At 65.0% G+C, this 111769-nt stretch carries 112 protein-coding genes and 1 tRNA gene (2 of these 113 running past the window's edge); 57 read left to right on the top strand and 56 right to left on the bottom strand.

Features of this window, described 5'->3' with window-relative positions; genetic code table 11:
- On the top strand, positions 1 to 709 hold the 3' end of the coding sequence (locus M1E01_RS03715; protein WP_457973760.1) for a DEAD/DEAH box helicase. Its footprint begins 1688 nt before the window's first position; only the last 709 of its 2397 coding nucleotides appear in the window; the start codon falls outside the window, past its left edge; its stop codon occupies positions 707 to 709.
- Between the two features lie 36 nt (positions 710 to 745).
- Here M1E01_RS03715 and M1E01_RS03710 read toward each other — a convergent pair whose 3' ends face one another.
- The 7 genes from M1E01_RS03710 to ssd form a co-directional block, all read right to left on the bottom strand.
- Complete coding sequence (locus M1E01_RS03710; RefSeq protein WP_457973759.1) at positions 746 to 1120, bottom strand: Rv3654c family TadE-like protein; 375 nt, start codon at positions 1118 to 1120, stop codon at positions 746 to 748.
- Positions 1121 to 1145: 25 nt separating this feature from the next.
- Positions 1146 to 1613, bottom strand: coding sequence for a TadE family type IV pilus minor pilin (locus tag M1E01_RS03705; RefSeq protein ID WP_457973758.1), 468 nt, complete (start codon positions 1611 to 1613; stop codon positions 1146 to 1148).
- Positions 1610 to 2047: a DUF4244 domain-containing protein gene (locus M1E01_RS03700; RefSeq protein WP_457974851.1), complete on the bottom strand. Its 438-nt coding sequence runs from the start codon at positions 2045 to 2047 to the stop codon at positions 1610 to 1612. The genes M1E01_RS03705 and M1E01_RS03700 overlap by 4 nt, the downstream gene beginning before the upstream one ends.
- Positions 2044 to 2658 carry a type II secretion system F family protein gene (locus M1E01_RS03695; RefSeq protein WP_457973757.1) on the bottom strand — a complete coding sequence of 205 codons (615 nt, stop codon included), beginning with the start codon at positions 2656 to 2658 and terminating at the stop codon, positions 2044 to 2046. The genes M1E01_RS03700 and M1E01_RS03695 overlap by 4 nt, the downstream gene beginning before the upstream one ends.
- Positions 2659 to 2767: 109 nt before the next feature.
- Positions 2768 to 3637: a hypothetical protein gene (locus M1E01_RS03690; protein WP_457973756.1), complete on the bottom strand. Its 870-nt coding sequence runs from the start codon at positions 3635 to 3637 to the stop codon at positions 2768 to 2770.
- Positions 3634 to 4890: a TadA family conjugal transfer-associated ATPase gene (locus M1E01_RS03685; protein ID WP_457974850.1), complete on the bottom strand. Its 1257-nt coding sequence runs from the start codon at positions 4888 to 4890 to the stop codon at positions 3634 to 3636. Before M1E01_RS03685 ends, M1E01_RS03690 begins: the two co-directional genes overlap by 4 nt.
- Before the next feature lie 32 nt (positions 4891 to 4922).
- Entirely contained in the window at positions 4923 to 6347 is a 1425-nt protein-coding gene (gene ssd / locus M1E01_RS03680; protein WP_457973755.1) for a septum site-determining protein Ssd, read from the bottom strand.
- Positions 6348 to 6518: 171 nt separating this feature from the next.
- Here ssd and M1E01_RS03675 point away from each other — a divergent pair, with 171 nt between their 5' ends.
- Positions 6519 to 8252 (top strand): bifunctional 3'-5' exonuclease/DNA polymerase, encoded by a 1734-nt coding sequence (locus M1E01_RS03675; protein ID WP_457973754.1) that lies wholly within the window; start codon positions 6519 to 6521, stop codon positions 8250 to 8252.
- A gap of 222 nt (positions 8253 to 8474) precedes the next feature.
- Positions 8475 to 8666 carry a YegP family protein gene (locus M1E01_RS03670; RefSeq protein ID WP_457973753.1) on the top strand — a complete coding sequence of 64 codons (192 nt, stop codon included), beginning with the start codon at positions 8475 to 8477 and terminating at the stop codon, positions 8664 to 8666.
- A 34-nt stretch (positions 8667 to 8700) separates the two neighbouring features.
- Here the strand turns inward: M1E01_RS03670 and M1E01_RS03665 are convergent, their stop codons facing one another.
- The 3 genes from M1E01_RS03665 to M1E01_RS03655 form a co-directional block, all read right to left on the bottom strand.
- A complete protein-coding gene (locus tag M1E01_RS03665) occupies positions 8701 to 9378 on the bottom strand; it encodes an NUDIX hydrolase (protein ID WP_457973752.1) in 678 nt (225 codons plus the stop codon).
- Positions 9375 to 10226: an endonuclease III gene (nth, locus tag M1E01_RS03660; protein ID WP_457974849.1), complete on the bottom strand. Its 852-nt coding sequence runs from the start codon at positions 10224 to 10226 to the stop codon at positions 9375 to 9377. Before nth ends, M1E01_RS03665 begins: the two co-directional genes overlap by 4 nt.
- 157 nt (positions 10227 to 10383) lie before the next feature.
- On the bottom strand, positions 10384 to 11673 hold the full coding sequence (locus tag M1E01_RS03655) for a hypothetical protein (protein ID WP_457973751.1): 1290 nt from the start codon (positions 11671 to 11673) through the stop codon (positions 10384 to 10386).
- Between the two features lie 48 nt (positions 11674 to 11721).
- Between M1E01_RS03655 and M1E01_RS03650 the strand changes: the two genes are divergently transcribed.
- From M1E01_RS03650 to aroQ, 4 genes are all read left to right on the top strand, one after another.
- The gene (locus M1E01_RS03650; protein ID WP_457973750.1) at positions 11722 to 11949 is read left to right on the top strand and encodes a hypothetical protein; all 228 of its coding nucleotides are present in this window, start codon (positions 11722 to 11724) and stop codon (positions 11947 to 11949) included.
- Positions 11950 to 12285: 336 nt separating this feature from the next.
- Positions 12286 to 14313 (top strand): acetate--CoA ligase, encoded by a 2028-nt coding sequence (gene acs / locus M1E01_RS03645; protein ID WP_457974848.1) that lies wholly within the window; start codon positions 12286 to 12288, stop codon positions 14311 to 14313.
- Between the two features lie 171 nt (positions 14314 to 14484).
- Positions 14485 to 15267 (top strand): DeoR/GlpR family DNA-binding transcription regulator, encoded by a 783-nt coding sequence (locus tag M1E01_RS03640; RefSeq protein WP_457974847.1) that lies wholly within the window; start codon positions 14485 to 14487, stop codon positions 15265 to 15267.
- Positions 15268 to 15354: 87 nt separating this feature from the next.
- Entirely contained in the window at positions 15355 to 15831 is a 477-nt protein-coding gene (gene aroQ, locus M1E01_RS03635) for a type II 3-dehydroquinate dehydratase (RefSeq protein ID WP_457973749.1), read from the top strand.
- 108 nt (positions 15832 to 15939) lie between these two features.
- On the opposite strand, the gene M1E01_RS03630 is transcribed toward aroQ, so the two are convergent.
- Complete coding sequence (locus M1E01_RS03630) at positions 15940 to 17124, bottom strand: MarP family serine protease (RefSeq protein ID WP_457973748.1); 1185 nt, start codon at positions 17122 to 17124, stop codon at positions 15940 to 15942.
- 193 nt (positions 17125 to 17317) lie between these two features.
- On the opposite strand from M1E01_RS03630, the gene M1E01_RS03625 reads away from it, so the two are divergent.
- A complete protein-coding gene (locus M1E01_RS03625) occupies positions 17318 to 17995 on the top strand; it encodes a Crp/Fnr family transcriptional regulator (protein WP_400479077.1) in 678 nt (225 codons plus the stop codon).
- Between the two features lie 412 nt (positions 17996 to 18407).
- On the opposite strand, the gene M1E01_RS03620 is transcribed toward M1E01_RS03625, so the two are convergent.
- From M1E01_RS03620 to M1E01_RS03610, 3 genes are read right to left on the bottom strand one after another with little or no spacing between them, the layout of a single operon-like run.
- Complete coding sequence (locus M1E01_RS03620) at positions 18408 to 19319, bottom strand: NUDIX hydrolase (RefSeq protein WP_457973747.1); 912 nt, start codon at positions 19317 to 19319, stop codon at positions 18408 to 18410.
- Positions 19320 to 19335: 16 nt separating this feature from the next.
- On the bottom strand, positions 19336 to 19869 hold the full coding sequence (locus M1E01_RS03615; protein ID WP_457973746.1) for a RidA family protein: 534 nt from the start codon (positions 19867 to 19869) through the stop codon (positions 19336 to 19338).
- A gap of 1 nt (position 19870) precedes the next feature.
- Positions 19871 to 20026: a DUF4177 domain-containing protein gene (locus M1E01_RS03610; protein ID WP_009359196.1), complete on the bottom strand. Its 156-nt coding sequence runs from the start codon at positions 20024 to 20026 to the stop codon at positions 19871 to 19873.
- A 37-nt stretch (positions 20027 to 20063) separates the two neighbouring features.
- On the opposite strand from M1E01_RS03610, the gene M1E01_RS03605 reads away from it, so the two are divergent.
- From M1E01_RS03605 to M1E01_RS03585, 5 genes are all read left to right on the top strand, one after another.
- Positions 20064 to 22406, top strand: coding sequence for a transglycosylase domain-containing protein (locus M1E01_RS03605; protein WP_457973745.1), 2343 nt, complete (start codon positions 20064 to 20066; stop codon positions 22404 to 22406).
- Positions 22407 to 22408: 2 nt separating this feature from the next.
- Positions 22409 to 23356 (top strand): metallophosphoesterase, encoded by a 948-nt coding sequence (locus M1E01_RS03600; protein WP_457973744.1) that lies wholly within the window; start codon positions 22409 to 22411, stop codon positions 23354 to 23356.
- A 106-nt stretch (positions 23357 to 23462) separates the two neighbouring features.
- Positions 23463 to 25295 (top strand): ABC transporter ATP-binding protein, encoded by a 1833-nt coding sequence (locus tag M1E01_RS03595; RefSeq protein WP_457973743.1) that lies wholly within the window; start codon positions 23463 to 23465, stop codon positions 25293 to 25295.
- Positions 25292 to 27124, top strand: coding sequence for an ABC transporter ATP-binding protein (locus M1E01_RS03590; protein ID WP_457973742.1), 1833 nt, complete (start codon positions 25292 to 25294; stop codon positions 27122 to 27124). Before M1E01_RS03595 ends, M1E01_RS03590 begins: the two co-directional genes overlap by 4 nt.
- A gap of 90 nt (positions 27125 to 27214) precedes the next feature.
- Positions 27215 to 27291 (top strand) — tRNA-Pro (locus M1E01_RS03585).
- 43 nt (positions 27292 to 27334) lie between these two features.
- Here M1E01_RS03585 and M1E01_RS03580 read toward each other — a convergent pair.
- Positions 27335 to 27679 (bottom strand): hypothetical protein, encoded by a 345-nt coding sequence (locus M1E01_RS03580; RefSeq protein ID WP_457973741.1) that lies wholly within the window; start codon positions 27677 to 27679, stop codon positions 27335 to 27337.
- Between the two features lie 137 nt (positions 27680 to 27816).
- Positions 27817 to 28011: a hypothetical protein gene (locus M1E01_RS03575; RefSeq protein WP_457973740.1), complete on the bottom strand. Its 195-nt coding sequence runs from the start codon at positions 28009 to 28011 to the stop codon at positions 27817 to 27819.
- A gap of 173 nt (positions 28012 to 28184) precedes the next feature.
- Between M1E01_RS03575 and M1E01_RS03570 the strand changes: the two genes are divergently transcribed.
- Positions 28185 to 29447, top strand: a complete 1263-nt coding sequence (locus tag M1E01_RS03570; protein WP_457973739.1) for a helix-turn-helix domain-containing protein — start codon at positions 28185 to 28187, stop codon at positions 29445 to 29447.
- A gap of 18 nt (positions 29448 to 29465) precedes the next feature.
- Here M1E01_RS03570 and M1E01_RS03565 read toward each other — a convergent pair whose 3' ends face one another.
- Positions 29466 to 30419, bottom strand: a complete 954-nt coding sequence (locus M1E01_RS03565; RefSeq protein WP_457973738.1) for a phosphoribosylaminoimidazolesuccinocarboxamide synthase — start codon at positions 30417 to 30419, stop codon at positions 29466 to 29468.
- Between the two features lie 2 nt (positions 30420 to 30421).
- A complete protein-coding gene (purD, locus tag M1E01_RS03560; RefSeq protein ID WP_457974845.1) occupies positions 30422 to 31744 on the bottom strand; it encodes a phosphoribosylamine--glycine ligase in 1323 nt (440 codons plus the stop codon).
- Between the two features lie 184 nt (positions 31745 to 31928).
- Here purD and M1E01_RS03555 point away from each other — a divergent pair, with 184 nt between their 5' ends.
- The 3 genes from M1E01_RS03555 (at position 31929) to M1E01_RS03545 (ending at position 35041) form a co-directional block, all read left to right on the top strand.
- Positions 31929 to 33506 (top strand): molybdopterin-dependent oxidoreductase, encoded by a 1578-nt coding sequence (locus M1E01_RS03555; RefSeq protein WP_457973737.1) that lies wholly within the window; start codon positions 31929 to 31931, stop codon positions 33504 to 33506.
- Positions 33507 to 33575: 69 nt separating this feature from the next.
- Positions 33576 to 34592 (top strand): asparaginase, encoded by a 1017-nt coding sequence (locus tag M1E01_RS03550; RefSeq protein ID WP_457973736.1) that lies wholly within the window; start codon positions 33576 to 33578, stop codon positions 34590 to 34592.
- 65 nt (positions 34593 to 34657) lie between these two features.
- Positions 34658 to 35041: a sterol carrier family protein gene (locus M1E01_RS03545; RefSeq protein ID WP_457973735.1), complete on the top strand. Its 384-nt coding sequence runs from the start codon at positions 34658 to 34660 to the stop codon at positions 35039 to 35041.
- A gap of 162 nt (positions 35042 to 35203) precedes the next feature.
- Here M1E01_RS03545 and M1E01_RS03540 read toward each other — a convergent pair whose 3' ends face one another.
- From M1E01_RS03540 to M1E01_RS03525, 4 genes are all read right to left on the bottom strand, one after another.
- The gene (locus M1E01_RS03540) at positions 35204 to 36700 is read right to left on the bottom strand and encodes a cation:dicarboxylate symporter family transporter (protein ID WP_457973734.1); all 1497 of its coding nucleotides are present in this window, start codon (positions 36698 to 36700) and stop codon (positions 35204 to 35206) included.
- A gap of 936 nt (positions 36701 to 37636) precedes the next feature.
- A complete protein-coding gene (locus tag M1E01_RS03535) occupies positions 37637 to 38425 on the bottom strand; it encodes an SDR family oxidoreductase (RefSeq protein ID WP_457973733.1) in 789 nt (262 codons plus the stop codon).
- Positions 38426 to 38481: 56 nt separating this feature from the next.
- Positions 38482 to 39225 (bottom strand): aspartate/glutamate racemase family protein, encoded by a 744-nt coding sequence (locus tag M1E01_RS03530; protein WP_457973732.1) that lies wholly within the window; start codon positions 39223 to 39225, stop codon positions 38482 to 38484.
- 115 nt (positions 39226 to 39340) lie between these two features.
- Positions 39341 to 40909: an NCS1 family nucleobase:cation symporter-1 gene (locus tag M1E01_RS03525; RefSeq protein ID WP_457973731.1), complete on the bottom strand. Its 1569-nt coding sequence runs from the start codon at positions 40907 to 40909 to the stop codon at positions 39341 to 39343.
- 303 nt (positions 40910 to 41212) lie between these two features.
- On the opposite strand from M1E01_RS03525, the gene aceE reads away from it, so the two are divergent.
- Entirely contained in the window at positions 41213 to 43978 is a 2766-nt protein-coding gene (aceE, locus tag M1E01_RS03520; protein WP_457973730.1) for a pyruvate dehydrogenase (acetyl-transferring), homodimeric type, read from the top strand.
- An 85-nt stretch (positions 43979 to 44063) separates the two neighbouring features.
- Here the strand turns inward: aceE and M1E01_RS03515 are convergent, their stop codons facing one another.
- On the bottom strand, positions 44064 to 44258 hold the full coding sequence (locus tag M1E01_RS03515; RefSeq protein ID WP_457973729.1) for a YegP family protein: 195 nt from the start codon (positions 44256 to 44258) through the stop codon (positions 44064 to 44066).
- A gap of 156 nt (positions 44259 to 44414) precedes the next feature.
- On the opposite strand from M1E01_RS03515, the gene nboR reads away from it, so the two are divergent.
- Positions 44415 to 45080 (top strand): nicotine blue oxidoreductase, encoded by a 666-nt coding sequence (gene nboR / locus M1E01_RS03510; protein WP_457973728.1) that lies wholly within the window; start codon positions 44415 to 44417, stop codon positions 45078 to 45080.
- On the opposite strand, the gene M1E01_RS03505 is transcribed toward nboR, so the two are convergent.
- From M1E01_RS03505 to M1E01_RS03475, 7 genes are all read right to left on the bottom strand, one after another.
- Positions 45077 to 45748, bottom strand: a complete 672-nt coding sequence (locus tag M1E01_RS03505) for a uracil-DNA glycosylase (RefSeq protein ID WP_457973726.1) — start codon at positions 45746 to 45748, stop codon at positions 45077 to 45079. The two genes, nboR and M1E01_RS03505, sit on opposite strands and share 4 nt — an antisense overlap.
- 3 nt (positions 45749 to 45751) lie before the next feature.
- Positions 45752 to 46732 carry an aldo/keto reductase gene (locus tag M1E01_RS03500; RefSeq protein WP_457973725.1) on the bottom strand — a complete coding sequence of 327 codons (981 nt, stop codon included), beginning with the start codon at positions 46730 to 46732 and terminating at the stop codon, positions 45752 to 45754.
- The gene (locus tag M1E01_RS03495; protein WP_457973724.1) at positions 46714 to 49602 is read right to left on the bottom strand and encodes a molybdopterin-dependent oxidoreductase; all 2889 of its coding nucleotides are present in this window, start codon (positions 49600 to 49602) and stop codon (positions 46714 to 46716) included. The genes M1E01_RS03500 and M1E01_RS03495 overlap by 19 nt, the downstream gene beginning before the upstream one ends.
- Positions 49599 to 50558 carry an FAD binding domain-containing protein gene (locus M1E01_RS03490; RefSeq protein ID WP_457973723.1) on the bottom strand — a complete coding sequence of 320 codons (960 nt, stop codon included), beginning with the start codon at positions 50556 to 50558 and terminating at the stop codon, positions 49599 to 49601. The genes M1E01_RS03495 and M1E01_RS03490 overlap by 4 nt, the downstream gene beginning before the upstream one ends.
- Positions 50549 to 51865 (bottom strand): XdhC family protein, encoded by a 1317-nt coding sequence (locus tag M1E01_RS03485; protein ID WP_457973722.1) that lies wholly within the window; start codon positions 51863 to 51865, stop codon positions 50549 to 50551. The genes M1E01_RS03490 and M1E01_RS03485 overlap by 10 nt, the downstream gene beginning before the upstream one ends.
- Positions 51866 to 52089: 224 nt before the next feature.
- Positions 52090 to 53616, bottom strand: a complete 1527-nt coding sequence (locus tag M1E01_RS03480) for an NCS2 family permease (protein ID WP_457973721.1) — start codon at positions 53614 to 53616, stop codon at positions 52090 to 52092.
- Positions 53617 to 53630: 14 nt separating this feature from the next.
- Entirely contained in the window at positions 53631 to 54125 is a 495-nt protein-coding gene (locus M1E01_RS03475; RefSeq protein ID WP_457973720.1) for a nucleoside deaminase, read from the bottom strand.
- A 386-nt stretch (positions 54126 to 54511) separates the two neighbouring features.
- On the opposite strand from M1E01_RS03475, the gene M1E01_RS03470 reads away from it, so the two are divergent.
- Both M1E01_RS03470 and ligD read left to right on the top strand, forming a co-directional pair.
- Positions 54512 to 55912, top strand: a complete 1401-nt coding sequence (locus tag M1E01_RS03470) for an 8-oxoguanine deaminase (protein ID WP_457973719.1) — start codon at positions 54512 to 54514, stop codon at positions 55910 to 55912.
- A gap of 103 nt (positions 55913 to 56015) precedes the next feature.
- On the top strand, positions 56016 to 57260 hold the full coding sequence (ligD, locus tag M1E01_RS03465) for a non-homologous end-joining DNA ligase (RefSeq protein ID WP_457973717.1): 1245 nt from the start codon (positions 56016 to 56018) through the stop codon (positions 57258 to 57260).
- Between the two features lie 12 nt (positions 57261 to 57272).
- Here the strand turns inward: ligD and M1E01_RS03460 are convergent, their stop codons facing one another.
- The gene (locus tag M1E01_RS03460; protein WP_457973716.1) at positions 57273 to 57470 is read right to left on the bottom strand and encodes a hypothetical protein; all 198 of its coding nucleotides are present in this window, start codon (positions 57468 to 57470) and stop codon (positions 57273 to 57275) included.
- A gap of 361 nt (positions 57471 to 57831) precedes the next feature.
- Between M1E01_RS03460 and pucL the strand changes: the two genes are divergently transcribed.
- Positions 57832 to 58740 carry a factor-independent urate hydroxylase gene (gene pucL, locus M1E01_RS03455; protein ID WP_457973714.1) on the top strand — a complete coding sequence of 303 codons (909 nt, stop codon included), beginning with the start codon at positions 57832 to 57834 and terminating at the stop codon, positions 58738 to 58740.
- Between the two features lie 172 nt (positions 58741 to 58912).
- Positions 58913 to 60394 carry a nucleobase:cation symporter-2 family protein gene (locus M1E01_RS03450; RefSeq protein ID WP_457973713.1) on the top strand — a complete coding sequence of 494 codons (1482 nt, stop codon included), beginning with the start codon at positions 58913 to 58915 and terminating at the stop codon, positions 60392 to 60394.
- Positions 60395 to 60546: 152 nt separating this feature from the next.
- On the opposite strand, the gene M1E01_RS03445 is transcribed toward M1E01_RS03450, so the two are convergent.
- Positions 60547 to 61302 carry an IclR family transcriptional regulator gene (locus tag M1E01_RS03445; RefSeq protein ID WP_457973712.1) on the bottom strand — a complete coding sequence of 252 codons (756 nt, stop codon included), beginning with the start codon at positions 61300 to 61302 and terminating at the stop codon, positions 60547 to 60549.
- A 223-nt stretch (positions 61303 to 61525) separates the two neighbouring features.
- Here M1E01_RS03445 and M1E01_RS03440 point away from each other — a divergent pair, with 223 nt between their 5' ends.
- From M1E01_RS03440 to M1E01_RS03415, 6 genes are all read left to right on the top strand, one after another.
- Complete coding sequence (locus M1E01_RS03440) at positions 61526 to 63001, top strand: malic enzyme-like NAD(P)-binding protein (protein WP_457973711.1); 1476 nt, start codon at positions 61526 to 61528, stop codon at positions 62999 to 63001.
- A gap of 25 nt (positions 63002 to 63026) precedes the next feature.
- Positions 63027 to 64625, top strand: coding sequence for a malate synthase A (gene aceB / locus M1E01_RS03435; protein WP_457973710.1), 1599 nt, complete (start codon positions 63027 to 63029; stop codon positions 64623 to 64625).
- A gap of 3 nt (positions 64626 to 64628) precedes the next feature.
- Positions 64629 to 65930 (top strand): DUF6986 family protein, encoded by a 1302-nt coding sequence (locus tag M1E01_RS03430; protein WP_457973709.1) that lies wholly within the window; start codon positions 64629 to 64631, stop codon positions 65928 to 65930.
- Complete coding sequence (locus M1E01_RS03425; protein WP_457973708.1) at positions 65927 to 66739, top strand: bifunctional allantoicase/(S)-ureidoglycine aminohydrolase; 813 nt, start codon at positions 65927 to 65929, stop codon at positions 66737 to 66739. Before M1E01_RS03430 ends, M1E01_RS03425 begins: the two co-directional genes overlap by 4 nt.
- A 182-nt stretch (positions 66740 to 66921) precedes the next feature.
- Complete coding sequence (locus M1E01_RS03420) at positions 66922 to 67278, top strand: VOC family protein (RefSeq protein ID WP_457973707.1); 357 nt, start codon at positions 66922 to 66924, stop codon at positions 67276 to 67278.
- 62 nt (positions 67279 to 67340) lie between these two features.
- Positions 67341 to 68141, top strand: coding sequence for an SDR family oxidoreductase (locus tag M1E01_RS03415; protein ID WP_457973706.1), 801 nt, complete (start codon positions 67341 to 67343; stop codon positions 68139 to 68141).
- Positions 68142 to 68194: 53 nt separating this feature from the next.
- On the opposite strand, the gene M1E01_RS03410 is transcribed toward M1E01_RS03415, so the two are convergent.
- Positions 68195 to 69370, bottom strand: a complete 1176-nt coding sequence (locus tag M1E01_RS03410) for a zinc-dependent alcohol dehydrogenase (RefSeq protein WP_457973705.1) — start codon at positions 69368 to 69370, stop codon at positions 68195 to 68197.
- 172 nt (positions 69371 to 69542) lie between these two features.
- Here M1E01_RS03410 and M1E01_RS03405 point away from each other — a divergent pair, with 172 nt between their 5' ends.
- A complete protein-coding gene (locus M1E01_RS03405) occupies positions 69543 to 69866 on the top strand; it encodes a hypothetical protein (RefSeq protein WP_457973704.1) in 324 nt (107 codons plus the stop codon).
- Positions 69867 to 69908: 42 nt separating this feature from the next.
- Here the strand turns inward: M1E01_RS03405 and M1E01_RS03400 are convergent, their stop codons facing one another.
- From M1E01_RS03400 to M1E01_RS03390, 3 genes are all read right to left on the bottom strand, one after another.
- Positions 69909 to 70604, bottom strand: a complete 696-nt coding sequence (locus M1E01_RS03400; protein WP_457973703.1) for an HAD family hydrolase — start codon at positions 70602 to 70604, stop codon at positions 69909 to 69911.
- 11 nt (positions 70605 to 70615) lie between these two features.
- Positions 70616 to 70912 (bottom strand): DUF1508 domain-containing protein, encoded by a 297-nt coding sequence (locus M1E01_RS03395; protein ID WP_457973702.1) that lies wholly within the window; start codon positions 70910 to 70912, stop codon positions 70616 to 70618.
- A 93-nt stretch (positions 70913 to 71005) separates the two neighbouring features.
- The gene (locus tag M1E01_RS03390; protein WP_457973701.1) at positions 71006 to 72841 is read right to left on the bottom strand and encodes a glycoside hydrolase family 15 protein; all 1836 of its coding nucleotides are present in this window, start codon (positions 72839 to 72841) and stop codon (positions 71006 to 71008) included.
- 116 nt (positions 72842 to 72957) lie between these two features.
- Between M1E01_RS03390 and M1E01_RS03385 the strand changes: the two genes are divergently transcribed.
- The 3 genes from M1E01_RS03385 (at position 72958) to M1E01_RS03375 (ending at position 75610) form a co-directional block, all read left to right on the top strand.
- Positions 72958 to 73692 (top strand): ANTAR domain-containing protein, encoded by a 735-nt coding sequence (locus M1E01_RS03385; RefSeq protein WP_457973700.1) that lies wholly within the window; start codon positions 72958 to 72960, stop codon positions 73690 to 73692.
- 25 nt (positions 73693 to 73717) lie between these two features.
- Positions 73718 to 74449: a DUF72 domain-containing protein gene (locus M1E01_RS03380; RefSeq protein ID WP_457973699.1), complete on the top strand. Its 732-nt coding sequence runs from the start codon at positions 73718 to 73720 to the stop codon at positions 74447 to 74449.
- A gap of 102 nt (positions 74450 to 74551) precedes the next feature.
- The gene (locus M1E01_RS03375) at positions 74552 to 75610 is read left to right on the top strand and encodes an App1 family protein (RefSeq protein WP_457973698.1); all 1059 of its coding nucleotides are present in this window, start codon (positions 74552 to 74554) and stop codon (positions 75608 to 75610) included.
- 13 nt (positions 75611 to 75623) lie between these two features.
- Here the strand turns inward: M1E01_RS03375 and M1E01_RS03370 are convergent, their stop codons facing one another.
- The 4 genes from M1E01_RS03370 to M1E01_RS03355 form a co-directional block, all read right to left on the bottom strand.
- A complete protein-coding gene (locus M1E01_RS03370; protein ID WP_457973697.1) occupies positions 75624 to 77198 on the bottom strand; it encodes a glycoside hydrolase family 1 protein in 1575 nt (524 codons plus the stop codon).
- 223 nt (positions 77199 to 77421) lie between these two features.
- The gene (locus M1E01_RS03365; protein ID WP_457973696.1) at positions 77422 to 77808 is read right to left on the bottom strand and encodes a hypothetical protein; all 387 of its coding nucleotides are present in this window, start codon (positions 77806 to 77808) and stop codon (positions 77422 to 77424) included.
- Complete coding sequence (locus M1E01_RS03360) at positions 77805 to 78326, bottom strand: DnaJ domain-containing protein (protein WP_457973695.1); 522 nt, start codon at positions 78324 to 78326, stop codon at positions 77805 to 77807. The genes M1E01_RS03365 and M1E01_RS03360 overlap by 4 nt, the downstream gene beginning before the upstream one ends.
- A gap of 168 nt (positions 78327 to 78494) precedes the next feature.
- Positions 78495 to 78917, bottom strand: a complete 423-nt coding sequence (locus M1E01_RS03355; RefSeq protein ID WP_457974844.1) for an Hsp20/alpha crystallin family protein — start codon at positions 78915 to 78917, stop codon at positions 78495 to 78497.
- Between the two features lie 138 nt (positions 78918 to 79055).
- Between M1E01_RS03355 and M1E01_RS03350 the strand changes: the two genes are divergently transcribed.
- Positions 79056 to 79370, top strand: a complete 315-nt coding sequence (locus M1E01_RS03350) for a MerR family transcriptional regulator (protein ID WP_457973694.1) — start codon at positions 79056 to 79058, stop codon at positions 79368 to 79370.
- A gap of 35 nt (positions 79371 to 79405) precedes the next feature.
- Here the strand turns inward: M1E01_RS03350 and M1E01_RS03345 are convergent, their stop codons facing one another.
- Positions 79406 to 80194: a phosphatase PAP2 family protein gene (locus tag M1E01_RS03345; protein ID WP_457973693.1), complete on the bottom strand. Its 789-nt coding sequence runs from the start codon at positions 80192 to 80194 to the stop codon at positions 79406 to 79408.
- 162 nt (positions 80195 to 80356) lie between these two features.
- Here M1E01_RS03345 and M1E01_RS03340 point away from each other — a divergent pair, with 162 nt between their 5' ends.
- A complete protein-coding gene (locus M1E01_RS03340; RefSeq protein ID WP_457973692.1) occupies positions 80357 to 80599 on the top strand; it encodes a hypothetical protein in 243 nt (80 codons plus the stop codon).
- 184 nt (positions 80600 to 80783) lie between these two features.
- Complete coding sequence (locus M1E01_RS03335; RefSeq protein ID WP_457973691.1) at positions 80784 to 80981, top strand: hypothetical protein; 198 nt, start codon at positions 80784 to 80786, stop codon at positions 80979 to 80981.
- A gap of 54 nt (positions 80982 to 81035) precedes the next feature.
- Here the strand turns inward: M1E01_RS03335 and M1E01_RS03330 are convergent, their stop codons facing one another.
- Positions 81036 to 81908 carry an NAD-dependent epimerase/dehydratase family protein gene (locus M1E01_RS03330; RefSeq protein WP_457973690.1) on the bottom strand — a complete coding sequence of 291 codons (873 nt, stop codon included), beginning with the start codon at positions 81906 to 81908 and terminating at the stop codon, positions 81036 to 81038.
- A 362-nt stretch (positions 81909 to 82270) separates the two neighbouring features.
- Between M1E01_RS03330 and M1E01_RS03325 the strand changes: the two genes are divergently transcribed.
- Entirely contained in the window at positions 82271 to 83014 is a 744-nt protein-coding gene (locus tag M1E01_RS03325) for an ANTAR domain-containing protein (RefSeq protein WP_457973689.1), read from the top strand.
- A 500-nt stretch (positions 83015 to 83514) separates the two neighbouring features.
- Here M1E01_RS03325 and M1E01_RS03320 read toward each other — a convergent pair whose 3' ends face one another.
- Positions 83515 to 83964, bottom strand: coding sequence for an Hsp20/alpha crystallin family protein (locus M1E01_RS03320; protein ID WP_457973688.1), 450 nt, complete (start codon positions 83962 to 83964; stop codon positions 83515 to 83517).
- Between the two features lie 743 nt (positions 83965 to 84707).
- Between M1E01_RS03320 and M1E01_RS03315 the strand changes: the two genes are divergently transcribed.
- Positions 84708 to 84899, top strand: a complete 192-nt coding sequence (locus M1E01_RS03315; protein ID WP_457973687.1) for a hypothetical protein — start codon at positions 84708 to 84710, stop codon at positions 84897 to 84899.
- An 82-nt stretch (positions 84900 to 84981) separates the two neighbouring features.
- Positions 84982 to 85575, top strand: coding sequence for a mucin-associated surface protein (locus tag M1E01_RS03310; RefSeq protein WP_457973686.1), 594 nt, complete (start codon positions 84982 to 84984; stop codon positions 85573 to 85575).
- Between the two features lie 14 nt (positions 85576 to 85589).
- On the opposite strand, the gene M1E01_RS03305 is transcribed toward M1E01_RS03310, so the two are convergent.
- Positions 85590 to 86204 carry a TetR/AcrR family transcriptional regulator gene (locus M1E01_RS03305; protein WP_457973685.1) on the bottom strand — a complete coding sequence of 205 codons (615 nt, stop codon included), beginning with the start codon at positions 86202 to 86204 and terminating at the stop codon, positions 85590 to 85592.
- A gap of 187 nt (positions 86205 to 86391) precedes the next feature.
- Between M1E01_RS03305 and M1E01_RS03300 the strand changes: the two genes are divergently transcribed.
- The 3 genes from M1E01_RS03300 (at position 86392) to M1E01_RS03290 (ending at position 88037) form a co-directional block, all read left to right on the top strand.
- Positions 86392 to 86631, top strand: coding sequence for a hypothetical protein (locus tag M1E01_RS03300; protein ID WP_457973684.1), 240 nt, complete (start codon positions 86392 to 86394; stop codon positions 86629 to 86631).
- A 176-nt stretch (positions 86632 to 86807) separates the two neighbouring features.
- Positions 86808 to 87281, top strand: coding sequence for a sensor histidine kinase (locus tag M1E01_RS03295; protein WP_457973683.1), 474 nt, complete (start codon positions 86808 to 86810; stop codon positions 87279 to 87281).
- 96 nt (positions 87282 to 87377) lie between these two features.
- A complete protein-coding gene (locus tag M1E01_RS03290) occupies positions 87378 to 88037 on the top strand; it encodes a nucleoside/nucleotide kinase family protein (protein ID WP_457974843.1) in 660 nt (219 codons plus the stop codon).
- Between the two features lie 15 nt (positions 88038 to 88052).
- On the opposite strand, the gene M1E01_RS03285 is transcribed toward M1E01_RS03290, so the two are convergent.
- Together M1E01_RS03285 and M1E01_RS03280 are read right to left on the bottom strand one after the other, a co-directional pair.
- Positions 88053 to 88298 (bottom strand): hypothetical protein, encoded by a 246-nt coding sequence (locus M1E01_RS03285; RefSeq protein WP_457973682.1) that lies wholly within the window; start codon positions 88296 to 88298, stop codon positions 88053 to 88055.
- 37 nt (positions 88299 to 88335) lie between these two features.
- Complete coding sequence (locus M1E01_RS03280) at positions 88336 to 89412, bottom strand: LLM class flavin-dependent oxidoreductase (RefSeq protein WP_457973681.1); 1077 nt, start codon at positions 89410 to 89412, stop codon at positions 88336 to 88338.
- A gap of 382 nt (positions 89413 to 89794) precedes the next feature.
- On the opposite strand from M1E01_RS03280, the gene M1E01_RS03275 reads away from it, so the two are divergent.
- Positions 89795 to 90334 carry a hypothetical protein gene (locus tag M1E01_RS03275; RefSeq protein ID WP_457973680.1) on the top strand — a complete coding sequence of 180 codons (540 nt, stop codon included), beginning with the start codon at positions 89795 to 89797 and terminating at the stop codon, positions 90332 to 90334.
- Between the two features lie 163 nt (positions 90335 to 90497).
- On the opposite strand, the gene M1E01_RS03270 is transcribed toward M1E01_RS03275, so the two are convergent.
- From M1E01_RS03270 to M1E01_RS03255, 4 genes are all read right to left on the bottom strand, one after another.
- On the bottom strand, positions 90498 to 92447 hold the full coding sequence (locus M1E01_RS03270) for a S8 family serine peptidase (RefSeq protein WP_457973679.1): 1950 nt from the start codon (positions 92445 to 92447) through the stop codon (positions 90498 to 90500).
- Positions 92448 to 92593: 146 nt separating this feature from the next.
- Entirely contained in the window at positions 92594 to 92992 is a 399-nt protein-coding gene (locus M1E01_RS03265; RefSeq protein WP_457973678.1) for a cupin domain-containing protein, read from the bottom strand.
- A 304-nt stretch (positions 92993 to 93296) separates the two neighbouring features.
- On the bottom strand, positions 93297 to 94034 hold the full coding sequence (locus M1E01_RS03260; protein WP_457973677.1) for a glutamine amidotransferase: 738 nt from the start codon (positions 94032 to 94034) through the stop codon (positions 93297 to 93299).
- Positions 94031 to 94738: a FadR/GntR family transcriptional regulator gene (locus M1E01_RS03255; protein ID WP_457973676.1), complete on the bottom strand. Its 708-nt coding sequence runs from the start codon at positions 94736 to 94738 to the stop codon at positions 94031 to 94033. Before M1E01_RS03255 ends, M1E01_RS03260 begins: the two co-directional genes overlap by 4 nt.
- A gap of 133 nt (positions 94739 to 94871) precedes the next feature.
- Between M1E01_RS03255 and M1E01_RS03250 the strand changes: the two genes are divergently transcribed.
- The 5 genes from M1E01_RS03250 to M1E01_RS03230 all read left to right on the top strand — a co-directional run bounded on the left by M1E01_RS03250 (position 94872) and on the right by M1E01_RS03230 (position 100111).
- On the top strand, positions 94872 to 96281 hold the full coding sequence (locus tag M1E01_RS03250) for an SLC13 family permease (RefSeq protein WP_457973675.1): 1410 nt from the start codon (positions 94872 to 94874) through the stop codon (positions 96279 to 96281).
- A 58-nt stretch (positions 96282 to 96339) separates the two neighbouring features.
- Positions 96340 to 97608, top strand: a complete 1269-nt coding sequence (locus M1E01_RS03245; RefSeq protein ID WP_457973674.1) for a CaiB/BaiF CoA transferase family protein — start codon at positions 96340 to 96342, stop codon at positions 97606 to 97608.
- Positions 97605 to 99149 (top strand): carboxyl transferase domain-containing protein, encoded by a 1545-nt coding sequence (locus tag M1E01_RS03240; protein WP_457973673.1) that lies wholly within the window; start codon positions 97605 to 97607, stop codon positions 99147 to 99149. Before M1E01_RS03245 ends, M1E01_RS03240 begins: the two co-directional genes overlap by 4 nt.
- A gap of 433 nt (positions 99150 to 99582) precedes the next feature.
- Positions 99583 to 99726: a hypothetical protein gene (locus M1E01_RS03235; RefSeq protein WP_457973672.1), complete on the top strand. Its 144-nt coding sequence runs from the start codon at positions 99583 to 99585 to the stop codon at positions 99724 to 99726.
- Between the two features lie 163 nt (positions 99727 to 99889).
- Positions 99890 to 100111 (top strand): hypothetical protein, encoded by a 222-nt coding sequence (locus M1E01_RS03230; protein ID WP_457973671.1) that lies wholly within the window; start codon positions 99890 to 99892, stop codon positions 100109 to 100111.
- A gap of 38 nt (positions 100112 to 100149) precedes the next feature.
- On the opposite strand, the gene M1E01_RS03225 is transcribed toward M1E01_RS03230, so the two are convergent.
- Entirely contained in the window at positions 100150 to 100485 is a 336-nt protein-coding gene (locus M1E01_RS03225) for a hypothetical protein (protein ID WP_457973670.1), read from the bottom strand.
- Positions 100486 to 100851: 366 nt separating this feature from the next.
- Between M1E01_RS03225 and M1E01_RS03220 the strand changes: the two genes are divergently transcribed.
- From M1E01_RS03220 to M1E01_RS03210, 3 genes are read left to right on the top strand one after another with little or no spacing between them, the layout of a single operon-like run.
- On the top strand, positions 100852 to 102573 hold the full coding sequence (locus tag M1E01_RS03220) for an ABC transporter ATP-binding protein (RefSeq protein ID WP_457973669.1): 1722 nt from the start codon (positions 100852 to 100854) through the stop codon (positions 102571 to 102573).
- On the top strand, positions 102570 to 103520 hold the full coding sequence (locus tag M1E01_RS03215) for an NUDIX hydrolase (RefSeq protein WP_457973668.1): 951 nt from the start codon (positions 102570 to 102572) through the stop codon (positions 103518 to 103520). Before M1E01_RS03220 ends, M1E01_RS03215 begins: the two co-directional genes overlap by 4 nt.
- A gap of 39 nt (positions 103521 to 103559) precedes the next feature.
- On the top strand, positions 103560 to 103901 hold the full coding sequence (locus M1E01_RS03210; protein ID WP_457973667.1) for a DUF6221 family protein: 342 nt from the start codon (positions 103560 to 103562) through the stop codon (positions 103899 to 103901).
- 26 nt (positions 103902 to 103927) lie between these two features.
- Here M1E01_RS03210 and M1E01_RS03205 read toward each other — a convergent pair whose 3' ends face one another.
- Positions 103928 to 104497 carry a DnaJ family domain-containing protein gene (locus M1E01_RS03205; RefSeq protein WP_457973666.1) on the bottom strand — a complete coding sequence of 190 codons (570 nt, stop codon included), beginning with the start codon at positions 104495 to 104497 and terminating at the stop codon, positions 103928 to 103930.
- Between the two features lie 584 nt (positions 104498 to 105081).
- Positions 105082 to 105297, bottom strand: coding sequence for a hypothetical protein (locus M1E01_RS03200; protein WP_457973665.1), 216 nt, complete (start codon positions 105295 to 105297; stop codon positions 105082 to 105084).
- A 244-nt stretch (positions 105298 to 105541) separates the two neighbouring features.
- On the opposite strand from M1E01_RS03200, the gene M1E01_RS03195 reads away from it, so the two are divergent.
- The 3 genes from M1E01_RS03195 to M1E01_RS03185 all read left to right on the top strand — a co-directional run bounded on the left by M1E01_RS03195 (position 105542) and on the right by M1E01_RS03185 (position 107810).
- Positions 105542 to 106429, top strand: coding sequence for an FRG domain-containing protein (locus M1E01_RS03195; RefSeq protein ID WP_457973664.1), 888 nt, complete (start codon positions 105542 to 105544; stop codon positions 106427 to 106429).
- A 55-nt stretch (positions 106430 to 106484) separates the two neighbouring features.
- Entirely contained in the window at positions 106485 to 107099 is a 615-nt protein-coding gene (locus tag M1E01_RS03190) for a Rho termination factor N-terminal domain-containing protein (RefSeq protein WP_457973663.1), read from the top strand.
- Positions 107100 to 107558: 459 nt separating this feature from the next.
- The gene (locus tag M1E01_RS03185; RefSeq protein ID WP_457973662.1) at positions 107559 to 107810 is read left to right on the top strand and encodes a hypothetical protein; all 252 of its coding nucleotides are present in this window, start codon (positions 107559 to 107561) and stop codon (positions 107808 to 107810) included.
- Between the two features lie 65 nt (positions 107811 to 107875).
- Here the strand turns inward: M1E01_RS03185 and M1E01_RS03180 are convergent, their stop codons facing one another.
- Positions 107876 to 108028, bottom strand: a complete 153-nt coding sequence (locus M1E01_RS03180) for a hypothetical protein (RefSeq protein ID WP_457973661.1) — start codon at positions 108026 to 108028, stop codon at positions 107876 to 107878.
- Between the two features lie 168 nt (positions 108029 to 108196).
- On the bottom strand, positions 108197 to 108988 hold the full coding sequence (locus M1E01_RS03175; protein ID WP_457973660.1) for a ZIP family metal transporter: 792 nt from the start codon (positions 108986 to 108988) through the stop codon (positions 108197 to 108199).
- 445 nt (positions 108989 to 109433) lie between these two features.
- Between M1E01_RS03175 and M1E01_RS03170 the strand changes: the two genes are divergently transcribed.
- The 3 genes from M1E01_RS03170 (at position 109434) to M1E01_RS03160 (ending at position 111344) form a co-directional block, all read left to right on the top strand.
- Positions 109434 to 109637, top strand: a complete 204-nt coding sequence (locus tag M1E01_RS03170; RefSeq protein ID WP_457973659.1) for a hypothetical protein — start codon at positions 109434 to 109436, stop codon at positions 109635 to 109637.
- Between the two features lie 233 nt (positions 109638 to 109870).
- Positions 109871 to 110002 (top strand): hypothetical protein, encoded by a 132-nt coding sequence (locus tag M1E01_RS03165; RefSeq protein WP_457973658.1) that lies wholly within the window; start codon positions 109871 to 109873, stop codon positions 110000 to 110002.
- A 1-nt stretch (position 110003) separates the two neighbouring features.
- Entirely contained in the window at positions 110004 to 111344 is a 1341-nt protein-coding gene (locus tag M1E01_RS03160) for an ATP-binding protein (RefSeq protein ID WP_457973657.1), read from the top strand.
- A gap of 17 nt (positions 111345 to 111361) precedes the next feature.
- Here the strand turns inward: M1E01_RS03160 and M1E01_RS03155 are convergent, their stop codons facing one another.
- A protein-coding gene (locus M1E01_RS03155; RefSeq protein ID WP_457973656.1) for an SRPBCC family protein crosses the window boundary here: on the bottom strand, positions 111362 to 111769 show its 3' portion. It continues 90 nt past the right edge of the window; 408 of the gene's 498 nt are visible here — the last part of the coding sequence; its start codon lies off the right edge, out of view — the gene reads right to left on this strand; the stop codon is at positions 111362 to 111364.

Genomic DNA, 111769 nt, shown 5'->3' with positions numbered 1-111769 from the left:
AGACGAACACTGCGTGGTGGTGCGCCGCGCGAATCCGGACTACTACACGACAGCCCGGGACATAACGCAGATCGAGGTGCTGGAGACCGAACGTACCGTGCAGTGGGGTGACGTCGCTGTTCACTTCGGAGATGTGAAGGTAACAACCCAAGTGGTTTCCTTTCAACGCAAAGCCCTGATTTCCAATGAGGTGCTGGGTGAGGAGCCTCTGGACCTAGGAGCGAGGGAGCTGTTCACGAAGGCGGTGTGGTTCGTCGTTGACAACCGCTCCCTCACCGGCGCGGGGCTGATCGAGGCACAGTTCCCCGGCGCCCTTCATGCGGCAGAACATGCAGCGATCGGGCTCCTTCCCCTCGTAGCCTCCAGTGACCGCTGGGACATCGGCGGCGTTTCGACGGCGATTCACGCCGACACCGGAGTGCCCACCATCTTTGTCTATGACGGGCACCCCGGCGGAGCAGGCTTTGCCGAGCGCGGTTTCGAGAAGGCGAAAGTCTGGTTGACGGCAACGCGTGATGCCATCGAGGCCTGCGAGTGCGAGACCGGGTGCCCTTCGTGCGTGCAGTCGCCTAAATGCGGCAACAAAAACAACCCATTGGACAAGGACGCTGCCATCACCTTGATCGACGTTCTGCTGAAGGACGCGATGGACGCAGCCGCTGCGCCCAAGGAGTATGCGGCGAGCGCCGTCGTGCCCAGTGCCCGCTAGCTGCACCGGACACCGGCCCGGCGTCCGGCACCACAGCTAGGGCGGAGGTCCGGCCCGGGCGCGGCCGGTGGCCGCTCCGAGGAAAGTACTGGTGCTCGACTGGGTACGTACTTCAACGGACTGGTCGCCTCCCTCAGTACAGCTGATCAGCCGTGCGCTGTGACGGGCCGCGACGGAAGCGGCAACAGCGCACGGATCTCCATCGGAGACGCCCCGCAGCGCGTCAGCCGCCGCCAAGGCAGCCAGGTCGGCCGCCGCCGCAGTTTGGGAGGCCAGCACAGCGGACTGTGCCAGCAGAAGCACGAAGGACGTCGCAAGGATAAGCACCATGCCGAGGGCTGCTGCCAGGACGGTGCCGGACCCCCGCTCAGAACGCGTCCGCCGGCAGCCCCACCTCCCTGGCCTATTCATTCATGCCTCCCAAACTGGTCCACTGTCAGCAGACTGTCCGCGCGCAGACAGCTGCCGGGCCATGGGGATCCGCCGGAGCGTTGGCCGACTCCGCAGTTTCCGTTCGCGCCTCGGCCTGAGCGGTCAGTGTCCATGGCACCACATTCCCTAAAAATCCGGCCATCCGGTCCGACACCGTGACCCGCTGCCACTCGCCGTCGGCCGCCACCAAGGATGATGCAGAGGCGCCGGCCAGCTTCCGGACGATACCGTCAACGACTGCGTGATCCTCGCCCCGTGCAAGTGCCCTGGCACCGGCACGCGCCGCTTCCTCCAGCCGGAGCTGCGTGACCCCTGCTGCAGACCCGGCCAGGAGGATGGCCAGCAGCATCAGGACTGCCGGCAGTGCAACGGCGAATTCAGCCGTAACTGCGCCGCGGCTGCCAGTTCTGCGGCTCCTGTCTGCAGGGCTCTTGATCGCTCCGGGTGACCGGGTCTGCAGCAAGGGAGTCATGGCAAGGCCAGCGCCGCGCGGATCAGGTTGAGCAGAAACCCGCGGACTTCATCACTGCGCAGGATGAAGACCAAGATCCCTGCGAAGCCGACCGCGGCCAAGGTAGCGATGGCATATTCTGCCGTGGCCATCCCCGCCTGGGAGCCTGTCAGGCGCCTCCAGCTGCGCGTCTTCACGCGTGGTGCTGTGCGGGCGCCCGGATAGATTTCCCGCACGTTTGCCTTGCTGTTTTCCTCATACTCATGCTGGGTCGCGCCGAAACTGCTTGGGTTCAGGGACATGGTTTTCCTTTCCGGATGACCGGCGGAGTTGCCGGCTACTCCGACTGTTCCGTTTGGCGGTCCGCCCGGTAAGGGACGGTATGGGCTAAGTGGAAAAGCGGGGCTGTGACGGTGTGTGGAGGGAAAGTGCGGGAAGGCTCTGTGCCCGCTCAGGACCCGGAGGGCACGAGTGCCAGCAGTACCGGGACCACGCCGAGGCAGATGAAGGCCGGAAGGGAGCAAAGACCCAAGGGGACGACAAGTTTGACGCTGAGTGCAGCGGCGCGCTTTTCGGCAGAACGGAACCGTTCCCGCCGCATTCTGGCCGCCTGCGCGTAAAGGATCGCGGACGACGGCGCACCAGTGAGTGCGGCAAATCCGAGGGCATCTCGCAGCGCCAATATCTCGGCAGAGTGGCCTTCCGGGCGCCGCCACGAGGTTTCCCAGTCGGCTCCGATGGTCAGCGCCGCAACCACCGGCCTAAGGGAGCTTTGATAATCGGGTGATGCGGCCGCGGAGACCAACTCCAGGGAGCGGCCGATCCCGGACCCTGCCTCCAGCATGGCAGCGACCAGTTCAAGCATCATCGCTGGGTCACGCAGACCTGGCTCCGGCAGGACGGAGGGCTGCTTGCCCGAGCCGTCCGGCGGCGCCCCTGCGTCGAGCAACAGCCGGACCCTGACCAGGAATCGTCGTCTCACGCGTGACCGTTCAGAGAAGGCGAGCACCGCGGCAATAGCCAGCAGTGTCCCGACAAGCACAGCGGCGGATAGCGGCCCCGTCATGCGGCGGCCAGTTCCAGGTCGCGGCCATACTGTCGAACCTCACAGGTGATGCAGGCCGCGCTTCCGGTGAAGGTCGGGCTTCCAACGGGTGCCACGCTTTCAACGAAACTCACGCTACTGCCGCTCCGGCTGCTGCCCGCACCAGCCTGGCGGACCAGATCCGGCCGCTGACCGTCAGCAGAATCCCTGCCACAAGGGCCGCGATGCCAATCGGAGTCCCAACAAGCATCGCTAAGGGATCCACCCCGAGGCAGACCCCGAGCCCCAGTCCGAGCAGCGGCAGCCATGTGAGGAGGGTGACCGTCGCTTTAGGGCCGGCCAGCGCAGTCTGGCGGGCTGCCTCGGCATCGTCTTCGACCTCCAACTGCGCGGCGAACCTGGCCAGGACGTCAGCCAACGGACAGCCACTGGCTTCTGCTATCTCAAAGCAGGCGGCGAGTTCTGTCCAGATCCGGGGTTCCCCGTTGTCCGCCGGGAGCCCCGACGTCCGCACCGCAAGGCGTATTGCCTCCGCCACGGGAGCTCCCCGCAACGCGGCACCGCGGGCAGCCGCGAGGATGGCGGTCGATGCTGCACCCAGCCTCTGTCCATGAGGTGGGCTTTCCTGTCCGGTGGACCCGTCGGGTACCGCGTAGACCAGCCACAGCTCGTCCCATAACCGGGACGGCGCCCGCCCGCCTTTCAGCAGGGCAGCGAGCTGCTGGACGGCGACTGTGAGTGGCACGAACCCATTGCTGGGGCGGGAAGCGCGTCCGTGCCCCGACCGCAAATTGCGGCGGTTGTTCCGGAAAGTTTCGCTGCCTTCCGGCTGCTCCTTGAAGGCAGTGCCGCGGAGCAGCAGCACTCTGAAGGAATGAGCCTTCGAGTGCCGGCCGGTGCTTCCTGTAAAAGCCTTGCGGACCCGGCGGCCCAGTCCCCGCGGTGGCCGCAGGACCAGCCACACAGCCAGGATCAGGACGGTCACGAGAACAGCGCTCATGCCGCTGCTCCGCCAAAGTCCCCGGGCATGGCCTGCCCGGGAGGAATACCAAGCCGCGACGCGAGTGGCCCCCAAGCAGGACCCATGATGAGCCGCCCGCCCACGGTCTCGAGCGCTGTGGCAACCAGGAGGTTTCCGTCAGCATGCTGCAGCACCCCGATGCAGTCCACCTGCCGTCCCTGCCGCGATCTCGCGACATGAATGATGACATCCAGCGCACTGGCAACCTGCAGCTGCACGGCATCCTGTCCCAGCCCCGCCAGCGCTCCCAGCGCAGTGAGGCGGGCCGGGACGGCGCTGGCCGCGTTGGCGTGGATGGTTCCGCCGCCGCCAGTGTGCCCTGTGTTCATGGCTGTCAGTAGTTCACGTACTTCTGCACCTCGGCACTCCCCCACGATGAGCCGGTCCGGACGCATTCTGAGCGCCTGGCGTACGAGCTCACCCAGATCCACCGCGCCCCCTCCTTCCAGGTTGCCGTGCCGGGACTCCAGCGCGACGACGTGCGGGTGCACGGGGTTCAGCTCCGAGGCATCCTCAATGAGGACCAGCCGTTCCCCTGGATGGCACAGACCCAGCAGGGTGGACAGCAATGTGGTCTTTCCGGACCCTGTGGCCCCGCTGATCAGGAAGCTCAGCCGATGTTCCACCACCCGTTCCAGTACTGCCTGGACAAGAGGCCCAAACATCCCGCCGCGACTCAGTTCTTCCATGGAGAAGACCTGCTCACGGTGGATGCGGATGCTAAGGAGCGTGCCTGCCGTTGATATAGGTGGAAGCACGGCGTGGACCCTGTAGCCGCCGTCGAGCCGCACGTCTACGCAGGGCGAGCCGTCATCGAGGCGCCGTCCCCCCGCTGCCACAAGCCTGGATGCGAGGGCACGGAGCTGAGCCTCCCCGGCAAAGTACACCGGCGCCCGTTCGATCCCGCGTCCGCGATCAAGCCACACGGAATCGGGAGCGTTGACGAAGATGTCCGTGACGGATGGATCGCTGACAAGCTGCTGCAGCGGTCCGAGTCCGTTCAGCTCAGCGCTGATGCGCTCAACAGCGGCGAGGGAGCCGGCGGTACCGAGCAGTTTGCCTGTCGCCTGCACCGCCGCCGCAACACGCGATGGCGTCACGGGTCCGGCCTCGGCCATAACAGATTCCCGCACTGTCTCGAGCAATCCTGCATCGAGCCCTCTTACCGCACGCCGCCTGCCGGCACCTTGAGGAAAGGCCGGTCTCGCCGCCGCCTGCCTCTGGCCAAGCAGGGAACCGGAAGCGGAGGAGCTGGAAGGCGGCTTCACTGCGCCTCCCTGGACAGCAGTTCGCCGTCGAGCAGCTCCAATACGACCGCGGCAAAGCGTCGCACACTCCTGCGCCGGCCGTGCTCCAGCAGACGGCCCAGTTCGGTAGCGCCTGCCGTACCCCTGATCTCCGGCATGATGGCGTGCAGAGACAGTCCGACCGATTCCGCGATCAGGGTCCCGTCCAGGGCGGCTCCTGCTTTGCCCCGGATGACCAGGGCGGCGTCTACTGGCGGCAGCTCCTGAAGGAGGCGGGCTGATGCGACGGCTGCCTTCAGCTGTGCCGGGACAACCATGAGCAGCCGGTCGCAGTCCCAGGCAAAGGTACCCAAAGGTTCGGCGTTCCGTCCGATGTCCACGACGACAAGTTCAAAGCCCCGTCTGGCGGCATCGAGGACGCCGGCCACCGTGGACGCGTCGACCGGGGCTGGCCGTTCCCTGCTTCCTGGCCAGGACAAAAATGAGAATCCCCCGGCCACAGGCAGGGCATCGGCGAGCTGGCCGGGGTCAATGCTGCCCCTGGCGTCGGCGAGATCTGGCCAGCGCAACCCCGGCGATTCCTCGGCGGCCAGGGCAAGCTCCACCCCGCCGCCCCAAGGATCGGCATCCACGAGCAGTACCCGCACGCCGAGGCACGCGGCTGCCTGGCTGATCCAGATCGCTGCAGTGGTGGCTCCCGCTCCGCCGCAGCCTCCCGTAACGCCGAGCACGACTCCGCCCGCCTCCGGCGAGCGCGAGCGGCTGAGGAACTCCGCCAGCCAAGCTGCGGCATCAGGAAGAACGGCTACCCGCTGCGCCCCAATGGCCGCACCCAGATGCCACAGGCTGTCTCCTTCCCCGCTAAGACCTACCAAAACAGCAGGGGCACGCCGTCGCGGCGGCAGCTCGCGGATGTCGCTTCCCACCAGGACCGCAGCGGCCGAGTCCCAAAAGGGCGCGGCCTCCGAGACGTCAGCCACAACCCGAAGCAACCCGCCCGCGGCTGCCACGATGCGCTCAACCTCGCCCTGCAGAAACTCAAGTCCCGTCACCAGTAGCACTTCATCGGCTTCGACCGGCAGCCATGCCCGCGGCCCAGGCTCTGGGGATGGTCGAGACGAGGAACGCCAGGCCGCCGCCCGGCCAGCAGCGGCCCCAGCGCCAGGAGCCATCGATGGAGTGGCGCCGCCAACAACGGTCCGCGCAGAGGCCGCACCAGAGCCCCGTCTCAGCTTGGGTGCCGCGTCGTCCGGGTTCCCGTCGGCGGGACGCCATGCCCCCGGGGGCACACCGGAGGCCGTGGAGCCCTGGTCTGGAGTGCCCAGGCCTGAGCTGCCCAGTCCTGCCGTCTCCTGACGCGAGGTCTCGGGGTCGGGCGTGTCCTGTTCCGGGGTGTCCTGTACAGACGCAGTATCCGGGTTCCGTGCATGATGCCTGCTCATGGGCCAACTCTGGCGAAAACTAGCTACGACGGGCACCGGCAAAGACTCCTATGTGGACAAACCCCAGTAGTGAAGCCCTGTTGAGGGGAAGCTGGCGCGGCCCCAGCCTGACTGCACGTGCCGGACTGGACGTCGAAAACCAGCACCTTGAAAACAAGGCAGAATTGAGCCATGTTTCTGTTGCTGGCCGCCCATCCCGACGGCGCCGTCCTGCAGGAACTCACCCCCGAGGGCCTGCCCAGCCCCCGCAACCCGAATCCGCGCATCATCCTCCGGACAGCAGCGTCCAACAGCGCAAGTGCACTTCCCGCCGTCGTACGCGAGCTCGAAAACAGGCGGCCGCGCTGGATCTGGCACCGCACACATGACTGGTATCCAGCACTGCTGGAGGCGGGCGTCGAGCTGGAGCGGTGCTATGACCTCCAGCTCTGTGGCGCGATCCTGGCCCACTCTGAATTCATCGCCCACACGCCTTATGCGCAATATGCGCAATATGCTGAAAAGCTGACGCAGGACGACGAACTCCAGCCGCCGCGGATGCTGCAGCCCCCACCGCCGGCAGCAGAGCAGGGAGCGCTTTTCGACAGTCCCGAGCGCAGGGCCCAGCCGCGCCACACGATTGACGAACTGCGCGCAGAATACGCCGCCCAGCAGGAGGCGCTGGCCGGGGCTGGCCTCGACGGCAACCGCCGGCAGCGCCTCCAGTTGCTCCTGGCTGCGGAGAGCGCCGCGGCCATGATCGCGGTCGAAATGCAGCGAGCCGGCGTGCCCTGGCGTGAAGAACTGCACGAACAGATCCTCGTCGACAACCTGGGCCCCCGCCCGCCTGCAGGCCACCGTCCTGCGAAACTGGAGGAGCTCAACGCCGAAATTCGACGGCTGCTGAACGCACCGGCCCTTAACCCTGACTCCCCCCAGGAGCTCATGCGGGCCCTGCACCGGAACGGCATCGAGGTGAAGTCGACACGGAAGTGGGAGCTCAGGGAGTCCAGCCATCCTGCCATCGAGCCGCTGCTGGCCTACAAGCAACTGTCACGTCTGCACACGGCCAACGGCTGGGCGTGGCTGGACGCATGGGTAAGGAACGGCCGGTTCCGGCCGGAGTACGTGGTGGGCGGCGTCGTGTCGGGCAGGTGGGCGTCGCGCGGCGGGGGCGCGCTGCAGATCCCCCGGCAAATCCGGGCCGCAGTCCACGCAGACCCCGGCCACAAACTGATCGTGGCGGACGCGTCGCAGCTGGAGCCGCGCGTGCTTGTGGCGCTCGCGCAGGATTCCGTCATGGCCGAGGCCGCCCGGGACCAGGACCTTTACGCAAGCATCGCGGCCCGGGGATTCGGGGGTGACCGGGCTAAGGCCAAGATGGCGCTTCTGGGCGCTATGTACGGCGCCACTGCAGGGGAAGCGGGACGGTTGATGCCTCAGCTGGCACGCACCTATCCGCGCGCCGTGGACTTCGTGGGAAAGGCGGCACGGGCGGGTGAGGCCGGCAAAACGGTGACGTCTCGGCTCGGCCGCAGCAGCCCACCGCCCTCCGAAAGGTGGTTCCGCAGCCAACAGACCAGCACCGCAGAAGAACAGCGCCGTGCGGACTCGATCGCCCGCTCCCGGGGCCGCTTCACGCGCAACTTCGTCGTGCAGGGCTCGGCGGCAGACTGGGCGGCCTGCTGGCTAGCTGAACTGCGACGGCGGTTGCGCGGCATGCGTGCCGACGGGGCACCTTCCGGCGAGCTCGTGTTCTTCCTGCATGACGAAGTCATGGTGCACGCCCCGGATGACGCCGTGAACAACTGCATCCGCGCCATCGAGGACGCCGCAGCAGCAGCCAAGGAGCTCCTGTTCGGCCGGATTCCGGTCGAGTTCCCGGTGAGTGTGGCAGTGGTGGACTCGTACGATAACGCCAAGTGAGCCTCTCTGCCCAAAAGCCCGAAAACGAAGGCGCGCAGGGTAGCCTGCCGGCAGCGGGAACTACAGTCACAGGCACTTTTACTGCAACGAACCGTTTCAATGAGTAACCTACCGGCCGGTAACTCGCACCCGTGCCGTGCATCACATTAGTCTCAGAGCGACCGGGAGTGGCAGTTCGTTGGCCCGGCACGTGCAAAGAGGCATTATCAGGGGGTCCAGGCAGTGGCGGGCAAGTTTGAAGTACACCAGGACGACGAAAAGTTTTACAAGTTCCGGCTCAAAGACGGAGACGGCAACGTGGTGGCAGTGTCACCGCGGTTCAAGAGTCTTTCCGGCGTAGTGGACGGCATCAACGCAATGCGGGAAAGCGCAGCCACGGGCCTTGTTGTGGATCTGCGGGAACACCAGCGCTAGCTATACACACCTTCGGAGCTTCGCAAAGAGCGGCTTACACCTTCACCGGGTGCAGCCGGCTCCGGTCCCAAGGCACCGACCAGCCCAGCTGGTCAAAAAGTTCATTCAGGATCATGCCGGTAAAGCCCCACACCACGACGCCGTTTACCATGAACGCGGGGCTTTGGAACGTCTGGTTCATCCTGGTGGCTGTGGCCATGGCACGGTTTTCCGGGTCCAGCAGGTCCCGGACGGGGACGCGGAAGACCTGGGCTGACTCGGCATAATCCACCACGCGGACCGGGGACGGCGAGGCCCACCAGCCAAGGACCGGCGTGACAAGGTAATTGCCGCGCGGCAGTGCCAGCTCCGGCAGCTCGCCGAGCACGTCCACCCCTGCAGGGTTCACCCCTGTCTCCTCGTGGGCCTCGCGGAGGGCCGCTGCGATGGGAGATTCGTCGGGGTCGATGCCACCTCCGGGGAAAGCCACTTGTCCGGGATGGTCGTCGAGGGTGTGCGCCCGTTCCAGCAGGAGGACGTCCAGATCGGCCGGGGCCAGCGGCTTGCCCGACGCAGCCGGAACGTCATCGAGTGTGCCGAAGAGGATCAGCACTGCAGCTTTCCGTGCCAGTGACGGGTCGACTGTCAGTTTTTGCCAGTAGGGGTTCCGGGGCGGTCCGACGCCGGCGCTGATGGCACTCACCAGGTCCAGCAGGTCCTGGCGTGCCGTCACGGGGACCTCCGCTGGGATTCCATTCGGATTTCCGCTGCCCGGTGGGTCTCCGCGAGGAGCTTACTGAGGAGCTCCTCGTTTCCCGGCGCCAATTCGTATTTGAGGAGTTTCGAGGCTTTTGCCGGATTGGTTTCACCCAGGCCGAAGCTGGGGCACCAGTTCGCCACGGCACAGGCGCCGCATGCCGGCTTCCGGGAGTGGCAGACCCTGCGGCCATGGAATACCACACGGTGGGACAGCATGGTCCAGTCCCGCGGCTCGAAGAGTTCGGCGACGTCCGATTCGATCCGCACCGGGTCATCAGAGTCGGTCCAGCCGAAACGCCGCGCAAGGCGGCCGAAGTGCGTGTCTACGGTGATGCCGGGGACACCGAACGCATTCCCCAGCACGACGTTGGCGGTTTTTCGTCCGACACCGGGAAGGGTCACCAGATCCTCAAGCCTGCTGGGAACCACTCCATCAAACTCATCCACCAGCCGGGTGGCCAGTGCCATCAGGTTTCTTGCCTTCGCCCTGAAGAAGCCCGTCGGTTTGATGATTGCCTCGAGCTCAGCAGAGTCGGCCTCCGCCATACTGCGCGCGTCCGGGTAACGGGCGAAGAGCAGCGGCGTGATCAGGTTCACCGTCACGTCCGTGGTCTGGGCCGAGAGCACGGTGGCTACCAGCAGCTCGAAGGGGTTCCTGAAGTCCAACTCGGCGTGGGCGTACGGGTACTGCTCCGCGAGTGCCCGGTTGATCCGCCGCGCCCGCCGCTTCAAAGCCAGCGCCGATTCGCCGGAAATCCACCCTGCGCCGGCGGAACCCTCTGCGGCTGGCGTCCCCTTTCGGCGAGGGGCCGCCGGCGCCATCGCGTTCCCGGAAGGTCCGGCACCGGGCGCCGTGGCATCTGCTGATGCGTCGGGTACCACCGATGCGTCGGGCACCGCCGACGCGCCGGTTCCCGCCGACGCGCCGGTCTGGTGAGCGCCGCGACGGGCAGCTGGGGAGGCGGCCACAGGCAGCCTGCTAGCCACGCTCGATGTTGCTGAGGTCGCGCAGGACACCCACCCGGCCGTCCGTGTGCTGGACCAGGAACTCGTCGCCTCGGTCTTCGAGGGCCAGCACCCAGCCGCCGGGCTCGATCCCGAACAGCGGAGCCCCGGTGCGCTCATCCACAGCAACGCGGTGCTGCGCCACGGCGAACCAGAATGCCTCGTGAACGGGCTGCTGCTCCGGTTCCTCGGGACGGCTTGCGGGGTCCACGGTGGCGCCGATCGGCTCTTGAGATTTCACGGGCTGGTGTGCCTGCACCTGCGGATGTACAGCCGTGGCCGGGGTGGCGGCGGCCGCCCCTGCCTCATCAGCGTGTGTGGCCGTTGCGGCGGGTGCTGCGGTACCGGCGACGGCAACACCGTTTAGCTGGGTCGCTTCAGCAGCGGGGGTTTCCACGTCCGCCGGCGTTCCGTGTCCGGCACCGGCGGCTTCTGCAGCTGAAGGCACGACGGCGGCCGCTTCAGTCGCAGGCGAGGTGTCGGCGGTGTTCGTCCCCGGCCAGTTCCCTGTCGGCGCCGCAGTTCCTGCTGCACCAGCGGTAGCGGCCACCGCGGAGCTGCCGACTGGCCGCCCGCCGGGCGTCTGCGAACCGTAAGCCTGGCCGGTGGAAGCTTGCGCATCAAAAGCCTGGCCGGGAGCGTACTGGCCGCCCGCCGTCGGTCCCTGCGCAGCGGGCTTTCCAGCAGACGGTTTTGCCGGCTTCGGCACCTTTGCCGGCTTCGGTTTGCGGACCGGGACGGCGGACTCACGGGCCATGACATGGGCGGGCACTTCGGCCCGGTCCAGGAAGTCTCCGGCGAAGAACGGGATGAAGCGGGCCAGCACAGTGGCCGCGAGCAGCACCAGTGAACCGATCAGGGCCACCAGCGCCACCGGGGTGAATCCCACAGCGGCGGACAGGAAGAAGAAGGCGACGGCGAAAGAGGCCACCACGGAGGCGAACTGGTCAACTGACAGCGAACCAATACGCACTTTCGTCTCCGGCGCCAGGCGGCGGGCTGCGAACAGCGCCGACACGACGAGCGGCAGGACGATTCCTATCCCAAGGAAGAACAGGTTGCCCAGGTTCCACAGGTTGTACCGGAGGGCAAACATTGGTATCAGGGACGCCACGAAGAGAACCAGCGTGGCCGCAAAGACCGTCACGTCACGGACGGTGAACGGACCCACGACGGCCTCGTTCTTGACGCCCGTGCCCTTGCCCGGGGTGGAGACCGAATGCTGCGCAACCGCTGCAGCAGAGTCCGCACCTTCCGGCTTCACTGCGTGGGCGCCGTTACCGGCACCCTGAGCCGGCCCTTGGGGGGCACCTTGAGACTCGTTGCGAGGCGCATCCTCAAGTGCCGCTCCTCCGGCATGGGATGGCCCCTGCGCGGCAGAGGCCTGATGACCCGGATCCCGTTTGGCCGGGCCCTGCTGGTCAAGGCCCGGCTGAGCATGACCCCGCTGGTCAAGACCCCGCTGGTCGCTTTGCTGATTCATACTGTTCTCCTTAGCGTGGCGCCACCGGAAACGCTGTTCCCTGTAGGCGGCGCCTAATGGCCGGCGAACCCGACCCTCGGGGTCAGGCAGCTTCCGGCCTATGTCACGAGTCCCTTTCAGCCTAGCCAAGTGCCTGCATGATCACTAGCTGGGGAGCCGCGGCGGAACCAGTGGCGGATGCCGTCTTGAAGACCATTCGTCGCTAATTCCGCACCGCTCGCTGGTCATGCTGTGATGTGGAACACGCGCAGGCAGAGGAAGCGCTAGGCTGATTGCGGAACAGCTCTTTGCGGTAGGCCGTGACCGGCTGTTGCCCGGTACCGCGCTCCGCGGCAGGGCAGCAATGGACAGCGGCAACCGCGCGGCAAAGATCGATGAATGATGAGGTTCACCATGTCCCAGGACACCCCCGGCTCGACGGCCACCGCCGCCGCCACCACCCAGCAGGGCGATGCTCTTGAAAACCTGCTGCATGAGAACCGTAAGTTTGCACCGTCCGCAGAATTCGCCGCGAACGCCGTCGTTGGCGCCGAGATCTATGCAGAGGCCGAGGCTGACCGGCCGGCGTTTTGGGCCAAACAGGCCCGCGAACTGCTCACCTGGAGCAAGGACTTCACCGAAACCCTCGACTGGACGGACCCGCCGTTCGCGAAATGGTTTGTCGGCGGGGAGGTCAACGCGGCCTACAACGCGCTGGACCGGCACGTGGAGAACGGCCTCGGGGACCGGGTCGCGATCTACTTCGAGGGCGAACCCGGTGATTACCGCACCTACACCTACGCCCAGCTCACCGAGGAAGTGAAGCAGGCCGCGAACGCCTTCGAATCCCTGGGCGTGGCCAAGGGCGACCGTGTTGCCGTGTACCTGCCGATGATCCCCGAAGCCGTGATCACGCTGCTCGCCTGCGCCCGGATCGGCGCCGTGCACTCCGTCGTGTTCGGCGGCTTCTCCGCTGACGCGCTGCGCTCGCGCATCGATGACGCCGAAGCCACGCTCGTCGTCACCGCCGACGGCACCTACCGCCGCGGCAAGCCCAGCGCCCTGAAACCGGCCGTGGACCAGGCGCTCTCCGCTGCCGGGCACACGGTGCAGAACGTCGTGGTGGTCAAGCGCAACGGCGAACCGGTGGACTGGACCGAGGGCCGGGACCACTGGTGGGAGGACACCGTCGGCGCCGCGTCCACCGAGCACAGCCCGGTGGGCCACGATTCCGAGCACCCGCTGTTCATCCTGTACACCTCCGGCACCACCGGTAAGCCCAAGGGCATCCTGCACACCACCGGCGGCTACCTCACCCAAACCGCGTTCACCCACAAGGCAGTCTTCGACCTGCACCCCGAAACGGACGTGTACTGGTGCACGGCCGACGTCGGATGGGTCACCGGCCACTCCTACGTCGCCTACGCGCCGCTGATCAACGGCGCCACCCAGGTCATGTACGAAGGCACCCCGGACTCCCCCCACCAGGGCCGCTGGTGGGAGATCGTGGAGAAGTACAAGGTCTCCATCCTCTACACCGCGCCCACCGCGATCCGGACCTTCATGAAGTGGGGCCGTTCCATCCCGGACGGGTACGACCTGTCCTCCATCCGGGTGCTGGGCTCCGTGGGTGAACCCATCAACCCCGAGGCGTGGATGTGGTACCGCGAGGTCATCGGCGCCAACGCCGGCAAGAACGGTGAAAAGAAGGAACACCCCGCCCCGATCGTGGACACCTGGTGGCAAACCGAAACCGGCGCGCAGATGATCGCCCCGCTGCCCGGCGTCACGGCCACCAAGCCCGGCTCCGCCCAGGTGCCCCTGCCCGGCATTGCCGTGGACGTCGTGGACGAGAACGGCGCCCCGGTCCCGAACGGGCACGGCGGGTTCCTGGTGATCCGCGAACCCTGGCCAGCCATGCTCCGCGGCATCTGGGGCGACCCCGAACGCTTCAAGGACACCTACTGGTCCCGGTTCGAAACCATGTACTTCGCCGGGGACGGGGCCAAAAAGGACGAAGACGGCGACATCTGGCTCCTGGGCCGGGTCGATGACGTCATGAACGTCTCAGGCCACCGCCTCTCCACCACCGAGATCGAATCCGCCCTGGTCTCCCACCCCGCCGTGGCCGAAGCCGCCGTCGTGGGCGCCACAGACGAAACCACCGGCCAGGCCGTCGTGGCGTTCGTCATCCTCCGCGGCGACGCCGTGGATTCCGGGGACGCAATCGTCCAGGAACTGCGCAACCACGTCGGCCGCGAAATCGGCCCGATCGCCAAACCCAAAACCGTCCTCGTGGTCCCGGAACTGCCCAAGACCCGCTCCGGCAAAATCATGCGCCGCCTCCTCAAAGACGTCGCCGAAGGCCGCGAAGCAGGCGACGCCACCACCCTGTCGGACAACACCGTCATGGCACAAATCGCGGCTTCCCTAAAGAAATAACGCCTGTCCCAACTGAGCAGGGCCTGTCCGCACGGCGCGGGCGGGCCCTGCCCGTTTGGCGCCCGCCCCATTTAACAGCCGTCGACCTGGGTGCTGCTCTCGTTCCCGCCCGTGGTGAGCGAAGATGGCAGTAGCAGTCCTCGTGCCCGTTTCCCGATGGAGAAGATTCTGATGCTTCCCGCAGCCCGCCACCAGTCGATCGTGGACGCCGTCCAGCGAGAGCGGGTGGTCCGCGTCTCGGACTTGGCCCAGCAACTGGGCGTGTCCGCCATGACCGTGCGCCGGGATATCGAACTCCTCGAGGAGAGCGGCCGGGTGGAGCGCATTCACGGCGGCGCGAAGCTTCCCGGTGATGCCAGCACCCATGAGCCCGGCTTTGAACTGAAGTCAACCCAGCTGACAGCCGAGAAGCGGGCCATCGCCGTGGAAGCGGCCACCCTCGTGCACGAAGGCATGGCCGTGGCGCTCAGCGCAGGGACCACCACGTGGGCCCTGGCGAAAGAACTCGTGAACGGGCCGCGCATCACCGTGGTGACCAATTCCATCCGCATCGCCGACCTCTTCCATCACGGCTCCTCCTCCGGTTCGGGACGGCAGCCCTCCACTGTGATCCTCATCGGCGGTGAACGGACGCCGTCGGACGCCCTGGTGGGACCCATCGCCACAGCAGCCCTCAAGCAGCTCAACCTGGACCTGCTCTTCCTCGGCGTGCACGGCATGGACGCCGAAGCGGGTTTCACCACACCGAACCTGCTGGAGGCTGAGACAGACCGTGCCTTCGTGGCTGCCGCGCGCAAGGTGGTGGTCCTGGCAGACCACACAAAGTGGGGCACCCAGGGCATCAGCACCATCGTGGACCTTGACGAGGCCGACGAGGTGATCAGCGACTCCGGACTCTCCGGTGACGCGCAGCGGATCCTGCGGGACAGGGTGAGCCGGCTCCGGCTCGTCTAATGGGTGACCGGCTGAGGCTGCTGCGCCTGGCCGTAACGAACGGTTCCTGCAGTAGAGACCCCCGGCGTACGCGATAGATTGGCACCCATGACTGACGCACCTTCCGCCGACGACGCCGGCCGCCGCACCATCCTTGTCCTGAATGGTCCGAACCTGAACCTCCTCGGGACACGTGAGCCGGAGAAGTACGGCACCGCGACTCTTGCCGACGTTGAGCAGCTCGCCAAAGACGCGGGAGCGGCTGCCGGCCTGGACGTCGAGTGCTTCCAGTCCAACCACGAGGGCGCACTCGTGGACGCCATCCATGACGCGCGCGGCAAGGCGATCGGCATCGTGATCAATGCCGGAGCCTACACCCACACGTCCGTGGCGATCCGCGACGCGATCTCGGCCGTGCAGCTGCCCGCCGTCGAGGTGCATATCACTAACGTCCATGCCCGCGAGGAGTTCCGGCACCACTCCTATCTTTCCGACATCAGCAAAGCCGTCATCGCCGGCGCCGGAGTCCTGGGTTATCGGTTCGCCGTCGAATACCTGGCAGACCTGAGTTCCGGCAAGGCCTGATCCAGGAAAGCTGCTTTCCGCACGCAGAGCCTACCTGTGCCGGACGCTTGAACCTTTTGCCAGCGGCTGCGCCGATGGGGACGGCCCCTCGCGGCTAACCCAGGCGCCCTACTGCTGGATGCACTGTCCCGACGACACAGCAGTGGAGAGTTCCGGCGCCTCGGAGACTACCGGCCGCAGGTCGATCATGGGAATGGCGAACCCTGCGGCGGCATCGGACGTGGTCTTGGCGAAGATCACCCCGGCCACCTGGCCCCCAATCGTCAGCAGCGGGCCGCCCGAGTTTCCTGGCTGAATGTCGCCCGACAGCCTGTAAACCTCATCTGGAACGGGGTTGTCTCCATAGATATTCGGGACAAGCACGGTGGAGATGCCTTGGACCGTAGCGGGCTTCGACTGGAAGGGGCCGCCATGGGGATATCCGGCGAATGCGGCGGCAGATCCGGCGGGAAGATCAGCACTCAGAGGCAAGGGTTCGATGGGCAGACCGTCGACCGCGAGAACCGCCAGGTCGCGTTTGCCGTCGAAGTACACGACACGTCCGGGCATTGCCGCGCCGCTTGGAAGCTCGACGACGGGCTGCGACACGCCCGCCACAACATGCGCATTTGTGACCACCCGCCCAGGCGACACTACGAACCCGCTGCCGGTCTGGTTCTGGCCGCACTGGAATGCAGTGCCTGCGATCTTGAGCACCGAACCCGCGGCCCGGTTCAGCGCCGGAGTGTCCGTGCTGGTGTTGGGGACAGGTGCAGGTTGCTCCTGGCCGATGCCCTCGATAAGCCGTGGAATTCCGTCGCCGATGACGGTAGACCGCAGCTGCGCCATGGTGGCCTTGACGGGGTTCGGAGTCAGGCTGTCGATGAAACGGATGACTTTGGAATCCGCGAGTTGCTGGGAAACGAAAGGAACTCCGAGGGCGCTGATGCTGAATGCCAACATCGACATGACGAGCGCCGTCACCACGACATTCATCGCCCCGCCGATCATCCTGTCCACTGCCCGCAGGGGTTTTAGCCGGACAGCACTGCGGATGCTCCTGCCGATGGCAGTGCCCACGGCGTTGCCCAGCACCACCAGCACGATGGCAACCCCGATGGTCGCGGTGAGACGCCAACTGCTGTCCTCGACCAGGTCGCTGACCACGGGTACGGAGAGAAACGCTGCCACTGCCCCGGCGGCGAACCCGGCAATGCCGCCCACCGTCACCAGGAAGCCGTTACGGAGACCGTAGATCAGGTAGGACAGCAGCATCAGTATCAACGCCAGGTCCAGAACAGTCAGGCCAAACAACGGGTCTCCTCACAAGCAGCCAGGCCATGATTCTACTGGCGGAGTCTGACAATTTGCCGAGGAAGACGGGTGGCCTGCATCTGCTGTCGGCCCCAATTCGCCCGTTGGTGCTGCCAACTACGTCACAGATCGTTGAAAATTCTGAAACAATGGCACAAGCGCCCTAGCCGACACATTTTAATCAGGAGAATTCATGGACATCGAGGTATTGCGCCGCGCACCCCTTTTCGCCACGCTGGACGACGAGGCTTTCCGCCTGCTGACGGATGAGCTCACGGAGGTTGACCTGTCACGTGGGGCCTCCGTCTTCCGTGAGGGCGACCAGGGTGACCAGCTTTACTTCATCGTCTCCGGCAAGGTGAAGCTCGGACGGACGTCCCCCGATGGCCGCGAATCGCTGCTGGCCATCCTCGGCCCCGGTGAGCTTTTCGGCGAGATGGCGCTGTTCGACCCCAGCCCCCGCACAGCTACCGCCACCGCCGTCTCCGAAACGCGCCTGGCCGGCCTCCGCAACGAGAGCCTGAACAACCTGCTGCGCACCCGCCCAGAGGTTTCCGCGCAGCTGCTGCAGGCTCTTGCCCGCCGCTTGCGCCGGACCAACGATTCCCTCTCGGACCTCGTCTTCTCCGACGTTCCTGGCCGCGTCGCCAAGGCTCTCCTGGATCTGGCAGACCGCTTCGGCCGCCCGGCCACGGACGGTGTCCTGGTAGCCCACGAGCTCACCCAGGAAGAACTGGCCCAACTCGTCGGTGCCTCGCGCGAGACCGTGAACAAGGCGTTGGCCGAGTTCGTCCAGCGCGGCTGGCTTCGCCTCGAGGCCCGCGCCGTGGTCATCCTGGACATGCAGCGCCTCCGCCAGCGCTCCCGCTAGTCCACAAGAGCAGAAGGCCGCCCCTTGAGTGGGCGGCCTTCTGCTTTAAAAACGTCCCGCTGGCTGAGGCTATCGAAACCGCCCTTCGACGCCGCGCAGCGACGCGGCCCATCCCGCAGCGCAGCAATGAACTCTTCCCCGTCACACAGCGAGTGGGCCCATCCCCGGGTGAGGACCGCCCCTACCTACGAACGTTCTCTCATTTTTTGCAGGGATTTCCCCAACGCTCTTTCACATCGGGCCGGTTTTCCCCTGCGTTCTCTCACGTGCTGCAGAGGGGTCGCCGGAAACTCCCCGATAAAGATACGAAGAACTGCACGAGCGTCACCAAAAACCCGGCAGGATCTGAGAGAGCGTCACCAAAAACCCGGCAGGATCAGAGAGAGCGTCGCTAACGGCCGTAAGCCTCGGTTTACCGTTCGCGCTGGGGTTCGCCAGCCACCGTTTTGGCTGCTTCGACTTCGAGCATCAGCTTTCCGTCCTCTTCGACGAGGCGTGGCTGATAGACATGCGGGGTGCGCTTGTAGCTGAGGTAGGCGATGCAGCCGTTGGCGGCCGCCATTTTCTCGAGCATGATTTCAGAGCCCGGCACCATGAGTTGGCCCAAAGTCAGCCCGACCGTGTTCTCCTGCCCGACTTCGTCACCCAGCGCCGTAGTGTTCCGTTCGGCGATGACCTGCGTGGCGGACACCCACTTCCCCCACACGCCCTTGCTCTCCAAGAGGGTCGGCTGCTGGTTCAGCGGGACCGTCGCGGCGAAGTAGCGCGTATTGAAGCGGTGGTGAGCAAAGTCCGGGCTCAGCCAGTTCACGAGCGGCTTGAGCAGATCCGTGCGCAGCGATAGACCGCGCCGGGCAAGAACGTCGACGAAGGACTTTTCCTGCGAAGCCACAGCTTCGCGAACCTTCATCCATTCCGGCGTCGAGGTGCCTTCAACCGCGGAGGACAAGTCCGGGCCGGCCAGGAGCACGCCGGTTTCTTCGAACAGTTCGCGGATGCCGCCCACCACATGGCGGCGGGCCAGCCCGACGTCGTCGGTTCCCATCTGCTCAGCCCAATGCTGCGGCGAGGGACCCAGCCAGCCGATGGCGTCGTCGTCGGACGCCTCCAGTGACCCTCCGGGGAACGCGAGGACGCCCAGCGGCGACTGGCCTGGCCGGTAGCCAAGCCAGGTTTCCAGGCCGTTGGGCGAATCACGGAGCAGAACTATCGACGACGCGAGCCGCGCCGTCCTGGGCGTCCGTTCACCGTGTTCGAGCCAGCTCTGCGCCGCCCCTTCGAGTTCGGGCGGAAGGGCAAAGAGGCGGCGAGCAAGCTGCGGCAAAGGAAGCGACCGGTCCTTAGCTGAATTCGGCGATCAGTTCGACCTCAACAGGTGAGTCGAGCGGCAGGACTGAGACGCCGACGGCGGAGCGGGCGTGCTGGCCCGCGTCGCCAAGGACGCGTCCCAGGAGCTCGGACGCTCCGTTGATGACGCCCGGCTGGCCGGTAAATGACGGGTCCGATGAGACAAAGCCCACAACCTTGACGATGCGGGTAATGCGGTCGAGGTCGCCGATGACGCTTTTGACGGCGGCCAGCGCGTTCACGGCGCAGACGGCCGCGTATTCCTTGGCGTCTTCGGGAGAAACAGTGGGCTCATCTGAGGTGCCTTCGTTACCGGCGGACACCTTACCGGCGGCCGGAAGCTTGCCGTCAATAAAAGGCAGCTGTCCCGAGGTGTATACGTGGTTTCCCGAGATCACGGCGGGCACGTAGGCGGCCACCGGAGCCGCCACGGCCGGAAGGGTCACGCCCAATTCGGCGAGCCGCTGTTCCACGGCGGAAATCGGCGCCGCTGCCGCGCCGGAAGCGGTTTCCTGAGGAGTTGTCATGTTACTGCTTCTCCCTCTTCAGGTAGGCAACCAGGCCGTTGCCGTCAGGACCGGGGACAACCTGGACAAGCTCCCAGCCGTCCTCTCCCCACTGGTCCAAAATCTGCTTCGTTGCGTGAATGATGAGCGGAATCGTCGCGTACTCCCATTTGGTCATGAACTCAAGCCTAATCGTTGCCGGTAAACTGGAGAACATGGTGACTCGTAGGAACCCCATATTCGACACGGCCACTACCCTCGGAAAGATTTTTGCTTTCCTTGGCGTGAGCGCTATTTGTGGCGTCCTCGTGGCCGGCCTCCTGGTTCCGGCAGCCGCCGTTTCCGGCAGCTCGGCGAGCAGCTCGATCGACTTCTTCGACACGCTCCCGGCTGAGCTGCAGGTTGATCCGCCCAGCCAATCCACGAAGGTGCTGGCCGCGGACGGGAGCCTGATTGCCAACCTGTACGCGGAAAACCGCACCCGCGTCCCGCTGGACCAGATCTCCCCGTACATGAAGGACGCGGTGATCGCCATCGAGGACAGCCGGTTCTATGAGCACGGGGGTGTTGACACCACCGGCATTCTGCGTGCCCTCGTGGCCACGGCGCGCGGTAACAAGCAGGGTGCGTCCACCATCACCCAGCAGTACGTCAACAACGTCCTTAATGCCTCGCTCGAGGCCGAGGGCCGCGGCGAAGACGTCAAGCTCAACGGTGTGAACAAGGGCGTGGGCGACAAACTGCGCGAAATGAAGCTTGCCATCGCCCTGGAAAAGAAGTTCAGCAAGGAAGAAATCCTTGAGGGCTATCTCAACATCGTGTTCTTCAACCGTGACGCCTACGGCATCGAAGCCGCTTCCAAGTTTTTCTTCAGCACCACGGCCAAGGACCTGACGCTCCCCCAGGCGGCGCTCCTCGCCGGCCTGGTCAACAGTCCCTCGGCGTTTGATCCCATCTCCAATCCGGAGAGCGCCAAGGCCCGCCGCGACCTCGTGCTGAACGTTATGCTCGGCCAAGGCAAGATCACCAAGGCCCAGCACACCGCTGCAGTGGCCACCCCGGTCGCCCCCAAGATCACGCCGGCACGGCAGGGCTGCGCCTATTCGCCGATCGCGCCGTACTTCTGCGACTACGTCCTGCACCTGCTGCTGAATAACCCGGCCTACGGCGCGGATCCCGAGGAACGTGAGAAGAAGGTCTTCCGTGGCGGCCTGACCATCAAGACCACGTTGGATGTGAAGGCGCAGAAGGCCGCGCAGGCGCAGGTGAATGCCGCCGCCGGCGCCAACCCGGACAAGTGGGGCGCTGCCCTCGTCTCCGTGGAGCCGGAGACCGGCAAGATCACCAACATGGCCCAGAACACCCAATGGTTCCCAGGCAAGGGCAAGTTCGACAGCCAGATCAACTTCAACGTGGATCAGTACGACGAAAACGGTGGTGATCTGAACGGCCTGGGCGGTGCCCAGCCGGGTTCTACCATGAAGCCGTTCACCTTTGCCCAGTGGCTGGACGAAGGCAAGTCGATGAACACGATCGTCGACGCCTCCCAGCGGCGCTACCCGCAGAACTTCCCGTGGCGGAACACCTGCCCCACGCCCACCGTCGGCTGGTACGACAGCACCAACGGCACAGACGATCTTCAGAACGCGGAAGAGGGCTACTACCGCCCCATGTCCGTGGTTGACGGACTGAAAAACTCCATCAACACCGCCACCTTTGCTTCGGCCGCCCAGGTTGACCTGTGCGGCATCCAGAAGATCGTGGACGCTGTTGGCCTGCACGGCGGTTTGCCCGTCCGGGACAAGGAAACCAACGCCGTGGTGGACGCGAACCCCAAGATCACCATGACCACCCTGGGCAACCTGCTCGGTTCCACGCAGACCGCACCGCTGACCATGGCCACCGCCTTCGCCACCTTCGCCAACGACGGCAAGTATTGCGCTCCCATCGCCGTCACGTCGGTGACGGACCACACGGGCGCCCAGTTGCCGGCGCAGTCCACCCAGTGCCGGGACGCCCTCAAGCCCGAGGTTGCCCGCGGTGTGAACTACGCGCTCCAGAAGGTCCTGAACGAGGGCTCCGGCTCGCTCATCCAGCCCAGGATTTCGACCGACACCACCTTCCCTGTTGCAGCGAAGACCGGTACGTCGAACAACAACGGATCCACCTGGGTTGTAGGACACACCATGGGCCTGGCCACCGCGGCCTGGTTCGGTGATGCACTCGGCGCCCAGGACCGGGCGGGCCAGAATGTCACGGTCAACGACAAGTTCTACACCGGTATCGATGGCTACATGATCGCCGGTCCAATGTTCTCGCAGTTCATGACGGAAATTGCTCCGGCCTACGGAACCGAGCCCTTCCCGGAACCGCCGTCCGAGCTGCTCTATGGAATCCCGCAGTTCCAGCCCCAGCCGAACAACCCGCAGCAGTTCCAGCCGCAGCCGAACAACCCGCAGCAGTTCCAGCCAGAGCCGAACAACCCACAGCCCCCTAGCGACACGGGCAACAACTCAGGGGACTCCGGCAATGGCAACGGCAACAGGGGGAATGACTGACAGTGATTGACACATCACAACTGGCAAGCCGCGCGCGAAGCATTGCGCGCGGCTTTGCCGTCACTGCTGCAACCGGCACGGCAGCAGGCCTGGCCGCCGCGGGCTACGGCCTCTGGGAGAAGAACCAGTTTGTTCTGCGGGAAGAAACACTGCCCATCCTGCCGGAGGGCCGCGGGCCGTTCCGGATACTCCACCTCAGTGATATCCACTTCGTTCCGAGGCAGAAGGCGAAGGGGGAATGGCTGCGTTCGCTCGCCCAGCTCAAACCCGACCTCGTGGTGAATACAGGTGACAACCTCAGCCATCCCAAAGCAGTGGATCCCCTGCTCGCAGCGCTGGCGCCGCTCATGGAGTTCCCGGGCGTCTTCGTTCCCGGCTCCAATGACTACTATGCCCCGAAGTTGAAGAACCCCGCCTCGTATTTGCTGGGACCCTCCAAAGCCACGCCTGACGCCGAGGAACTCGACTGGCCAAAGCTGCGCTCCGGCTTCGGCATGGGCGGCTGGGTGGATCTGACCAACCGGAACCAGTCGATTGTCCTCAAGGGCCTGCGGTTCGATTTCTCCGGAGTGGACGACCCCCACCTGAAGCGCGAACGGTATGCAGGCTGGCCTCGGGGCACCAGGGGCCAGGACAGCAACGACCATCTCCGCGTGGCCGTTATCCATGCCCCTTACCAGCGCGTGCTGGACCACTTTACAGAGTCAGGCGCCGACCTCCTCCTTGCGGGCCACACCCACGGCGGCCAGCTCTGCCTACCCGGTTACGGCGCTATCATTGCCAACTGCGACATCCCAACATGGCGGGCCAAGGGACTGCATGACTGGAACAGCAACGGATTCACGACGCCGGTCAACGTCTCGGGCGGCATCGGCACCTCGCGTTTTGCCCCCATCCGGATCGCCTGCAAGCCTGAAGCAGTCCTGCTGACGCTTACCGCCCGGGGTTAGACGTCTCGAGCCTGACCGTACTCCGGCCTATGTGCAGCCCCGCACTCATGGCTTAGGGTAGTTGCTACCGGAAACTACCCTCAGCCTTTGAGTGCGAGAAGCGGGCATGGCCAAGCAGTTATCGTTTTTCAGATCCGTCAGCCGTCTCTATCCCCACGTGAAGCCGGTCCTGCCCCGGCTTGTCATGGGACTGCTGAGTGCCCTGCTGGCCAGCGTCGTGGCGCTCACCATTCCCCAGGTCCTGCGCGTTCTGGTCAACGATTCACTCCGCCCGGGAGCCACGGCGGAAGCCGTCTGGTCATCCGCGGGCGTCATCCTCCTCCTTGGTATTGCCGAGGCCGTACTCGTGGCACTTCGCCGCACATTCGTCATCAATCCCGCCACCACCGTGGAGACCAGGATGCGCGTCTCCCTGTACAGCCACCTGCAGGACCTTCCGGTTTCCTTTCACGACCGTTGGGGCTCAGGGCAGCTGCTCTCCCGCGCCATGACAGACCTGAACTTTCTGCGGCGCTGGATGGCCTTCGGCGCCATCATGCTCGTGGTCACCACCCTGACCGTGATCATCGGGGTGGCCGTGATGTTCACCATGAGCTGGCAACTGGCGCTGATCTTCCTTGCCGCGGCGGTCCCCATCATGGTCTACGGCTTCCGTTTCCGGACCCGGTTCAGCAAGGTGGCGCGGCGCAGCCAGGACCAGGCCGGGGACCTCGCCACCACCGTGGAGGAGTCCGTCCACGGGATCCGCGTCCTGAAGGCCTTCGGCAGGAGCCGGGAGGCCTTGGAAAACTTCAACGGGCAGGCCGAGGAACTCCGGCGGACGGAGATCGCCAAGGCTAAACACCAGGCGACCTTCAGTTTGGTGGTGACGCTCCTGCCCGAGCTCGCGCTCGGTGCCGGGCTGGTGGTGGGCATCCTGCTGGTGTCCAGCGGACAGCTCAGCGTCGGTGGGCTCGTAGCATTCTTCGCCACTGCAGCGGTCATCGCAGCCCCCGTGGAGTTCTCGGGCATGCTGCTGGCCATGGCCCTAACGGCAAAGAGTGCCCTGGACCGCCACTTCGAAGTCATGGACGCCGCAGACACCATAACGGGCCCCGCCCATCCCGGACGGCCGGCTGAGCTGTGCGGCGCACTAAGTTTCAACGACGTCACCTTCGCTTTCGAGGACGCCCCGGATCAACCCATCCTCAAGGGCGTGACCCTGGCGATCCGGCCGGGTGAAACCATGGCGTTGGTGGGCATCACCGGCAGCGGCAAGAGCGCTCTGCTGCAGCTGGTTCCGCGCCTCTACGACGTTACCGAAGGCTCCATCACCATCGACGGCACGGATGTGCGCGCCTTCAGTATCGAGGAGCTGCGCAGCGTGGTGGGTATCGCTTTCGAGGACGCCACGCTCTTCTCCAGCTCCGTCCGGGACAATGTGCTTCTCGGTGCCCGGGCCGGTAGGGAGCCGTCCGATGACGGCGAGCCGGATACTGTCCTTGATGAAGCCCTCGACACCGCCCAGGCGCAGTTCGCGTACTCATTGCCGGACGGCCTTGACACGCTGATCGGCGACGAAGGCCTGAGCCTCTCCGGCGGCCAGCGGCAGCGGATCGCACTGGCGCGGGCCGTCGCGGCAAAGCCCAAGGTCCTGGTGCTGGACGATCCGCTGTCCGCCCTGGACGTCAATACGGAGGAACGGGTCCAAGCCAGGCTGCGGAAAGTACTGGCGGGCACGACCACCCTGATCGTGGCCCACCGTCCGTCCACCGTGGCGCTGGCCGACCGGGTGGCGTTGCTCGAGGAAGGCCGCATCGCCGCCGTCGGAACCCATGCCGAGCTGCTGGCAGCGAACGCCCACTACCGCTATGTCATCGCCAGCCTCGGGCGGGAGCCCCGGGACCTCGATACCGAATTGTCCGCACTGGAGGACGACGCCGAGGAGGTCATCCGGTGAGCACCTCAGCGTTCGGCACAGCGAACGAGGACAACGCCCACCTGAGCAAGAGCGACAGCAAGGCAGTACGACGGCGGTCGCTCACCTTGCTGGCGTCGCTGGTCCGTCCCGTTCGGCTCCGGTTCTGGCTCACGGTTGCCACGGTGGTACTCTCCCAGGCTTCCAGGGTTTCCGGTCCGGCCCTGATCGCCTTCGGCATCGACCATGCACTTCCGGCGCTTCAGTCCGGGAACAACCTGCCGTTGGTCCTGACCGGCATTGCCTATGCCGCAGCGGCGGTGGCGGCCGCCGGCCTCACCGCGCTGTACGTGACCTCGACGGCGAAGCTCAGCCAGGCCATGCTGCTGGATCTGAGGCTTTGGGTCTTCCGCCACACACAGCGGCTGAGCCTGGAGTTCCACGAGAAGTACACCTCTGGCAGGATCATTGCCCGGCAGACGTCGGATCTGGAGGCCCTCCGCGAACTTCTCGACTCGGGCATCAGCTCCCTGGCCGCCGGAGCGCTGTTCATGGTCCTCACGGCCGCGACAGTCTTCGCCCTCGACTGGCGCAGCGGGCTGATTGTGCTGGGCGCCGGCGTTCCCATGTTCATGCTGGCGCGTTGGTACCAGAAACACTCCCAGATAACCTTTCGGGAGTCCCGGGTGGTGTCCGCCCGGCTGATCGTGCACTTCGTGGAAACCATGACCGGGATCCGCGCGGTGAAAGCCTTCCGGAAAGAGCGTGACAACGCCTCCCGGTACAAGGAACTCGCGGAGGACTACCGGAGGGCAACGGTCCGTTCCATCAACCTCAACGGCGTCTTCCAGCCCGGCCTGGTGCTGACCGGCAACGTCTGCGTGGCCGCGGTGCTGCTGTTCGGCGGTTTCCGCGTGCTCGGCGGCGATCTCGCCGTGGGTGTGCTGCTGGCGTTGATGTTGTCCACGAAGCGTTTCTTCCAGCCCGTCGACCAGATGGCGATGTTCTACAACTCGTTCCAAAGCGCCCAGGCTGCGCTGGAAAAGGTGTCCGGGCTGCTGGAAGAGGTACCGACCGTACGGCCGCCGAAAAACGCGGTGGCGCTTCCCGCTGCGGCGGGCCGGATCGGATTCAGGGACGTCGAGTTCCGGTACGGGCAGGGCCCCCTCATCATTCCGGCGCTTAACCTTACGATCCCCGCCGGACAGACAGTCGCCCTGGTGGGGCAGACTGGGGCGGGCAAGTCCACCATCGCGAAACTGATTGCACGCTTTTACGATGTCTCCTCCGGATCAGTTACCCTCGACGGCGTTGACCTGCGTCGGCTCGGCACCTCCGACCTGCGCCGGCACATAGTGATGGTCACCCAAGAAGCCTTCCTCTTCAGTGGCTCCGTGGCCGAGAACATTGCACTGGGCAGGCCGGAGGCGTCCCGGGAGGAGATTGAGTCCGCGGCCAAGGCCGTGGGTGCACACGGGTTCATCCTGGAGCTGCCCGAGGGCTATGACACCGACGTCAATAAACGCGGCGGCCGGGTCTCCTCGGGCCAGCGTCAGCTCATCAGCTTCGCCCGAGCTTTCCTCGCCCGGCCGGCGGTCCTGATACTTGATGAGGCCACATCGTCGCTGGACATCCCATCAGAACGGCTCGTGCAGAGCGGCCTGGCCCGGCTGCTCCAAGGAGCGGAACCCAACGGGACCCGGCGCACCGCGCTCATCATCGCCCACCGGCTGTCCACCGTGGAGACCGCGGACAGGGTGCTGGTAGTTCATGACGGCCGGGTGGTGGAAGACGGTACGCCAGAGGAGCTGATTGGGGGCGGCGGACGCTTTGCGCGGCTACATGCTGCCTGGAAGGACTCACTGATGTGAAGCGTCGGTAAGCCGACGGCGGGCATGCATGGCGATTTCGCAAGTGGTGCCTCCATCCGTTATCCTTGTAAAGTTGCTTTTGCAGCGGATCGGGATGTAGCGCAGCTTGGTAGCGCGCTTCGTTCGGGACGAAGAGGTCGCAGGTTCAAATCCTGTCATCCCGACCAAAGAGAAGAGGGTCTCCGCAAGGAGGCCCTCTTTTGTGTCGGCTCAGGGCCCCGGGTTGGTGAGGTTGGGCCTTGCCTGCCCGTCGCCAACCAAGGGAAGGTTGGGCCGGGGCGAACCGTCGTCCTCCAGGTAGGCTCCGCGGCTCTCATAACTTTGGACGGTGTTCATGTAACGGTGGCGCAACCGCAAGCCGAGCGCGAAAAGCGCCAGAGCCGCCAGAAGCGCCGCAACGCCGCTGATCCCCCAAACGGTGGAACCGGCGTCGGCCGTCCCACTCAGCAGGCTGATGACTGGTGACCCGGCGGCCGAAGCGGCTATGAGGGAAACGCCGGCGAGGGTCCAAAAAAGATACGCCCGCTGCAGCCCGATGGTTCCCGGCGGTTTCATCCGTGCCCCCGTTTCATCTGTTCTCCCTGGTCGGACTGTAGTTCAAGGGTGGCTAAAACGAAACGGCTCCGTAAACGAAGCGGCTCCGGGGCATGCTTCGCGCATGCCCCGGAGCCCAAATTCCTGAAGAAGATTGACTACATCGGATCCGGCCAGTTGCCGATGTTCGTGTAGTTGGTGCCATCCACGCTCATCGGATCCGGCCAATTCCCGATGGCAACGGCTGTGCCCCCGTTGTCAGCGATAGAACCGGCGGATAGAACGGCCGGGGCCGTGACGGAGAATGCGAGCGCCCCTGCCATCACGGCAGCAGCCGCAATCTTCTTAAACATGTCGGTTCCTCAATACGGGTAGGATTCGTTACAAAAATCGGCACAGCCCTCGTTGACATACATTGTAAAATGTTTTCCACAGGCACTGTCAAGTACTGTGCATAACGGCTGTGCGTGACGGCTTGTGCATAACCGCCCAGTGCACAAAATTGTCCGGAACAAGGAGGGCACGCGTGGGGAGCGGATTCGGAGAGAAGCTCCGGGCCGAAAGGCTCGAACGCGGACTGACCCAGGCGGAACTGGGCAAAGACCTTTACTCTCCCAGCTACATCTCGCTGTTGGAAACCGGCCGGCGGGAACCCACAGCGGACGTGATCGAGGAGCTTGCCCGGCGCCTCGAGCTTGCACCCAAAGCGCTTGAGGCCTGGAGCCAGCCCATCTCGGTAAGCGACGCCGAATACGTTCTGGCCGGCCTGTATGCCCGGCAGGCCTGGGACCTCCGCGATTACCCGCTGGCGGCTGAGCACGCGGCAACGGCGGCGCGGATCGCACTGGAGGGTAAGAACACCAGCGCCTGGTGGAACATGACGTACATGCAGGCTGAGTGCCTCATGAAGCAGGGCCAGCTCAAGGAATGCCAGAAGATCATGGAGCACCTGCTGGAGCACCCCATGGCCAGCGAGTCTGCTGGTCTTGGAGTGCGTGCGCGGCAGATGCTCGCCGCGCTCTGCCACGGACAGGGCGATCTCACAGCCGCCGTCGGGCACGCCCAGCAGGCCGTGGAGCTGTGCGCGAAGCTGCCCAAGGGTTCCACCCTGATCATCGGCGCGCTCCGCGTCCTCATCGGCGCACTCGCCGAAAGCGGGCGGCTTGAGGAGGCCTGGAAGTACTGCCAGGAAATGAACGCCCAGATGGATGAGCACTCCATATCCCAGCTTGCCGGCGAAGTGGCCTGGGTGATCGGCAACGTTGCGTTCCTGCGGCACGACTATCCGGAAGGCATCAAGCACCACGAGCGTGCAGCCAAGCTGCTGTCCCCCGCCAATGACATTGACCTGTGGGCGCGCTTCAACAAGGCCTCGGCCGCCGTCCGGCTCTCCTCCGGGATCGTCGAGCCGGAGACCCTGTCCGCCATCGAACGCGCCGAGCTCGCACTGTCCATCGTTGGCGGCAACAAGACAGACCAGCTCGAGGTCGCTTTCATCCGCGCCCGCTGGCTCTATCTGACCGGTGACATCGTGGCTGCTGTGCAAAAGCTCCGCGAAATCCACGCAGAGCGCGCCGCCCTCGCCAAGCACACCGCCGGCGAGGTCTCCCTGCTCCTGGGCAAGTCACTAAAGGCGGCCGGCGAATCGGAGGAAGCCCTGGCGCTCCTGCAGGAGGCCCAAAAGGAGTTCACCGCCGCCGGCGCCCAGGACCGTGTGCAGCAGGCCCTGGACGCCATGCTGGAGATCAGGCTCGCGCAGCGCCGGGCAGAGGCGGCCGAAGCGGGCTAGAAAAGACGGCGTCCCGGGTCAGGCGAAGGTGCGCCCGGTGAGCTTTTCATAAGCCTCGACATAGCGGGCACGGGTGCGCTCCACGACGTCAGCAGGCAGCGCCGGCGGCGGGGTATTTGAGGCCCTGTCCCAGCCGGACTCGGCAGAGGTCAGCCAGTCACGCACATACTGCTTGTCGTACGAGGGCTGGGCCTGCCCGGGCTTGTAGGTCGCGGCGTCCCAGAAGCGCGAGGAGTCCGGGGTCAGGACCTCGTCGCCGAGGGCGATGGTCCCCTTCACCACGTCGTAGCCAAACTCCACCTTGGTGTCGGCCAGGATGATGCCGCGTTCGCGGGCTACCTCTTCAGCCATGGTGTAGATCTCCAGGGTCAGCTCGCTGAGGCGGGCGGCGATGTCATCACCGACGATGGACACCACAGCGTCATAGGTGATGTTTTCGTCGTGCTCACCGACCTCTGCCTTGGCCGAGGGGGTGAAGATAGCCTTCTCCAGGCGCGAACCGTCCACCAGGCCCTCGGGCAGCGGAATGCTGCACACGGTGCCGGACTGCCGGTACTCCACGAGGCCGGAACCGGTGAGGTAACCGCGGGCGATGCATTCCACGGGGAACATTTCCAGTTTCTTGCAGATCATGGCGCGGCCTTCCACAGCGGCGGGCACGCCCTCCTCCACGGAGGATGCCAGGACATGGTGCTCGACGTCCAGCTGGTCGAACCACCACAGGCTCAGCTGGGTCAGAATGCGGCCCTTGTCAGGGATTTCGCTGCTGAGTACGTGGTCGAACGCGCTGATCCGGTCGCTTGCCACCACGAGCACGCAGTCCTGTCCGAACTGCGTGTTGACCGACTCATCCGCGGGTTCGTACAGGTCGCGGACCTTGCCCGAGTAGACGTGCTTCCAGCCGGGCAGGTCCAGCGCGGAGGTGTTCAGTCCCCGGCTGGGAGCGCCGCCGGTGTTCACTGCTTCTGCCATGGTCATGCCTTCGCTTTCGGGGCGGGAACTGTCTGGGCGGAGGGGTTGCCGGGTGCCAGCCTGATTTCGCCGCGGGCTGCCTTTCCGGCGATGTCGCGGCGGAACTGGGCGCCTTCGAGCTGGATCAGCTCCACGCCGTCGTACGCCCTTTCCCTGGCTTCGACGAGGTCGGACCCCAGCGCCACCACCGCGAGGACGCGGCCGCCGGCGGAGACCACCTTGCCCTGATCGTCGAGCTTGGTTCCAGCATGGATCACGTGGACGCCTTCGAGTTCGTCTGCCTTCTTCAGTCCGCGGATCCGGTCGCCCATGCGCGGGGTGTCCGGGTAGTTTTCGGAGGCCACCACGACGGCGACCGCGGTCTCCTTGGACCAGCGCAGCTCTTCCGCCTTGTCCAGTTCGCCCTTGGCCGCCGCCAGGAGCAGGGAACCGAGGGGCGTCTTGAGCCGGGCGAGTACGGCCTGGGTCTCCGGGTCGCCGAAGCGGACGTTGAATTCGATGACGCGCGTGCCGCGCGAGGTCAGGGCCAGGCCGACGAACAGGACACCCACGAACGGGGTTCCGCGGCGGGCCATCTCGCTGATGGTGGGCTGGGCCACGCGGTCGATGACTTCCTGGACCAGGCCTTCGGGAGCCCACTCCAGCGGCGTGTAGGCACCCATGCCGCCGGTGTTGGGGCCCTCATCGTTGTCGTAGATTCGCTTGAAGTCCTGGGCCGGGGACAGGGCAACTGTGTTGCGGCCGTCGCAGAGGACGAACACGGAGACCTCGGGGCCGTCCAGGAATTCCTCGACCACTACCGTCCCGCCGGCGTCGAAGCAGCTCTGCGCGTGGGCCAGGGCCTCATCGCGGTTGCTCGTGACCACCACGCCCTTGCCGGCGGCGAGTCCGTCGTCCTTGACCACGTACGGTGCACCGAAGGTGTCCAAAGCGGCGGCGGCTTCCTCGGCGTTGGCGGCAACGAGCGCCATCGCCGTAGGTACGCCGGCTTCGGCCATAATCTGCTTTGCGAAGGCCTTGGACGCTTCCAGCTGGGCTGCTGCCTTGCTGGGCCCGAAGACGGGAATGCCAACGGCACGGACGGCGTCGGAAACCCCTGCGGCCAGCGGCGCCTCGGGTCCCACCACCACCAGGTCCACATCAAGACGGGCGGCGAGCGCCGCTACGGCATCCGGATCGTTCCCGTCGATGGCATGAGTCGGGACGAGCTTGCTGATGCCGGCATTACCCGGAGCCGCGTGGACTTCGGAAACGTTGGGGTCTGCAAGGAGGGAGCGGACAATGGCGTGTTCGCGGCCGCCGGGGCCAATGACGAGTACCTTCACAGTCTCCAAGCGTACTTTGTGGAGGCCTCGGCTCCTAAGCTATGTCGCGTGCTGTATCTCTGCCGGCCAGTGCTGCCGGCCAATGCTGCCTTCCCAGCCTGTTGAGCCAAGCCTGTCGGGCTAAGTCGTCGGGGAAGCTTTCGGGAAAAACAATCCCGCAGGCCCGCCGCTACGAATCAAGGGCATGCAAAAGCTGTTGACGTTATTCAGAGGGCCCTCCGTTCTGGCGGCGCTGGCCGGGGTGGCCGCCGCCGCCGTCGTTCTTTCCGTTGCGGAACTGATCGGGGCGTTCTTTACGGCGCGGGCCACCCCTGTGATTGCGCTCGGCTCCACCTTCATCGATTTCACGCCACCGTGGCTCAAGGACTTTGCCATTGCCACGTTCGGCACTGGGGACAAGGCCGCGCTTTTCGTGGGCATGGGCCTGACCATTGCCCTGCTGGCCTGCGTACTGGGCGTGGTGGCGTACCGCAGCTGGCCGCTCGGGGCCGCCGGGGTCCTGCTGATGGGTGCCGTGATTGTGGCCAGCGTGGTGACCCGTGCCGGGGTCGAGCCACATGACGCACTGCCTTCCATCGCCGGAACGATCGCCGGGCTGATTGTCCTGCGTCTGCTTGTCACCCGGCTGTGGCGCCTCCAGTACTTTCCCGATGCTCCGGCCGGTGTCGCTGCGAAGGAGCCCGAACGTCCCGTTACTACCAGGAGGGCTTTTTTCACCGCCGCCGGCCTGGCTGCGGCAGGGGCCGGGATCGTAGGCGCCGGCGGCCGGCTGCTGAGCACAGCACGCAGCAATGTGGCCCAGGCCCGTGCGTCGCTGCGGCTCCCCGCCCCGGCCCAGCCTGCCCCGGGCATTCCCGCCGGAGTGCAGTCCGCGACGCCCGGCGTCACGCCGTGGCTGACGCCCAACGGTGAGTTCTACCGGATCGATACTGCCCTCAGCGTCCCTGAAATTAACGCCGATGAGTGGGAACTGCGCGTGCACGGACTCGTGGAAGAGGAAATCCGTCTCACCTTTCAAGACCTGCTCGACGCCGATCTGATCGAGGCCCATGTGACCCTCACCTGTGTTTCCAATCCGGTGGGCGGCAACCTGGCCGGCAACGCCAAGTGGCTGGGACTGCCCATTCGCGAAGTCCTTCGCCGGGCACGGCCCAAGGACGGTGCGGACATGGTCCTTTCGACCTCAATCGACGGATTCAGTGCCTCGACGCCGTTGGAGGTGCTTCAGGACGGCCGCGATGCCATGCTGGCCATCGGCATGAACGGGGAACCGCTGCCGCTCGAGCACGGTTACCCAGTGCGAATGGTGGTTCCCGGACTGTACGGCTTTGTGTCAGCCACGAAATGGGTGGTGGACCTCGAGGTCACCCGCTTCGCTGACAGCAAGGCGTACTGGACACAGCGCGGATGGTCCGAGCGGGGCCCGATTAAGACCATGGCTCGGGTGGAAGTCCCTCAGTCCTTCGCCGTGGTGCCCGCCGGACGGGTCGCGGTAGGCGGCACGGCGTGGGCACAGACGCGCGGCATCGAGAAGGTGGAGGTACAGATCGACGGCGGCGTCTGGGCGGCTGCGACCCTCTCCGAGGAGACCTCCGCAGTGACCTGGCGGCAATGGTCCTTTGAATGGGACGCCAAGCCCGGGCCGCACTACATCAAGGTGCGCGCAACGGACGGCACCGGTGAGGTGCAAACCGAAAAGCGGGCCGATCCCGTACCCGACGGCGCCTCCGGCTGGCAGTCGGTCATGGTCACCGTCGAGTAGCGGGAGCGGGCGGACGGCAGGCCGGATCGGTTCGGCAAGAATGCCAACCAGGACCCATAGACTGGGGCCATGCCCGTAAACCCTCATGCCACGTTCACTGTGGAGTCCGCCGTCGAACTCGCGGTCGTTGAACGCAGCGGCTTCATCGAGTCACGGCACATCGGAGCGGCGGTGGTCCTGGCAGGAGACGGCACTGTAGTCACGGAGCTTGGCGACATCACCACGCCGATTCTGGCCCGGTCCACGCTCAAACCGCTGCAGGCGTTGGCCTCCATGCAGTCCGGGGTTCCGCTCCGCGGCGCGCAGGTGGCACTTGCCTGCGCCAGCCACACCGGATCCCTGGACCATATGGACGTCGTCGAAGGCATGCTCAAGGCCGCAGGCGTCAAGGAGGACCAGCTGCTGTGCCCTGAAGCGTGGCCGCAGGATGAAACCGCCCGCATGTGGCTCACGCGTTCCGAGAAGGGCAAGTCCCGGCTGGCGTTCAACTGCTCCGGTAAACACGCCGCCTTCCTGTGGGCCTGTATGGAGAACGGCTGGGACACCCACAGCTACCTCGAACCGAACCACCCGCTGCAGCAGCGCATCCGCACGGTCATCGAGGAGTACTCGGACGAGAAAATCGCCCACCTCGGCATTGACGGCTGCGGCGCACCGGTGGCGGCCATTTCGCTGACGGGGTTGGCCCGAGCCTACTCGGGCCTGGCCAAGGCACCCGGCGACAAGAGCTCCAATGCGCGGGCAGCAACCATCGCAACATCCATGCTGGACTACCCTTGGGCAGTCCAGGGCAAGGGCGAGGCCAACACCATCGTGATGGAGGAGCTGGATATCATTGCCAAAATCGGCGCAGAGGGTGTGCTCGTCCTGGCGACACCGCAGGGCGCCGCGGTGGCTGTGAAGGTGCTGGACGGCAACCTGCGGGCCACGTCCCTCGTAGGTCTGACCCTGCTTGCGGCTGCTGGCGCCGTGGACATCCCGGGAGTCGCCAGCGTGCTGGAAAAGGTGGTGGAGCCCGTCCTTGGCGGCGGACGGCCCGTGGGCAAAATCCGGCTTGGCCACGCGGTCTCGGCACTGCTCGACTGACGTGCCGCAGCACCCCGTACCGACCTGAACCAGCAGCGTTCCCCGCAGCATCCAAGGAGGCGGCCATGGCAGTGGCCCGGCGCAAAATTGACATCGACGAAGGCAAAGCGGCGCTGGAGACGTGGCGGGAAGCCGGCCAGCCGCCGTCGGACGTTCCGTTGCCCGTTCCGCGTAGCGTGATCGCGACGGCGGTAAGGTACTCCCTCGAAGAGGTCACCGCCCGCGCGCCCGGCAATTCCGTGGAGGTCAGGGTTCCGCCGTTCGGCGTGACGCAGTGCGTGGAAGGGCCGCGCCACACGCGAGGCACTCCCCCGAACGTCATCGAGTGCGACGCCGCCACCTGGCTGGCGATGGTGACCGGCCGGCTGAGCTGGACGGACGCGGTGGGCGCCGGACGGGTGGCCGCCTCCGGTCTCCGCGCAGACCTCTCCGCGCTGCTGCCCCTCTAACTCCAGTCTTTGTACAGATAACGCGGCTTCTTCATGGATTCGTGCGCAAGATCTGTACATAAAAACTCTCAGCGCTAATGCATTTTTCCCTGCCGCCTCAAGCCAAGCAGGATCCCGCCCTGTGTCGGGCGGGATCCTGCTTGCCGTTCATGGTGTCAGCAGTTATTCGTGGTGGATGGCGGCAGAGCTTCCTGTGGACGTAGCAGCCCTGGTCATCTGGAATTCAGGAATCTCGTCCGGGTTGGGACCGCCCCTGAACTTCGGAGAGGGCTGGCCGCCTTCACTGATCCGCTCAAGCTCCTGGTCCTCGAAGTCGTCCTCGACTCCGAGCATGATGGCCGAGTCGTGGTTGGTGATCTCGCCTTGGAAAGCCCGGACCATGACGCCGCGGTCGAACTGGCCCTCCCATTTGGAAACGACGAAGGTAGCTACGCAGTTGCCGAGGAGGTTGACCACCACGCGCATGGAGTCCATCAGCCGGTCCGCGCCCAGCAGAAGGGCGACACCTGCCACCGGGAAGATCCCCAGCGCTGCAGCCGTGGCGGAGAGTGCCAGGAAGGAGGACCCTGGAACACCGGCCATGCCCTTGGAGGTCAGCAGCAGGACGCCGAGGGCAGCCAGCTGCTGGCCCAGGTCAAGATTGTGGCCGAATGCCTGAGCCAGGAAGAGCAGGGAGATCGAGAGGTAGATCGCAGCGCCGTCGAGGTTGAAGGAATAGCCCGTGGGAACCACCAGTCCGGTGGTGGCGCGGGAGCAGCCGGCATTGGTCAGCTTGGTCATGATGCGTGGCATGACGGCCTCCGTGGATGCCGTGCCCAGGGCCAGAAGGAACTCCTCGCGGGTGTACTTCATGAACTGCCACAGCGGGACCCGGGCGAACCCCCAGGCGACGAGGAACAGCAGTCCAATGAAGACCACTGCCGCACCGTAGCAGGCGGCGATCAGCATCGCATAGGTACCGAGCGTGTCCAGACCGTACTGGCCGATGATGAACGCCATGGCACCGAAAGCACCGACAGGGGCCACCTTCATGATCCAGGACATGATCTTGAAGATGAGCTCGAGGACGGTTTCCATGAGGCTGACGACGGGCATGCAACGCTCGCGGCCGATGACTACGATCGCGGCTCCGAAAAAGACCGAGAAGAAGAGGACCTGCAAGAGACTGTTGCTGGCAAACGCTCCGATGATGCTGGCCGGGATGACATCCAGAATGAATGACGCAGCGTCCTTAGGCGGAGCGGATCCGGTCTTGGCATCCAGGTCCGCCTGTGACAAGGTTGCCGGATCGATGTTCAATCCCGCACCGGGCTGCACGAGGTTTCCGACCACCAGCCCGAAGACCAGGGCGAACAGCGTGGCTGCCGTGAAATAGACCAGCGCCTTGACTCCTACCCTTCCGACCGCTTTGACGTCGCCGACGGCTGATATTCCCGTCACGATCACCAGGAAAATCAGCGGCGCGATGATCATCTTGATCAGTTTGATGAAGCCATCTCCGAGCGGCCTCAACTGGGAGCCGAGATCCGGCCAGAAATGCCCTATGAGAACACCTGCCACGACGGCGATCAGAATTTGGAAGAAGAGCGACCTGTACAGGGGCTTCTTCTTCGACGGCGCCGAACTCGCCTTCAGCGCCGAGGAATCTGGGATCTTCATTGATCTGTACCTATTCAATCGGGGACAGCCCCGGAAGTCGGGGTCTAATTCAAAAGTAACCTCGCGCACATTATTCCGCAAGAGAAAAAAGGATTTCCACAAAGCGGAATCTTGAGCAAGGTGGCGATGGTGACGGTGAGAGCTTTGGCACAACTAGCGTGCCGTCAGGGCCAACTGGCGCCCATCAGCTGCACAAACCTCTCAGCGCTGCCAGCCTTGCTGGCGCAGGGCCCGTTTGACCCTTGGAACCAGCCCGGCGGGACCACGACTCATGTCGATCCTGTTGATCCTGACCTGCCGCCAGCCGGCGTCCCTGACGCGCTGGTCTTGGCAGGCATCGAGTGCCTGCTGTTCCGGCGTCAGATGATGCAGCCGTCATACTCGATTCAGGTCCGGAACCCGCGACACCCCGGATCCGTCCGAACAGGCCTGTTCAGAACGTCATCCACACGGCAGTTGGGCGTGAATTCAGGGAGGCCAGCGGTGGTCCATCATCAGACGCGCGCGGCTCTCGGATGGCTGACAATCGCGTCACCTGCAACGCCAAAGATCGACGAGCGGCAAGACCGAGCCGACATCGACCCATGGGCGGGCTACCGAAGTCAGTCTCAAATTCTCCAGCTCAACGACGTCGCCTTCGCGGATGTTGAGCCGGTGACCGGCAATCCCCATCCGCCGCGGAAGCGGCCCGCCACTTTGCCTGGAAAGGTGCAGAAACCGGCCAGGCCCCTGGTAGTGCGGTCCGTTTTTCTTGCCTCATGGAACAGGGTTCAAGGATCGTGGTCACGGGTCCGACACAATCGGGCCCGGAACTGCGCCCACGGAGGCAATGGATGTTATCCACAGAAGGCACCCCGTCACGGAGTTTCTGCACAAATAATCCCGGTTCAGACCTGTTCACGCTCTTTGTTCGTACAAAAGCTCCAAGAGGCAGGGTCAGCCGCGGCCGATGAAAGGCATGCCGGCAGCCGTGATGACGACCGAGCCCACGCTGGCAGATGATGGCATTCCTGCCATCATGAGCACCGCCCGGGCGGCATCCTCCACCGGAAACATGGGCTCGACCTTGCGTGTGCCGTCGGCCTGGAGTGCCCCGGAGCCCACCCCGATGGTGTCCATGATTTCTGTGGCGGTGTTGCCGATGTCGATCTGGCCGCACGTGATGCCGAAGGCGCGGCCGTCGAGCTCGATGCTCTTGGTCAGCCCGGTCATGGCGTGCTTGGTGACGGCATAGGCCACGGTCCGGGGCCGCGGCGAGTGCGCCGAGATGGACCCGTTGTTGATGATGCGCCCGCCCTGAGGCTGCTGAGCTTTCATGGCCCGGACGGCAGCCCCGGCGCAGAGCATCGAGCCTGTCAGGTTCACAGCCACGGTAGCCTCCCAGTCGCCGAGACTGATCTCGTCCACAGAGGCCGCCGGACCGAACACACCCGCGTTGTTGAACAGGACGTCGACTCTCCCCCACTGTTCGAGGACCCTGGCGAAGAGGCGCTCGACGTCGTCAGGCCGGGTCACGTCGCAGGGCACAGCCAACGCGCCCGGGTGGCCGTCAGCCGTTTCCAACAGCTGCGCCTCCCGCCGCCCGGCGAGAGCCACCCGGTACCCTTCCGCCAGCATTTGCCGTGCCACCGCCCTGCCGATGCCGGAGCCGACCCCGGTGACGACGGCGATGCGTCCGGACTGTTGTCCATCGGGCTGTTCATCAGCGGGGCGCGTTGCGGCCATGCGTTACTCCTGTTTGTTGCTTGCGCGTTGTTGTTCCCGCCCGCGGGGCGGCGCGCTTACTGGGCTGCGGGCACGTCCGCGCCCGTCATGGGCCAGCCTATGACGGTCTTGGGCCGCGGCGGTGCATACGTGCGGACCTTCGAGGTGGAGAGCCGCATCCTGACGAGCGATTCGGCGATGGTCACGGCCGAAGCGACGCCGTCGACCACGGGAACCCCGGCGCGGCGGCGGATCTCCTCGTCCAGGCCGGCCATGCCGCCGCAACCCAGCACGATGACCTCGGCCTTATCGTCGCGGACCGCCAGGAGCGCCTGCTCGATGATGGCTTCCACGGCCCGCTCCGGCTCCTCCTCCAGTTCCAGCACCGCCATGCCGCTGGCCCGCACCGATGCGCACCTGGCCTCGAGGCCGGCCAACTTCAGCCGGTCCTCGATCAGCGGGACGGCACGGTCCAGCGTGGTGACCACGGAGTACTTGTGTCCGAGGAACATGGCCGTGCTTGCCGCGGCCTCGGTGATGTCAACCACCGGTACATCCAGCAGTTCCTGGAGTCCTTCCCGGCCATGCTCCCCGTACCCCGCCTGGATGACGGCGTCGAAGGGCTCCGGGTAATTCACCACGCGGTCCATGACGGCGATTGCCGCCAGATAGCTGTCGAAATTGCCCTCACAGGAGTCCGCACCGAAGCGCGGGGTGACGCCGATGATTTCGGTTCCGGGGGCTGCGATGCTCCTGGCCTGGGCGGCGATGGAATCTGTCATGGACTGGGTGGTGTTGACGTTGGCGACAAGGATGCGCATGGTGTCTTTCTTTCTGCTGTACAGGGAAAGGTCCGGTTGCCCAACTGACGCGCAGTTGTTGTCGTTTTCAAGGTTCAGAACGACAACAACCGCGAGTCAGATTGCTGGGCTGCTCTTAGTGGGTGCTCGCCACAGCAATGGCTTCACCGTCGACGTCCTCGAGGCGTTGTGAGCGGTCTCCAATAACGAAGTAGACCACCGCTGCGATGCCGGCTGCGAAGAACCAGGCGAAGGGAGCCGCTGCAGCGAGCGCCGGCACGAAGGCGATCAGGAGCGCGACGGCGGCAGCCGGCACCATAGCGGCGATCGCCCGCGGATTGAAGCCCTTCCTGTAGTAGTAGGCTCCGGAGGGTTCATCCGTGTAGAGCTCGGGCACGTTGATCCGGCCGCGGCGCAGCAGCCAGTAGTCGGCCATGACAACGCCGAACAATGGGCCGAGCAACGCCCCGAGGCCACCCAGGAAGTACACGATAACGAGCGGATTGTTGTACATGTTCCACGGCAGGATGATGAGTCCGATGGTGCCGCTGACCCAAGCCGCCTTGCGGAAGTTCAGGTGCTTCGGGAAGAGGTTGGTCAGGGCGTAGACGGGAGCCACGAAGTTGGCCATCAGGTTGACGGCGATGGTCAGGATGAGCAGGGCGAGGCAGGCCAGGACAAGGAAGAGGGTGTTCGGGATCGTCTGGACAATATCTGACGGGCTCTCGATGACTGTCCCGTTGATCTTGAACTGTCCGCCCGCCATGACGACGACGATGGCGCCGAAGAGGAGCATGTTGATGGGGATGCCCCAGAAGTTGCCGCGCACCACTGCCTTCTTGGAAACAGCCGAGCGGGTGAAGTCGCAGAAGTTCAGGACGAAGGTTCCGTAAATGGAGACCCAGAGTGCACCGCCGGCGAAGATGGTGCGCCACATGTCTGCACCCTCAAGCGCGTTGTCCGGCGCCCATGCGATGGAGCCGCCGGCTTCGGCGAAGATCCATACCGCGATGGCGGCCATGGTCACGAGGATGACGGGGCCGGCGAAGGCCTCGTACTTGCGGATCATCTCCATGCCGAAGCTGACGATGACCAGCTGGACAACCCAGAGGAGCACGAAAGCGGCCCAGCCCAGGGTGGACAGCCCGAGGATAGAGTTGGAGTCCAGAGCCTGCAGGGAAGGAACCATGGCCACAAGCATGACGCGAAGCACCACGGAGGCGAGGTACGTCTGGATGCCGAACCAGGCCACGGCCACTGCCCCGCGGAGAAGGCTGGCAATCTGCGCGCCCCTGATCCCGAAGCTGATCCGGCTCATCACCGGGAACGGCACACCGGTCTTAACGCCCATGAAGCCTGAGAAGCTCAGCAGGGCGAAGAGCAGGACCGCGCCTACTCCGAGGGCCAGCAGAATCTGCCAGCCGCCGAGCCCGAGGGCAAAAAGTCCGATGGCAAAGGCGTAGTTTCCAAGGCTGTGGACGTCGTTGGCCCACAGCGTGAAGATGCTGTAGCCGGTCCAGCGGCGGCCTTCCCGCTTCGTCGGGGCAAGGTCTATGTTGTACAGGCTGGGGCTGATGGTGAGCCCGGACGCGGCGCTTGCTGTTTCGCAGAGGGCATCAATGCCCGTGGCAGGGTGGACCGGCTGGCCCGACAACGCTGTCGGGGCGGGAGCCGTCTCGACGCCGACTGATGGGGTCGTCTGCATCTGGATCTCCAGTTCTAGGGGTGATGGGGAGGTGGCGCGGAAGTCAGGCTTCCGCCAATCCGGGTTCCGCAATGTGGAACTTTGGTTTTGAAGAGTGAAATAACTTTATGACCCTCGTCACGTTCGGTCAAGGGCGCTCCAATGCCGCCGCAGTCACAAAAGGAAAATTGCGAGAGTGTGGAGCTCTGGCCGAGCGGCCGCCTTGACCGTTCGGCGGAGCACTGCCTAATCTCATAGAGCAATAATGTTTTCTCACAATACGAAAACAAAAGCCCCACCATTCAAAGATGAAACGAGGCTGCCGTGGCTGCAGGAGAAGATACCTCCCATATCCTTAGCGGGTTGACTAACCAGCTGCCTGATCGTGATCCGGAAGAGACTGCCGAGTGGGTTGAGTCGCTGGATTCGTTGATCAGGGAACAGGGCACGGAGCGTGCCCAATACATCATGCGCAGTCTCCTGCAGCGTGCCGGGGCGCAGAGCGTCGGGGTTCCGATGGTGACCACGACGGATTATGTGAACACGATCCCGGCGGACCAGGAGGCGGAGTTCCCGGGTAACGAGGAGTTCGAGCGCCGGTACCGGGCGTATATGCGGTGGAACGCGGCGGTGATGGTGCACCGGGCGCAGCGGCCGGATATTGGTGTTGGCGGGCACATTTCCACGTACGCGGGCGCGGCGACGCTGTACGAGGTCGGGTTTAACCATTTCTTCCGCGGTAAGGACGCCCCCGGCGGCGGGGACCAGGTCTTCTTCCAGGGCCACGCGTCCCCGGGGATGTATGCCAGGGCGTTTATGGAGGGCCGGCTGACCGAGCAGGACCTGGACGGGTTCCGGCAGGAGAAGTCCCGGGCCGGGCATGCCCTGTCCTCGTACCCGCACCCAAGGTTGATGCCGGAGTTCTGGGAGTTCCCGACGGTCTCGATGGGCATCGGTCCGATGAACGCGATCTACCAGGCCCAGTCCAACCGGTACCTGCACAACCGGGGCCTGAAAGACACGTCTGACCAGCAGGTCTGGGCGTTTTTGGGTGACGGGGAAATGGACGAGCCCGAGTCCCGCGGCCTGCTCCAGCTCGCCGCGAACGAGAACCTGGACAACCTGAACTTCGTGATCAACTGCAACCTTCAGCGCCTGGACGGGCCGGTGCGCGGCAACGGCAAGATCATGCAGGAACTGGAGGCGTTCTTCCGCGGCGCGGGCTGGAACGTGATCAAGGTCGTCTGGGGCCGGGAATGGGATGAGCTGCTCGCCAGGGACTCCGACGGGTCGCTGGTGAAGATCATGAACGAAACCCCCGACGGGGATTACCAGACCTACAAGGCCGAGTCCGGCGGGTTCGTCCGCGAGCACTTCTTCGGCAAGACCCCGCAGACCAAGGACATGGTCGCGGACCTCTCCGATGACCAGATCTGGAACCTCAAGCGCGGCGGCCACGACTACCGCAAGGTCTACGCCGCGTACAAGGCAGCGACGGAGTTCAAGGGCAAGCCCACCGTGATCCTGGCCAAAACGGTCAAGGGCTACGGCCTGGGCCCGCACTTCGAGGGCCGCAACGCGACCCACCAGATGAAGAAACTCACCCTCGATGACCTGAAAAAGTTCCGCGACCATCTGCGGATCCCGGTCACCGACGACCAGCTCGAGCAGGACCCGTACCGGCCGCCGTACTTCCACCCCGGCACCGACGCCCCCGAAATCCGGTACCTGCTCGAACGCCGCGCCGCGCTCGGCGGAGCCGTCCCGGAGCGCCGTGCCAAGCACGCGGACATCACACTGCCCGATCCGAAGTCCTTCGAGGTCGCCAAGCGCGGCTCGGGCAAGCAGCAGGCCGCCACGACCATGGCGTTCGTGCGGCTGCTGAAGGACCTGATGCGGGATAAGGACTTCGGCAAGCACATCGCCCCGATCATCCCGGACGAGGCCCGCACCTTCGGGATGGACGCGTTCTTCCCCACCGCGAAGATCTACAACCCCAAGGGCCAGAACTACCTCTCGGTGGACCGGGACCTGGTCCTGGCCTACAAGGAATCCGCCCAGGGCCAGCTGATCCACCCCGGCATCAACGAAGCCGGCGCCGTCGCGGCGTTCACCGCCGCCGGCACCGCCTACGCCACCCACGGGGTGCCGCTGATCCCGGTCTACGTCTTCTACTCCATGTTCGGCTTCCAGCGCACCGGGGACGCCTTCTGGGCAGCAGCGGACCAAATGACCCGCGGCTTCATCATCGGCGCCACCGCAGGACGGACCACCCTCACCGGCGAAGGCCTGCAGCACGCCGACGGGCACTCCCCCATCCTGGCCTCCACCAACCCCGCCGTGGTCACCTACGACCCCGCCTACGGCTACGAAATGGGCCACATCGTCCGCGACGGCATCGAACGCATGTACGGACCCTCCGCCGCCCCCGGCCCCGACGGGAAAGACGCGGACCGGAACCTGATGTACTACATCACCGTCTACAACGAACCCATCACCCAGCCCGCCGAACCCGAAAACCTCGACGTCAACGGCGTCCTGAAAGGCATCTACAAGCTCTCCGCCTCAACCGCCGAAGGACCCAAGAGCCAGATCCTGGCCTCCGGCGTCTCCGTCCCCTGGGCCCTGGAAGCCCAACGGATCCTCGCCCAGGACTGGGGCGTCTCGGCCGACGTCTGGTCCGTGACGTCCTGGAACGAACTGCGCCGCGACGGCCTGGCCGCCGAGGAAGAAGCGTTCCTGAACCCCGGCGAACAAGCCCGCGTGCCCTTCGTGGCGCAACAGCTCGCCGGAGCCACCGGACCGGTCATCGCCGTCTCGGACTACATGAAAGCCGTCCCGGACCAGATCCGCCAGTTCATCCCGAACCACTTCGCCTCCCTCGGCGCCGACGGCTTCGGCTTCTCCGACACCCGCGCAGCAGCCCGCCGGTTCTTCAAAAACGACACCCACTCCATCGTCACGAAAACCCTGCAACTGCTCGCCGCAAACGGCGAGGTCGAGGCGGGCGCGCCGTCGTACGCCCTGGACCGCTACAAACTCCTTGATGTCAATGCGGGCACCACCGGCGGAGCAGGCGGGGACGCCTAACAGGCCCGGATAACGCACACGACGGCGGCCCCCACCTTTGGTGAGGGCCGCCGTCGTCGTTCAGATGATGAGCGGGCGGCTGTTTTCAGCTTGCCGTGAGGGATCTCCGGTCCACCACAAAACCGGTAGCGGCGCTTTCACGGACGGCGGTGATGCCCGCCACGACCGCTTTGATGCTCGGGAAACTCGGTGAGACGGCTACCAGAGTGCCGTCGTCCGCCTTGAGCCGGAAGCGGAACGATCCCTGTCCCGCGCTTACTATTTCGAATGTGCCTGCCATCTGCGCTCCTTCTGCCGGCTGCGCCCTTGCAGCCGCCTGTAGCCCCCAATTGCCAACACGACATTTACGAGGTTAGCGACCACTAACTGGAGTAACCACCCCTACCAGCCAGTAGTCTTTGCTGCCGAAACGGAAGGCGGTCCTAAGGTGGAGAACATGACGCGCCTTCCGGCTCCGTTCGGCCCCCTGGGCGGCGCCACTGCCGATACCACCGCTGTCCTCCTCGCCGCGGGTGCCGGCACGAGGCTGGGGCGCGGACCGAAGGCGCTTCTGCCGTTCCGGGGCCGCACCCTCGTTGAAGTGCTGGCAGACGTCCTGCTCGACGGCGGCTGCCGGGAAGTCGTGGTGGTCCTCGGGGCCGGGGCGGAGTCGGTGCGGAAAATACCCGGGCTGCAGCGGCACATCCTGGTGGAGAACCCTGCCTGGCAGACCGGCATGGGCAGCTCGTTCACGTTGGGGCTCAGCACCGCGCGCCCTCAGGACCATGTGCTCGTGGCCCTCGTAGACCAGCCGGGGCTCACACCGGAAACCGTCGGACGCCTGCTGAAGGCGCACAGGCACGGCCGGGTCACGGCCGCCGCCTACCGGAACGGCTCCGATGCTGCAGGGCGAGGCGAACTGCTGCGCGGGCATCCCCTGCTGCTGGATGTGACGCTGCGCGCCGAAGCCGCGGCCTCCGCAACAGGCGACGCCGGTGCCCGGCTTTTCCTGCACGCCCACCCCGAGCTGATCGACCTGGTGGACTGCAGCCCTGCACCGGGCTCGGGCCAGTCAGGCGGGGAAGACCTCGACACCCCGGACCAGCTGCACCTGCTGGACTAGTTGCACCGCCACCGCAGCTGCTGCAGCATGCCCGCGGCGAGCAGTTCCTGCAGCCCCTCTTTGAAGCGGGCCCGTCCGCCATGGGCGGGATGCCTGATTTTCGGTACGTCGACACCGCTGCGGCGAAGGCTCTGGTGGGCGATGTTGCCCACTGCCACCACGGCTTCGATGGGAAACAGCCGGATCAGGTCCTGCCAGAACGGGATTCCCAAAGCTGCCTCCGCGGATGTTGGCGTGCGGTTGGACAGCGGCTGTCCCGGCACGTGGGTGTGCCACGGGCAAGCGCTCCACAGCACGGGCAGAACATTGAGCTCGGCCAGGACCTCCCACATAACGGTCGCCGTCGGCTCCGCAGCGACGCCCGCGGCCTCCGGCGGCAGCACATATCCCTTCCCGGCCCCGAACAGCCCGAAATGGTTGGCGGGCCCCTGGAACATGGTGCGGTTGGTAAAGGGAACGCCCGTGATCCTCATGCCCCGGAAACCCGGAGCCTCCCCCACCAGCAGCAGCGTCGGTGCCCTTTGCAGCATTTCCCCGAAATAAGCCGTCAGGTTGTTCCGGCGCAGCTCATTCGCGGGAACCGAGTGGTCAAAAAAGTTATTGCACCCGGGCGGGGTTTCCACGGCGGCGAGCCGGTCAACAAAGGCATGGAAGGACGACGACGGCATAGGTCACCAGCGGGGGTGGATGGCCTCGCGGAAGTAGTGGTCGTAGATCCAGCGCACACCCTCGTCGAACTCCGCGCCAAGCTGGACCCCGGCAGCCGCGGCGTTGGCCCGGGCCTGCTCCACGTTCCGGGCACCCGGAATCACCGAAGTGACGCCCTCCTGGGCGATGATCCAGGCGATGGCGGCCTGGGCAGTGGTGGCTCCTTCCGGCACCAGCTGCTCGAATTCAGCCACGGCCTTCAGTCCGAGTTCATAATCCACGCCGGAGAAGGTTTCGCCGACGTCGAAGGAGCCGCCGGTGCGGTTGTAGTTCCGGTGGTCGCTCTCCGGGAACGACGTCTCCTTGCTGTATTTGCCGGACAGCAGCCCCGAGGCCAACGGCACCCGGGCGATGATTCCCACGCCGGCGGCCTTGGCCGCCGGGAGCACCGCATCCAGCGGCTTGAGCCGGAAGGCGTTGAGGATGATCTGCACGGACGCGGTGCCCTCATGGCGGATGGCTTCCAGGGCCTCGTCGGTGCGTTCGACGCTGACGCCGTAGTTCCGAATCGCTCCCTCGGAGACGAGGGTGTCCAGAGCGTCATAGACTTCGGCGTTGCTGTAGACCGCGGTGGGCGGGCAGTGCAGCTGGACGAGGTCCAGGGAATCGGTGCGGAGGTTCCGGCGGGAGCGGTCTACCCACTGCCGGAAGTTGGCGAGGCTGTAGTTCTCCGGCTTCTGGTCCGTCCTGCGGCCCATCTTCGTGGCCACGGTGATATCCAGATCGGGGTTGTCGGCCAGGAATGCGCCGATGGCCTGCTCGCTGCGCCCGTCCCCGTAAACGTCAGCGGTGTCGAAGAACGTCACACCAGCCTCTGCGGACGCAGCCAGGACCGCCCGGGCCTGTGCGGGATCGACGTTTCCCCAGTCCGCGCCGAGCTGCCATGTTCCGAGTCCGACGACGGAAACATCCCGTCCGGTCTTGCCTAAAGTGCGCTGTTCCATCCTCCGACTATATGTTGCCGGGCCTGCACGGGCTCAGTTGACGCGCGTTCTGACTGATTCATTGCGGGGACGAGGCCGGCCTCCTTCAGGCCCAGGTAGATTTTGTCCCGCGCGATGGGAAGCTCGGCAAACCGCACGCCCGTGGCATTCCGGATGGCATTCGCCAGGGCCGGTGCCACCGGATTGAACGGGCTTTCGCTCATCGACTTGGCCCCCAGCGGGCCCAGCGAGTCGTTCGTTTCGGCGAAGTACACCTCACTGCGCGGCACGTCCGCGAACGACGGGATGTGGTACTGGCGCAGGATGTCTGTGGTGACCCGGCCGCCGTCGTCCACCCTGACCTCCTCGTACAGGGCGGCGCCCAGCGCCTGCGCTATCCCGCCCTCGATCTGGCCGCGGCACTGCCGCGGGTTGACCACCACGCCTGCGTCCGCCGCCTGCACGCTCTGCAGGATCCGCAGCTCTCCAGTGCCGGTGTTGACGGCCACCCGGAAACCGTGCACGTTGAACGCAATGGACCTGGGCGTGCCGCCCCAGCGGCCCTCAGCAACGAGTTCGACGCCGGCTTCCGCAGCCTGGTGCGCCAGTTCCGTCAGCGGCACGCGGCTTCCCTCGCAGACCACGGCGTCGCCGTCGAGCACGCAGCCCGAGGACTGGACCTGGCGGACGCCCGCGGCAAAGGCACGGATCCGCACTGCGAGCTCCTCGGCGGCGGCGAGCGTCGCCTTGCCGGCGACCACCGTCCCGGACGAGCCAAAAGCGCCGGTATCGTGTTCGATCAGGTCCGTGTCCGACTGCCGTACCGCGACCCGCCCGGCATCCGTGGACAGCGCCGTGGCCGCAAGCTGGGCGTGCACCGTGGTGGTGCCGTTGCCGAATTCGGCAGTTCCAACGTCGGCCGCGTAGGTACCGTCGGGCAGGAGCCGGAGTTTCGAGTGGGCGAAGTGCCCCCGCGGCGGGACGGTGTCGATCATTGACAGGGCGGTGCCTTCCCCGATAACCCAATCCGGTCCCATCAGTCCACCGTCCTCCAGCCCGGCGGCGCGGTACCGTTCGCGGCCCCTCTCCAGCGCGTCCTGCACCAGGCGCGTGCACTCATCCAGCCCGTAGCTGCCGTAGAGGACGTCCTCCTCAGGCTCGGAGTGGGTGGAGAGCATATCGTCGCCCTCACGGACCATGTTGCGGCGGCGGAATTCCAGGGGGTCCATCCCGATGCCTGCCGCCAGCTCGTCAATTCCGGATTCGATGGCGAAGATCATCTGGCTCAACCCGTAGCCGCGGAAGGCGCCGGAGGGAACAGTGTTGGTGTAGACCGCCTGGGCATCAACCTTCTTGTTGGCGCACTTGTACACGGCCAGCGATTCGCCGCAGCCATGGAACATCACGCCCGGGGAATGGTTTCCGTAGGCGCCGGCGTTTGTCAGCACGTCCAGCTCGAGGGCTGTGAGCCGGCCGTCCCTGCTGGCTCCGGCCTTGAGTTTGATGGTGAACGGGTGCCGGGTCGTGGTGGCCGTGAACTGTTCCGTGCGGGTGAACTCGAGCTGCACCGGCCGCTTCAGGGTGAGTGCTGCGAGCGCTGCGATGTCCTCGGTGAGCACCTCCTGCTTGCCGCCGAAGCCGCCCCCTACCCGGCCCGCCACGACGTGGACCTGCTTCTCGGGCAGCCCGAACAGCCGGCACAGGGTGCGCCGGACCAGGAACGGGACCTGGCTCGAGGTGCGGATCTGCAGCCTGCCCGCCTCGTCCACAGAAGCTATGGACGAGTGCGTCTCGAGCGCCACGTGCTGCACGCGCTGCGTCCGGTAAATCTGTTCGTGGATGAAGTCGGCCTCGGCGAAGCCGTCCTGCACGCTGCCGAGTTCGGAGTGCAGTTCAGCCACCACGTTGTCCTTCGGCCGGCTGATCCTTGCGGTGGCGCTGTCCTTGTCCCCGTGGATCGCCGGCGCTCCGGGAAGAAGGGCCTGCTGGGGCGTGAACACGGCCGGGAGTTCCTGGTACTGCACCTGGAGTGCACGGACGCCTGCTTCTGCGGCCCCCACCGATTCAGCCACGACGGCGGCGACGCGCTGGCCGCGGAACCTCACCACGTCGTCCAGCAGCCGGGTGTCGTCGGGATCATCGGTGTAGAGCTCGTGCTGGGCGGTGGAAAACAGCTGGTCCGGCGCATCCTGGGATGTGAAGACGGCAACGACGCCAGGCACATTCAGTGCGCCGGTCCTGTCGACGGAGACCACCCGGGCGTGCGGGTGCGGAGACCTCAGCAACTTCATATGCAGCAAACCCGGAAGGTCCTCCGCCGGCACGTCCAGGGTATAGCGGGCCTTGCCGGTGACCACTGCGCGGCCCGCGGGAGCCGGCACGTCGTCGCCGAGCTGCCCGGGGCTGGGTTGGGGCTGGCTTTCCCCTGCCATGCCGGACCCTTGGCCGTGCGGGTCCGGGTGCCCCTCGTGCCCGCAGATGGCGTCCCCGATGGCGCGGTAGCCGGTGCAGCGGCAGAGATTGCCTTTGAGGTTCCGGGGCAGGGTCTGCTTTTGGGCCTCGTCGAAGGTCGCAGCGGTCATGACCATGCCCGCCGTGCAGAAGCCGCATTGGAAGCCCTGCCGGTCCAGGAATTGCTGCTGCATGGGATGCGGCCCGGCACCACCTGCCAGTCCCTCGATGGTGGTGACCTGATGTCCCTCGGCACGCACAGCCGGGTAGATGCAGCTGTGGACGGGGGTGCCGTCCACGTGCACCGTGCAGGCTCCGCAGTCGCCGCCGTCGCAGCCCTTCTTCACTCCCAGGTTTCCCTGTTCCCGCAGGAAGGTGCGCAGGCACTGGCCCGGGCGGGGTTCTGCTGCGGCAGGTACGCCGTTGATGTCGATGGTCATGCTCCGGTGTCTTTCTTCGGAGTGGTCGGGGTGCTGCGGGCGGCGTGGCGTTCCGGCGGCCAGAAGTCGCCGCTGACCGGCAGTGCGTTGTCCGGCAGGGGCAGGACGCCATCCGGCGCCGCGAGTTCCCCGCGGATCTCCTCCGCGAGCCGATAGGTCATGTCACGGCGCCAGGCGGGCAGGCCGTGGATGTCGTCGTGGTAGAGGGTGTCCGGAATGGCTTCGTCCAGGCCCTGCCTGAGTGCGGCAGTGTCCGGCACACGGCCGAAGCGGAGCTGCACGGGCCGCTTCGTTGCGGCGGTGACCGTGAGCGTCAGCTGCAGTCCGGCGTCGAGCCTTCCAATGAGCAACACCCCGGAACGTCCGAGGTTGCTCAGCGAGAGGCGGCGGAACGCCACCCGCTCGGACAGCGCCGCGGCCGGGAGCCGGATGCTGCGGAGCAGCTCACCCGGCGCCAGGGTGTTCTGCCCGTCCCCGGTGATGAAATCGGCGACGGGCAGCTCGCGGCTGATGCCGCCCATGCCGAGGATAGTGGCCTTCCCGTCAAGTCCGGCGCAGAGCGAAATCATGGGCCCGGCCGGCAGGGACGTGCAGAGGTTGCCGCCCACCGTGGACATGTTCCACACCTTGAAGGAGGCCACGAAGGAATCGCAGCAGGGGCGGATGAGGTCAAGCGCGGGCCACTGATCGGCTCGGCCCGCTAGTTGGGGCGAGTCCGGAAGAGCGTAAAGTTCCGCGACCGTACAGGTTGCGGCCAGTTCGATTCCTCCGTCGGTCACCTCGATGGCTGGCCAGTCCGCCGAGCCAAGGTCCAGCAGCCGCCGGAGCGGCTCGGGGCCGAAGGCGTAACTGCCGTATGAGAAGAGGACGGTGCCGCCGGCGAGCCAGGCGTCGCCGGCGCGCCACTCGGCCGGATCCGTGGTGCGGACCACGGCTTCTATGGTGTTCATGTCCATGGCGTCCCCCGGTTTTCTGTAGAGGTGTTTGCGGAGAAGTCTCTGGAGGGGCGGTGGATGGGGCCGGCGCCGTCCCGCAGGGGCACGCAGGTGCTGACACCGCTGCTGGCTGCGATCAGCTCGGCCGTGATGGACACGGCCACCTCCGCCGGGGTGACGGCTCCGAGGTCGAGTCCGATCGGGGAATGGAGGCGGCCCAGCCGTTCGGGTGCAACGCCCGCGGCCAGCAGTTCGTCCACCCGCTGGCGGTGGCTGCGCCTCGAGCCCATCGCTCCGACGAACGCCACGTCCAGGGCAAGCGCCTTCTGCAGCAGCGGAATGTCGAACTTGGGATCGTGCGTGAGGACGCAAACGGCCGTGCGGGAGTCGATCCTTCCGGCAGCTGCCTCGGCCGCCAGGTAGCGGTGCGGCCAGTCTGTGACAACGTCGTCCGCGCTCTCAAATCGCGACTGGGCGGCAAACGCGGGACGCGCATCGACAAGGGTCACCCGGTACCCGAGCAGTTTCGCCGCCGGCACCAGGGCGGCACCGAAGTCGTTGGCGCCGACCAGCATCATCCGCGGCGGCGGCAGACGGCTTTCGACGAGGAGCGCGACAGGCTCGGGCTGCTCGATCCCTGCGTCCTCCGGCGCTGGTGTCCCGGTCCGTCCGGACCCGCCCGCGAAGCAGCCTCCGGTGGGGGCGAGCCGGACAAGCCCGGTGCGCCCGCCCCGCAGCAGCGGTTCGAGCTGGGCACCGGCTGCCGCCAGGGCTGCTGCTGACGCTCCGTCACTCGTGTTGCGGCGCGAGGTACCCCCGCTCCCGTGCAGCGAGGCACCCCCGCTCCCGTGCATGCCAAGGAGGGCGGCCAGGGCGGCTGACTCGGACGCGCGGAAGGTGGCGGGATCGGGGATCACGACGGCGCCGCTCCCGTTCGGGTCCACCCTGCGGATGAGTGCCACCGGGCTCCCGGGAGCCTGGCGCAGCCACTCGCTATAGGTCCCGAGGAACGCATCGAGGGGTTCGATGTGGACCTCGAGTTCACCACCGCAGGTGAGCCCGGCGGCGAAGGCGTCAGCGGCACTGTAGCCAAACTGCTCAAGCCGGGCGCCGCCGTCGCGCATTGCTTCCAGGGCGGCTTCGACGACGGCCCCCTCCACGCAGCCGCCGGAGAGGCTGCCAAGGATGGCACCGGTTTCGGAGACCACCATCGAGGTTCCCATCGGGCGCGGGACAGAACCGCTGGTGCCCACGACCGTGGCAACGGCGCAGCGTTGCCCGGCGGCCGCCGGCGGCCAGCCGGCAAGGGACGGCATTAGCTCCAGCATGGCTGCACTCCCTTTTCCTGGGCTGCGGTGGTTTCCATATTCTCGTTCCTATCGATGGCCGGCGAAAGCTCCGGCGGAGGTGGCGCGGGCTGGGACTTGACCGCGGTGGTTGCTGGGGTTGTGTGGACCGGGACAGGCCCCATCTGCCTGTCCCGGTCCGGTCTTGAGGCCGCGACTGCAGCCTGCACTGTCTGCGCGCTGAATTGGTCCAGGGGCGAGGCGTCTTACGCGCCGAGCAGGGCGCTGACCGGTCCGCGGGCGAAGTAGACCAGGAAGCCCGCGGTGACCACCCACATGAGCGGGTGGATCTTCTTCGCCTTGCCGGACGCCGCCCCGATCACTGCCCAGGACACGAAGCCGACGCCGATGCCGTTGGCGATCGAGTAGGTCAGCGGCATGGTCACGATGGTCAGGAAGGCCGGCAGGGCCACAGCAAACCGGGTGAATTTGATCTCCCGTATCTGCGCCATCATCATCGCGCCAACCACCACGAGGGCGGCGGCGGCCACTTCGAGCGGCACGACGCTGGTGAGCGGGGTGAGGAACATGGATCCGAGGAACAGGACTCCGGTGACCACTGAGGCCAGTCCCGTCCTCGCGCCCTCCCCGATGCCTGCCGCAGAGTCGATGTACACGGTGTTGGAGGATCCGGACGTGGCGCCTCCGGCGACAGCCCCGACACCTTCGACGATGAAGGCAGACTTGAGCCGCGGGAAGGTGCCGTCCTTATGGGCCACGCCGGCGCTCTTGGCAAGTCCCGTCATGGTGCCCATGGCGTCGAAGAAGTTAGTGAACACCAGGGTGAAGACGAGCATGGTGGCGGCGAGCGCGCCGATCCTGCCGAACGCACCGAAGAGGTCGAACTGGCCTACCAGGCCCAGGTCCGGGGCGGACACGAGCTGGCCTGCAAGGACCGGCGTGTTCAGGTGCCAGCCGCCGGGGTTGTCCTTGCCGCCCGGGCCGATGTGGAGGACCGCTTCGACGACGGCCGCCAGCACGGTAGTGGCCACGATGCCGATGAGCAGTCCGCCCTGCACCTTGCGGGCAACCAGAATGCCCATGACCAGCAGGCCGACGATGAACACCAGGGTGGGAATGGAGGTGATGGAGCCGTTGTCCCCCAGCTGAACCGGCGGTCCGCCCGTGGTGGCGCGGACGAAACCGGAATCCACGAAGCCGATGAAGGCAATGAACAGGCCGATGCCCACGGTGATGGCGGCCTTGAGTTCCTTGGGCACGGCCCGGAAGATCGCTGTCCGTGCGCCGGTGACGCCGAACAGGACGATCAGGATGCCGTTGATGACCACCAGGCCCATGGCCTCGGCCCAGGTGACCTCCTGGATGACGGCCACGGCGAGAAAGGAGTTGATGCCGAGACCGGCAGCGAGCCCGAACGGCAGGTTGGCGATGAGTCCAAAGAGAATGGTCATCACGCCGGCGGTGAGGCCGGTGACCGCACCCACCTGCGCCGCCGAGAGCCATCCGCCGGCGACGTCAGTGGGGGCGTTGTCCGCGCTGAAGCCGCCAAGAATGAGCGGGTTCAGGATGACGATATAGGCCATGGTGAAAAAGGTAACCAGGCCGCCGCGCAGTTCGCGTACCACCGTTGAGCCGCGCTGGCTGATATGGAAGAAGCGGTCCAGGAGGGCGTGCGGCGGGGTGGTTTTCTGGGCAGGCTGTTTTCCCGGAGTGTGCGTGGCTTTCGTGGCCACGGTTTCAGGGCCGTCAGGGGTCTTGTCGAGAATGGACATTGGAACCACTGGTCCTAGTAGTCGATCCTGGAATCGAGCGTGTTCCACGTGGTGAATGGCGCGAGAATGGCCGGTGCCTGCGGGTCCTCGAGTTCCAGTTTGGATACCGGCATGAGGGCGTCCCGGTCGGCGTTGTCGAAATACTCGTAGAAGACGGCATCGTCGAAGCCGACGGAAGCGGCGTCGTGCCGGTCTGCCGCGAAAATAACGCGGCCGATGCGGGCCCAGAGCGCGGACGCGAGGCACATGGGGCACGGCTCGCAACTGCTGTAGAGGGTGGCACCGTGAAGGTCGAAGGTGCCCAGCTCGCTGCAGGCGCGGCGGATGGCCGTGACCTCTGCATGGGCCGTGGGGTCGTTGGTGGCGGTGACGCGGTTGACGCCGTCGAATGCCCGGCCATCAGCGGTAACGACGACCGCGCCGAATGGTCCTCCGCTGTTGAGCACGTTCGCGGTTGCAAGCTCGATGGATCTGGCCAGGAATTGTTCGGCCGTGACGGTGGTACTCATGATGCGCTCCCTTTGGATGGAAGCCGGTACCCCGTGACGGAATCAAACACCAGTGCGACGGATACCAGGCTTCAGCATGTGCTTTGAGGGTTTAGTTGCGCCTGGTAGATAGCTTCCCGGTCTCCCGGTGCCCGCCTTTGGCAAAATCGAGATTAGCACCGGCGTGTGGCCTGCGCCATACCTTTTTGAAAAATTCATTTCGTGATGCGAAATCCCCGGTGGGGACCTTGCACTGCAACCGGCGAGGAAGCTGTCACAATCAGCGGCGTTGACGCACCGTTCACCCGCCTCTAGGCTGGGCCTACCGCCGCACTGGCGGTACCTGGATCAGCAGACAGGGCACCACTGAGCTGGCTTCTCACCGGCACGCTCAGACAGGAACCGCTATGCCCCCTACGTCCCCAGGTACATCCACAGCCCCCGTTCTATCCACACAACCCCGATCCCGGCTCTGGATCCGCCACCCCCTTGCAGCCTTCACGGGTAACAGCCTCGACGCGTCCGGCGGCATCGTAGTCGCCGGAGGGAGGATCCAGGAAGTCCTCGGCGCCGGAGAACGGCCATCGGCTCCCTGGGACGAGACATTCGACGCCGGCAGCTACGTCCTGCTCCCGGGCCTGATCAACACCCACCACCACTTCTACCAATCGCTGACCCGCGCCTGGGGACCGGTGGCGAACGCGCCGCTGTTCCCGTGGCTGCAGCACCTATACCCGGTGTGGGCCCGGCTCACGCCACGGGACCTGGAGCTCGCTGCGACGGCGGCCCTCGCCGAGCTGCTGCTGTCCGGTTGCACCACCGCGGCCGACCACCACTACGTGTTCCCCGCAGGGCTGGAAGATGCCATCGACATCGAGGTCGAGGCGGTCCGCCGGATGGGAATGCGGGCAACGCTCACCCGCGGCTCGATGAGCCTGGGAGAGAACGACGGCGGTCTGCCGCCCCAGTCAACGGTGCAGCGGCCGGAAGTGATCCTGGCCGACAGTGAGCGGCTGATCGGGCAGTATCACGAGCGCGGCGACGGCGCAGTGATCCAGATTGCGCTGGCTCCGTGCTCACCGTTTTCCGTGGCCAAGGAGCTGATGACCGAAACCGCGCTGATGGCCGAACGGCTCGATGTCCGGCTACATACACACTTGGCCGAGACGCTGGACGAGGAGGAGTTTTGCCGGGAGATGTACGGGCTCCGGACGGTGGACTATCTGGACAGCGTCGGCTGGCTGACGCAGCGGACATGGCTGGGTCACGGCATCCACTTCAGCGGCACCGAGATCGCCCGGCTGGGTGCCGCGGGCACCGCCGTCGCGCATTGCCCGACCTCCAACATGCGCCTGGCCTCAGGCACTGCCCGCGTCCTGGAACTTGAGGACGCGGGCGTTCCCGTGGGACTGGGAGTGGACGGATCGGCGTCGAACGATGCCTCCAACATGATCCTCGAGGCGAGGCAGGCGCTGTACCTGCAACGGCTGCGCTATGGAGCCGACGTGCCGGTGGAGCGCGCGCTGGGATGGGCCACCCGGGGGTCGGCGGCCGTGCTGGGACGGGGCGACCTCGGGCAACTGGCTCCTGGAATGCAGGCGGACCTTGCCCTGTTCAGATTGGACGACCTCCGCTTTTCGGGCAGCCATGACCCCATCGCCGCGCTGCTGCTGTGTGCGGCCGACCGTGCCGAGCGTGTAATGGTGGGCGGGCAGTGGCGGGTGGTGGACGGGCAAATCCCCGGGCTGGACCTCGGCCGGCTCATTGCAGAACACTCGGCAGCTGCGCGCAGGCTCGTTGCCGGCTGACCCCTCCGCCGTTTCGACGGTTCCGTGCGCATACGATGGCTGCAACCAACGAGTGCGCAGGGAACCATCGAAATGGAGGTAGGCCTGCTGCTAGCGTGGCGGCATGAACCCGTCGAAGACCCCGGCCGAAATCCTCACCATCGACGGCGTTGAGGTTCGAATCTCCAGCCCCGACAAGGTGGTGTTCCCCGAGCCCGGGCTGACGAAACTCGATCTGGTGCACTACTACCTGACCGTCGCAGATGGCGCGCTGCGCGGGGCCGGCGGCCGGCCCATGGTGCTCAAGCGCTTCCCGAAGGGCATCGACGCGGAGCCGTTCTTCCAGAAGCGCGTGCCCGAAAACCATCCCGACTTCATTGACACGACGACGCTTCGCTACGCATCGGGGACGTCGGCGGAGGAGGCCGTGATTCGAAACGCCGCAGGCCTGGCATGGGTGGTGAATCTTGGATGCCTCGACCTCAACCCGCATCCGGTGCGCGCCGAAGACCTCGAGCACCCGGACGAGCTACGGGTGGACCTCGATCCCATGCCGGGGGTCGGGTGGTCCCAGGTCGTCGACGTCGCATCCGTCGCGCGGGAGGTCCTTGACGACGTGGGACTGGTGGGGTGGCCGAAGACGAGCGGGTCGCGTGGACTCCACATTCTCGTGCGCATTGCGCCCCAATGGTCCTACCGCGACGTGCGGCTCGCTGCCGAGACTCTCGCCCGGGAGGTCGAAAACCGTGCCCCGGGCCTCGCCACCGCCCGGTGGTGGAAGGAGGAACGCGGTGAGAGTGTTTTCGTCGACTTCAACCAGAACGCGAAAGACCGGACTGTGGCATCGGCGTACTCGGTCCGGCCCCTGCCCGATGCCCGGGTCTCAACGCCGCTCACCTGGGACGAGGTCCGCTCCATCCGGCCGGAGGAGTTCACCGTGCCGGCAGTGCTCAAGCGCTTCGCGGGCGTGGGCGACCCTCATGCCGGCATTGACGACGCCGTCGGCACACTCGACGGGCTGCTCGCCCTGGCGGACAAGCTCGGCCCGGCCGAGAAGCCGCCGCGCGGGGGCAATGGCTCCGGCCGCCGGCAATCGGTGATGCCGCTCATTGAAGTGGCCCGCACCAAGACCAAGCCCGAGGCACTCGCCGCGCTCGACGAGTGGAAGTCCCGGAATGCGGACGTGGTCCCTGCCCTGCACCCAGCCGATGTTCTTGTCGACGGGATGCGGGGATCGAGCTCCCTCTGGTACAGGGTGCGGGTGAATCTGCAGCACGTTCCCGAAGCGGACCGCCCGCCCCAGGAGGAGCTCATCGCCGACTACGACCCGTGGGCAGGCAGGGAGTGGCCGGGGAGCCCTGGGGCCTGACCCGGCGGCGCACTAGGGCCGTCGGCCGAACACCGGCAGGCTGTGGATCCAGCGCGAGATCCGGCCCGGTGCGTGGACCCGGTCTGCGGGAAGGTAGAAATCCGGATCTGCTCCGCCTCCGCTGGGGAGGTAGAACTCCTGGGCTGAAGGCGCGGTTGCCTGGGCCGGTGCAGTGGACGGGGTGCTGGGCGAATGGTCCTGCTGGTTCATCTGATCCTCCTTTGGTTGTGTCTGCTTTTGGAGCAACATTTTCGTCTTGCGGAAAGATGTTTTTGCTTTATGAAAAGCCTACGCGCGTGGCTACTGCTCGTCAATGGCCTCCGGAGACGCCTCCGGTCACAATCCGATTTCAGAAAGTGATGTACACCATCGGCGAGGTTGGGCTAGGCTTATAAACAATTCGTGGCCTAGGTCACGTAACCTGGGAGCAGCAGGCAGGGTTGTAATGAGCTGGCATCAATGGATGCCGGCTCTTTTTTGTTGGGTCGGCTCCACCGGAAACGCGCCTGAAGGCGCGCTTAATTTCAAAGATGGAACATCGGTTCCACCTCACAGAAGTTGGGAACAGACCATGAGCAACAAGATCATCCTCGGCCAGAACCAGTATGGCAAGGCCGAAGTCCGGGTCGTCAAAATCACCCGGGATACCCACCGCCACGAAATCGAAGACCTGAACGTCACCTCGCAGCTCCGGGGCGACTTTGCCGCTGCCCACCTCGAAGGCGACAACAGCCATGTTGTAGCAACGGATACCCAGAAGAACACCATTTACGCCCTCGCCAGGGACGGCATCGGCTCGCCCGAAGCGTTCCTGCTGCGCCTAGGTGAGCACTTCACCTCGAGTTTCGACTGGGTCTCCGGCGGACGCTGGGAAGCCGAGTCCTACAGCTGGGACCGCATCCAGGCGCACGGCAGCGAGCACGACCATTCCTTCGTTCGCACGGGCCAGGAAGTCCGCACCGCGGTCCTGGTGAAGGACGATGCGGCAACCCACCTCATCTCCGGCCTCAAGGACCTCACCGTCCTGAAGTCCACGCAGTCCGGCTTCGTGGGATACCCGAAGGACAAATACACCACCCTGCCCGAGACCACTGACCGCATTCTGGCCACCGATGTCTCCGCCCGCTGGCGGTTCAAGGCCGGCACGGATTTCAGCACCCTGGATTTCAACAAGAGCTACGAAGACATCAAGGCCCTGCTGCTGGAAGGGTTCACCGAGAAGTACTCGCACGCCCTGCAGCAGACCCTGTTCGACATGGGCACCAAAGTCCTGGAAGCTCATAGCGAAATCGACGAAATCAAATTCTCGATGCCGAACAAGCACCACTTCCTGGTGGACCTCGCGCCGTTCGGGCTCGACAACCCCAACGAGGTGTTCTTCGCTGCAGATCGGCCGTACGGCCTGATCGAGGCCACCGTACAGCGCGACGACGCCGCCCCCGCTGAGGCCGCCTGGTCCGGCATCGCCGGCTTCTGCTAAACGCAGCGCCCTCTGACATCCCCGCGCCGGGAGTCTTCATCCTCATGGACCGCTCCCGGCGCGGACACTCTGTCGGTCCCCATTCGGTACCGGCCCATTACTTCACAACACCCTGTTAGCCAGACATTGTTAGCCAGACGAAGGCGTCTGCCATGAACCAAGGAAGTCTGCCATGAACACCAAGAAAAAAGTCCGCGCCGCGGCAGTACGCCCCGAAGACCAGAGACTGCCCCTGGGCGCGACCTTCGCCTACGGATTCCAGCATGTCCTCACGATGTACGGCGGCATCATCGCTCCGCCGCTGATTATCGGTGCCGCGGCCGGGATGTCATCGCAGGACATCGGCCTGCTCATCGCCGCCTGCCTTTTTGTCGGCGGACTGGCCACGATCCTGCAAACCGTCGGCATTCGTTTCTTCGGATCGCAGCTCCCGCTGGTGCAGGGCGTTTCCTTCGCCGGCGTGTCCACCATGGTCGCCATCGTCCATGGAGGCGGCGGAATCCAAGCGGTCTTTGGCTCTGTCATTGCTGCCTCGCTGATCGGCCTGCTCATTACCCCGCTGTTTTCGAAGATCATCCGTTTCTTCCCGCCCGTCGTGACCGGCACGGTGATCACCACCATTGGCCTGACGCTGATGCCGGTGGCGGCCAACTGGGCCATGGGCGGCAACAAGTCGGCAGCCAACTATGGCAGCATGGCCAACATCGGCCTCGCAGCGGCCACGATGGCAATCGTCCTCCTGCTCAGCAAGGTCGGTAGCGCCGCGATTTCCCGGCTCTCGATTCTGCTGGCGATGGTTCTGGGCACGGTCATCGCGTTCGTCTTCGGGATGGCGGACTTCTCGAAAGTAGCTCAGGGCGAAATCGTCGCCTTCCCCACGCCCTTCGCGTTCGGGGCACCCACCTTCGAGGTCGCCGCGATCATTTCCATGCTCATCGTCATCCTCGTGACCCTCACCGAAACCTCGGCGGACATCATTGCCGTGGGCGAAATCGTGGGCACGAAGGTCGACTCCAAGCGGATCGGCGACGGCCTCCGGGCGGACATGCTCTCCAGCGCCATCTCGCCACTGTTCAACTCCTTCACCCAGAGCGCCTTCGCCCAGAACGTGGGCCTCGTCGCCATTACCGGTGTCAAGAGCCGCTTCGTGGTGAGCGCCGGCGGCCTGATCCTCGTGATCCTCGGCCTGCTGCCGGTGCTTGGCCGTGTAGTCGCAGCGGTGCCCACTCCCGTCCTGGGAGGTGCCGGCGTCGTCCTCTTTGGAACTGTTGCCGCGAGCGGCATCCGGACGCTCTCGAAAGTGGAGTACCGCAACAACATGAACCTGATCATCGTGGCCGCGTCCATCGGATTCGGCATGATCCCGATCGCGGCCCCGGCGTTCTATGACCAGTTCCCGTCCTGGTTCGGCACGATCTTCCACTCCGGCATCAGCTCGGCGGCGATCATGGCCATCCTGCTGAACCTGCTCTTCAACCACCTCAAGGCAGGCAACTCGGAGAACCAGTCGGTGTTCGTGGCGGGCACCGGGCGGGTGGTCCGGGAGGAGGACCTGCAGTGCCTGGCCGACGGCGACCGCTTCGAAGGCGGGAAGCTGATCGACTGCGACGGCAAGGAAGTCCCGGTCCAGGCGTCGACGGCATCCGAGCACTGACCCGCCAGCACTACAGCTAAGCGCGAACGTACACTTGGGGCCCTGTTTTCCACGGAAAACAGGGCCCCAAGTGTACGTTCGCGCTCCGTTGTCGGGAGGACGGACGACGGCGGCACTCGCGCTGGGGGGCTTAAATGTCCGTTCGGGCCGCGTTAGTTTTGGTTGAACTCGTCCGAGATCGCCTGGGCTGCTTCGCGGAGCAGCGGGACGGCACGCTCGGCGAAGGACTCATCGACGCGCGACACCGGCCCGGACACGGAGATGGCGGCGGGGGTGGGGGCGTTCGGCACAGCCATGGCGAAGCAGCGAACCCCGAGCTCCTGCTCCTCCTCGTCAATGGAGTATCCCCGCTCGCGGATCAGCTTCAGGTCGGCGAGAAGGTCATCGATGTCGCCGATGCTCTTGGGCGTGGGGGTGGGCATGCCTGTGCGGGCCACGATTCCGCGCACGGCCTCGTCGTCGAGCTGCGCCAGGATGGCCTTGCCGACGCCCGTGTCATGGGTGTGGGCGCGGCGGCCGACCTCGGTGAACATGCGCATCGAGTGCAGCGAAGGAACCTGCGCCACGTAAATGACCATGTCCGAGTCCAGCACGGCCATGTTGGAGGTTTCACCAAGCCGGTCCACCAGGGACTTGAGCTGCGGCCGGGCCAGCGCGCCAAGCTGCTTGTTGGCGCCTTCGCCCAGGCGGATCAGCCGCGGCCCCAGGGCGTACCGGCGGTTGGGCAGCTGGCGGATGTAGCCCAGCGTGACCAGCGTGCGCAGGAGCCGATGGATGGTCGGCAGAGGCAGGTCCGTGGAGGAGGAGAGTTCGCTGAGCGTGACATCTCCCCCGGCATCCGTGATGAGTTCCAAAAGTTCGAAGACGCGCTCAACGGACTGCACGCCTCCCGCGGCTTTCTCTGCCATTCCGTCGTCTCCTGAGGGGTAGTTTCCGACAACTCTTATCCGCATTGTGAAAAGAATCGCTTAGAAATCCCAAGATACAGGACAGGCGCATCTGCGTCGATGCACCGAACCCAAAGGACTCCAGGGCTTGTCTTTCCATCAAGTAGATAATAATATCCATAATACGAAAACATCCAGAGGCGAAAGCCGAGCCCGGCAGCGGGCCCTACCAGGAGGACATTCAATGGCGAACCCGAGCCCCGGAAATTCGATCACCCTGCGCGTCGAGGCGCCGTCCAGCTTCACCGCTACGAGCGAACTTGCAGCAGCCGTTGGAGCTGCCGGTGCGGCGATCACGGCCCTGGACGTCACCGAGTCCCACCACGAGACCCTCGTAGTGGACGTCACCTGCAACACCACCGACGACGACCACGCCAACCGCGTGAAAGACGCCCTTAACGCACTGGACGGCGTCAAGGTCCGCAACGTTTCGGACCGCACCTTCCTGATGCACCTGGGCGGCAAGCTCGAAGTCGTCCCCAAGGTGGCCCTGCGCAACCGCGACGATCTCTCCCGCGCGTACACGCCCGGCGTTGCCCGCGTCTGCCTCGCCATCGCCGAAAACCCCGACGCCGCTCGGAACCTTACGGTCAAGCGCAACACGATCGCCGTGGTCACCGACGGCTCCGCCGTCCTGGGCCTCGGCAACATCGGCCCCGCCGCCGCGCTTCCGGTGATGGAAGGCAAGGCCGCGCTGTTCAAGCAATTCGCGAACGTCGATGCCTGGCCGGTGTGCCTGGACACGCAGGACACCGAGGAGATCATCCGGATCGTCAAGGCCCTGGCGCCTGTCTACGGCGGCGTGAACCTCGAGGACATCGCAGCTCCGCGCTGCTTCGAGATCGAAAACCGGCTGCGTGAAGAGCTCGATATCCCGGTCTTCCACGACGACCAGCACGGCACCGCCATTGTCACGCTCGCTGCCCTGGTCAACGCCCTGCGCGTCGTCGGCAAGAAGCTCGACGGGGTGAAGATTGTGGTCTCCGGCGTCGGCGCCGCGGGCTCCGCCATTATCCAGCTCCTCAAGGCCCAGGGTGCGCAGCACATCATCGCCGCCGGCCGTTCCGGCGCCATCCACGCCGGCGAGCAGTACAACGACGAACACCGCAGCTGGATTGCCGCCAACACCAATGAGGAAGGTTTCTCCGGCAGCCTGCATGAGGCGCTCGAGGGCGCGGATGTGTTCATCGGCGTCAGCGCCCCGCACGTCATCGGCGAGGAGCAGGTCGCCTCGATGGCCAAGGACGCTATCGTGTTTGCCATGGCGAACCCCACGCCGGAGATCGACCCCGCCGTCGCGTCACGGCACGCCGCCGTTGTTGCCACAGGGCGCAGCGACTTCCCCAACCAAATCAACAACGTGCTGGCCTTCCCCGGTTTCTTCCGCGGGCTGCTGGACGCCGGAGCCTCCGACATCACCGCGGAGATGCTCGTGGCGGCCGCCGAGGCCATCGCGAACCGTGTTGCTGACGAGGAACTCAATGCCAGCTACATCATCCCCAGCGTCTTCGACCCGCATGTGGCGGCAGACGTAGCAGCGGCAGTTGCAGCTGCAGCCCACGCAGCTGCGGGTGTGCGCACATCGCCGGCAGCTTCGGAGGACACAATGGAAGCAGCAGCACCTGCTGCTGCAGACACAACAGCCTTCGCCAACGCCTGATTAGCAGCCCTGGAAAGGACCCACAATGGCTATCACAGTCACAGACCCCCGGCCGATCGAGCGTGCGGAGGAGATCCTCACCCCCGAAGCCCTCGCATTCGTTGAAGAGCTGCACAAACGCTTTGCGGGCACGCGCGCCGAGCTGCTCAAGGCCCGCATTGCCAAGCGCGAGCACGTAGCCAGGACCGGCAGCCTGGATTTCCTGCCGGAGACCAAGGACGTGCGCGACGGCGACTGGAAAGTTGCGCCCGCACCGGCGGCTCTGCAGGACCGCCGGGTTGAAATGACGGGGCCCGCTTCGCCGGCCAAGATGGCCATCAACGCGCTCAACTCGGGTGCGAAAGTGTGGCTGGCCGACCTCGAGGACGCCAGCACCCCCACGTGGGCCAACGTCATTGACGCCATTCTCAACCTGCGCGATGCCGCCAACGGCACCCTCAGCTACACGTCCCCTGAGGGTAAGGAATACCGCCTCCGCACGGACGCGCCGCTCGCCGTCGTGGTAGCCCGCCCCCGCGGCTGGCACATGGAGGAACGCCACCTGCTGATCGACGGCGAACCCGCCGTCGGTGCCCTGGTGGACTTCGGGCTCCACTTCTTCCACATTGCGAAGCAGCTGGTCCTCAACGGCCACGGCCCCTACTACTACCTGCCCAAGATGGAGAGCCACCTCGAGGCACGGCTGTGGAACGACGTCTTCGTGTTCGCGCAGGACTTCCTGGGCCTCGGCCAGGGCACCGTTCGCGCCACTGTGCTGATCGAAACCATCCCTGCGGCGTTTGAGATGGACGAGATCCTCTACGAACTGCGCGACCATGTCTCCGGACTGAACGCCGGCCGCTGGGACTACCTGTTCAGCATCATCAAGTACTTCCGGGACGCCGGCGCGAGCTTCGTGCTGCCGGACCGTGCCACCGTGGCCATGACCGCGCCGTTCATGCGCGCCTACACTGAGCTGCTGGTCAAAACCTGCCACCACCGCGGTGCCTTCGCGATGGGCGGCATGGCGGCCGTTATCCCCAACCGGCGCGAACCGGAAGTCACCGCCCAGGCCTTCGAGAAGGTCCGTGCGGACAAGACCCGCGAGGCGAACGACGGCTTCGACGGCTCCTGGGTGGCTCACCCGGACCTCGTTCCGATCTGCCAGGAGGTGTTCGATTCAGTCCTCGGCGACAAGCCCAACCAGCTGGACAAGCAGCGCCCGGAGGTTTCGGTCACCGCCGGACAGCTGCTGGACATCGCCTCCGCGGACGGACAGGTCACCGAGGCGGGCCTGCGCCTGAACCTCTACGTCGCCGTCGCCTACACGGCCGTGTGGATTTCAGGCAACGGCGCAGTGGCCATCCACAACCTGATGGAGGATGCCGCCACGGCGGAAATTTCCCGCTCCCAGGTCTGGCAGCAGATCCGCAACGGCGTGGTCCTGGCCGATACCGGCAACAAGGTCACCCGGGAGCTGGTCTCGAAGATCCTGGCCGAGGAGACGGAAAAACTGCGCGGCGAGGTGGGCGAGGAAGCCTTCGAGCGCTACTACCGGCCGGCGAGCAGCCTGATTGCGGACATCTGTCTCTCCGAGGACTACACAGATTTCCTCACCACTCCGGCCTACGAACTGGTGGGCTGAGCCATGGCAGTGCCCGAACCGTCACTCGGCGCGTCCGACCTTGCGCGGATTGATGCGCAGCTGGCCGCCACTGACCGCCTGCTCGAACGCAGCTACCCCGGCGACGACGGCTCCCGCCAGCCCGTGCATACGGTGTACGTTCCCGCGGACCGGTTCACGCCGTCGCTCGTTGCTGACTGGGGCGCGGAGGCGCTGGCGACGGCCGAAGCCCATGGCGGGCTCGTCCGCCTCGGCCATCTGCTGGGCCAGGAGCGTGCCCTGGCTGCCGCCGTCGCTTCCCGCGTTGAAGCCAAGCTCTCGGCTGAACCTATCGAGGATCTTCGGCTCGACTTCGAAGACGGCTACGGGGACAGGGGCGACGACGCCGAGGACGCCGCCGCTGTTGCTGCGGCTTCCGCTGTGGCCGCCGCCGTTGCGGCCGGCTCGGCGCCTCCCTTTATTGGTATCCGCTTCAAGTGCTTTGAAGCGCCCACCCGCGCCCGTGGCCTGCGCACGCTGGACCTCTTTGTATCCGGGCTGGCTGCCGCCGGCGAGCTTCCCGAAGGTCTGGCGCTTACCCTGCCCAAGGTCACCACTGTGGCCCAGGTGGAAGCGATGGAGTATGCGGTCTCACGCCTGGAGGAAGTCCACTCGCTTCCCGCGGGCCGGCTCCGCTTTGAGGTGCAGGTGGAAACGCCGCAGCTCATCCTCGGTCCGGACGGCACTTCGCCCGTCGGGCAGCTCGCCCATGCGGTGCCCGGCAGGATCAGTGCGCTGCACTACGGGACCTACGACTACTCGGCATCCCTGCAGATCTCCGCCGAGTACCAGTCCATGGAGCACCCGGTGGCGGACTTCGCCAAGGAGGTCATGCAGCTGGCAGTGGCCGGCACCGGCATCCGCCTGTCGGACGGCTCCACGAACATCATCCCGGTGGGCGAGAACGTGGAAAACGCCTGGCAGCTGCACGGCCGCCTGGTGCGGCGTTCCCTCGAACGCGGCTACTACCAGGGCTGGGACCTGCACCCGGCCCAGCTGCCGAGCCGTTTCGCCGCCACCTATGCCTTCTACCGGCAGGGCCTTCCGGCGGCAGCGGGGCGCCTGCGCAACTACGTCGAGCAGACGGCCGGCGGCGTGATGGATGAACCGGCCACCGCCCGCGCGCTGGCCGCCTTCGTGCTGCGCGGCGTGCAGTGCGGTGCGGTCGGCGCCGAAGAGGTGCGGGCCCTGGCCGGCGTCGGGCTTCCGCAGCTCACCGCACTGGCCCATCCGCGACTGGCCGACAAGAATTCCATTACTTCCGCAAAGCAAGGAGCAACCTCATGAGCAACTATTTCTACCCGGAAGGCGGCCTCCCGCCGCAGACCCAGCTCCTGACAGACCGGGCCGTGGTGAAGGAGGCCTACACAGTCATTCCCAAGGGCGTGCTGCGGGACATTGTTACCTCCAACCTGCCCGGCTGGACCAACACCCGCGCCTGGATCATCGCCCGGCCCATCGCGGGCTTCGCCACCACCTTCTCCCAGCTCATTGTTGAGGTGGCACCGGGCGGCGGCTCCCAGAAACCGGAGGCGGAGGCCGGCGTCGAAGGCGTCATCTTCCTCACCAAGGGCAAACTGGACCTGAGCCTCGACGGCGAGATCCACCACCTCGAGGAGGGCGGCTACGCCTACCTCGCGGCCGGTGCCGACTGGTCGGTGAAAAACGATTCCGATGACATCGCCAGCTTCCAGTGGATCCGCAAAGCCTACGAGCCACTGGAGGGATACACCGCCAAGTCCTTCGTGACCCGCGACCAGGACGTAGAGCCGCGGCCCATGCCCGGAACCAACGGGGCCTGGGCCACCACCCGGTTCGTGGACCCCGATGACCTCGCCCACGACATGCACGTCAACATCGTGACGTTCCAGCCGGGCGCTTCCATCCCGTTCGCTGAAACCCACGTCATGGAGCATGGCCTGTTCGTCCTGGAGGGCAAGGCCGTCTACCGGCTGAATGACGACTGGGTGGAGGTGGAGGCCGGTGACTTCATGTGGCTGCGAGCCTTCTGCCCCCAGGCCTGCTACGCCGGCGGCCCGGGGAACTTCCGATACCTGCTGTACAAGGACGTCAACCGCCAGATCCGCCTGACGTAGGGCCGCGCGTAGGGCCGCCCTCCGATTTCCCGCTAACGGGGACCCGAAATCGCCGGAAGCCTGCTGTTCATTCCTGAACGCAGAAGGCATCCGGCGATTTCGTGCGTTTCCAGCCGCTTCGCTCGCTGCGCAAGGAAGCCGCGCCCCTTGCATGGGGACTGGACACACGGAAACATGTAAGCATGCTGACGATCGGAACAACTGTCCTCGGCGTTAACGACCTCGCCCGGGCCGCCGCATTCTGGTGTGATGCCCTGGGTTACGTACCCCGGGAAGAGGGCGACGACACGTGGGTGGTGCTGGTCCCCCACAAAGGAGAGGGCGCCCATCTGGCCCTGATGCTCAGCGAGACACCGGCGCATCCGCGTCCGCGGGTCCACCTCGATCTCTATGCCGACAACCAGGCCGGCGAGGTGGCGCGCCTGCTGGACCTGGGGGCGTCGGAGGTGGACTGGGAGCTGTATCCGGAAGACCCGGACTTCATTGTCCTGGAAGACCCGGACGGCAACCGCTTCTGCGTCGTGGACGTCTCGGCTTGAGCCCGAAACGCGCAGCCCCAAACCCCATATGTCACTAAAAGCCTGCTCGAAGGAAAGGACACATGATGGAGTTCTCCCCGCGCACTGCGATCGTCACTGGAAGTGATTCCGGAATTGGCCGGGCCACAGCCGTGGCCCTCGCGCAAGCCGGACTGGACGTTGGCATCACTTGGCACTCTGACAAGGGCGGGGCTGAAAAGACCGCGGAAGAGGTGCGCGCTGCAGGCCGCAATGCTATCGTCAGGCAGCTCGACACCACCGATCTCCTCGGTTGTGCCGGCGTCATCGACGGACTGGCGGAGGCACTGGGCGGTGTGGACGTGTTCGTCAACAACTCAGGCACCGGCGACGGCACGAAGTTCCTCGAGCTGAACTATCAGACGTGGGCCGGCACCCTGGACACCAACCTCAACGGCGCATTCCTGTGCATCCAGGCCGCCGCCCGCCGGATGGTGGACGCGGGCCGGGGCGGACGCATCATTGCCGTGACTAGCGTCCACGAAATCCAGCCGCGGGTCGGCGCCGCAGCCTACGATGCCTCCAAGCACGGGCTCGGCGGGCTCATCAAGACCATCGCACTGGAACTGGCCGAGTTCGGTATCACCGCGAACTCTGTGGCCCCGGGCGAGATCGCCACGCCCATGACGGGGCAGACCGACGAGGACCCTACGCGCACAGACCGGCCCGGAGTGCCGCTGGGACGTCCTGGTGATGCGAGGGAGGTGGCCGCCGTCATCGCCTTCCTGGCTTCCCCGGCCTCGAGTTATGTGACGGGAGCGTCCTGGGCCGTCGACGGCGGGATGCTGCAGATGGGCCCCCAGGCAGGCTCGCATATCACCACCAACGACTGGCGGGAGAACTAGTCTCCCGCCAGTCGCCGTCCGGACCCCGCTGCTAGAGCCCGGAAACGCGGAAGCTAAGGCTGCAGGACAACCTTGATGCAGCCGTCCTCTTTCTTTTGGAACTTCTCGTACAGCGCGGGGCCTTCAGCCAGCCCCGCGCGGTGGGTGACCAGATCCGTCACACCCAGCGGATCGGCGTCGTCCTCCACCAGCGGAAGCAGCTCGTCCGTCCACCGGCGGACGTTGCACTGGCCCATACGCAGCTGGATCTGCTTGTCGAACATCGTGAGCAGCGGCATCGGGCTGGCCTGGCCGCCGTACACCCCGCTCAGGGAGACGGTTCCACCGCGGCGGACGGCGTCGAGTGATGCGTGAAGAGCCGCGAGGCGGTCAACACCTGCTGTTTCCATGGCCTTCTGGGCGAGTTTGTCCGGCAACAGGCCGAGGGCCTGGTGCGCGAAACCCGCCACCGGCGAACCGTGCGCCTCCATGCCGACGGCGTCCACCACGGCATCCGGGCCGCGGCCCGAGCTCATGTCCCGCATCTCGTCGGCCACATGCCTGGAGTAGTCCAGCACTTCAATTCCGTGGCGCGCCGCCATCTCGCGGCGTTCCGGCACGGGATCCACCCCAATCACCCGCAGCCCGAGGTGCTTTCCGATCCTTGCCGAGAACTGGCCCACAGGGCCCAAACCGAAAACGGCGAGGGTCCCGGCGTCGGGCGCATCAGCGTACTGCACGGCCTGCCAAGCGGTGGGCAGGATGTCAGAGAGGAACAGGTACCGTTCGTCCGGCAGGTCCTGTCCCACCTTGATGGGCCCGTAGTCGGCATGCGGCACGCGCAGGTACTCGGCCTGTCCCCCGGCAACGGAGCCGTACAGTTCCGAGTAGCCGAACAGCGCAGCCCCCGATCCCTTGTCCTTCACCTGGGTGGTCTCGCACTGGGACTGCAGGCCGCGCTCACACATGAAGCACCTGCCGCAGGCGATATTGAAGGGCACCACCACCCTGTCGCCCTTCTTGAGGTTGGTGACCGCGCTTCCCACCTCCTCCACGATGCCCATCGGCTCGTGGCCGACGATATCGCCCTTGTGCATGTAGGGCCCCAGCACTTCGTAAAGGTGAAGATCCGAGCCGCAGATAGCGGTGGAGGTGATTTTGATGATTGTGTCCGTCGATTCCTGGATCACGGGATCCGGAACTTCCTGCACGCTCATCGAGCGCTTGCCTTGCCAGGTCAGTGCCTTCACAGGGTCCCTTCCTTCAGCTGCATCATGGGTTGTTTCGACCGTAGTCTTGATCCGGCCTGAGGTAAAGATCAGTATGCTTACTAATTATTCTGCCTAGCCCGCGCCGCTCTTGTTTCAGGCGGGGAAGGCTTTTAGCGTAGGAACTGCCCTGACCCCAAGGAAAGGTTTCATCATGACGCTGTACCAGCCTGAGCCCGTGGAGATCTCCACCCGGATGCGCCCCGGAGAATGGACGGAATCCAGCCTTGAGGAGCTGGTCTCCACCTACCGCGAAAAAATCCTGGCAATGGGGGCGGCGGCCTCGGAGGTGGTCACCGAGGTCTTGAGGAACGACGACGGGTCGGTAGTGGTAACGGTGTCCTGGAATAAGGGCGACTACGCCGATGAGCCGGCGGGGGGCGGGTTCAGAGGGGAAGCAGCGGGAGAACGACTGGCCGGCAAGCAGGCAGGTGAGCAGGGCGAACGGTTGGCGGGTGACCCGCGGGCGGGCGGCTGACGGCCAACCAGCGCCACGCAACCCCGGACTGCGACCACCTACTTAGTCCGCGAGGAGCTTCCCAATAGCGCTGTCCCGCAGTCCGTCCAGGAGTTCCCGGGGGCCTGAATACACTTCGACTGCGCCTGCCTCCCGCAGTTCAGCTTCGCTCGTGCCGCCGCAGGTGACGCCGATCGTGGGGATGCCGAGCCTGTCAGCCGCGTACACATCCCAAACCGCATCCCCGACATAGACGGCATCAGAGGCTTCGACACCGACCGCAGCCAGCGCTGCAATGAGGATGTCCGGCTCGGGTTTACTCCGTTCCGCGTCGTTGGCGCTGGTGGCGGCATGGATGAAGGAATCAGCAGCCAGGCTGGAGCGGAGGGCCTTAAGGTCCGCGTCCCGGGCTGAGGATGCCAGCGCCACGGCGAGGCCGCCTTCGCAGCACTGCGCCAACAGGTCCCGCGCCCCGTCAAGCGGCCTGAGGGAAGGCCAGAAAGTGCCAAAGATTCCGGCATGAGCGGCCAGGATCTCGGGATCGAGGGCCCTATCGCGCCCCTCCGGCAGCAGGCTGTCCACCAGCCGGGCTCCTCCCATGCCCACGTGGCGGTGTATGCGCGCCATGGGAACGTCGTAGCCTGCCTGCCGGAACGCCTGCCACCAGGCAAGTGTGTGGAGATAGGCGGAATCGATCAGCGTCCCGTCAACATCGAACAGGACACCCTTGCGGAAGTCACGCGTCTGATGCCGTGGCATCCCTGCCGGCCTCAGCGTTCTGCCTTGGACCGGCCAGGGGACAGGACCGACGACGGACTGGCGGATCCGGTACCGGCTGCCTTTCGGGCAGGCTTGGTGTGCCGCTCTGCTGGCCGCCTGACTGCGTCACTGCAGCTGTCGCGGATCAGACCGGTTCCGGCGATTTCACGGGCACGGGCTACTCCGGCCACCGCTGCCCGTTTGGTGGGGAAGGTGACGGACACTGCCATCAACGTGCCCGTGCCGTCCATCAGCCGGATCCGGTAGCCGCCGTCAGGGGCATCCACGAGCTCGAAATATCCAGACATTCCACCGTCCTCCTTCTTCACCGTTCGGCGAGGTATTAGTAAGTATACTTAGGGAACGCGCAGGGGTAAGAGGTTTTAGGCCAAAACTGGTAGCTACGACGCAGTTCCCGCTCCGGAGGGCAGTGGCCTGTTGCTCTGCCGCGTCTCGTGCTGGTGCAGTTCCAAGGCACTCGTGACGAGCGCGAAGTGGCTGAAGGCCTGCGGAGTGTTACCCAGATGCCGGGCCGTCTGCACCCCCCACTCCTCACTCAGCAGGCCGACGTCGTTGCGCAGCACCAGGAGTCGTTCGAATAACTCTGTTGCCTGGCGGTGCCGGCCCGCACCGAGGAGTGCTTCAACGAGCCAGAAGGAGCACGCGAGGAAGACTCCTTCCCCGCCGGGCAAACCGTCGTCGCTGATTTCCGGGCGGTAGCGCAGCACAAAACCGTCCTCAGTCAGTTCACGCTGAATGGCGTCGATGGTCCCAATGACGCGGGGATCATCCGGCGGCAGGAATCCCACGCGCGGAATGAGGAGGAGACTGGCATCCAGTTCGGGGCGGCCGTAGGACTGCGTAAAGGTGTTCCGGTCCGGGTCAAAGCCATGGGCCATGACGTCGGCCCGGATGGTCTCCCGCAACGCCTCCCAGCGCCCGGCGGGCCCGGGCAGTCCCGATTCACGGACGCCCTTGACCATCCTGTCAGCAGCAACCCATGCCATCACCTTTGAATGGGTGAAATGGCGCTTTGGTCCGCGCATTTCCCACAGTCCGTTATCCGGCTGGTCCCACACGCCTTCCAGGTACTCCATCAGCGCCACCTGCACGTCCCAGGCCTCGTCTGAATCCGTGAGCAGGGAATTGCGGGTGAGCGAGAGGCAGTCCAGCACCTCGCCCCACACGTCCAGCTGCAGCTGCCCGGCGGCGCCGTTGCCGATCCTGACCGGCGCAGAGTTTTCATAGCCCGCCAGCCAGGGAAGCTCCATCTCGGGCAGCCGGCGCTCACCGTGGATGCCGTACATGATCTGCAGATCTGCAGGGTCACCCGCCACCGCCCGCAGCAGCCAGTCCCGCCATGCAGCCGCCTCTGCCGTATAGCCCACCGCCAGCAAGGACTGCAGCGTCAGGGTGGCATCGCGGAGCCAGCAGTAGCGGTAGTCCCAGTTCCTCGGCCCGCCCAGCTGCTCCGGCAGGGACGTGGTCACGGCTGCGACAATGCCACCGGTGGGTGCGTAGGTGAGCCCCTTGAGCGTTATCAGTGACCGCTCCACGGCTTCCTTGTACGGCCCCTCCACGTTGCACTGTCCGGCCCATTCCAGCCAGAATGCCTCCGTGGACTGGAGGACAGCTTCAGCGTCCACCGCCCGTGGGCGCCGAACGTGGCTCGGCGCCCACGTCAGCACAAAAGGTACGCGGTCACCAGCCTTGACGGTGAAGTCGCTAACGGTATGCATGTGCTCACCGCGAAGCGGCGCCGTAGTCACCAGGTAGGCTGAGTCCGGTCCTGCGATCGCATGAAGGCCGTGACTGTCACGGCGGACCCAGGGCATGATATGGCCATAGTCGAAGCGGAGGGCGAGCACCCCGCGCATCCTGACCTCGCCGGCTATGCCCACAACTATCCTGACGATATCCGCCACTTCATCCCTGGGGGGCATGAAGTCAACGACCCGGACTGCGCCGTCCGGTGTTTCCCATTCGGTCTCCAGGATCAGCGTATGGTGGCGGTAATGCCGCCGCGTGCATGTCCCTGCACCCGCGGGAGCAAGAAGCCAGCGGCCGGACTCCGGCGTGTCCAGCAAGGCGTTGAAGCAGGCCGGCGAATCAAACCGCGGCAGACACAGCCAATCGATCGAACCTTCGGTGCTGATCAGGGCTGCGGTGTGCAGGTCGCCCACCACCGCATAGTCCTCAATGCGTGCCATGCCATTACAGTGCCATAGCTGCCGCATCCGCACGAGGGGAACCGGGGGTGTAGCCTGAACTGCAGGCAAACAACTGCCTCGGAACCTGACCTCGCGCCTGGCTTCCCGGCCCGGCCGGAGGGCAGGACAGAACTGGAGCCGCTTTGGAAAGTCGCCTGGATGAGGCGGACGTACTCGGTTATGTTCAGGACCTCCTGCTGGACACCGAGGACGCGGAAGATTTCCTCAATGAGCTGGCATGCTACTCAGCCGAACAGCTGTCCGGACCGCATGGCCATATCTATTGCGGCATCACACTCCTCAGGAACCGTGCCGCGGCAACGGTGGCCAGCAGCAGCGAACGCGCCCAGGCCTTGGACGAGATCCAGTACGGGTTCGGCAAGGGGCCGTGCCTGCGATCCTGCCATGAAGGAGTCATCGTCCACGTTCCGGATTTTGAGCTGGACACGGAATTTCCCGACTACAACGAAGCCGTCCTCCACAACGGCGTCCGGTCAGTCCTGGCGGTGCCCTTCGACCTGCCCGGCGGCACTGCCCGCGCCGGCCTCAACCTTTACTCTGACAAACCGAACGCCTTCGACGCCGCCGCTGTTGAGAATGCCATCAGCTACGTCCGCCAGGCATCAAAGGGTCTGCGCCTCGCCATCCTTCTGGCCCGGCGCACGGACACGGCCACGAACCTGAGGGCGGCGATGGAGTCGCGCACCATCATCGACACCGCCGTGGGCATCATCATCGCGCAAAACCGCTGCAGCCAGGACGAAGCCGTCGCGCTGATCAAGTCCGCCTCTAGCAACCGCAACATGAAGCTCCGTGATGTGGCGGCCGCTATCGTCAAGTCAGCAGGCGGCGGAAACCTGTCCACGCACTTCGAGTGATGTTCCCAGAAGAGCAGCGCTGACCGTGTCCGTGCACATTGGAACGTCCGGGTGGAGCTACGACCACTGGGAAAACGTGCTGTACCCGCCCGGGCTCCCCGCCCGTGACAGGCTTCAGCACTACGTCGCGAGATTCAGCACGGTGGAACTGAACGCCAGCTTCTACCGCTGGCCGCGTGATACCTCCTTTGCGAGCTGGCGCCGGCGGCTGCCGGCCGGCTTCGCTTTATCCGTCAAGGCACCGCGTGGCTTGACCCATGGCAGGAAACTTCACGGCCCGGAGGTCTGGATCGAGCGCATCGCCCGGTGCTGGCATGAACTGGGCGAAAAGCGTGCCGTGCTGCTGGTGCAGCTGCCGCCTGACTTTGGCCGGGATGACGCCCGGCTGGATTATTTTCTCTCCGCGCTACCGCCATGGATCAGGGTGAGCGTGGAATTCCGCCATTCCAGTTGGGACCACCCCGATGTCTACGGCCTGCTCGAAAGACACGGTGCTGCCTACTGCGTCATGAGCGGTGCCAGGCTGCCGTGCATTCTGAGAGCCACCGCACCCTTCGTCTACGTCCGGCTTCACGGCCCGGACCACGAGCACCTGTACGGCGGCTCATACTCCGAGGCGGACTTGCGCTGGTGGGCGGACAGAATCCGGGAGTGGCGCGCAGACGGCAAGGATGTGTACGCCTATTTCAATAACGACGGCGGCGGCAACGCCGTGCGGAACGCGGACACTTTGCGGTGGCTGCTGGGAGACGGTTAACCCAGTCACCGGCCCCGGGGCCCCGGGAATCCGGAAAGTACCGGAAGGTAACAGAGGCCGGTAACGGTCCACGGACCCCGGGGGCTGTGGCAGAGTGATGGCATGGACACGGCGTCACAGGAAATCTCTTTGTCAGGTACTCGCGTCTTCCGCCTGGCCCACTGGCTCTCGAACGCCGTCAACAACGGCCGCCTGAAGCTGGCCCGGCGGTGGAAGTTCGAACCCAAGACCATCGCCTACCAGGGCTATGGCTCCACGGAGTGGGTCCGGGTGCTCGGCAGGGTGGTGTTGGCAAGCAAGCCTGTACCGGGCAGCCGCGCCGAACATGCGGCAATGAACGGCAACCAAAACATCCGCGGCTGGCGCGCCTTCACCAGCGTCCCCATTCCGGGATCAGAGGTGGAGATCGAAATCGGCGGCACTGTCACAAAGGTCCGTGCCGACAGAGGCGGACTGGTCGATATCGACGTCGAGGTATCCCTCCCCCCCGGCTGGCATACAGCAGTACTACGGTCCCAGGACGCCGAGCCGGCAGAGGCGAAAATTTTCGTGATCGGGCCGGAGACCAAGTTTGGGATCGTCTCGGACATCGATGACACCGTCATGGTAACCGCACTGCCCCGGCCCTTCCTCGCCCTTTGGAATACCTTCGTCCTGAATGAACGGGCCAGGATGGCAACTCCGGGAATGGCCGTGCTGCTGGACCGGCTGCTCATCGAGCACCCGGATGCGCCGGTAATCTACCTTTCCACGGGTCCGTGGAATGCCGCGCCGACCCTTGGCCGGTTCCTGAGCCGGAACATGTATCCCTCCGGGGCACTGGTGCTCACTGACTGGGGCCTGACCCAGGACCGCTGGTTCCGCAGCGGCCAGGAGCACAAGCGCAAGAATCTGGAACGGCTGGCAGCGGAATTTCCCAACATGCGCTGGCTGCTGATCGGCGATAACGGCCAGCACGACGAGCAGATCTATTCCGACTTCACACGGAAACACGGAGACAAGGTGGCCGCGATCGCCATCCGGCAACTGTCTGTCAGTGAAGCGGTCTTCGCCGGCGGGCATACAGAAACCGGTGACCACAGCGCCTCCGCAGTGCCTTGGATCTATTCTCCGGACGGCGCAGGCATGGCCTGGCGGCTCAAGGAACTCAAGCTGATCTGAAGCTAACCGGGGGTCACAGCTCCAGCCGCTGCGCATCGCCGTCCGGCATTCCACCATCCGCAGCCTCGGCAACAGCACCCGCCGTGGCCACTTCCTCAGGAACGGAGGCGGCCGCAGCCGCCAGGGCGGTTCCTGCAGCCGTAAGGAGCCTCCGCTCCTCGAGGAGTTCCTGGTACCAGTAGAAGGAGGCTTTGGGCGTCCGCTGGAGCGTCTCAAAGTCCACGTGCACCAGACCGAACGGTTGCTTGTAGCCGCCGGACCACTCGAAGTTGTCCATGAGGGACCAGACGTAATAGCCGCGGAGGTCCACTGCCTCAGCGTCGCCGCCCGGGGCTGTAGCCCGCAGCGCCGTGCCGATATGGTCCGAAAGGTAACGCAGGCGGCGCTCGTCCGGGATGAAACTGCGGCCGGTGGACTTGTCCCGCACGATGATGTCCTCGAAGCTCGCCCCGCCCTCGGTGATGATGACCGGTGGAAGGTTGGGGTAGCGTTCGGCCATTTCCTTCAGCGCAACGGACATGTACTCCGGCTTCACCGGCCAGCCGTAGGCGGTGGTTTCCGTGTCGGGCCAAGGCTCGATGTGGAGCGGCGCGCCGGGTGTGGCGCCACTGAGGTCGTCCCCCAGGGCTTCGGCCATGGCTGCGGGCACAGGATGTTCACCACCGCCTGCCGCCACTCGCGTGGGCATGTAGTAGTTGAGCCCGTAGAAATCCAGGGGCTGCGAAATCACGGCCATATCCTCATCCGGGTGCTCGAAGGACGAGAAGAACTTCCCGAGGCGGACGAGGTCGGGGTACTTTCCGGTCAGGACGGGGTCGGCGTAGAGGCGGTTCTGTGCCACGTCCAAGGCACCTGCACTGATCCAGTCCAGCGGGTTGCCGGAATTTGGCACCATGGGCGAGTAGACGTTGGATATACCGATCTCCCCCGGCACCTTGGCTGCCCGCAGCGCCTGCAGTGCGAGGCCGTGGCCCAGCAGTTGGTGGTGGACGGTGGGCAGCCCGTTCGCAAAGTCCGCTTTCCCCGGCGCGTGCAGGCCGAGGGCATACCCGTTGGTCGTTACCGTTGCCGGCTCGTTGATGGTTACCCAGCGTGCCACCCGGTCCCCGTAGGCTGCCGCGGCGATGGCGGCGAACTCCCCCAGCCGGTAGGCCGTGTCCCTGTTGAGCCAGCCGCCCGCCTCATCCAGGGCAAAGGGGGTGTCCCAGTGGTAGAGGGTCACCATGGGGGAAATGCCGTTGGCGAGGAGCTCATCCAGCAGCCGGTCATAAAAGTCCATCCCGGCCCGGTTCAGCGGTCCGCTGCCGTCCGGCTGGATGCGGGGCCACGATAGCGAGAACCTGTACGAATCGATCCCGAGTTCCTTCATCAGCGCCACGTCCTGCGGCATGCGGTGGTAGTGGTCGCATGCCACGGCGGGGCTGTGGCCGTCAACGATGTTTCCGGGCTTGGCAGAAAAAACGTCCCATCCTGCCTTCCCCCTGCCGTCCTCATCAAGGGCGCCCTCGATTTGGAATGCGGCAGTCGCAACTCCCAGGGTGAAACCCGGCGGGACCATGGCGGCCAACTCTCTGGCGGAAGTATGCATTGTGCGGGTCCTGGTTCGTCGTGAGGGTGGTCAGAATGACAGTTTGCCTCAAGCGAGGCGGTCAGGACATCATGCCACTCTCCTGGATCACGAAAATCACCCCTTTGGCGGCATGGACTCGTGGCACCTTCCAGGATGGCACGCGGCTCCCCGGCTGGCGAGAGCCGAAATCTGCAAGGCAGAATCCTGCAGGGCAAGGCGTGACCGGCCCTGCAGAAGAGTCCTAGTGCATCACGGCCGGGCCGAACAGAAAATCCTTGGCGTGGGCCACGGCTTTCTTGAAGGCGTCGTTCCTGAGGGCAACGAGGTGCTCCGAGCCTTCCTCTGCTGGCTCAAGGTAGCCCGTGAATCCCGGGCGCAGTACCCAGATATCTCCCGAGGGCGGCAGGTAGAAGACCCCGAACGACCGGTTCTCTCGGTCGTCGTTGCTCCAGATGGGCACCACGGCGAGGGCAGCCCCGGTTGCAGGGTTGATCCATTGTGCCCTTGGAAGCGGCTGCTCGTGGGCTTCAGGATCCAGGAAGGGGGCGTTGCCCTTGCCCCAGCGCTGTTCAAACCGCTCGTAAAAGGCCGGGATCAGATGCGAGTCGTATCGGCGCCAATCGCTCATCGTTTTCGTTCTCCTCGGGGGTCAACACGTCCAGTGGCCCAAGGGCCGGTTTCCCACCGGACCGGCGTCACCCGGAACGGGGGTTCCACATGCTGCACGCGCCGAACGGGGATGTCCCGGGAAGGGGCTTCGGAGTTGACGGGTACACGTCGGCCGCCGGGAGAAGTCCTGGCCGTTGCGGCTCCGCTTGTGTCTCCGCTTGTGTCTCCGCTTGTGTCTCCGACGGGGTGCCCGGCGCGGGTCCTGTCTTGCTGTGCAGGGCCGGCCCTGGCAGCGGCTGTTCCCGCGCGGCGATCCCTCATGAGGGACTCCCGGTCATAGGCCTGGCGTCGGTTCGGATCTCGCAGCACCTCAAAAGCCTGCATGATGAGCTGCAGTTCGGCCGGGACAGCTGTGGGGTTGTCCAGGTCGGGGTGGTGCGTCCGCATCAGGGACCGGTAGGCGCGCGCAATCTCCCGTCGGGTTGCCGTCCGCGGAACGTGCAACACCGCGTAGTGGTCCGGGAAATCGCTGGGCATGGCTGCTGCTTTGCTTCTGGTCCTCTTTTTGATCGTCGGCCGTCTGGTCCTGCGACGTCGCCTAAAGCCGGGAAAGACATAGGGCGCTTCCGGCCTCCGGCGTGTACCTGAAGCCGGAAGCCGGCCTGTCCGTCCGCTGATCAGCCTGGTCCCCGGAGGGACCGGCCGCTACGTTCCGATCTGATGCGCTTCTTCCTTACGCCCGATCTCGATCTTGCGCGGCTTGGCCTGTTCGGCAACCGGGATCCGAAGCGTCAGGACGCCTGCGTCGTAGGTGGCCTTGATATTCTCGGCGTCCAGGGTGTCACCCAGGATTAGCTGGCGGCTGAAAACGCCGCGCGGCCGCTCAGCCACCGCCAGTTCCGCATTGGGCTGCGTCGGGTCCTGCCGCTCAGCCCTGACGGTCAGCACATTCCGTTCCACACTAAGATCGACCTTCTCCGGCAAGACGCCTGGCAGATCAAATGCGGCAACGAATTCGCCGTCCTCCTGCCATGCGTCCATCGGCATTGCGGCCGGACGCGCAGCGGTTCCCAAGACCTGCTGGGTGAGCCGGTCCAGTTCACGGAACGGGTCGGTACGGATTAGCATCATTTCCCACTCCTTCAGCAGTGATGAGTAGCTGGTCAGCCACCACTATCTGTGGTGAGCGATATAGATTTTTTATAGCACCCGTGTAAAACTGGTGCAAGAGGGGCTTCAAAGGATTCTCAGTTTGAGGGACGCACCGTGGCAGATCAAAGCGAAGACAGAGGGCTTTACGCCATTTCCGTGGTGGCGGAATTGCTCGGCACGGGCCAGCAGAACATCAGGCTCTATGAGCGGCGGGGGCTGCTGACGCCTGAGCGGACCTCTGGGGGCACCCGGCAATACAGCGAAGCGGACCTTTTGGTCCTGCGGCGGATCGGCGAACTCCTGGATGAGGGCCTGAACCTGGCGGGCGTGGCCAAGGTGCTGGAGCTTGAGGTGGACAACGCCAAGCTTCGCCGTCAGCTGGAACGCGCCCGGGCCCGTAACCAAAAGCAGTCAGACGACGGCGGGTAGGGCTACCGCCGCCAGTACGCCCTCGCGGCTCTCGTTCAAGGCGCCTCAGCCTCCCGGGAGCCGGCCTTTGAGACGCTTTCAGTGCGGGACTCGCCCGGAATGCGTACGGTCCGCCATGTGTCCACCGCAATCACAGCTCCCAGCACCACAAGCGATACCGCAACAGAGGCGATGGCGTCGCTCACCCAGTGATAGCCCAGGTACAGCCTGCTGAGAGCAGCCAGCGCCACTCCCAAGACGGCGACGACGAAGCCGGTGGCGGCCACGGCAGGTTTCCTGTGCCGGGAAAACACCAGGAAGGCGGTGACCAGCAAGAAGTTGGAAGCCCCAAGTACGTGCCCGGACGGAAAGGAAAATGTGTGGTCTGCCCCGAACAGCATGAGCTCCACTGGAGGTCGGGCGCGTTCCACGGCATGGCTTATAACCTGCGCGAGCCCGACCCCGGTGAGCATCGCGGCGGCCAGCAGGACGGGCCGCCAGGCCTGTTTCGCCAGGATCCCCCAGGCGGCAGTGACCACCAGCACGATGATAGGAAGCGCCACTGGGCCAAAGATTATGGCAAGAATGATCATGAAATCCGTCAAGGGTTCTGACCGCGTGGTAAGCAGCCACCTACGTGCCGATTCGTCGGCGCTTGCCAGACCGTCCCTCTCAAGCACACCCGTCAACGCCAGGACGAAAACGCCCGCACCCACCATCGCCAAGACAGCGGAATCGATGTAGAGCTTTCTCCGCACGCTTGCTTCCACATAGCGTTCCTCGACGGCAAACTTGTCACGGAGAACCCGCCGCCATCCGGTCTTGCCTGCCGATCCGTCTGCCACCTGGAAGCCGCCTGTGTGCCGAAGTATCAATCGCTTGGTGGGATGAGGGTACCGTTTTTGGGCGGCGGTGCGCTTTACAGAAACGGTACGCGTGTCCCTTACAAAGCCGGCCGCTCGCTGTTAGCGTGGGTTTCCCAGCCCTACGAGGATTCAGGAGACGAGATGAGCACTGAAGACACCGGCACCGGCGAGGATCGTCGACCCGACGCAGGGCGGCAGGCGTCCGGCGGCATACCCGGCCAGGAGAACGGGGCCGGGCTGGGCGCCGGGGAGCCCAATACTTTCGAACCGGAAGAAGTACCGGAGGACAGCGACAGTTCCGCTCCCCGGGAGACGTCCGTAGCGACCGCCGAGGACACTCCTGACGTAGCGGAAACGCCGGTAGAAACGGGCGAACCGAGCTGACCGCGCGCTGTATTGATCGCGTACTGAGCGGCCGGCCCGTCCCGGTACTCGGCCGCTCACTTCCAGGGCCAGCAGGCCTCGGCCGGCTTCACCCCGCCTGACCCCCCGGCGCTCTGTGCTGGAGTCCGCTTGAAGTGGATAATGGGACACACACTGGAGTGGCAACGGGGCTACGGAGGATTCCATGAGGATCGTCGGAACGCTAGTGATTATCTGGCTTATCATCGGCGGCTTCGCCGCTTTTCAGCGGGGATATTTTGGTGGTTCTCCGGACTCCTGCGCAGAAGCTGGCACTGTAGCCATTACGGTCGTCGCAGGACCCCTGAACTATATGGGCGCCAACCCGAAAATCGACTGCCAGGTGCCGCAACCTTCCAAGTAGCAGGCCGGCACCAGAGAGTCTGGCAGGCGCCCGTCCAGGCACCCGCCAGGGACTTCAGTCCTCGGTGGGCGTGGTCCGGTTGGAGTGATAGGTCCGCCAACTGTGCTCGGGAGCGAACCCGAGGAGCCGCTTGGCCTTGTCGATGGACAGCATGGTTTCGTGCTCCCCCAGTTCCCTAACCACTGTCACGTTGGGGAAGACTTCTGCAGCGAGACTTGCACTGGAGCGGGACATCACGGTGTCCTCATTGGCGATGACGAACGCCTCGAACCCCGGCTTGCCGTACTCCAGCGCGCGCGCCACAGCCTGGGCCCCGTCGCGTCCGTCGATGTAGCCCCACAGGTTCCACTTGCGCAGTTCGGGATCAGCATCAAATGACGGGAAGTCTTCGTAGTCCTCGGGATCCATGACGTTGGAGAAGCGAAGGCCTGTGATGCTGAGCTCAGAGTCCCAGCGCGTCATCTCGATTGCCATCTGCTCCTCCAGGTGCTTCACGAGCGAGTATGTGCTCTCCGGCCGGGCCGGGTACTCCTCGTCCACCGGGATGTAGGGAGGGTCGACGTCGAACGGCAGTCCCAGCACCGTCTCGCTGGAGGCATACACCACCTTTTTGATGCCGGCCCTGCGGGCCGCCTGAAACACGTTGTAGGTGGTCAGCATGTTGTTTTCGAAGGTGGCGGCGTCCGGCACCAGTCCGGGTGCAGGGATGGCAGCCAGATGGACGATGGCATCGAATCCCTGGTGCCGGTCATCCAAGCCGAGAATCACGTCCAGGACCTGGCCGTAGTTCCGCAGGTCCACAAGCGCCAAAGTTGGGCTTGGCGCCCCTGTCCGGTCAAGGTTCAGGACGGAATGGCCGTCCTCACTGAGCCTGCGGACCACACTGCGCCCAAGCTTTCCGCTTCCGCCAGTTACAGCAATTCTCACGGATGTCTCCTCTGGTTGTTTCCGCGGCAGGCCGTCCTCAAGGCCCTTTCCGGATAGCCGGGTCCAGCCCGCTGCCATCCCACTGCCTAGCCTAGGTGCGGCCGCCCCCTCCCGCAGCCTTTTGGCAACTGGCTGCCGCTCCCGGAAAGGAGGAACCTTGGCATTGTGACCTGTAACGGTGACTGCAACTGGCTGTCACGCCCCCTTTCCATCTGGTGTATATAATTTCTCGGTACGGTTTAGCAGAAGGCCGTTGGATAGTTGTTCGATCCGGCTTCTAGCTACCGCTTACCGCCCCCCTTCCGTGGAATGCGCTGCGCCCGCCGGCTCGTCTTGACCTGAGCGAAACGGTACTGGGAGTCGTGGCCAGCGAGTCGACCGCAAAATTTGAAACATCAATTACAGAGCAGCTCAACGAAATGGTGCTCGCCAGCTCCGATGTGGAGGAGTTCCTCCACGAGCTTGCAAAGGTTTCCGCCCGCAGCCTCTCGGAACCCGGCGATGAGGTCTTGTGCGGCATCACCCTGCTGCGCCACCGCAAGGCTGCGACGGTAGCCAGCAGCTCCCCTGAAGCCCAGGCCATGGATGAGATCCAGTATGACTTCGGCGATGGCCCTTGCATGACCGCATCGCGGGAACAGGTGACCATCCACATTTCCGACGTTGAGAATTATGAGCGCTGGCCACAGTATTCACGCACAGTGCGGAGCCATGGCGTGCGCTCCATCCTCGCCATCCCCTTCCAGCTGGAAGGCGAGACGCGGGCAGCCTTGAACCTTTACTCGCACCGTCCGGGCCGCTTCGAAGGACGGGTCCTGGCGTTGGCCCAGGACTTCGTCTCGCAGACATCGATGGCGCTGCGGCTCGCTGTGCGGTTTGCGCATTACAGCGATGCTGCTGCGAATCTCAAGGCCACACTGGAAACGCGGACGGTAATCGATGTCGCCGTCGGGGTCATCATGGCGCAAAACAGGTGCAGCCAGGAGGAGGCTTTCGCGTTGCTCAAGGCAGCTTCCAGCACGCGGAACACCAAACTCCGCACGGTAGCGGCAACCATAGTTGATTCACTGGGGCAGGGTCCGTTGAGGACCCACTACGAGGGGTAGCAGCTCAATATGCTGCTCCGGCGGCCCGGAGCCCAGGAAGAAACTCCCGGGGCAGTTCCGTAACCAGGATGATCCACGAAGGACTCGGTGTGGAAAACGTGTCCCTCATCGCGGACCCGTTGACGCTGCCTCCCTCACCCAGGGAAGGCCCTTGAGATACGTGTCGCTCCGCGGGTGAGGGGATCAGGTGCTGAGTGGCCCAGGTGTGGGCCCGTGTGTCGATCAGCGCTCCGGCGCCAAAGTAAGTGAAGGAACGCACCAGCATGGTTTCGATTCCGCCGGTTCCTCTCCTTCCCGGGCGCTGGCCCACCTTCCGTTGGCCGTGACACCGACTCGCAAGGTACCGCCGGAAACTGATCCGATGCACTGCGCCCCTTCCGTCGACCTGGCAATTGCTGTTTCCGCGCAACCCCGGTGGGGCGCGGGAACGTGCAGGTCGACTCTAACCAAGGCAGGTGCAGCGGCGGGGCGGCAACCCCCCGCTTTGCCTGCGAAAGTTGCTATTCAACAGGGCCTGATGCAGCGCCTTGTGCAGCACCGGCGCCGCGGGAGACATGGATCTTGCGCCCCCCGGCTTCAGGTTCCTCCGGCAGCGGAATACGGACTTCGAGGATTCCGTCGGTGTAGGCGGCCCGGACGTCGTCCTCTTTGACGGGCGCGGGCAGGGTTACCGTGCGGGCAAAAGTACCGTAGCGGAATTCGGAACGGTAGCCCTCTTTGTCTTTGTGCTCGGACTTCTCTTCGTGGCGGACCGAGATCTGCAACTGATTGCCGGCAAGGGTGATGTCCACGTCCTTGTCCGGGTCGATTCCGGGCACCTCGGCCTTGACCACCAGCGTCCCGGCCTCGCGGTACTCCTCCACGCGTAGCCAGGAATCCAAGTCCCCTTCAAGGAACCTGCGGAACGGCTCTGGAAAGTCAACGCCGGCGCGGCGGAGAATGTTGGCCATCGCTGTTACCTCCTGTCAGTTTCCGGCCCGCTCCGGCTGAAGGACGGTCCGGGATGGGTTCCGACACCAATAACGTACGCCCGCGCGGCCAGCTTGTTAAGCTTTCTGATGAAAGCCTGCTGAGCGGGTGCCCGCCCGGCTTGTACCTGTCCGGCCCTTCGGGCAATTCCTTATGAAAAGCTGGGCATTTCCTGATCGGAACCCTGCAGCCGGATTGCGGAGGGGTCATTCCGCCCCCCTTACCCCCCACGGTCCGTCCGGCGGGCCGGAATGCGGGGGCAGCGCGTCGGGATTTTCACAGGAGCCCCGCGGGATAGTGAACTTGTCCGGCAGTGAAGCCAAGTGAGGAGTGCCCCTATGAAGAAGCTGTTGCTCCTGTGCTTTCCAGTGCTCGCCGTTGCCGGACTCCAGGCGTGGAGCCAGGCATTAGCGGAACCAGAACCTGTGCATAGACCGGGGATAGTGGTGCCTGGCGTGACTGTTGCCAGTCCGGCAACACACCTGCAGGGACCTTACCGATTGCCAGAGTTGCGGCGAGGACCCACCGCAGCGACCGGCACCAGCGACTTCAGGGGGCGATAATGGTCGCCAGCATTCCTGAGCCCCAGCAGCCGCGAGGACAAGAGTTTGAGCCGCTACCGGAAGTTGCACCTGGGGAGGCCCGGCAAACGGGGTGCCGCTTGCGGCCCTCTACGGCTGCGGCCCCCTCCCCCGCTCCAAACATCCGGCCCGAGCTGACGGTGATGCGCCAGCAGGTTATCGATCTCATTCTGGACATCATTTCTGCCACAGACCCCCAATCCGAAGTCAGGCTCAGGTTGCTGCGCCACCTGGCTGCCCACCCCGGCTGTCCCGAGCAGGCGCTGCTGTGCCACCTGTTCGAAAACTCACGACGCCCCCTGCAACACAGCGCCTCCCGCATTGACGCTAAGTAGGCTTATGATTATCCGGCAACCGTCACCGGACGGAGCCCCGCAGCTTCAAATGACCTGCGGGACTTAGTGACAGAGGCTGGGAATGATGACGGATACGCTGCACGGCGGGGGCTTGCGGCCGCACATTGCCTTGGGGCTGGTTGCCGCTGGCATCGCCGCGGCGGCTTCGGCCGGATGCTCTCCGGCTCCGCCGGACCTCGACCCCGCGGCCGGCCGCGAACTGCAGAGCCGCGTCCTGGCGGTCACATCAGCGGCCGCAAGCGGAGACCCGGGTGCCGGGCTGCGGAGCCTTGACGGGCTGGTGGATTTCGTGACCAGGGCTGCAGCTGACGGCGAGGTGTCGTTCAAGCGGCATCAGAGCATCCTGAAAGCGGTGGAAACCGTCAGGGCGGACTTGCGGGCAGCCGCCGCAGCAAAAGCCGCGTCCGCAAGGGCTGCGGCGGACAGGGCGGCAGCGGCGAAAGCTGCTGCCGAGAAGGCCGCGGCCGAAAAAGCCGCAGCAGACGCCGCAGCCCCAGGAGGCGAAGCTGTTCAGAACGTTCCCGCCCCGCCCGTTCCGGCTGATTCCGTAACAGCGGCACCACCACCCTCGCGCACTCCGCCGGCCGAAGAGCAGGCCGCTGAAGAAAACAGGGCCAAGGGTGCGGACAAGGGCAAAGGCAGGAAAGACGGATGACGGACGGCGGTGCTTCAGTTTCGGTGATGTGCGATCAGCCAACCGGCCATCTGCTGCGCCCGCTTGGACGCCAGGAAGTCGCCTTCCGTAGCGGAAATGATCGATCCCTTCATCAGGATGTGCCACGAGCGGGCAAACTCGTCCGGATCGCGCAGCCCTGCCTCCTCGGCCAGCGCTTTGAGGTGGCCGCGAATCCGGGCGAGGTAGCCGATGCTGGCCTCACCCAAGGGGTGTTCGGGACCCATCTCGAGCAGAACGTTGATGAAAGTGCAGGCTTCGAAATCGTCTCGCTGGAACCAGTCACCGAAGACATCAAAAATAGCCAGCAGGCGCCCCTCGGGCGTGGCGCCCCTGCGTCTGGCCTCGGCGACGATGAGGTCGACGGTCCAGACCTGGTCGCGGAGTGCGAGGAAAGCAAGAACCAGAGCGTCCTTCGAGGGGAAATGGCGGTAGAACGTGGATTTGGCCACGCCGGACCGCTCAATAAGTTCATTGATGCCGACATCACGGATGCCGCGACGGGAGAACAGCTCGTAGGCAGTGGAGAGTATCCGGTGCAGCGGCTCGTTCTGGGCAGCACGAACCCCTTGAGGCAGCAGTGTGCCCTCGTTCAACTCAGGTACGTTCATCAAGGAAATACTCTACCGCGGGACTGGCCGAGACAGACCAGTCTGTCTTATTCTGGGTATCAACAGTATGCCTCGTGGGATCTTCCGCGGGAAAGCCAGTTGGTATAACCAGCTCGGGTTCCTCTGACCGGTATCCGGGTAACGCGGCAGACAACACTGCAATGGAGCAGAGAGATAGGAGCGGACGATGGACGATGACGACATCCGGGCAGTGGCGGAGGCCGCCGCCACGCTGGAATCCGAGACCGCTGAGCACGAGCCCGCTGCTGTGACTCTTCAGACCGCAGTGGCAGCAGCCGTGACGCACGGCAAACCCATCCGGGAGGTGGCTGCAGCCGCCCACATGACAGCACTGGAGGTCCTGGATGCGGCTGATGCGGTGACCTATCCGCGGCAGGCGCTCCAACCCTCGGCATTCGCCGGGTAGCGCGCCGCTGACACCTCGAGATAGCGACCGGGACCTGCGTCCGACAGCGGGTGCGAATCCTGATCCGATCCTGAGGAGATACCGCGCTAAGCCTGATCGTTCCGCGCGAGTGTTATTGCAACAGCCCGGGCCAGTTCCCGGAACTCGCATCAGGACGCAAGGAAGCAGCGGTCGCAATGAACAGTGCAGCCATTCTCGATGAAGTGACCGAGCAGGAGCTCCTTGGGGAGCCGGAGCCGGCTGACTTTTACAGGCTCGGACTCGCGGGCTGTATTGACCGGCTGACGGTTCCGCTCCGGCGTCAGGGTACCTGCGTCCACTGGGAGACGCCGCACCACGGCCTTGAGATTTCGGCCAGTTGCGCGTCCCTCCTGTACCGGTCCGCGCAGGTCACACTCAAAAACGCGCTTCGGCATGCCCACGCCACCGACGTGACCGTGCGGCTTTCTGCCGTCTTCCACGGCATCCGGCTCACTGTTGCCGACAACGGAACGGGTATCCGGCAGGGCAGCGCGCCGCAGGGCGTCGCACGGCACCAGGCGGGTCTGCGGGCCATATCCGCGGAGGTTGAGGAGGCCGGCGGCACGGTCGCCATCGCTTCGGACCCTGGTGTAGGCACGGCTGTCACTGTCACCATTCCCCTCGATTAAGCCCCGGCATTGACTGGTCGCGCTGCCTGCCGGCAGCCTGCTGACCTGCGCTCCCTCCCGCCGGCCGTGGACTCGCTTAGGATTTGCCGTATGACCATGCGCAATATCCAGGCGCCTTCCGTGCCGGCTTTCAACTCCCCCGACATCAGCCAGGCGGTCGCCGCGCTGCGCCTTAGATTGTCCGACGGCGCCCGGATCCTGTTGGGCGTGGCAGGCGCTCCCGGGGCGGGGAAATCCACTTTCTCGGCCTGCCTCGCCAATGCGTTCGGTCAGGAAGGGGCCCTGGTGGTTCCCATGGATGGATTCCACCTTGGGAATGCGATCATCGACGGAACGCCGCTGAAGCAGCGCAAGGGCGCTCCGGACACGTTTGACGTCGGCGGTTACGTAACGCTGCTGCAGCGGCTGCGACGCCGGGACGAGGAAGTGGTGTACGCGCCCGACTTCCGGCGGTCCATCGATGAACCGGTAGCCGCGTCCATAGCGGTCCCGGCGGCCGTGCCGCTCATCATCACAGAGGGTAATTACCTGCTGAGTGACGATCCGGGATGGCAAATGGTGCGGGCACAGCTGGACGAGGTGTGGTTTATCGAGACCGTCCGTGAACTGAGGCTTTCCCGCCTTGTGGAACGCCACATGCTCTTCGGGATGGACCGGCCGGCAGCCGAGGCGTGGGCTGCCGGCTCGGACGAAGCAAATGCGCGGCTGATCGCCGGAACGCGGCAGCGGGCCGACCGGATCATCTCCTGGAGCTGAACGCAGGGCAACCCCTTACTTTTCCTCCGAGTCCCGCATCCCCGACTCATCCGCCGCTTCTTCAGGCTTTGGCCTGGAGCCGGATGTTCCGCTGCCCACATAGCTGGCGGGAACCGTACCTGCGGCCTGCGTCAGCTGTTCTTCGCGGATGTTGTGCGCGTTGCCCGCCCCGGGCTGGGGCTGACCGGGTTCGACGGCGTCAGGGTCACCGGGGCCCTGAAGTTCGGGAGACTCGTGTGCCGGGTTGTTGGAGTCGCTCATGGAACTGCCTTTCACTGGGACTGCAGGTGCGCCCAGTCTATGTTGGCGTCCACCATGCCCCGCGAACAGGCTCGTCCGAAATTGGTATCTTTGGACGCCATCCGAAGGCCGGGGCAACATGGGTGGCGATCGTTTCCAGCATTTTGCTGTTGTAGTCCACGCCCAGCTGGTTCGGTACGGTCATGAGCACAGTGTCCGCGGCCTGCACCGCGGCGTCCGCTGCCAGTTCCGCGGCAATAGCGTCGGGCTCACCGATATAGCTCTTGCCGAAGCGGGCGAGGGCACCGTCAAGGGGACCGACCTGATCCCTGCTCTCACGCAGGGCGCTGAGCGCGAAGTACTGCCGGTCCTCGTCATCGACAAGCGGGATAATGCTGCGGCTGACCGAAATGCGCGGCTGGCGGCTGTGGCCTGCAGTTGACCACGCTTCCCGGAACAGCGTGATCTGTTCGGCCTGCAGCTCGTCGAAAGGAACCCCTGTGTCCTCCGTCAGCAGCGTGGAGCTCATGAGGTTCATCCCCTGTTCCGCTGCCCAGACAGCGGTCTTGCGTGTGCCGGCGCCCCACCAGATCCGCTCTTCCAGGCCCTGCGAACGTGGCTGAATAGGCAGCAGGCCGGTGGCTCCGCCGGAGTAGCGCGGATCGGCCTCCACCACGCCCGCACCGGCGACGGCCCTTCGGAACTCCGCCGCATGCCGGCGTGCCATGTCAGCGTCGGACTCGCCAGGCCGCGGAACGTAGCCAAAGGCAGCGGCACCGTTCTTGGCGGGCTCGGGTGAGCCCCGGCTGATGCCAAGCTGCAGCCGGCCGCCGCTGATGAGATCTGTGGCGGCGGCTTCCTCCGCCATGTATAGGGAATTTTCGTAGCGCATGTCTATCACGGCGGTGCCCAGCTCTATCCGGCTTGTCCTGGCAGCGATGGCAGCCAGGAGCGGGAAGGGCGAAGCCTGCTGCCGCGCGAAGTGGTGTACGCGGAAAAACGCCCCGTCGAGGCCCAGCTCCTCGGCGGCGCCTGCCAGCTCGATCCCCTGCAGCAGGGAGTCGCGTGCAGACCGGGTGCGCGAACCCTGCACAGGTCCCCAGTGCCCGAATGAGAGGAAGCCGATACGTTTCATGTCCTGTCCAACGCTCCTCCCGGAGCTGCCATTCCATCACCCAGCGTCCGATGTGCCCAGAATCAGTAGGCAGCGTGCGGGACCCAGAACGGGCAGGGTGTCCTGTGTCATCACCTACGTAGGTCGCTCAGATCAACAACCTTTAATGGTTACAATTTTTGCCAAAATAATCGCCCACCATCACTTCCGGTTGTAAACTTTGGAGTACCGGATCCACGGGAATCACCCCGACTGGGATCCGGGCCGACGGCTCCCGAGCTGGAGCGGGTGCCCCTACATAAGCGGACAGGGACGGCTGACCAAGCCTGCCAAAAGCACCGTAATCGGCCAGTGCTGCCCGGACACATTTACAACACGTGCACAGCTATGCAGGAGCAAAATAATGACCAATACTTCAGCGACCCCACAACGCCGCCCCCTGGCTAAGCTCGCCTTGGTTTCCGTGGCATCCTTGGGCCTCATCGGTGGTTCCGTGGCGGTAGCAGGACCGGCATCAGCCGGGGGTTACGACTATAAAGAGAGAGAGAAGAAGGTTGAGTGTTGGGTCGACGCCAAGAAGGTTGACCACAAAGAGAATTACGGCCATTACTCAGACAACCGGAAGAAGAGGGACAAGGCTGACGTCAAATTCGAGTTCAAAGTCTGGTGCGACAAGAAGACCGATGTGAAGTTCGAGCATTGGATCTTCCAGAAGAGGCCCAACGGCAAATGGGTCCTGATCAAGCACAAAGACGGCAAGATTGACAACGTTAATAAGGAAGGCGTACGGAAGCACACCAAGGCTGAGGTCAAGGATTTGGGCCGCAAGGGCGGCGAGGAAAAAGTCTTCCATGTGGTGAAGATCAAGTTCCACACCGGCAAGCACCACGTGACCAAGGCTGACCACGAATATGGAACGGTCGATTTCGGTCGCCGATACTGACATGTGCCGGCCTTTTTCTGGCTGAACTCGACATACAACTATGTGAAGTGTCACTAACTGAAGGACCGACGCCGGTACATGAGTACCGGCGTCGGCCTTTGTTGGCAGGGACTTGCCGCCGTCGTTCTTGCGTTTTTTAAATCTGAGCCCTGCAGCTCCCGGGCTAGAACGACCCGGTAGTGAAGGTCCAGGTGTAGGTCGTCAGGCTGTTGCCGGCGAGGTCGCGGATGCCTGCCGACCCGCCGGCGACAGTGACCGTGTATCGGGTTTTGGCGGCCAGCGTAGCTGCGGGGTTCAGGATCCACTGATTCGTGGTCCCGTAGCGGGACACCGTCGCTGCCATGGTGGCACCGGTAGCGGCGTTCTTCACGAAGATGGTGCCAGTACCCGCTCCCTGGATCGCCTCGCTGAACGTGACGGCAATGTTGTTGGCGCGACGGACCAGGCTGGCCCCGGGCTTCGGGGTCACTGCGGTGATCACCGGCGCAGGGCCAGTGGTGAATGTCCAGCTGGTGGTGGTGAGCGGAGTGCCTGCAGCGTCACGGATGGCCGAGCTTCCGCCGACAAGGGTCACCGTGTACTTGGTGTCGTTCAGGAGTGTGGAGGCGGGATCGAGCGTGGCAGTGCGGGTGGTGGCGTTGTAGGTGACAGCAGCCGGCACCAGGGTCCCCGCCGCGTTCTTCAGCAGGAAGCTGCTGCCGGCGACGCCTTGGACGGCGGTGCTGAAGGTGGCAGTGACGTTGCTTCCGCCGGCAACGCCGGTGCCTCCCGCTCCCGGAGTGCGGGCCGTAACCGTCGGCGCTGAGGTTGCGGGCGGAGTAGTCACGGGTGCTGCGACCGTTCCCGTAGCCGGGTCCAAATACAGCAGACGGTTCGGCGTACCGGCGGCGGCAGCGGTGATGGCGGCGGGGGTTGCGCCGGAGAGCAGCTGGGCGGCTACCGCGGCGGGTTCTGCTTGAGGAGACCGCGAGAGAATGGCGGCAGCGGCGCCCGCCACGTGCGGAGCCGCCATGGAGGTGCCGCTCATCGAGGCCGTGGCCGTTGTCGAAGCTGTCCCGGCCGACGCAATTCCTACGCCCGGCGCATACAGGTCAACGCAGGCGCCGGAGTTTGAAAAGGACGCCTGGCGGTCCGATGCGTCGCTCGCGGCTACGGTAAGCGCGTCAGGAACGCGGGCAGGTGAGCTGGTGCATGCATCGGCAGCGGAATTGCCTGCTGCAGCCACTACTGTCACCCCGTCATTGACGAGCGCCTGCACGGCGGTGTCCACCATGTTGCTGGCGGTGCCCCCAAGGCTCATGTTGGCGACGGCGGGCGTGCCGGGCTGGTGGTGCGCGGCCACCCACTCCAGGGCTGCGATGACGTCGGAGTTGAAGCCGGACCCTGCGCAGTCCAGGACGCGCACGGGGATGAGAGTGGTTGCCTTTGCCACGCCGTACGTCTTGCCCGCGATGGTGCCGGCCACATGCGTTCCGTGGCCGTTGCAGTCTCCAGTCCCTCGGCCGTCGGCGACGGCGCTCCACCCGGCGCCGACGCGGCCGCCAAAGTCGGCGTGGGATGCGAGGATGCCGGTGTCGATCACGTAGGCGTTCACTCCTGAGCCCGGCGCGGCCGCCGTGTACGAGCCGGAGAGGGGCAGGCTGCGCTGGTCGATGCGGTCCAGGCCCCAGGGTGCCGTTTGCTGGGTCTCGGAGGTCGTCACGGGAGTGTCGATCTCGACGGCGGCCACCTGGCTGGAGCGCTTTAGTTCAGCAGCCTGCGAGGGCGTCGCGGTCACTACGGCGCCGGCCAGCGCCTTCTCGAAAGTCCGTCCGACGGCGATCTTCCGTGAGCGCAGTTTGCCGGCCTCCTTAACCACATCCGTTCCGGAGATGTAGCGCACCAGGTAGCGGGCAGTTCCGGCCTGCTTCCCGGAATCGGTGGCACCGATCGCTGACGAATCGGCGGCGGAATCAGCGGCAGCCTCCGCGGTTGCGGAGGTGACGCCCGCCGAGGTCACGGCGAGTGCCGTGAGGAGGAGCGTGGCCAATGCCGGGCGGGTTCGCAGTGAAGAACGAATTTTGGGTTCCTTGGAGACGGAGGACCGGTGGGAGTGGCCACGCTTTATGGCCACTACCAGTGTATTTTCGGTCTCCTCAGGGAACTCCTACCCTTGCCATTTCCTTCGCCAATGCTTGGAATACTGCGGAAAACACCGGTGTACGCTGCACTCTGTCCGGCAGGCGGACGGCATGCGCAGGATTGCTGGCCGCATGGGGGTCAGATGCGGGCGTGCTGTCCGTGGCTTGAGACCCTGCCGAACGAGGCCGCGCCCAGGAACTCGACAGCTACGAAAGGTTCGGAACCCACCACCCATTCGTCGTGTCCGGGAGGAATGGCGTAGATGTCGTTGGCGCGGATGATCTTCGTGAGGCCGTCGGGGGTGGTGATCTCCAACGTTCCGGAGATGCAGAATCCGAGGTGGTTGTGCTGGCAGAAATCCGTCTTCTCCGTGGGCTGGGAGCTTTCAGACCAGCGCCAGCCGGGGGCCAGGATGAGCCGGGCGACGGAATAGTCGTTGACGCTGACGAGATCCACCTGCGCCTTATCCGGGTGCCTCTTTTTATCCGGAACGTCGAATGATTTTACTGAAAAAGCTGTAACGTAGTTGGCTGTCATGACACTGCCTGGGATTAGGGTGAGACCTTGAATGGTGGGAACTCCGGGTGGAGACAAGCTGAGGGTTTGCGGACTCTCGGCTGTAGCCTCGCTGCGCAAACATTTCGCGGGTATGCGGCTGCCCCCAGTACGCACATGTAACAGGTCGGTATTGACGTAGTACAACGCTAGCCCTCGCGGTCCCGAAGTCAATGGGCAAAAAACTCACCACCGGGCTGGCCGCTGACTGCCAGGTGCCCCAAGGAGACGGACGACGCCGGGCGACCACCCGCCGTCGTCCCCTGCTGGCAGTGACTCGTTACCGTCAGTGATCGCTGGCGTAAAGCTTGACGAAGTTCCGCAGGATCTTCATCGGCTCGGTGGCGGTGAAGGTGCGGGCGGCAGCCATCAGCTCTTCGGCGGACTCAGGCGGGAAATACCCTGCGTGGCGGTAGATGTCGATCCGCGTTACAAGGCCCTCCGCATCCAGTTCCGGGTGGAACTGCGTCGCATACAGATTCTTCTTGATGCGGAACATATGCACCGGGCAGGCCTCCGAGCTCGCCAGCAGCACCGCATGGGAGGGAAGGGTTGTACAGCCTTCCTTGTGGCCGGTGAAGGCAGTGAACTGCGCCGGCAGCCCTGCCAGCAGCGGATCCTCCAGCCCCTCCGGGCTCAGGCTGATGGTCACCCCGCCCAACTGCTCCCCGTACGTCCCGTCTATGACCGCCCCTTGGTGCAAACCAAGGGTGCCGACGCCATAGCAGGCACCGAGGAACGGGAAGTCCTCGGCGACAATGCGGTCCAGCAGTGCCGCGAGTTCCCGTTCCACGCGTTGCTGCGTCTCCGACTTCTTCTCCGGCGGATCGCTGGAGGTGAAGGGGCTGCCGCCAACGATCACCCCTGAGTAGTCGTCCAGGTCCAGCTCCGGCAGCGGGCCCTGCTCCATGCGGATCCGCTTCAGCTGCGACGGTTCCAGCCCTCCGTACCGCAGATAGGCCTCGTACTCGTCATCGGCGGCAACATCCTCTGCCCTCGACGCGAGCAACAGAAACGGCTTCATGACTGCTTAAGGAGGGCAACGTCGGAGACGAGGTCAATGTGCTCCAGCATCGCCGCCGCTGCCGCCGCGGGATCCTGGGCCCGGATGGCATCGGCGATTTTCCCGTGGGACGCAAGCGACTGCTCAGGCCGGCCCGGCTGTCCGAGCGACTCGAGGCGCGTTTCGAGGATCATTCCGGCGATGAAGGTCATGAGCTGGGCGAGGACAGCGGAGTGCGCGGCCGCGGTGACCGCCTGATGGAACAGCTCGTCGCCACGTGCCCCCTTATCTCCGGAGGCCACTTCCTCGGCCATCGCGTCCAGCGCCTTGTCGATGGCCTTCATGTCCGCAGCGGTCCGCCTGGCGGCGGCAAGTTCCGCCAGCTTCACCTCAAGGGTGCTCCTCGCTTCAACAATTTCCGGAAGCCTGCTGCGGTGCTCGCGCAGTCCTTTGATCACGGACGGGACATTCGGGCGGTACACCAGCACGGCGCCTGTCCCGTGCTGGACATCGATGACGCCGAGCACTTCCAGAGCCACGAGCGCCTGGGCCAACGTTGCCCGCGACACCCCCAGCCGCTCGGCGAGGTCACGCTCTGCCGGCAGGGTGTCCCCAGGGCCCAACTGGGCCGACTCGATGAAGTCCATGAGCTGCTCCACCAGCTGCTCATAGAGCCGCGGCCTTGCGACGCGCGAGATCTGTTGTGTAGCTGTTTTCTTCGGCATGACCCGTCCTCCTCGCGACATCCTAGGCCCTAGCCTACCGGAGAACTATTGACAAAGTCTCCTAGTGTCTAGGAGGCTAGGCCAGTGAGCCAGTAAGCCACGTCACACCAATTCACGATCCGGAGGCACAAAGATGTCCGCTCCCGTCCTATCCATCATCGTCCTGGCGGTGATGTTCCTGCTGGCCACGGTGCTGCCCCTCAACATGGGCGCCCTGGCTTTCGTGGGCGCATTCCTGCTGGGATCGGTCTTCCTCGGAATGTCTACCAGCGATATCCTCGCCAACTTCCCAGGCGGCCTGTTCCTGACCATCGTCGGCGTCACCTACCTGTTCGCGATCGCGCAGAACAACGGCACCATTGACCTCTTGGTGCGCGGCGCGGTCCGACTGGTCGGCAACAAAGTTGCCCTCATCCCCTGGGTGATGTTCGCCATCACCGCGCTGATCACCGCAGTGGGCGCCCTGTCTCCCGCCGCCGTCGCCATCATCGCGCCCATAGCGCTGAGCTTCGCCGCGAAGCACAAGATCAACCCGCTCATGATGGGCATGATGGTCATCCACGGCGCACAGGCGGGCGGCTTCTCCCCCATTGCCGTATACGGCGTCACGGTCAACGGCATCATTGCCAAAACGGATCTGGAAGCCAGCCCCGTGGCGATCTTCCTGGCCAGCTTCATCTTCAACCTCGCCATCGCCGTGGTGCTGTCCGTCGTGCTGGCCGGCACCAGGTTCCGCTCCACCAAGGCTGGCCGGCTGGTTGAGCAGGCCGCCGAGACCCGGATGTCCGTCAGTGTCGGCGCCCGCGCGGCCGGCGCCACCCTGCAGGGTTCCGGTTCGGACATCTCGACCGCCGGCGGCTCAGCCAAGGGCACCTCTGACGGCTCCGCGGCATCTTCGTCCTCAGCTGCCGGTGACAGCACTGTAGGTCCTCACGGTGCCCGCGCCAACGCCGCCCAGCTCGTCACCATGGCCGGACTGATTGCCCTGGCGGTCATCTCCCTCGGCTTCAAGGTGGACGTCGGCTTCGTCTCCATCACGATCGCCATCGTCCTTGCCCTCGTGTCCCCTGCCGCCCAGAAGGGAGCCGTGAACAAGATCAGCTGGTCCACCGTACTGCTCATCTGCGGCATGCTGACCTTCGTAGGCGTCCTGGAGGAAGCAGGCACCATCAAGTTCGTCTCCGACGGCGTGGCGCAGCTGGGCATGCCGCTGCTGGCGGCGCTGCTGATCTGCTACATCGGTGCCATCGTTTCGGCGTTCGCCTCCTCCACCGCCATCCTCGCCGCCCTCATCCCGCTGGCGGTTCCGTTCCTGGCCAGCGGCGAGATCGGCGCAGTCGGCGTTATCGCCGCCCTGGCAGTTGCCTCCACCATCGTTGACGTCTCGCCCTTCTCCACCAACGGCGCCCTGGTACTGGCCAACGCCCCCGAGGACGTGGACAAGGACAAGTTCTACAAGCAGATCCTGGCCTACAGCGGCGTCGTCGTTGCTGTAGGACCGGCCGTCGCCTGGCTCGTCATGGTCGTGCCGGGCTGGATGTAGCGCGGCTACTGCGCGCCCGCCCCTGCACCAAGCCCAAACAGCAAAGTAAGGAAAACCCATGAGCACCGAATCAATGACACCGGCCGAGGGTCCCCTCTCCGGCTACCTCGTGGTGGATCTAAGCCGCGCGCTGGCAGGCCCGCATGCCGGAATGATGCTGGCCGACCTCGGCGCGCGGGTCATCAAGGTGGAAAGCCCGGGCACGGGAGACGACACGCGCGGCTGGGGGCCGCCGTTCGTCGGCCCGGAGGATGATCCCCAGGCCACCTATTTCCTGTCGTGCAACCGCAACAAGGAATCGATCGCACTGGATCTGAAGAGTGATGACGGCCGGACGGTCCTGCGCGAGCTGCTGGAGCGGGCGGACGTGGTGATCGAGAACTTCCGGCCCGGGGTCCTGGACCGGCTCGGTTTCTCGGCTGCTGAGATGCACGCGCTGAACCCTTCGCTGGTGGTCCTGTCCATCACCGGTTTCGGGCACGACGGGCCCGAGTCCCGGCGCAGCGGCTACGACCAGATCCTCCAGGGCGAGGCCGGGCTGATGTCCCTGACCGGTTCCGGGCCCGATGACCCGCAGCGGGTGGGCGTGCCCATCGCGGACCTGCTCTCGGGCATGTACGGGGCGTTCGGCACGCTCGCGGCGCTGCTGCAGCGCGAGCGGACGGGCCAGGGCCAGATCGTGCGGACCTCACTCCTCGCGGCGCTGATCGGGGTCCACGCCTTCCAGGGCACCCGGGCCACCGTCGCCGGCGAGGTCCCGAAGGCCCAGGGCAACCACCACCCGTCCATCGCGCCCTACGGCCTGTTCCACTGCCGGCAGGGCCGGGTGCAGATCAGCGTGGGCAGCGAGAAGCTGTGGGCCGCTTTCGCCTCGGCCTTCGGGATCGATGCCGGCCGTCCGGAATTCGCCTCCAACGCCGACCGGGTGCGGAACCGGGAGAAAGTCATCGAAGAGGTGGAACGCGTCTTCGCCGATTACGAGGCGGAAGCGCTGCTCACGAAACTGAACGAGGCCGGAATCCCGGCAGGCAAGGTCCGGACCCTGGACGAGGTCTACGAATGGGAGCAGGTCCACTCACAGGGCCTGGTGATCGACGTCGACCACAAACTCCTCGGCAACGTTAGCCTCCCGGGCCCGCCGCTGCGCTTCTTCACCGCCGCGGACACCGCGGAAACCACCCTCAAAAGCCACACCGCCCCGCCGCTGCTGGACCAGGACGGAGCGCAAATCCGGCAATGGCTCGGCCTGGTTCCCGCCGATGCCGCAGCCTCCGCGGGGGTTTCAGCCACTGCCGGAGCCGCAGCTTCTACCGGGGAGGGCCGGTGAGCACCCTGACGCAGCAGAAGCCCCGGCACCTGGATGCCACCGAACTCATCACCGCCGTGCTCGATCCCGGCTCCTACAAGAGCTGGGACACCCCGGTGGCGGACCCCGACCCGGCCCCCGAGTACCGGCAGGAGCTGGCCGCTGCCCGGGAAAAGACCGGCGTGGACGAATCCGTCCTGACCGGTGAAGGGCTTATCCGCGGCCGGCGGGTAGCCGTCATCGTCAGCGAATTCCGTTTCCTGGCCGGCTCCATCGGGCTCGCCGCAGCCGAACGGATCGTGAACGCCGTCGAACGCGCCACCAGGGAGGGCCTGCCCCTCCTGGCGGGACCGGCGTCGGGCGGTACCCGCATGCAGGAAGGCACCATCGCGTTCCTCTCCATGGTGAAGATCAGCGCGGCGGTCCGGGCCCACCGGCAGGCCGGACTGCCCTACCTCGTCTACCTGCGCCACCCCACCACCGGCGGCGTCATGGCCTCCTGGGGCTCCCTGGGGCACATCACCGTGGCCGAGCCCGGCGCCCTCCTCGGATTCCTGGGTCCGCGGGTGTATGAGGCGCTGCATGGTTCGCCCTTTCCCGAGAACGTCCAGGTCGCCGAAAACCTCTTTGACAAGGGACTCGTGGACGCTGTGGTCCCGCCCTGGCAGCTGTCCGACGTCGTGGACCGCGCCCTGAGCATTCTGGTCGCGGGACCGCACGCTCAGGTCCGTCCGCCAAGGACGCTGTCCGTGGGGCCGTCCGGCTCCGGCGCCTGGGAATCCATCGAGATCTCCCGCAACCCGCGCCGCCCCGACCTCCGGCAGCTCCTCGCGCACGGAGCCCGCGACGTGCTTCCCCTCAACGGAACAGGCCAGGGCGAAAAGGATCCCGGACTGCTCCTGGCACTGGCCCGCTTCGGACAGAAGTCCTGCGTGGTGATCGGCCACACCCGGCCGCGGCCCTCCCAGCAGACGGCGATGGGGCCGGCTTCACTCCGCGAGGCACGGCGCGGCATGCGCCTGGCCGAGGAGCTCGGCCTTCCCCTGGTGACAGTGATTGACACCGGCGGTGCAGCACTGTCCAAGGAGGCCGAGGAGGGCGGGCTTGCCGGCGAGATCGCCCGGTCCCTTCACGATCTGATCGGCCTGACCTCGCCCACAGTGTCGGTGCTGCTGGGCCAGGGCACCGGAGGCGGCGCCCTGGCCCTGTTCCCGGCCGACCGCACCATCGCCGCCCAGCACGGCTGGCTGTCCCCGCTGCCGCCCGAGGGAGCAAGCGCCATCGTCCACCGCAGCACCGACTTCGCCCCCGCCATGTCCGAGGCGCAGGGCGTCAACGTCGCCTCGCTCTACGCGCACGGCATGGTGGAACACATTGTGGACGAGCGCCCCGACGCGGCCCTCGAAGGCCGGGCGTTTTGCCAACGGATGGGACAGGCCATCGAATACGAACTTGCTGCGCTCTCAGCGTCCGGAGTGGCAGAGCTCCTTCCCCGGAGGCTCGAAAAGTACCACCGCCTGGGCGTGCCATTCCCAGCCGGTGCCGTAGCGGCTGACGGCTAGCGGGCAAGTTTCTGGGCGTCCGGTCCAGGTCGCCAATGTGCCCCGGGCGCATTGGCGGCCAGGACGCGCTGGACGAACGCGCAGTACTCCTCCCTACAGTGGCTCGGCGCAGGAAGGCCGCCGTGGACTCATCCCTGACTTCGCCGTCGTCGCCAAACACCTCTGGGTTGAACCCTGACAGCCGGCGGGTGTGCGCCGGCCTCCTTTCATCCGGAAAGTGGTCCGGGCGGTACTGCCGCGGAAACCGCGGCTGCGGTATCTTGGCGCAGCTGGATAGGGCGCAGCTGGATAGGGCGCAGCTGGATGCACAGTCCAGCACAGACAAACTGCCACGGCCAGCGGCCCCGGGTTCTTGACAGCCGGCGAACTCGGGGAGCTAGATGGTTAGTGGCGCCCGCAAGCACCGAACGGCACCAGCATAGGAGCGGCAGTCATGACCGAGAACCTGGAAGGGATGCCGCGCATCCACAGCGAGGCTCCTGCCGAAGGGGATGAGACCGCTGATCCGACAGATATCCGCATGCATTCGCAGGATCCGGCCGAAGGCGCTGACTCCCCGGAACGGCCGGTCACGTAAGCATCTGCAACCACTGAGGAATTGGCAGCAGACAGAATCTTCTGCAGGTTCTAATATGGCCGTAACCCGCGGGGGTAATCCGCGCGAGTGAAAGTTACGTCTCAGCATCCACCTGACTGGCCTTTGCTGCTGGGGGCAGCCACTCAATGAGGAGTCACGAGGCATGAACCATCACGAAAAAAGCGCCTCAGAAAATTCCCTGCAAGCCGTGCGCGCCGATGAACGGCCGGACCTCAGAAGCATTCACGTGCGCGAGGACGTGGCACGGGCAGGCCGCTGCGGCAACGTGCATCTGGCCACGGGCCGCACGTGCATCCTGCCCGAACGACATCACGGTTCCTGCGAGTTCGTCCGGCCGGATGATGCCAGCGGCCTCGCCCAATAACGGGCTCACCCGATAGCACCCTCGCCCGGTAGCGACCGCTAAGTGGCCGGTTCGCCGGCCAGGTCAGCCGTCGCAGCCAGCATCCACCGCTCGCCGTCCGGTTCGTGACTGATCACAACGGAGGTGCTTTCACTGTTGGCTGCATCGATCGCGGCCAGCAGCGTATCCTGCATTTGCTGGGCATGCGCGAGTCTTTCCTCCATGGTGCCCGGAAGGGTGCTGTTGTCGACAAGGATGTGGGCCTTGCCGTCGACCACCACCTTCAGGGAATAACCCGTCTCCTCGTGAACTGAGCCACGGGAGGACGCGATTTCGGTGACCCTGTCCGCACGGACCATACTGTGGCTGATCGTGCGAAGCCACACGCCTCCCATGAGAACTCCTTTGCTCGCCGCATGCGGAAGGAATTGTCCCTCAGTGAAACCGTAGCCCGTGAAAGCGCGGTTGTAAGCCCCCAGTTTTTGATTGGCTACGTCATTCTTCCTGCGGGCTACAGGTTTATCGTCGGTGAATAGGTTTTCCCCAAGCTCCGACATTATTTCCCCAAGCTCGCCCAGCGATAGTTGACGGCACAAGAAAGACGTGAACGGCCTACCCGGGCTACGGGGCTATGAGGGGGACAAATGTTTCGCACTTTTTGGCGATTCCGGAAGGCGGCTGCTCCACACCGCTGGGCAATGGGGGGCGGTGCGCTGCTGATTATTTTCGTGGCAGCACTGCAAGTGGCGCTGCCTTGGCCTATGAAGATCATTGTTGATGATGTTCTGCAGCCGCTGGGCAAATCGGGCGCGGAAACCACGCCGGAGTTCCTGGGCCTCGGCAGCCTCGGCCCGCTCCAGCTGTTGCTGCTGGCCGCATCGGCGCTGCTCGTCCTGACGGTGATGAATGCCGCTGCGGACTATCTGGGCACCCGGCTGCTCAACGGCGTCGGTGAGAAGACTATGGCGACCATCAGGGCGGATGTCTTCGTGCACCTTCAGCGCCTGTCGCTGTCGTTCCATGACAAACAACGCTTGGGCGACCTCGTCACCCGGACCACCACGGACGTGGATTACGTCCGTTCCCTAATGGTGTCCATGCTTTCCGTGCTGCTGCCAAACGTTTTCATTCTGGGCTTCATCACCACTATCTGCGTCCTCGTGGACCCGACCTTCGCCTTGATCGGCTTGGCGGTTGCTCCGCTGATGTTCGTTACCGTCCTTGTGTACCGGAGGCGCATCAAGAGCGCTTCCAGGGAGGCCCGCAGCAAGGACAGCGACATCGCTGCGGCCATGTCCGAGACGTTCGCTTCCGTTCGGGTGATGCACACGTACACGAGCGAAAGGCATCACGAGGAGGCCTTCCGGGTCCGGAACGACGGCCGCATGTATGCGGGCCTGAGGGTCATCAGGCTGCAGTCGATGTTCTCTCCCCTGGTGGACGTGATTGCCACACTGGGCACCGTACTGGTGCTGTGGATCGGGGCGCAGCGAGTGCTGGACGGAAGCATGACACTGGGCCTGCTGCTTGTCTTCATCGCCTACCTCAAAGCGATGTATGCGCCCATGAAATCCTTGGCGAAACTGACCACCGTGATCAGCCGCGGCCAAGCGAGCGCTGAACGCATCCAGGAAATCCTGGACACCGCTCCTGCCATAACGGACACACCGGGCGCTGTTCCAGCCCCGCGCCTGACTGGACGAATGGAGCTGCGGAATGTCAGCTTCGGCTATCAGGAGCGGGACGTCCTGCGCGGGATTAGCCTGAAGGCGGAACCGGGGAGCCTGGTGGCCATTACGGGTCCGACGGGTGCCGGAAAATCGTCCCTTGTGAGTCTGATTCCGCGGCTCTACGACGTCACCGAGGGGGCCGTGCTGCTCGACGGGACTGATGTCCGGAAGCTGCAAATTCCCTCTGTCCGCAAACAGGTTTCGATGGTTCTGCAGGAGTCCATCCTGTTCCGCGGCAGCATCTACGACAACATCGCCTATGGCTGCGAAGGCGCCACCCGGGAGCAGGTGCTCGCAGCAGCAGAGGCGGCATACGTGGACGAGTTCGTCCGCGATCTGCCCCATGGATACGACACGCCGGTGGCAGAGCGGGGCGTCACGCTCTCAGGCGGACAACGCCAGCGCATCGCGATAGCCCGCGCGCTCATGCGGGATTCACCAATCGTCATCCTCGACGAACCGACTTCAGGCCTGGACGCGATCTCCGAGCAGTACGTCATGCACGGGCTCGACCGGCTCATGGCCGGACGCACCGTGATCGTCATCGCCCACAGGCTTTCCACGCTCAAGCGTGCCGACAGGATCTACGTCCTCGACCATGGCCGGATCATCGAAAGCGGCCGGCACGAAGAGTTGGTCGCAGCGGGCGGCCTGTACAGCCGGCTCGATGAAATTCAGCACCCCCAGGAACCCGCTATTCCGGCCATGGCCCCGGTACGGGCTCAAAGCATGCAGACGGAGGCAAGAGTATGAGTAAGACCAAGCTGCCCACCTACGGCGCACTGCCTTGGCGTATTGGGCCCAAAGGGGCGGTCGAGGTGCTCCTGATCCATCGCCCCCGTCACCGCGACTGGTCCATCCCCAAAGGCAAAGCAGAACCCGGGGAAACCGGCCGAGAATGCGCGGCACGGGAGGTCCGGGAGGAAACCGGGTTTGAATGCCGCCTCGGCGCGGAATTGCCGCCGATCCGGTATGAGGACAGCAAGAACCGAACCAAAACGATCCGCTACTGGGCGGCGGCCGCCGAATCGGGGCATTTCACCGCCAATGAGGAGGTGGACGCCATCCGCTGGCTTTCACTGCCGGCGGCGCTGCGGACGGTGACTGAGCCGCGGGACAGACCCCCGATCGTGGCGCTGGGCACTCAGCTACACCTGCAGCTAGGGGCCAGTCCCGTGCCGGAACGGGAAAAGATGCTGCTGCTCGTCCGCGGGGCCCACATCATCAGGAACGATAGGGGCAGTACAGGTAACGGCGGTACAGGTAACACCGCACCGTTGGGGGTCAACGGACCTGCTGACACGTCGCTCGCTGCCCTGGGATCCATGTTCGAAATCGAGCGTGTCCTGTCCGCGCCGTCTCCCCGCTGCATCGGCACGGTCGCAGAATTGGCGCGTCGGGAGTCCCTCGAAGTGGAGCCTTCAGACCACCTGGCCGGAGGCAGCCTGGAGGCCACGCTCGACCTGGTGGGGCAGCTGCGCGGGAAGGGCACGGTACTGTGCACCCACGAGGACATCATGGCAGGTATCCTCGCCCACCTCAGCCGTCACGAGCGTACTGTCCTGAACAAGCGCTTCCGCGTCCGAAAGGGGTCGGCATGGGTTGTGACCGGTGATGGCAGCCGCTACCACTCCGCCTACTACCTTCCCCTCTCCGTCCCGGCTCTTGCAGGCAGCGGGGACGGAGACTCCCCCCAGTAGCCGCCTGTCCGCACTTGCGGCCAGGCGTACCCTCAGATTGTGGACATCGTCGAATTCCTGTCCGTGCGCATTGCGGAGGACGAGGCCGCGGCCAGACGCCTTCTCCGCGACCAGACGCTGTCCAAGTCTGCGCAGTGGTACGAGGAGCGGCTCCTGCTGGAGTGCGCGGCAAAACGCAGGATCATCGGCATCGTCGAGAACGCACGGCAGACAGCCCTGGCGGCGTTCGTGAGCAACCCGTACGCCGAGGGCACGCAGTGGATTCCTGAGGCTCTTGAATGGACCACCCTGTCGCTGAATGCCTTGGCTCTGCCGTATTCCGACCATCCTGAATTTGAGCCGCACTGGCTGTCCGAGGGCCGGGACCGGGACGGGTCTTAGGAGGACCGGCCCTAGGACTCACCTGTCTAGGACTCACCTGTCCAGAGACGCCGCCACCACGATTTCCTGGGTTCGGGCTCAGCGGGTGTTTCAGCGCGGGCTGCAGCGGCGGAGGCGCGGCGTTTCCGCCAGCGCTGCACCTCGGCATCGGGGTCTCTGGTCTTGGTGATCACCGGCGGGCCGCCCTGAAGCTGGCGCCGCGCTTCGATGACGCGCGCGTTGAAATCCTCGACCATGTCCCGTACCTGTTTCTCGGAGTACTGCGTATCCAGCCGGGCATCCAACTCCGCGTCCTCCTTCCGGAGGAGGATGGCTTTCGGTCCCACACCTGAGAGCTGTTCACGCTGGATAAGCCCCTTCACCCACCAGTCGGGATCGTACCGCTCTCCCAGCCCGGGAATGGGTTTGCCGGCGTATTTCAGGTTGTCAAACTTCCCTTGGGCCATGGCATCCCGGATGAGGTATTCGGCTCTCGCCGAGTCGGAGACCTTCCGGCGTTTCTGCCGCTCCTCTTCCTCAGCAGCGTCAAGCGCGGCCTCTTCCTCGGCAGTGATGCCCGCACCCCTTGCGGCACGCAGCTCCGACAGCCGTTCCATCCTCCGCCTGAACTCCTCGGATGCCCCGCCGCCCATCATCGTCACCGCTTTCAGCCCTGGATCCTGCCCTGGCTTCCAGTATTCCGACGGCCCGGCTGCCTTTCAACGCCAATCCGCAGCCCCTACATGGGGTCTGGCCAGTTCCCTATCCTGGCGCGGTCCGGGCCGACGACTCCGGTGGAATCCCCTGTTTCCTGTCCGTCGTTACCCGCAGGACTTGACGAAAGTGGTGCCGGCGGAGTGGCGGGGCCGGCCGATACGTCCTCTTCATCGGCGCCTGGTCCAGATGCGGCTGGAACTTTAGCCATCGGATGTTTCATCGCCTGATCCGTCCTTCGGGCAGTGGTGTGGCGGCGCCCAGTCCGGCGTACACAGACCTGTCATGCTGTCTGCACCTGCCCGGCCACTTCATTCCCTAACAGTAGGGTCGCGCACTGCGGGACGGATCCGAGGTGAGTACGCGATTATTCAGCCGGGCGGCTACCTGTTCACCTGATAGCGCCCGAGCGCGGAAAACCACGACGGCGGGAGGCAGTCCCGCCGTCGTGCTTCTTCCCCAGATGTGCCTTGAGAGGCTGAACCTCCTACATGTGTTCTGCGTTGGGCTCCTTGTCCGGCCCAGCGTCCGGCTCGTCGCTGTGGTCGACGACCTGCCAGACGATCACGGCCCCCGTGACCGCGGCAGCCACGATGCCCAGGACCATCCACGTAATCCTGGAGGCCCCTCCCCTCGCTCGGAGCTTCCCCTCCGCCATGGTCAGGGCGTCCCGGACGTAAACCTTGTTCGCAGCTCTGTTCAACTGATCATCTCCACCTTTCGGACTCCGGCAGCAGCGCGCCGAGCCTCCCGGGCGCCTGAAATATCCAAATAATAGCGGAGGTGAGGTACCGGTGATGTCCGGCCGGCAGCGGGTGCACGGCTTCCCGGCCGCTTTCGCATGGTTCCCGCCCGGCCTAAAGTGGACAGCACAGCGATCGAGCAGGAGGTCGTGGTCCCTCTGCGTGGACCCTTTGCGTTGGGCAGGAAATCCAGGAGTCGGGGAAATGGCAGCCGTCCGGGAAATTGTTGTTCAAGACCTGCAAGAACTGATTGCCGTGCTTACCCAGGATGACTGGCAGCCGTCCGAATCCAAGTACCGGATGAATATCGCCTACCGCGGCCTGTCCACAGCGGACTACGAACTGGAGACCGGTCTTGCCCGGCTCCAGAACGGATCAACCGCCGCCCTGGAGGAACACCTGCTGCGGAACTTCCGGAAGTACGCCCACCGCGATGCCGCTCCCGGGGACTCCATCTGGAACTGGCTCAGTCTTGCCCAGCATCACGGACTGCCAACCCGCCTGCTGGATTGGACCTTTTCTCCATACATTGCCTTGCACTTTGCAACCTCGGATCCTGCTTCCTATTCACGTTCGGGCGTCATCTGGTGTGTGGACTATGTTGCGGCGCATGTGCTGCTTCCCGAAGCCCTGGGAAGCCGGGTCAAACCGCTGGACTACGGCCTGTTCACCACCGAGATCCTGCAGGCGGCGGCCGGGACGCTTGCCGAATTCGACGAGTACACCGCCGGCTCCCCCGGAGCCCCGCTCTTCTTCGAACCGCCGTCCCTGGACGACAGGATCATCAATCAGTCCGCCGTGTTTTCCATCATGACCGGCGCTGATGAGTCGCTGGCACGCTGGTTCGAGAACCATCCGGAAGTGTGCCGGAAGGTGGTCATCCCGGCACAGCTCAAGTGGGCGATCCGAAACCATCTTGATCAGGCGAACGTCACCGAGCGCGTCCTGTTTCCGGGCCTGGATGGTCTCTGCCGGTGGCTCACCCGCTACTACGGGGACCGGCCGGAGAAGGTGTATCCCGACTCCCAAATATCGCCCAGCGAACCGACCACTGAAGACCTTGACAAAGCTGCCAAGGCACGAGATAGATAATAAGTAACCTTATTAGTCGTTTTGCTGCAACTCCTTCAGAATGAGAGGAATCGCCATGGCCGAGAACAAGGGAAACGAGACGCCGAACACGCCGGATGTCAGTGAAACTGGACTCCGTGAGATGAGAGTGGACGAACTGCGGCAGGAGGCCCGCGACGAGGAAATCAGCGGAGCCTCGAACATGCGCAAGGAGGAACTTGTCCAGGAAGTGGCGAAGGCCAAGTCCGCAAACGGCGCGGCGGGCGCCGGCAGCGGGGACCCGGATTCTGATGCTGAGGACCTGGGGGCCGGACCCGACGGCGGGAGGGTCCGCCGTGGGCCTGACTCCTCGAAGTCCCTGGAGTACTCTCAGGAGGTGACCTCAACGGAGGACGAACCCGAACGTGAAGGCCGCAGCCTCGTCACCACACATCATGAGGTGATCAGGCAGTGGGCTGAAGAACGCGACGGTGTTCCCGCCACCGTAGAGGGTACGGAACACGGTGACCACCTCGGAGTACTGAGAATAGATTTCGGAGGCGAGGACGCCAACCTGCGGCATGTGAGCTGGGACGAGTGGTTTGCCACCTTCGACGAACGCGGCCTGAATTTCATATATCAGGAACAGCGCAGCGACGGGCAGCAGTCCAACTTTTTCCGGTTGGAAAATCCGCAACGCGAAGACGCCTGACCACAGCTGGGCATTGCCCCGTAAAGCCGACCGTGGGCCAACATTGCCCTTGTCGGCCGCCCCGGGCGGTGCTATAAAAACTTGTATCAGCAGAACATACATCGGATCAACGGCGATCACAGGGGGTGTGCGATGTTGAGGGCCACTGGCAACACAAGGCTTGACAGTATGGGATCGGGGCGAAGGAGAAACAGCGAAAACAGACCCACGCCTTAATGGACCGGGACGGGAAGCCGGAATACGCTAACGCTGCCTCTTGGGGCGGTTAGTATATGCGACGCCACAGCGCCTTGTAGCGCATATTGCAGCAGCAGCGCGCGGACCAACCCTCCCGCAAAGTGGTCCCCGGCCGGGAAACCGGCCGGGGACTGCGTTACCCAGGACTGCAGGGGGAACCTGCGGCACACAGCGCCACGGTCGGGGCCGTTAATGCACGGTCGGCCGCTAATGGGAGTCCACGTGGATCAGGTGTCACTCGTAAATTTCGCATCCGGTTACCTCGTCACGATGATCGCAATCTTCATCTTGTTCCTGCCTGCCATCATCACCGTTGTCGTTCTGCTCCTCCTGGCGGGAGTGCTGCGACTGCTGGGCCTCCTTGCCACGGTCGCGGCACTGCGTCCGCTGAGAAAGCTGGGACGGCACGTCAGAACGTCACTGCATGAATTCCGGGCGCGGCCGCACCACCCGTCCCGACTGTTGCCGCACTGATTATTCAGTCCGCGTCCAGTCGGTTATTCAGTCCGCGTCCAGTCGGTTATCCAGTCCGCGTCCAGTCAGGCCTGCGCCGGGTTGTCCCACCAGCCCTCCCAGGCCGTGGACGTGAGCTGGCCCTTCGGAAATTCAGGGTTCGACTGAGCATCCCCTGAATGGGAATTCCCGTCGTTGAGCTGGGAATTGAAAAACAGGTTCAGGGTGTTCCAAAGCATGGCTTATTCCTTCCAAATTGACCCGCAGTTGGCCGTTATTCGATAGGAATCAGCGTAGCCACGGCATGTTTCATGGCGTCGACGCGGCGTTTCAGTCTTGTATCCATCTGCTCACAAGGACTGGCAGGGAACACCAGTGGAACTCCTACATCCCTGCCGCGAGGGTCGTCACGCGAGTGACAGCACGAACGAGAGCACGAAGCCCGCCGCCGTACTGAGGGCAACTGCCGGCCCGCCGTGCTCGTAGGCCTCGGGCATCAGAGTGTCTGCGAGGGAGGCGATGACTGCCCCGGCCGCGAAGGCCAGCGGCAGGGAGATGGTTTCCGGCTCAGCGCCTGACAGGGGGCCGGCACCCACCACCACGGCGGCCACGAGCAGTGCTGCGCAGACGGCCCACAGACCCATGACGGCTCCGGGGGACTTGCCTTGGCTGCGCATGGATGCAGCGCCCACCAGGGCTTCCGGCAGGTTGGACACGAAGATGGCCGCGAGGAGGGCGAGGCCGCCGGTACCCTCCCCAAGGGCCACACCGAGGGCGACGTTCTCCGGCACGCCGTCAAGCGTTACCGCGGCCAGCAGTGCCATACCGGCAGCTCCGCGGGTGGACACTGAACCCGCTGCCTTCTCAGCGGCGGCGGCATCCGTGTCCAGTTTCGCGCTTCCCTGGAACTCGTCTGGCGGTGTTGCCCCGGCACCGGGCTGTGCCCAGCGGTCCAGCAGTGCGCTCAGGGATGTAAAGACGACCGCCCCGGTGAGCAGCCCCAGCGCGGCTCGCCAGATCCCGCCCTGCCGGTACGCATCCTCGAACAGCTCGAAGCTCAAAGCAGTGATGAGTGCACCGGCGGCGAAGGACAGCAGGATTGCCAGGAGCCGCTTTGGCAACTCAAAACGAACGCCGATGAGAGCGCCCACGATTAGTGCGCTCGAAGCCACCACGCCGAAAAGCAGCGACATTCCCACACCGACAGCTTAGGAGCCGGTGTTATCTGCGGGAAGAGCACGGGCAGGGTCCGTTTTCGCACCCATCGACCTCAAGGGTATGCATGAGGTTGCAGGCAATCAGCCAGCCAAACCCCTGCATTCCCGGGCCTGCCGCGACCCTGTGATGAGTCTCACCCGCAAACTTGGCACATCCGCTTGAGCCGCCAGCATCCCGCCGGGCATCATGGAAAGGCCGGTGCGGAATCCGATTTCCGCGCTGGACGCAGCCCTGGTGCTCCTCTTCGCACAGGAGACCCCGCGGCTGGGTACCGAAGAAAAATTAAGCCGATCTGGTGGATGCAACGAGGCCGCACCAGTGAGCTCAGCTGAGCTTCACAGGTCTCCGACCGTTTCCGGATTGACCTGTTCCGGGCTTCGCGCCGAGGCAAAGCCCACAACCGAATCATGAATGAGGCACCGAATAATGACGTTCGAAACCACTGACTCCGTAACGCTGAAGATCTGGGACCGGTCCGCACTCGACCACACACTGGACACCGTCGTGCACGACCTTTCCGCCCGGACCAACGCTCCGCGCCACAGTATTGCGGTCACGTGCAGCGGCCCCAACACCTTCACGGTCAGCCTGAACCGCAGCGCCCCGACCTTCGAGGACGTTACGCGCTAGAAGGCAGAAATGACGACGGCGGGATGCTTCCCGCCGTCGTCATTTTTCAACTCTGCAACAGGTCAGCCACGGCATGACGCGCACTGCAGGAACCATCGCCTTTACTGACCTTTAACGTTCGGATCTCATCGCTTTTTCTTATGCGATTGTCCTTTCATACTGGACAGGAATCACGACGACGTGAAGCCCGCTCCAGCTTCCGCCGTTGACTCCTATCTGAAGGCGACGGATCCATGACTACCCTGACTTCCACCCCCGCCAGCGACCTGCAGCAGCGGTCCGCCGTTCCAGTCCTTCCGTCAGAGGATTTGGATTGCAGCGCCGGTGATGACTGCTTCTACTGCGCCTGCCCCGAGACTGACTGAGATGACGGCACCGGCAGCAACCGCAGCAGGCACATCAACGGGAGCCAGACCCGGCACCCAGCCCTGGAGCGTCCGCGACTTTCAAGCAGACGACCTCGACCAGCTCATCAGCGTCTGGCAGGATTCGAGGACGCCCGGTGCGCACCCCGTCTACAGTCTCTCCGAGATCATCGACGCCTGCTCCAATGGAGTGGCCGTGGTCGCCGCGAGACAAGGAACGGTCGTCGGGGCAGCAGCATGTCGAATCCACGACGGCCGTGCCTGGATTATCCTGCTGGCCCAAGACCGGCAGTGGCGGGAACAGGGGCTGGGAAGCGCTCTCCTGGCGGGCATGGAGGACAGGCTCACCAGCCAGGGCATACGGGGCATCTCCGCTCTCCTGCCTGCCTCCGAAACCAGGGTCCGCGCCTTCCGCAACAGTGAATACCGGGTGGAAGAGGACCTGCACTACTTCGAGCGGACTATCCCGCTCCAGCCCCGGGAGATGGAACCCCTGAGCCAGTTGGGCGGACGGCTTCTCCCCCACGGGCTGTGGAGTGCCTTGGCCGGCATGCAGCGCGAGAAGGACCTGATCGAACAGCGGCTGATCCTGCCGCTGGCCCGCACCGAACTTGCCAAGTCCCTGGGCGTGACTCCGCCGCGATCCGTGGTCCTGTTCGGTCCGCCCGGCACAGGAAAGACCACCTTCGCCAAGGCCGTGGCTTCGCGCCTCGACTGGCCTTTCGTCGAAGTCTTTCCGTCCCGCCTCGCCTCCGACCCCCAAGGCCTCGCCGGCGCCCTGCGTGCGGTTTTTCAGGAAATCAGCCGCCTCGAACACGCCGTCGTGTTCATCGACGAAGTCGAAGAAATCGCCTCCGCCCGAACCGGGGAAGCAACGTCAGCGCTCCAGGGCGTCACGAACGAACTCCTCAAGATCATTCCGGCATTCAGGGAGAAGGAGGGCCGCCTGCTGATCTGCGCCACCAACTTCATCCGCTCGCTGGATAAGGCCTTCCTCCGCCACGGCCGCTTCGACTACGTGATTCCGATCGGCCCGCCGGACTTGGACGCCCGCAAAGCCATCTGGCACCGCTACATTCCGCCGGCCGTGTCACCGCACATCGATCTGGATACCTTAGCCCTGGCCAGCGAGCGTTTCTCCCCCGCGGACATCGAGTTTGCGGCCAGAAAAGCCTCGCAGCAGGCCCTCGAACGCGCTGTCGATGCCCTGCAGCCGGTGCCGGAGGACGAGACACTCACCACCGGCGACTACCTGCAGGCCATCGCAGGGACCCGCGCCACCGTCACCGAACCAGTTGTGAAGGAATTCCTGGAAGACATCGAACGGATAGCCAGGGTTTAGCGGCTGCGCGCCCCTGATCAGGCGTGAGAGTGTTCTGCGAGGATGGCGTCGATCTGGCCGGCGGCCTCCTGCATCCCCTCCTCCATGCCCATCTCCAACATCTTGTCCATCTGTTCTTCGGACTCAAAGACGGAATTCACTGTCATCCGCGTGCGGCCGCCGATGTCCTCAAGCATCACGGATGCGTGCGTTGTACCCATGGCGTCGACCGGTGCACCATTTTCGTCGGCGAACCCGTCGTCAAACTCGAGGCGGTTTGGTGCCTGGATGTCTGTGATCCGCAACCAGCCGCCGGCCCTTTCACCTTCGGGGCCGGTCATGTAGTAGGAAGCCTCTCCGCCGGGGGTGAATTCGTGCTTCTCAAAGGTGGCGGGCCAGGTGGGCGGTCCCCACCACCGCTCCAGTTGCCGCGGGTCCTCCCATAT

The sequence above is a fragment of the Arthrobacter sp. D1-17 genome (genome assembly GCF_054130535.1).
The sequence above is the reverse complement of the archived record's forward strand: the minus strand, read 5'-3'. Positions and strand labels throughout refer to the sequence as shown.

Bases quoted from the DNA above. Each gene is read 5' to 3' on its own strand.
- M1E01_RS03280 (WP_457973681.1), bottom strand. From the start codon at position 89,412: ATGAAACGTATCGGCTTCCTCTCATTCGGGCACTGGGGACCTGTGCAG.
- M1E01_RS03180 (WP_457973661.1), bottom strand. From the start codon at position 108,028: ATGCTTTGGAACACCCTGAACCTGTTTTTCAATTCCCAGCTCAACGAC.
- M1E01_RS03360 (WP_457973695.1), bottom strand. From the start codon at position 78,326: ATGCCCAGCGATTTCCCGGACCACTACGCGGTGTTGCACGTTCCGCGG.
- M1E01_RS03335 (WP_457973691.1), top strand. From the start codon at position 80,784: ATGAGGATCGTCGGAACGCTAGTGATTATCTGGCTTATCATCGGCGGC.
- M1E01_RS03310 (WP_457973686.1), top strand. From the start codon at position 84,982: ATGATGACGGATACGCTGCACGGCGGGGGCTTGCGGCCGCACATTGCC.
- M1E01_RS03170 (WP_457973659.1), top strand. From the start codon at position 109,434: ATGACGTTCGAAACCACTGACTCCGTAACGCTGAAGATCTGGGACCGG.
- M1E01_RS03530 (WP_457973732.1), bottom strand. From the start codon at position 39,225: ATGCGCATCCTTGTCGCCAACGTCAACACCACCCAGTCCATGACAGAT.
- M1E01_RS03230 (WP_457973671.1), top strand. From the start codon at position 99,890: ATGAACCATCACGAAAAAAGCGCCTCAGAAAATTCCCTGCAAGCCGTG.
- M1E01_RS03500 (WP_457973725.1), bottom strand. From the start codon at position 46,732: ATGGAACAGCGCACTTTAGGCAAGACCGGACGGGATGTTTCCGTCGTC.
- M1E01_RS03445 (WP_457973712.1), bottom strand. From the start codon at position 61,302: ATGGCAGAGAAAGCCGCGGGAGGCGTGCAGTCCGTTGAGCGCGTCTTC.
- M1E01_RS03295 (WP_457973683.1), top strand. From the start codon at position 86,808: ATGAACAGTGCAGCCATTCTCGATGAAGTGACCGAGCAGGAGCTCCTT.
- nth (WP_457974849.1), bottom strand. From the start codon at position 10,226: ATGGCGCCGGCGGCCCCTCGCCGAAAGGGGACGCCAGCCGCAGAGGGT.
- M1E01_RS03675 (WP_457973754.1), top strand. From the start codon at position 6,519: ATGTTTCTGTTGCTGGCCGCCCATCCCGACGGCGCCGTCCTGCAGGAA.
- M1E01_RS03205 (WP_457973666.1), bottom strand. From the start codon at position 104,497: ATGGAACGGCTGTCGGAGCTGCGTGCCGCAAGGGGTGCGGGCATCACT.
- M1E01_RS03225 (WP_457973670.1), bottom strand. From the start codon at position 100,485: ATGGGAGGCGTGTGGCTTCGCACGATCAGCCACAGTATGGTCCGTGCG.
- M1E01_RS03315 (WP_457973687.1), top strand. From the start codon at position 84,708: ATGCGCCAGCAGGTTATCGATCTCATTCTGGACATCATTTCTGCCACA.
- pucL (WP_457973714.1), top strand. From the start codon at position 57,832: ATGAGCAACAAGATCATCCTCGGCCAGAACCAGTATGGCAAGGCCGAA.
- M1E01_RS03575 (WP_457973740.1), bottom strand. From the start codon at position 28,011: ATGTTTAAGAAGATTGCGGCTGCTGCCGTGATGGCAGGGGCGCTCGCA.
- M1E01_RS03420 (WP_457973707.1), top strand. From the start codon at position 66,922: ATGCTGACGATCGGAACAACTGTCCTCGGCGTTAACGACCTCGCCCGG.
- M1E01_RS03535 (WP_457973733.1), bottom strand. From the start codon at position 38,425: ATGGCCGCAACGCGCCCCGCTGATGAACAGCCCGATGGACAACAGTCC.
- M1E01_RS03400 (WP_457973703.1), bottom strand. From the start codon at position 70,604: ATGCCACGGCATCAGACGCGTGACTTCCGCAAGGGTGTCCTGTTCGAT.
- M1E01_RS03265 (WP_457973678.1), bottom strand. From the start codon at position 92,992: ATGACAGCCAACTACGTTACAGCTTTTTCAGTAAAATCATTCGACGTT.
- M1E01_RS03490 (WP_457973723.1), bottom strand. From the start codon at position 50,558: ATGGACATGAACACCATAGAAGCCGTGGTCCGCACCACGGATCCGGCC.
- M1E01_RS03450 (WP_457973713.1), top strand. From the start codon at position 58,913: ATGAACACCAAGAAAAAAGTCCGCGCCGCGGCAGTACGCCCCGAAGAC.
- M1E01_RS03190 (WP_457973663.1), top strand. From the start codon at position 106,485: ATGGCCGAGAACAAGGGAAACGAGACGCCGAACACGCCGGATGTCAGT.
- M1E01_RS03220 (WP_457973669.1), top strand. From the start codon at position 100,852: ATGAAGATCATTGTTGATGATGTTCTGCAGCCGCTGGGCAAATCGGGC.
- M1E01_RS03480 (WP_457973721.1), bottom strand. From the start codon at position 53,616: ATGTCCATTCTCGACAAGACCCCTGACGGCCCTGAAACCGTGGCCACG.
- ligD (WP_457973717.1), top strand. From the start codon at position 56,016: ATGAACCCGTCGAAGACCCCGGCCGAAATCCTCACCATCGACGGCGTT.
- M1E01_RS03405 (WP_457973704.1), top strand. From the start codon at position 69,543: ATGACGCTGTACCAGCCTGAGCCCGTGGAGATCTCCACCCGGATGCGC.
- M1E01_RS03245 (WP_457973674.1), top strand. From the start codon at position 96,340: ATGAGCACCGAATCAATGACACCGGCCGAGGGTCCCCTCTCCGGCTAC.
- M1E01_RS03215 (WP_457973668.1), top strand. From the start codon at position 102,570: ATGAGTAAGACCAAGCTGCCCACCTACGGCGCACTGCCTTGGCGTATT.
- M1E01_RS03625 (WP_400479077.1), top strand. From the start codon at position 17,318: ATGGACATCGAGGTATTGCGCCGCGCACCCCTTTTCGCCACGCTGGAC.
- M1E01_RS03370 (WP_457973697.1), bottom strand. From the start codon at position 77,198: ATGCATACTTCCGCCAGAGAGTTGGCCGCCATGGTCCCGCCGGGTTTC.
- M1E01_RS03250 (WP_457973675.1), top strand. From the start codon at position 94,872: ATGTCCGCTCCCGTCCTATCCATCATCGTCCTGGCGGTGATGTTCCTG.
- M1E01_RS03320 (WP_457973688.1), bottom strand. From the start codon at position 83,964: ATGGCCAACATTCTCCGCCGCGCCGGCGTTGACTTTCCAGAGCCGTTC.
- M1E01_RS03615 (WP_457973746.1), bottom strand. From the start codon at position 19,869: ATGACAACTCCTCAGGAAACCGCTTCCGGCGCGGCAGCGGCGCCGATT.
- aroQ (WP_457973749.1), top strand. From the start codon at position 15,355: ATGACTGACGCACCTTCCGCCGACGACGCCGGCCGCCGCACCATCCTT.
- M1E01_RS03515 (WP_457973729.1), bottom strand. From the start codon at position 44,258: ATGGCAGGCACATTCGAAATAGTAAGCGCGGGACAGGGATCGTTCCGC.
- M1E01_RS03440 (WP_457973711.1), top strand. From the start codon at position 61,526: ATGGCGAACCCGAGCCCCGGAAATTCGATCACCCTGCGCGTCGAGGCG.
- M1E01_RS03395 (WP_457973702.1), bottom strand. From the start codon at position 70,912: ATGTCTGGATATTTCGAGCTCGTGGATGCCCCTGACGGCGGCTACCGG.
- acs (WP_457974848.1), top strand. From the start codon at position 12,286: ATGTCCCAGGACACCCCCGGCTCGACGGCCACCGCCGCCGCCACCACC.
- M1E01_RS03460 (WP_457973716.1), bottom strand. From the start codon at position 57,470: ATGAACCAGCAGGACCATTCGCCCAGCACCCCGTCCACTGCACCGGCC.
- M1E01_RS03290 (WP_457974843.1), top strand. From the start codon at position 87,378: ATGCGCAATATCCAGGCGCCTTCCGTGCCGGCTTTCAACTCCCCCGAC.
- M1E01_RS03425 (WP_457973708.1), top strand. From the start codon at position 65,927: ATGAGCAACTATTTCTACCCGGAAGGCGGCCTCCCGCCGCAGACCCAG.
- M1E01_RS03260 (WP_457973677.1), bottom strand. From the start codon at position 94,034: ATGAAGCCGTTTCTGTTGCTCGCGTCGAGGGCAGAGGATGTTGCCGCC.
- M1E01_RS03165 (WP_457973658.1), top strand. From the start codon at position 109,871: ATGACTACCCTGACTTCCACCCCCGCCAGCGACCTGCAGCAGCGGTCC.
- M1E01_RS03275 (WP_457973680.1), top strand. From the start codon at position 89,795: ATGACCAATACTTCAGCGACCCCACAACGCCGCCCCCTGGCTAAGCTC.
- ssd (WP_457973755.1), bottom strand. From the start codon at position 6,347: ATGAGCAGGCATCATGCACGGAACCCGGATACTGCGTCTGTACAGGAC.
- M1E01_RS03195 (WP_457973664.1), top strand. From the start codon at position 105,542: ATGGCAGCCGTCCGGGAAATTGTTGTTCAAGACCTGCAAGAACTGATT.
- M1E01_RS03355 (WP_457974844.1), bottom strand. From the start codon at position 78,917: ATGCTAATCCGTACCGACCCGTTCCGTGAACTGGACCGGCTCACCCAG.
- M1E01_RS03255 (WP_457973676.1), bottom strand. From the start codon at position 94,738: ATGCCGAAGAAAACAGCTACACAACAGATCTCGCGCGTCGCAAGGCCG.
- M1E01_RS03690 (WP_457973756.1), bottom strand. From the start codon at position 3,637: ATGAGCGCTGTTCTCGTGACCGTCCTGATCCTGGCTGTGTGGCTGGTC.
- M1E01_RS03580 (WP_457973741.1), bottom strand. From the start codon at position 27,679: ATGAAACCGCCGGGAACCATCGGGCTGCAGCGGGCGTATCTTTTTTGG.
- M1E01_RS03605 (WP_457973745.1), top strand. From the start codon at position 20,064: ATGGTGACTCGTAGGAACCCCATATTCGACACGGCCACTACCCTCGGA.
- M1E01_RS03305 (WP_457973685.1), bottom strand. From the start codon at position 86,204: ATGAACGTACCTGAGTTGAACGAGGGCACACTGCTGCCTCAAGGGGTT.
- M1E01_RS03545 (WP_457973735.1), top strand. From the start codon at position 34,658: ATGGCAGTGGCCCGGCGCAAAATTGACATCGACGAAGGCAAAGCGGCG.
- M1E01_RS03235 (WP_457973672.1), top strand. From the start codon at position 99,583: ATGACCGAGAACCTGGAAGGGATGCCGCGCATCCACAGCGAGGCTCCT.
- M1E01_RS03540 (WP_457973734.1), bottom strand. From the start codon at position 36,700: ATGAAGATCCCAGATTCCTCGGCGCTGAAGGCGAGTTCGGCGCCGTCG.
- M1E01_RS03340 (WP_457973692.1), top strand. From the start codon at position 80,357: ATGAGCACTGAAGACACCGGCACCGGCGAGGATCGTCGACCCGACGCA.
- M1E01_RS03375 (WP_457973698.1), top strand. From the start codon at position 74,552: ATGGACACGGCGTCACAGGAAATCTCTTTGTCAGGTACTCGCGTCTTC.
- M1E01_RS03300 (WP_457973684.1), top strand. From the start codon at position 86,392: ATGGACGATGACGACATCCGGGCAGTGGCGGAGGCCGCCGCCACGCTG.
- M1E01_RS03415 (WP_457973706.1), top strand. From the start codon at position 67,341: ATGATGGAGTTCTCCCCGCGCACTGCGATCGTCACTGGAAGTGATTCC.
- M1E01_RS03495 (WP_457973724.1), bottom strand. From the start codon at position 49,602: ATGACCATCGACATCAACGGCGTACCTGCCGCAGCAGAACCCCGCCCG.
- M1E01_RS03525 (WP_457973731.1), bottom strand. From the start codon at position 40,909: ATGCAGACGACCCCATCAGTCGGCGTCGAGACGGCTCCCGCCCCGACA.
- M1E01_RS03595 (WP_457973743.1), top strand. From the start codon at position 23,463: ATGGCCAAGCAGTTATCGTTTTTCAGATCCGTCAGCCGTCTCTATCCC.
- M1E01_RS03610 (WP_009359196.1), bottom strand. From the start codon at position 20,026: ATGACCAAATGGGAGTACGCGACGATTCCGCTCATCATTCACGCAACG.
- M1E01_RS03160 (WP_457973657.1), top strand. From the start codon at position 110,004: ATGACGGCACCGGCAGCAACCGCAGCAGGCACATCAACGGGAGCCAGA.
- M1E01_RS03695 (WP_457973757.1), bottom strand. From the start codon at position 2,658: ATGACGGGGCCGCTATCCGCCGCTGTGCTTGTCGGGACACTGCTGGCT.
- M1E01_RS03285 (WP_457973682.1), bottom strand. From the start codon at position 88,298: ATGAGCGACTCCAACAACCCGGCACACGAGTCTCCCGAACTTCAGGGC.
- M1E01_RS03555 (WP_457973737.1), top strand. From the start codon at position 31,929: ATGCAAAAGCTGTTGACGTTATTCAGAGGGCCCTCCGTTCTGGCGGCG.
- M1E01_RS03485 (WP_457973722.1), bottom strand. From the start codon at position 51,865: ATGCTGGAGCTAATGCCGTCCCTTGCCGGCTGGCCGCCGGCGGCCGCC.
- M1E01_RS03365 (WP_457973696.1), bottom strand. From the start codon at position 77,808: ATGAGCGATTGGCGCCGATACGACTCGCATCTGATCCCGGCCTTTTAC.
- M1E01_RS03710 (WP_457973759.1), bottom strand. From the start codon at position 1,120: ATGAATAGGCCAGGGAGGTGGGGCTGCCGGCGGACGCGTTCTGAGCGG.
- M1E01_RS03565 (WP_457973738.1), bottom strand. From the start codon at position 30,419: ATGGCAGAAGCAGTGAACACCGGCGGCGCTCCCAGCCGGGGACTGAAC.
- M1E01_RS03475 (WP_457973720.1), bottom strand. From the start codon at position 54,125: ATGAGTACCACCGTCACGGCCGAACAATTCCTGGCCAGATCCATCGAG.
- aceB (WP_457973710.1), top strand. From the start codon at position 63,027: ATGGCTATCACAGTCACAGACCCCCGGCCGATCGAGCGTGCGGAGGAG.
- nboR (WP_457973728.1), top strand. From the start codon at position 44,415: ATGACGCGCCTTCCGGCTCCGTTCGGCCCCCTGGGCGGCGCCACTGCC.
- M1E01_RS03470 (WP_457973719.1), top strand. From the start codon at position 54,512: ATGCCCCCTACGTCCCCAGGTACATCCACAGCCCCCGTTCTATCCACA.
- M1E01_RS03430 (WP_457973709.1), top strand. From the start codon at position 64,629: ATGGCAGTGCCCGAACCGTCACTCGGCGCGTCCGACCTTGCGCGGATT.
- M1E01_RS03505 (WP_457973726.1), bottom strand. From the start codon at position 45,748: ATGCCGTCGTCGTCCTTCCATGCCTTTGTTGACCGGCTCGCCGCCGTG.
- M1E01_RS03640 (WP_457974847.1), top strand. From the start codon at position 14,485: ATGCTTCCCGCAGCCCGCCACCAGTCGATCGTGGACGCCGTCCAGCGA.
- M1E01_RS03390 (WP_457973701.1), bottom strand. From the start codon at position 72,841: ATGCGGCAGCTATGGCACTGTAATGGCATGGCACGCATTGAGGACTAT.
- M1E01_RS03550 (WP_457973736.1), top strand. From the start codon at position 33,576: ATGCCCGTAAACCCTCATGCCACGTTCACTGTGGAGTCCGCCGTCGAA.
- M1E01_RS03705 (WP_457973758.1), bottom strand. From the start codon at position 1,613: ATGACTCCCTTGCTGCAGACCCGGTCACCCGGAGCGATCAAGAGCCCT.